At 59.2% G+C, this 115,343-nt stretch carries 96 protein-coding genes and 5 pseudogenes (2 of these 101 running past the window's edge); 46 read left to right on the top strand and 55 right to left on the bottom strand.

The genetic code is table 11. The annotated features are described in order from the left end of the window. Positions 1 to 1,808, top strand: the 3' portion of a protein-coding gene (locus FH08_RS0137600; RefSeq protein WP_031363280.1) for a CocE/NonD family hydrolase. It extends 235 nt beyond the left edge of the window; 1,808 of the gene's 2,043 nt are visible here — the last part of the coding sequence; the start codon falls outside the window, past its left edge; it ends in the stop codon at positions 1,806 to 1,808. A gap of 81 nt (positions 1,809 to 1,889) precedes the next feature. On the opposite strand, the gene FH08_RS0137595 is transcribed toward FH08_RS0137600, so the two are convergent. From FH08_RS0137595 to FH08_RS0137540, 11 genes are all read right to left on the bottom strand, one after another. After that, a complete protein-coding gene (locus FH08_RS0137595) occupies positions 1,890 to 2,753 on the bottom strand; it encodes a cytochrome c oxidase assembly protein (protein ID WP_031363279.1) in 864 nt (287 codons plus the stop codon). Positions 2,754 to 2,923: 170 nt separating this feature from the next. Beyond that, positions 2,924 to 3,889: a sterol desaturase family protein gene (locus tag FH08_RS0137590; RefSeq protein WP_031363278.1), complete on the bottom strand. Its 966-nt coding sequence runs from the start codon at positions 3,887 to 3,889 to the stop codon at positions 2,924 to 2,926. Between the two features lie 8 nt (positions 3,890 to 3,897). After that, positions 3,898 to 4,923, bottom strand: coding sequence for a YncE family protein (locus FH08_RS0137585; RefSeq protein WP_235210628.1), 1,026 nt, complete (start codon positions 4,921 to 4,923; stop codon positions 3,898 to 3,900). A 325-nt stretch (positions 4,924 to 5,248) separates the two neighbouring features. After that, positions 5,249 to 5,872, bottom strand: coding sequence for a ParB-like protein (locus FH08_RS0137580; protein WP_031363276.1), 624 nt, complete (start codon positions 5,870 to 5,872; stop codon positions 5,249 to 5,251). Between the two features lie 391 nt (positions 5,873 to 6,263). Further along, complete coding sequence (locus FH08_RS52235; protein WP_152603014.1) at positions 6,264 to 6,992, bottom strand: hypothetical protein; 729 nt, start codon at positions 6,990 to 6,992, stop codon at positions 6,264 to 6,266. A gap of 225 nt (positions 6,993 to 7,217) precedes the next feature. Beyond that, the gene (locus tag FH08_RS0137565; protein WP_235210627.1) at positions 7,218 to 7,607 is read right to left on the bottom strand and encodes a hypothetical protein; all 390 of its coding nucleotides are present in this window, start codon (positions 7,605 to 7,607) and stop codon (positions 7,218 to 7,220) included. 120 nt (positions 7,608 to 7,727) lie between these two features. Further along, positions 7,728 to 8,180 carry a zinc-finger-containing protein gene (locus FH08_RS0137560; protein ID WP_031363273.1) on the bottom strand — a complete coding sequence of 151 codons (453 nt, stop codon included), beginning with the start codon at positions 8,178 to 8,180 and terminating at the stop codon, positions 7,728 to 7,730. Between the two features lie 361 nt (positions 8,181 to 8,541). Continuing rightward, on the bottom strand, positions 8,542 to 8,958 hold the full coding sequence (locus FH08_RS0137555) for an organic hydroperoxide resistance protein (RefSeq protein WP_031363272.1): 417 nt from the start codon (positions 8,956 to 8,958) through the stop codon (positions 8,542 to 8,544). 39 nt (positions 8,959 to 8,997) lie between these two features. After that, on the bottom strand, positions 8,998 to 9,285 hold the full coding sequence (locus FH08_RS0137550) for a hypothetical protein (RefSeq protein WP_031363271.1): 288 nt from the start codon (positions 9,283 to 9,285) through the stop codon (positions 8,998 to 9,000). Between the two features lie 113 nt (positions 9,286 to 9,398). Beyond that, the gene (locus tag FH08_RS0137545) at positions 9,399 to 9,641 is read right to left on the bottom strand and encodes a DUF4148 domain-containing protein (RefSeq protein ID WP_031363270.1); all 243 of its coding nucleotides are present in this window, start codon (positions 9,639 to 9,641) and stop codon (positions 9,399 to 9,401) included. 364 nt (positions 9,642 to 10,005) lie between these two features. Continuing rightward, positions 10,006 to 10,320: a DUF4148 domain-containing protein gene (locus FH08_RS0137540; RefSeq protein WP_031363269.1), complete on the bottom strand. Its 315-nt coding sequence runs from the start codon at positions 10,318 to 10,320 to the stop codon at positions 10,006 to 10,008. Between the two features lie 775 nt (positions 10,321 to 11,095). Here FH08_RS0137540 and xdhA point away from each other — a divergent pair. From xdhA to xdhC, 3 genes are read left to right on the top strand one after another with little or no spacing between them, the layout of a single operon-like run. Continuing rightward, on the top strand, positions 11,096 to 12,601 hold the full coding sequence (gene xdhA / locus FH08_RS0137535) for a xanthine dehydrogenase small subunit (protein ID WP_031363268.1): 1,506 nt from the start codon (positions 11,096 to 11,098) through the stop codon (positions 12,599 to 12,601). Positions 12,602 to 12,628: 27 nt separating this feature from the next. Beyond that, the gene (gene xdhB / locus FH08_RS0137530) at positions 12,629 to 15,016 is read left to right on the top strand and encodes a xanthine dehydrogenase molybdopterin binding subunit (protein WP_031363267.1); all 2,388 of its coding nucleotides are present in this window, start codon (positions 12,629 to 12,631) and stop codon (positions 15,014 to 15,016) included. 13 nt (positions 15,017 to 15,029) lie between these two features. After that, positions 15,030 to 15,611, top strand: a complete 582-nt coding sequence (xdhC, locus tag FH08_RS0137525) for a xanthine dehydrogenase accessory protein XdhC (RefSeq protein WP_031363266.1) — start codon at positions 15,030 to 15,032, stop codon at positions 15,609 to 15,611. An 86-nt stretch (positions 15,612 to 15,697) separates the two neighbouring features. Here xdhC and FH08_RS0137520 read toward each other — a convergent pair whose 3' ends face one another. Further along, complete coding sequence (locus FH08_RS0137520; protein WP_031363265.1) at positions 15,698 to 16,927, bottom strand: lipase family protein; 1,230 nt, start codon at positions 16,925 to 16,927, stop codon at positions 15,698 to 15,700. Between the two features lie 316 nt (positions 16,928 to 17,243). Between FH08_RS0137520 and FH08_RS0137515 the strand changes: the two genes are divergently transcribed. Together FH08_RS0137515 and FH08_RS0137510 are read left to right on the top strand one after the other, a co-directional pair. Further along, positions 17,244 to 18,461, top strand: a complete 1,218-nt coding sequence (locus tag FH08_RS0137515) for an acyl-CoA dehydrogenase family protein (protein ID WP_031363264.1) — start codon at positions 17,244 to 17,246, stop codon at positions 18,459 to 18,461. A gap of 158 nt (positions 18,462 to 18,619) precedes the next feature. After that, positions 18,620 to 18,964 carry a DUF3088 domain-containing protein gene (locus tag FH08_RS0137510; protein WP_031363263.1) on the top strand — a complete coding sequence of 115 codons (345 nt, stop codon included), beginning with the start codon at positions 18,620 to 18,622 and terminating at the stop codon, positions 18,962 to 18,964. Between the two features lie 69 nt (positions 18,965 to 19,033). Here the strand turns inward: FH08_RS0137510 and FH08_RS0137505 are convergent, their stop codons facing one another. After that, a complete protein-coding gene (locus FH08_RS0137505; RefSeq protein WP_031363262.1) occupies positions 19,034 to 22,639 on the bottom strand; it encodes an ABC transporter ATP-binding protein in 3,606 nt (1,201 codons plus the stop codon). A gap of 98 nt (positions 22,640 to 22,737) precedes the next feature. Here FH08_RS0137505 and FH08_RS0137500 point away from each other — a divergent pair, with 98 nt between their 5' ends. Further along, positions 22,738 to 23,685, top strand: a complete 948-nt coding sequence (locus FH08_RS0137500; protein WP_051888823.1) for a LysR substrate-binding domain-containing protein — start codon at positions 22,738 to 22,740, stop codon at positions 23,683 to 23,685. A gap of 24 nt (positions 23,686 to 23,709) precedes the next feature. Here FH08_RS0137500 and FH08_RS0137495 read toward each other — a convergent pair whose 3' ends face one another. Then, positions 23,710 to 24,939: an acyl-CoA dehydrogenase family protein gene (locus FH08_RS0137495; RefSeq protein ID WP_031363260.1), complete on the bottom strand. Its 1,230-nt coding sequence runs from the start codon at positions 24,937 to 24,939 to the stop codon at positions 23,710 to 23,712. 396 nt (positions 24,940 to 25,335) lie between these two features. On the opposite strand from FH08_RS0137495, the gene FH08_RS0137490 reads away from it, so the two are divergent. From FH08_RS0137490 to FH08_RS0137465, 6 genes are all read left to right on the top strand, one after another. Next, on the top strand, positions 25,336 to 26,694 hold the full coding sequence (locus FH08_RS0137490; protein WP_235210626.1) for an LLM class flavin-dependent oxidoreductase: 1,359 nt from the start codon (positions 25,336 to 25,338) through the stop codon (positions 26,692 to 26,694). 109 nt (positions 26,695 to 26,803) lie between these two features. Continuing rightward, positions 26,804 to 28,018 carry a GNAT family N-acetyltransferase gene (locus tag FH08_RS0137485; RefSeq protein ID WP_031363258.1) on the top strand — a complete coding sequence of 405 codons (1,215 nt, stop codon included), beginning with the start codon at positions 26,804 to 26,806 and terminating at the stop codon, positions 28,016 to 28,018. Positions 28,019 to 28,092: 74 nt separating this feature from the next. Beyond that, positions 28,093 to 29,856, top strand: a complete 1,764-nt coding sequence (locus FH08_RS0137480) for an ABC transporter substrate-binding protein (protein WP_200878842.1) — start codon at positions 28,093 to 28,095, stop codon at positions 29,854 to 29,856. Positions 29,857 to 29,872: 16 nt separating this feature from the next. Beyond that, positions 29,873 to 31,525, top strand: coding sequence for a dipeptide ABC transporter ATP-binding protein (locus FH08_RS0137475; RefSeq protein WP_051888822.1), 1,653 nt, complete (start codon positions 29,873 to 29,875; stop codon positions 31,523 to 31,525). Continuing rightward, positions 31,518 to 32,453: an ABC transporter permease gene (locus FH08_RS0137470; protein ID WP_031363255.1), complete on the top strand. Its 936-nt coding sequence runs from the start codon at positions 31,518 to 31,520 to the stop codon at positions 32,451 to 32,453. The genes FH08_RS0137475 and FH08_RS0137470 overlap by 8 nt, the downstream gene beginning before the upstream one ends. 10 nt (positions 32,454 to 32,463) lie before the next feature. Continuing rightward, positions 32,464 to 33,456: an ABC transporter permease gene (locus FH08_RS0137465; RefSeq protein ID WP_031363254.1), complete on the top strand. Its 993-nt coding sequence runs from the start codon at positions 32,464 to 32,466 to the stop codon at positions 33,454 to 33,456. Between the two features lie 24 nt (positions 33,457 to 33,480). Here FH08_RS0137465 and FH08_RS0137460 read toward each other — a convergent pair whose 3' ends face one another. Genes FH08_RS0137460 through FH08_RS0137440 form a run of 5 tightly spaced genes read right to left on the bottom strand, consistent with a single transcriptional unit; the run spans position 33,481 to position 40,217 of the window. Further along, a complete protein-coding gene (locus tag FH08_RS0137460; RefSeq protein ID WP_051888821.1) occupies positions 33,481 to 34,875 on the bottom strand; it encodes an LLM class flavin-dependent oxidoreductase in 1,395 nt (464 codons plus the stop codon). Further along, entirely contained in the window at positions 34,872 to 36,611 is a 1,740-nt protein-coding gene (locus FH08_RS0137455; RefSeq protein ID WP_051888820.1) for a dipeptide ABC transporter ATP-binding protein, read from the bottom strand. The genes FH08_RS0137460 and FH08_RS0137455 overlap by 4 nt, the downstream gene beginning before the upstream one ends. Positions 36,612 to 36,661: 50 nt before the next feature. After that, entirely contained in the window at positions 36,662 to 37,570 is a 909-nt protein-coding gene (locus tag FH08_RS0137450; RefSeq protein ID WP_081889696.1) for an ABC transporter permease, read from the bottom strand. Positions 37,571 to 37,596: 26 nt separating this feature from the next. After that, on the bottom strand, positions 37,597 to 38,544 hold the full coding sequence (locus FH08_RS0137445) for an ABC transporter permease (protein WP_031363250.1): 948 nt from the start codon (positions 38,542 to 38,544) through the stop codon (positions 37,597 to 37,599). Beyond that, the gene (locus FH08_RS0137440; RefSeq protein WP_035568337.1) at positions 38,541 to 40,217 is read right to left on the bottom strand and encodes an ABC transporter substrate-binding protein; all 1,677 of its coding nucleotides are present in this window, start codon (positions 40,215 to 40,217) and stop codon (positions 38,541 to 38,543) included. Before FH08_RS0137440 ends, FH08_RS0137445 begins: the two co-directional genes overlap by 4 nt. A 357-nt stretch (positions 40,218 to 40,574) precedes the next feature. Here FH08_RS0137440 and FH08_RS0137435 point away from each other — a divergent pair, with 357 nt between their 5' ends. Genes FH08_RS0137435 through FH08_RS0137400 form a run of 8 tightly spaced genes read left to right on the top strand, consistent with a single transcriptional unit; the run spans position 40,575 to position 47,850 of the window. Next, positions 40,575 to 41,351, top strand: a complete 777-nt coding sequence (locus FH08_RS0137435; protein ID WP_031363248.1) for a GntR family transcriptional regulator — start codon at positions 40,575 to 40,577, stop codon at positions 41,349 to 41,351. Further along, entirely contained in the window at positions 41,348 to 43,099 is a 1,752-nt protein-coding gene (locus tag FH08_RS0137430) for a fumarate reductase/succinate dehydrogenase flavoprotein subunit (RefSeq protein WP_031363247.1), read from the top strand. The genes FH08_RS0137435 and FH08_RS0137430 overlap by 4 nt, the downstream gene beginning before the upstream one ends. Before the next feature lie 11 nt (positions 43,100 to 43,110). Beyond that, positions 43,111 to 43,356, top strand: coding sequence for a 4Fe-4S dicluster domain-containing protein (locus FH08_RS0137425; RefSeq protein ID WP_031363246.1), 246 nt, complete (start codon positions 43,111 to 43,113; stop codon positions 43,354 to 43,356). A 49-nt stretch (positions 43,357 to 43,405) separates the two neighbouring features. Further along, positions 43,406 to 44,833 carry an ABC transporter substrate-binding protein gene (locus FH08_RS0137420; protein WP_031363245.1) on the top strand — a complete coding sequence of 476 codons (1,428 nt, stop codon included), beginning with the start codon at positions 43,406 to 43,408 and terminating at the stop codon, positions 44,831 to 44,833. Between the two features lie 38 nt (positions 44,834 to 44,871). Next, positions 44,872 to 45,732, top strand: coding sequence for an ABC transporter permease (locus tag FH08_RS0137415; protein ID WP_031363244.1), 861 nt, complete (start codon positions 44,872 to 44,874; stop codon positions 45,730 to 45,732). Further along, positions 45,729 to 46,514: an ABC transporter ATP-binding protein gene (locus FH08_RS0137410; protein WP_031363243.1), complete on the top strand. Its 786-nt coding sequence runs from the start codon at positions 45,729 to 45,731 to the stop codon at positions 46,512 to 46,514. The genes FH08_RS0137415 and FH08_RS0137410 overlap by 4 nt, the downstream gene beginning before the upstream one ends. Before the next feature lie 53 nt (positions 46,515 to 46,567). After that, positions 46,568 to 47,563, top strand: a complete 996-nt coding sequence (locus tag FH08_RS0137405; RefSeq protein ID WP_031363242.1) for a HEAT repeat domain-containing protein — start codon at positions 46,568 to 46,570, stop codon at positions 47,561 to 47,563. Beyond that, the gene (locus FH08_RS0137400; RefSeq protein WP_031363241.1) at positions 47,560 to 47,850 is read left to right on the top strand and encodes a gamma-butyrobetaine hydroxylase-like domain-containing protein; all 291 of its coding nucleotides are present in this window, start codon (positions 47,560 to 47,562) and stop codon (positions 47,848 to 47,850) included. Before FH08_RS0137405 ends, FH08_RS0137400 begins: the two co-directional genes overlap by 4 nt. 17 nt (positions 47,851 to 47,867) lie before the next feature. Here FH08_RS0137400 and FH08_RS0137395 read toward each other — a convergent pair whose 3' ends face one another. From FH08_RS0137395 to FH08_RS0137380, 4 genes are read right to left on the bottom strand one after another with little or no spacing between them, the layout of a single operon-like run. Further along, positions 47,868 to 48,851, bottom strand: a complete 984-nt coding sequence (locus FH08_RS0137395) for an ABC transporter permease (protein WP_051888819.1) — start codon at positions 48,849 to 48,851, stop codon at positions 47,868 to 47,870. Then, positions 48,844 to 49,872 carry an ABC transporter permease gene (locus FH08_RS0137390; RefSeq protein ID WP_031363239.1) on the bottom strand — a complete coding sequence of 343 codons (1,029 nt, stop codon included), beginning with the start codon at positions 49,870 to 49,872 and terminating at the stop codon, positions 48,844 to 48,846. Before FH08_RS0137390 ends, FH08_RS0137395 begins: the two co-directional genes overlap by 8 nt. After that, positions 49,869 to 51,419 carry a sugar ABC transporter ATP-binding protein gene (locus FH08_RS0137385; RefSeq protein WP_051888818.1) on the bottom strand — a complete coding sequence of 517 codons (1,551 nt, stop codon included), beginning with the start codon at positions 51,417 to 51,419 and terminating at the stop codon, positions 49,869 to 49,871. The genes FH08_RS0137390 and FH08_RS0137385 overlap by 4 nt, the downstream gene beginning before the upstream one ends. Further along, positions 51,409 to 52,455, bottom strand: coding sequence for a sugar ABC transporter substrate-binding protein (locus FH08_RS0137380; RefSeq protein WP_081889695.1), 1,047 nt, complete (start codon positions 52,453 to 52,455; stop codon positions 51,409 to 51,411). Before FH08_RS0137380 ends, FH08_RS0137385 begins: the two co-directional genes overlap by 11 nt. Positions 52,456 to 52,777: 322 nt before the next feature. On the opposite strand from FH08_RS0137380, the gene FH08_RS0137375 reads away from it, so the two are divergent. From FH08_RS0137375 to FH08_RS50905, 3 genes are all read left to right on the top strand, one after another. Next, positions 52,778 to 52,984: a hypothetical protein gene (locus FH08_RS0137375; protein WP_051888817.1), complete on the top strand. Its 207-nt coding sequence runs from the start codon at positions 52,778 to 52,780 to the stop codon at positions 52,982 to 52,984. A gap of 54 nt (positions 52,985 to 53,038) precedes the next feature. Further along, entirely contained in the window at positions 53,039 to 54,274 is a 1,236-nt protein-coding gene (chrA, locus tag FH08_RS0137370; RefSeq protein ID WP_031363235.1) for a chromate efflux transporter, read from the top strand. A gap of 306 nt (positions 54,275 to 54,580) precedes the next feature. Further along, positions 54,581 to 55,012: a transposase gene (locus FH08_RS50905; protein WP_075583429.1), complete on the top strand. Its 432-nt coding sequence runs from the start codon at positions 54,581 to 54,583 to the stop codon at positions 55,010 to 55,012. Positions 55,013 to 55,297: 285 nt separating this feature from the next. Here FH08_RS50905 and FH08_RS0137365 read toward each other — a convergent pair whose 3' ends face one another. After that, positions 55,298 to 56,221, bottom strand: coding sequence for a class I SAM-dependent methyltransferase (locus FH08_RS0137365; RefSeq protein WP_081889694.1), 924 nt, complete (start codon positions 56,219 to 56,221; stop codon positions 55,298 to 55,300). A 411-nt stretch (positions 56,222 to 56,632) separates the two neighbouring features. Here FH08_RS0137365 and FH08_RS0137360 point away from each other — a divergent pair, with 411 nt between their 5' ends. The 4 genes from FH08_RS0137360 (at position 56,633) to FH08_RS0137345 (ending at position 59,889) form a co-directional block, all read left to right on the top strand. Continuing rightward, complete coding sequence (locus FH08_RS0137360; RefSeq protein ID WP_031363233.1) at positions 56,633 to 57,565, top strand: TauD/TfdA dioxygenase family protein; 933 nt, start codon at positions 56,633 to 56,635, stop codon at positions 57,563 to 57,565. Positions 57,566 to 57,714: 149 nt separating this feature from the next. After that, positions 57,715 to 57,852 carry a hypothetical protein gene (locus tag FH08_RS50900; protein WP_235210625.1) on the top strand — a complete coding sequence of 46 codons (138 nt, stop codon included), beginning with the start codon at positions 57,715 to 57,717 and terminating at the stop codon, positions 57,850 to 57,852. A 67-nt stretch (positions 57,853 to 57,919) separates the two neighbouring features. After that, on the top strand, positions 57,920 to 59,566 hold the full coding sequence (locus FH08_RS0137350) for an FAD-dependent oxidoreductase (RefSeq protein WP_031363232.1): 1,647 nt from the start codon (positions 57,920 to 57,922) through the stop codon (positions 59,564 to 59,566). After that, entirely contained in the window at positions 59,563 to 59,889 is a 327-nt protein-coding gene (locus FH08_RS0137345) for a 4Fe-4S dicluster domain-containing protein (RefSeq protein WP_031363231.1), read from the top strand. Before FH08_RS0137350 ends, FH08_RS0137345 begins: the two co-directional genes overlap by 4 nt. A gap of 116 nt (positions 59,890 to 60,005) precedes the next feature. On the opposite strand, the gene FH08_RS0137340 is transcribed toward FH08_RS0137345, so the two are convergent. Next, positions 60,006 to 61,046, bottom strand: a complete 1,041-nt coding sequence (locus FH08_RS0137340; RefSeq protein WP_035568332.1) for a CobW family GTP-binding protein — start codon at positions 61,044 to 61,046, stop codon at positions 60,006 to 60,008. Positions 61,047 to 61,064: 18 nt separating this feature from the next. After that, positions 61,065 to 62,024, bottom strand: coding sequence for an MBL fold metallo-hydrolase (locus tag FH08_RS0137335; protein WP_152603025.1), 960 nt, complete (start codon positions 62,022 to 62,024; stop codon positions 61,065 to 61,067). A gap of 368 nt (positions 62,025 to 62,392) precedes the next feature. On the opposite strand from FH08_RS0137335, the gene FH08_RS0137325 reads away from it, so the two are divergent. Further along, positions 62,393 to 63,595, top strand: coding sequence for an MFS transporter (locus FH08_RS0137325; RefSeq protein WP_160172544.1), 1,203 nt, complete (start codon positions 62,393 to 62,395; stop codon positions 63,593 to 63,595). Positions 63,596 to 63,762: 167 nt separating this feature from the next. On the opposite strand, the gene FH08_RS0137320 is transcribed toward FH08_RS0137325, so the two are convergent. The 3 genes from FH08_RS0137320 to FH08_RS0137310 form a co-directional block, all read right to left on the bottom strand. Then, positions 63,763 to 65,340: an ATP-binding protein gene (locus FH08_RS0137320; RefSeq protein WP_031363227.1), complete on the bottom strand. Its 1,578-nt coding sequence runs from the start codon at positions 65,338 to 65,340 to the stop codon at positions 63,763 to 63,765. After that, positions 65,333 to 66,148, bottom strand: coding sequence for an alpha/beta fold hydrolase (locus FH08_RS0137315; RefSeq protein ID WP_031363226.1), 816 nt, complete (start codon positions 66,146 to 66,148; stop codon positions 65,333 to 65,335). The genes FH08_RS0137320 and FH08_RS0137315 overlap by 8 nt, the downstream gene beginning before the upstream one ends. A 183-nt stretch (positions 66,149 to 66,331) precedes the next feature. Beyond that, positions 66,332 to 67,510, bottom strand: a complete 1,179-nt coding sequence (locus tag FH08_RS0137310; protein WP_235210623.1) for a sensor histidine kinase — start codon at positions 67,508 to 67,510, stop codon at positions 66,332 to 66,334. 491 nt (positions 67,511 to 68,001) lie between these two features. On the opposite strand from FH08_RS0137310, the gene FH08_RS0137305 reads away from it, so the two are divergent. Next, on the top strand, positions 68,002 to 69,390 hold the full coding sequence (locus FH08_RS0137305; protein ID WP_051888816.1) for a hybrid sensor histidine kinase/response regulator: 1,389 nt from the start codon (positions 68,002 to 68,004) through the stop codon (positions 69,388 to 69,390). 145 nt (positions 69,391 to 69,535) lie between these two features. Here the strand turns inward: FH08_RS0137305 and FH08_RS0137300 are convergent, their stop codons facing one another. The 8 genes from FH08_RS0137300 to FH08_RS0137255 all read right to left on the bottom strand — a co-directional run bounded on the left by FH08_RS0137300 (position 69,536) and on the right by FH08_RS0137255 (position 75,569). Next, positions 69,536 to 71,038, bottom strand: coding sequence for an ATPase domain-containing protein (locus tag FH08_RS0137300; RefSeq protein WP_051888815.1), 1,503 nt, complete (start codon positions 71,036 to 71,038; stop codon positions 69,536 to 69,538). Beyond that, a complete protein-coding gene (locus tag FH08_RS0137295; protein WP_051888814.1) occupies positions 71,035 to 71,469 on the bottom strand; it encodes a hypothetical protein in 435 nt (144 codons plus the stop codon). The genes FH08_RS0137300 and FH08_RS0137295 overlap by 4 nt, the downstream gene beginning before the upstream one ends. Before the next feature lie 548 nt (positions 71,470 to 72,017). Beyond that, positions 72,018 to 72,188: a hypothetical protein gene (locus FH08_RS52230; RefSeq protein WP_152603013.1), complete on the bottom strand. Its 171-nt coding sequence runs from the start codon at positions 72,186 to 72,188 to the stop codon at positions 72,018 to 72,020. A 225-nt stretch (positions 72,189 to 72,413) separates the two neighbouring features. After that, entirely contained in the window at positions 72,414 to 73,316 is a 903-nt protein-coding gene (locus FH08_RS0137285; RefSeq protein WP_031363220.1) for a YihY/virulence factor BrkB family protein, read from the bottom strand. Between the two features lie 235 nt (positions 73,317 to 73,551). Continuing rightward, positions 73,552 to 73,716 carry a hypothetical protein gene (locus FH08_RS52755; protein WP_160172543.1) on the bottom strand — a complete coding sequence of 55 codons (165 nt, stop codon included), beginning with the start codon at positions 73,714 to 73,716 and terminating at the stop codon, positions 73,552 to 73,554. A 137-nt stretch (positions 73,717 to 73,853) separates the two neighbouring features. Beyond that, on the bottom strand, positions 73,854 to 74,228 hold the full coding sequence (locus FH08_RS0137275) for a phage holin family protein (protein ID WP_031363218.1): 375 nt from the start codon (positions 74,226 to 74,228) through the stop codon (positions 73,854 to 73,856). 131 nt (positions 74,229 to 74,359) lie between these two features. Next, entirely contained in the window at positions 74,360 to 74,668 is a 309-nt protein-coding gene (locus FH08_RS0137270) for a CsbD family protein (RefSeq protein ID WP_051888813.1), read from the bottom strand. A gap of 604 nt (positions 74,669 to 75,272) precedes the next feature. Then, on the bottom strand, positions 75,273 to 75,569 hold the full coding sequence (locus tag FH08_RS0137255; RefSeq protein WP_031363215.1) for a hypothetical protein: 297 nt from the start codon (positions 75,567 to 75,569) through the stop codon (positions 75,273 to 75,275). A gap of 466 nt (positions 75,570 to 76,035) precedes the next feature. Here FH08_RS0137255 and FH08_RS0137250 point away from each other — a divergent pair, with 466 nt between their 5' ends. From FH08_RS0137250 to FH08_RS0137240, 3 genes are all read left to right on the top strand, one after another. Next, complete coding sequence (locus tag FH08_RS0137250) at positions 76,036 to 76,800, top strand: ParA family protein (RefSeq protein ID WP_031363214.1); 765 nt, start codon at positions 76,036 to 76,038, stop codon at positions 76,798 to 76,800. A gap of 457 nt (positions 76,801 to 77,257) precedes the next feature. Next, a complete protein-coding gene (locus FH08_RS0137245; protein WP_031363213.1) occupies positions 77,258 to 77,467 on the top strand; it encodes a DUF2945 domain-containing protein in 210 nt (69 codons plus the stop codon). A 424-nt stretch (positions 77,468 to 77,891) separates the two neighbouring features. Next, entirely contained in the window at positions 77,892 to 79,193 is a 1,302-nt protein-coding gene (locus FH08_RS0137240; protein ID WP_051888812.1) for a Gfo/Idh/MocA family protein, read from the top strand. A gap of 84 nt (positions 79,194 to 79,277) precedes the next feature. Here FH08_RS0137240 and FH08_RS0137235 read toward each other — a convergent pair whose 3' ends face one another. Continuing rightward, the gene (locus tag FH08_RS0137235) at positions 79,278 to 80,795 is read right to left on the bottom strand and encodes a UdgX family uracil-DNA binding protein (protein WP_031363211.1); all 1,518 of its coding nucleotides are present in this window, start codon (positions 80,793 to 80,795) and stop codon (positions 79,278 to 79,280) included. A 27-nt stretch (positions 80,796 to 80,822) separates the two neighbouring features. Next, positions 80,823 to 82,034: a putative DNA modification/repair radical SAM protein gene (locus FH08_RS0137230; protein ID WP_031363210.1), complete on the bottom strand. Its 1,212-nt coding sequence runs from the start codon at positions 82,032 to 82,034 to the stop codon at positions 80,823 to 80,825. A gap of 1,062 nt (positions 82,035 to 83,096) precedes the next feature. Here FH08_RS0137230 and FH08_RS48930 point away from each other — a divergent pair. After that, a pseudogene (locus FH08_RS48930) lies at positions 83,097 to 84,266 on the top strand (zinc-dependent alcohol dehydrogenase). A gap of 176 nt (positions 84,267 to 84,442) precedes the next feature. Here FH08_RS48930 and FH08_RS0137220 read toward each other — a convergent pair. After that, positions 84,443 to 85,114, bottom strand: coding sequence for an HAD family hydrolase (locus tag FH08_RS0137220; protein ID WP_031363209.1), 672 nt, complete (start codon positions 85,112 to 85,114; stop codon positions 84,443 to 84,445). Then, positions 85,111 to 85,701 carry a hemerythrin domain-containing protein gene (locus FH08_RS0137215; RefSeq protein WP_035568329.1) on the bottom strand — a complete coding sequence of 197 codons (591 nt, stop codon included), beginning with the start codon at positions 85,699 to 85,701 and terminating at the stop codon, positions 85,111 to 85,113. Before FH08_RS0137215 ends, FH08_RS0137220 begins: the two co-directional genes overlap by 4 nt. A 233-nt stretch (positions 85,702 to 85,934) precedes the next feature. Here FH08_RS0137215 and FH08_RS50895 point away from each other — a divergent pair, with 233 nt between their 5' ends. Then, on the top strand, positions 85,935 to 86,087 hold the full coding sequence (locus FH08_RS50895; protein WP_081889693.1) for a DUF2934 domain-containing protein: 153 nt from the start codon (positions 85,935 to 85,937) through the stop codon (positions 86,085 to 86,087). Positions 86,088 to 86,239: 152 nt separating this feature from the next. Here the strand turns inward: FH08_RS50895 and FH08_RS0137205 are convergent, their stop codons facing one another. Continuing rightward, on the bottom strand, positions 86,240 to 87,118 hold the full coding sequence (locus FH08_RS0137205) for a manganese catalase family protein (protein WP_031363207.1): 879 nt from the start codon (positions 87,116 to 87,118) through the stop codon (positions 86,240 to 86,242). A 985-nt stretch (positions 87,119 to 88,103) separates the two neighbouring features. On the opposite strand from FH08_RS0137205, the gene FH08_RS0137200 reads away from it, so the two are divergent. Continuing rightward, the gene (locus FH08_RS0137200; RefSeq protein ID WP_031363206.1) at positions 88,104 to 88,643 is read left to right on the top strand and encodes a DUF4142 domain-containing protein; all 540 of its coding nucleotides are present in this window, start codon (positions 88,104 to 88,106) and stop codon (positions 88,641 to 88,643) included. Between the two features lie 203 nt (positions 88,644 to 88,846). After that, a complete protein-coding gene (locus FH08_RS0137195) occupies positions 88,847 to 89,698 on the top strand; it encodes a formate/nitrite transporter family protein (protein ID WP_031363205.1) in 852 nt (283 codons plus the stop codon). Positions 89,699 to 89,791: 93 nt separating this feature from the next. Here FH08_RS0137195 and FH08_RS0137190 read toward each other — a convergent pair whose 3' ends face one another. Both FH08_RS0137190 and FH08_RS0137185 read right to left on the bottom strand, forming a co-directional pair. Then, positions 89,792 to 90,469 carry an MgtC/SapB family protein gene (locus FH08_RS0137190; RefSeq protein WP_031363204.1) on the bottom strand — a complete coding sequence of 226 codons (678 nt, stop codon included), beginning with the start codon at positions 90,467 to 90,469 and terminating at the stop codon, positions 89,792 to 89,794. 126 nt (positions 90,470 to 90,595) lie between these two features. Then, positions 90,596 to 90,943: pseudogene (locus tag FH08_RS0137185) on the bottom strand (NUDIX hydrolase); the annotation flags it as partial. A gap of 995 nt (positions 90,944 to 91,938) precedes the next feature. On the opposite strand from FH08_RS0137185, the gene FH08_RS0137170 reads away from it, so the two are divergent. Then, positions 91,939 to 92,409 (top strand): ribonuclease, encoded by a 471-nt coding sequence (locus FH08_RS0137170; protein ID WP_031363202.1) that lies wholly within the window; start codon positions 91,939 to 91,941, stop codon positions 92,407 to 92,409. Positions 92,410 to 92,653: 244 nt separating this feature from the next. Here the strand turns inward: FH08_RS0137170 and nudC are convergent, their stop codons facing one another. After that, complete coding sequence (gene nudC / locus FH08_RS0137165) at positions 92,654 to 93,598, bottom strand: NAD(+) diphosphatase (RefSeq protein WP_031363201.1); 945 nt, start codon at positions 93,596 to 93,598, stop codon at positions 92,654 to 92,656. A 350-nt stretch (positions 93,599 to 93,948) separates the two neighbouring features. On the opposite strand from nudC, the pseudogene FH08_RS0137160 reads away from it, so the two are divergent. Beyond that, positions 93,949 to 94,608: pseudogene (locus tag FH08_RS0137160) on the top strand (substrate binding domain-containing protein); the annotation flags it as partial. Between the two features lie 523 nt (positions 94,609 to 95,131). Next, complete coding sequence (locus FH08_RS0137155) at positions 95,132 to 97,336, top strand: OsmC domain/YcaO domain-containing protein (protein WP_031363199.1); 2,205 nt, start codon at positions 95,132 to 95,134, stop codon at positions 97,334 to 97,336. A 615-nt stretch (positions 97,337 to 97,951) separates the two neighbouring features. Here FH08_RS0137155 and FH08_RS0137145 read toward each other — a convergent pair. Together FH08_RS0137145 and FH08_RS0137140 are read right to left on the bottom strand one after the other, a co-directional pair. Beyond that, positions 97,952 to 98,767, bottom strand: a complete 816-nt coding sequence (locus tag FH08_RS0137145) for a PhzF family phenazine biosynthesis protein (protein ID WP_031363197.1) — start codon at positions 98,765 to 98,767, stop codon at positions 97,952 to 97,954. 481 nt (positions 98,768 to 99,248) lie between these two features. Continuing rightward, on the bottom strand, positions 99,249 to 99,788 hold the full coding sequence (locus FH08_RS0137140) for a DoxX family protein (RefSeq protein WP_051888811.1): 540 nt from the start codon (positions 99,786 to 99,788) through the stop codon (positions 99,249 to 99,251). A gap of 420 nt (positions 99,789 to 100,208) precedes the next feature. On the opposite strand from FH08_RS0137140, the gene FH08_RS0137135 reads away from it, so the two are divergent. Next, on the top strand, positions 100,209 to 100,790 hold the full coding sequence (locus FH08_RS0137135; RefSeq protein ID WP_235210622.1) for a sigma-70 family RNA polymerase sigma factor: 582 nt from the start codon (positions 100,209 to 100,211) through the stop codon (positions 100,788 to 100,790). A gap of 5 nt (positions 100,791 to 100,795) precedes the next feature. Next, positions 100,796 to 101,440 carry a DUF1109 domain-containing protein gene (locus FH08_RS0137130; RefSeq protein ID WP_031363194.1) on the top strand — a complete coding sequence of 215 codons (645 nt, stop codon included), beginning with the start codon at positions 100,796 to 100,798 and terminating at the stop codon, positions 101,438 to 101,440. 332 nt (positions 101,441 to 101,772) lie between these two features. Here the strand turns inward: FH08_RS0137130 and FH08_RS0137125 are convergent, their stop codons facing one another. The 3 genes and pseudogenes from FH08_RS0137125 to FH08_RS0137120 all read right to left on the bottom strand — a co-directional run bounded on the left by FH08_RS0137125 (position 101,773) and on the right by FH08_RS0137120 (position 103,710). Further along, entirely contained in the window at positions 101,773 to 102,543 is a 771-nt protein-coding gene (locus FH08_RS0137125) for a transporter substrate-binding domain-containing protein (RefSeq protein ID WP_031363193.1), read from the bottom strand. An 81-nt stretch (positions 102,544 to 102,624) separates the two neighbouring features. Then, positions 102,625 to 102,879 (bottom strand): annotated as a pseudogene (locus tag FH08_RS54230) (hypothetical protein); the annotation flags it as partial. Between the two features lie 435 nt (positions 102,880 to 103,314). After that, complete coding sequence (locus FH08_RS0137120) at positions 103,315 to 103,710, bottom strand: nuclear transport factor 2 family protein (protein WP_031363192.1); 396 nt, start codon at positions 103,708 to 103,710, stop codon at positions 103,315 to 103,317. Between the two features lie 622 nt (positions 103,711 to 104,332). Here FH08_RS0137120 and ltrA point away from each other — a divergent pair. After that, positions 104,333 to 105,601, top strand: coding sequence for a group II intron reverse transcriptase/maturase (ltrA, locus tag FH08_RS0137115; protein WP_051888856.1), 1,269 nt, complete (start codon positions 104,333 to 104,335; stop codon positions 105,599 to 105,601). Between the two features lie 329 nt (positions 105,602 to 105,930). On the opposite strand, the gene FH08_RS0137110 is transcribed toward ltrA, so the two are convergent. The 4 genes from FH08_RS0137110 to FH08_RS0137095 form a co-directional block, all read right to left on the bottom strand. Continuing rightward, a complete protein-coding gene (locus FH08_RS0137110; protein ID WP_235210621.1) occupies positions 105,931 to 106,743 on the bottom strand; it encodes an RraA family protein in 813 nt (270 codons plus the stop codon). Beyond that, the gene (locus tag FH08_RS0137105; RefSeq protein WP_051888809.1) at positions 106,704 to 108,053 is read right to left on the bottom strand and encodes a lactonase family protein; all 1,350 of its coding nucleotides are present in this window, start codon (positions 108,051 to 108,053) and stop codon (positions 106,704 to 106,706) included. Before FH08_RS0137105 ends, FH08_RS0137110 begins: the two co-directional genes overlap by 40 nt. 75 nt (positions 108,054 to 108,128) lie before the next feature. Further along, positions 108,129 to 109,520 carry an MFS transporter gene (locus FH08_RS0137100; RefSeq protein ID WP_081889690.1) on the bottom strand — a complete coding sequence of 464 codons (1,392 nt, stop codon included), beginning with the start codon at positions 109,518 to 109,520 and terminating at the stop codon, positions 108,129 to 108,131. Positions 109,521 to 109,640: 120 nt separating this feature from the next. Then, the gene (locus tag FH08_RS0137095) at positions 109,641 to 110,594 is read right to left on the bottom strand and encodes a LysR family transcriptional regulator (protein ID WP_235210620.1); all 954 of its coding nucleotides are present in this window, start codon (positions 110,592 to 110,594) and stop codon (positions 109,641 to 109,643) included. 92 nt (positions 110,595 to 110,686) lie between these two features. On the opposite strand from FH08_RS0137095, the gene FH08_RS0137090 reads away from it, so the two are divergent. Continuing rightward, positions 110,687 to 111,760: an Ldh family oxidoreductase gene (locus FH08_RS0137090; RefSeq protein WP_081889689.1), complete on the top strand. Its 1,074-nt coding sequence runs from the start codon at positions 110,687 to 110,689 to the stop codon at positions 111,758 to 111,760. 140 nt (positions 111,761 to 111,900) lie between these two features. Then, a pseudogene (locus FH08_RS48925) lies at positions 111,901 to 113,085 on the top strand (3'-5' exonuclease); the annotation flags it as partial. A 155-nt stretch (positions 113,086 to 113,240) separates the two neighbouring features. Here the strand turns inward: FH08_RS48925 and FH08_RS0137080 are convergent. Next, positions 113,241 to 114,305: a linear amide C-N hydrolase gene (locus tag FH08_RS0137080; protein ID WP_031363185.1), complete on the bottom strand. Its 1,065-nt coding sequence runs from the start codon at positions 114,303 to 114,305 to the stop codon at positions 113,241 to 113,243. 720 nt (positions 114,306 to 115,025) lie between these two features. On the opposite strand from FH08_RS0137080, the gene FH08_RS0137075 reads away from it, so the two are divergent. Next, a protein-coding gene (locus FH08_RS0137075; protein ID WP_031363184.1) for a family 2A encapsulin nanocompartment shell protein crosses the window boundary here: on the top strand, positions 115,026 to 115,343 show its start. It continues 609 nt past the right edge of the window; the window shows 318 of its 927 coding nt (coding positions 1-318); it begins with the start codon at positions 115,026 to 115,028; its stop codon lies beyond the right edge, outside the window.

Genomic DNA, 115,343 nt, shown 5'->3' with positions numbered 1-115,343 from the left:
ATATGCGCGGCAGCGGCGAGTCCGACGGTCTCATGGCCGATGAATACGTGCTGCAGGAGCAGGACGACGGGTTGGAGGTGATCGAGTGGATTGCCCGGCAACCGTGGTGCAGCGGCGCGGTCGGTTTGATGGGGAAATCGTGGGGAGGCTTTAATGCGCTGCAGATCGCAGCACGCAGGCCACCTGCGCTCAAAGCAATCATCACGGTCTATTCAACCGACGACCGTTACGCGGACGACATTCATTACAAAGGCGGCTGCCTGCTTAACGACAACCTGTGGTGGGGCAGCATCATGCTCGCCTATCAGGGGCGTCCGCCTGACCCGTTGCTATACGGGGACGAATGGCGGTCCGCCTGGATCGAGCGGCTCGACAAGCTGCCGTTCTTTCCCGCGTTATGGATGGAGCATCAACACCGCGACGACTACTGGCGGCATGGTTCGATAAGCGAGGACTGGTCCGCGATCCAGTGCCCGGTGTTCGCAGTCGGCGGCTGGGCCGACAGTTATACGAATGCCGTGTTCCGGCTGATGGCGGGCTTGCAGGTGCCACGGCAAGGCCTGATTGGACCGTGGGCGCATATCTATCCGCACGACGGCGTACCCGGGCCGGCGGTGGGTTTCCTGCAGGAAGCTGTGGAGTGGTGGAACCGCTGGCTGCGTCCTGACTATAACGATGATCCACGCTCGACGCCTGAGCGTCCGGCGTTGCGAGTGTGGATGGAGAGCGCGCGTGCTCCGCAGACCACCTACGTCACGACGCCAGGCAAATGGATCTCGGAGGCGGCATGGCCAAGCCCCTCCGTCGCCATGCAGCGCATGTACCTTGGCGATAGAACATTGACACGAACCGCGCCTGACACGCCGGCTCGTGTGCTGGTTCACACCCCTCAGGGCCACGGTGTGGCGGCCGGCGAATGGATGGGGACGGGCGTTGCAGGCGAGTCACCCGCCGACCAGCGTTTCGACGATGGTCTCGCCCAAGTGTTCGACAGTGCACCGTTGACCGAACCGTTGGCGCTCCTTGGCATGCCGGAACTCGAGATCGATGTGTCGAGTGACCGGCCCATCGCTTACTTGTGTGCAAGGCTCTCCGAGGTGATGCCGGACGGCGCGGCAACGCGTGTTTCTTATGGCGTATTCAACCTGACGCATCGTGATGGTTCCGCTGAACCTGCCGCCTTGACGCCTGGCGAAACCGTTCGCGTACGGCTGACGCTCGATGCGTGCGCGCATGAATTTGGCGTCGGCAACCGGGTCAGGTTGTCGTTGTCGACGACTTATTGGCCGCTGATCTGGCCCGCGCCGGAAGACGCGACCATTGAGGTGGCACTCGGCAATACGGCGCTTCATCTGCCGGTGCGCGAGACTAAAGGCGTTGAGCTGCCAGTCGAATTTCATGCACCTGAGCGAGGTTCCGCGACGCCTACCGAGCAAGTGCGCGGCGGCACCATGACGCGCACTTCGTCCTACGACCTGACCACGGACGAGTGGACGTACGTTACTGAAGGTATCGGCGGGCTCTTTGGGGAAGGCGTGCAGCGGTTCACAGAAATCGATACAACCGTTGAGCACAACCTGAAGCGCTCTCTAAAAATCCGTGGCAACGATCCGCTTAGCGCCCGCTATACGCTGACGCAATCGCTGCGCATGGGACGAGAAGGCTGGGACATCCGCGTGCGCAGCGAAGTACATATGTCTTCGGATAGGGAGCACTTTTATCTGACGGGTTCGCTGCAGGCCGAGGAGAACGGCCGGGTGGTGCGCGAGCGTAGCTGGGATGAAACTATTCCACGCCTTTTGCTTTAGTGCTGGTGAAAGAACGGCTAGCGTTCCCGGCTAAGGCTGGTTAAAGATCTACCGGAGCGCTTAGGTGTCTCCGGACATATCTCAATTCCCGAGCGCCGGCTTTGCTCGCCGTTTCTGAGGCCTTGCCTTGGGTGGCACGCGGGCCGGGAGTTCGGACAGACGCAACAGATGGCGCAAGGCCATCATCGCGCCGATTGCCTCGAGCACGCCGGCCGGCACCCACATGATCAGGCCGCCGAGGCTTTGATCAAGCGTCGCCGGAACCGATGTGAACGCGCGGCCGCAAAGCGAAAAGATCGGATAGAGGTCGTGCGTCGAGAAGGTAATGATCGCTCCGACCAGGATTTGAGGCGTCATGGTGATAACCGGCGACAACACTCGCAAGCCCGGCCGCGTACGACTCGGCGGATGCGGTCGATGATCGAGCAGCATCCACCAATACAGCAGCCCGCTCACCGCGACCGACCAGTTCATGAACGTGTAGATGCGCCAGTCCAGCATGGCGACGAACTGCACGCTTGGAATCAGCCAGAAGACCACCGAGATGACAAACGCGGCCGAAATGAAGGTCGGATTAAGCACCACGGCAGCGAGTACACGCGCCGGCCTGCGGTATTGCCAACGCCGCAGCGCGCTGCGCCAGCGCAACGGCAGGCCGGCCCGGAGTGCGCTGCCCGGATAAGACGACATCAGGATCAGCGGGGCGAGATGGTGCAGCACCAGATGCTGAAGCCGATGTACAAAAAACTCATGCTCGGCGTAATAGTCGAGCCGTGTGTGAAGTGCTATGTAGAAGAGTGCAAGACCAACCCAAAATGCTATGCGCCGGGCAATGCTGATACGAACGTGACGCGACCCTCGCACATACAGTAAGGCTGTAATCACGAAAACCGCCACGAGCCCGAAAGAAGGTTCCCATGGGACGAGCAGGCTGAAGAGAGACATGGCAGGTCGGAATAGGTAAGAGGGGCTGGACGCGCTCGCGTCTCCGCCTTGGGCGAACCGCATGTTAGCAGGCGGGTGGAAGGCTTGCTGGCGGTCACCGCGGGCGCGGTAGCTGCAGTCCGGCATCGGTTATCAGATGCCGGACTGCTTAAGCGGCGGTGCCAGGACCGTCAAGAACCGCGGTGCGCCTTCTTCGATGACGCCCGGATTTCATCGAGGAAAAACCGCAAGCCGCCCAGTTGCTGGGCGAAGTAACCGCCGCTTGCCATCGATTCAGGCGCGCGTCGATCTCCTGTCGCGGGGTACTCCGCCGAGAAATCGGCCGTGCGAAATACGATGTCCCAGATCGGGAAAACGGCGCCGTAGTTGCAGGAATTACGGCCAGCCGCGCGCAGCCCATGATGCAGACGGTGAAAGCGCGGCGAGACAATCAGCCTGTCGCCGAGCCAGCCAAAGGACAGGCGGATATTGGCGTGACTCAGGCTTTCGATGAAACGCATGAACAGGAATAGCAGCGGGAACTGCAGCGGTGGAATACCAATCGCCAGACCGACCACGCCAAACCAGATTGCCGCAATAAGATCGTCCAGCAGGTGATTCCGGTCGTCGGACCAGAAGCTCATCTGCCGTTGCGCGTGGTGCAGCGCATGCAACGCGTACCAGCCGCGCCATGAGTGCGACAGGCGGTGACGCCAGTAGTCCGCGCAGTCGAGAATCAGGGCGTATGCAAAAAACGTGACGATCGGGTGCCCGAGCAACGCCGGCACGACGGTTTCCACCGTTGGCGGAATATAGCCGTGAGCGACCACAAAACCGTTCACCCACACCTGCACCTGATAGAACAGCAGGAAGCTGACGACCGGCAATACACCGACACGATTGAGCACCGTATAGAACGCGTCCGTCATCACTGTTTTTCGATCTTCCCAGTGCTCGATCGGGAACAGTGCCTCCAGCGGCCAGCACACGGCATAGGTGACGATGACCGCGAACATCCCGTACACACACACCAGTACCCAGTCGAAAGACAACTCTTCCCACTGCATCCAGCCGAAGTGATAGAGCAACGGCAGAACGAGGTACTGGTCGATCTCGCCGGCGAGGATGTTGAACAACCTGTCGAGGAATATCAGCATGACGTTCCTTACAAGGTTTCCGCGGTGATCGGGCCCTTACGGCTCAACTCGGAGTTAAGGAAAATGCCATGCGGCGAGCGTCCGACATCAATGGTTTCGTAAGCGCCGCTTTTCGGGTCCAGCACTGCGACCTGTTCATGAAAGCGCAATGTGATCCATAACTTTCCGTCCGGCGCGATGCCAATGTCGTCCGGTCCTGCAGCGTGGAACGGATACGTGCGTTGGATCGCGAACGTGGTGGGATCGAGCGCGACCAAAGAGCCGCCAATGCGGTTGGACACATACAACGTGCTGCCATCCGGCGAGAGGAAAATGTTGTGCGGACCGACGCCCGTCTTGACTCGCCGCAGCACGTCACCGGTGACCGGGTCGACCTCCGCCACATGGTCGCTGCCCATGACGCAGACAAGCACCTTACCGTTGTGCCAGAGCACGCCGGCCGGAGTTGATCCTACCTTTGACTTCCAGCGTATCGTCATGGTGGTCAGGTCGAACGAGACAAGTGTTCCTGAGCCTTGCATGGAGTTGAAGCTCCAGCGGGAGTCCGGCGAGAAATCCAGATGACTCGGCATGGAGCCGGGCGAGAAACGCTTGGCGAGGCTCAGGTCGTCAGCGCGATAGACATCGACATAGTCGAGCCGAAGCGCGTTGACAACGAGGTAACGATGATCCGGCGTGAAGCCAAGCTGGTAGGGATCGGCAATGACCTTGTGACCGAGCGCGGTACCGGTATGCGGATCGACGATGAACAACGCATTGCCGCTGGCATCGGCGATATAGAGCTTGTTGCGGTCCTGCGAAAGCGCCCAGTGACTTGGCTCGCGTAGCGTGGGCAAGGTACGAACGACTTTGCGCGAGGCCATGTCGATGACCGAGACACTGGCTTCGCCGGAATTCATCACGATGGCCAGCGAGCCAGTGGCGGCGTTGGCGGCGCTCGCGATTTCAGAACGGAGCGCCATAAGTGGCGACAGACTCAGGCTCAGGGGAATGGCGAGGCCACGGCCAAGCACTGCGCGGCGTGAAAGCTTCATGGGAGTATGCATTTCGGAAATCGGCTTTCTATTTGACAGGAAGGGGCGCCGCGAATTCAGGTGGAATCCTGCACGGAGGAAGATCGGCAAACTAACGACGCCCCAGATACTTTCAGTTCCGTAATCGGACTCGTGAATTCAGATGAATGATGTGTGATTGTCGCATTTTTGCTCGAAACCAACCTGCGCTGAATATGTTTCTGACGCAGATTTCGTTTGCGGCCGTGGCCCGGCGGACGACCCGATCAAACGAGCCGGCGCCGGGGTGCCCGTATTCCGTTTATCAATGGATTGCGTCGACCCGTGCAGTGCCGACGCAGGTCCGTCACCGGCTTTCGGTCAGCCCGGACCAACCCGGCAGATAGCGTGCCTCTGGCGTGTGCGCGACGGCTTTGGCCTGATCCAGCGCCTTCGCAAAGCTCTTGCGGATCTTGCTCTCCGCAACCCGCGGACGCAGGAAATCAGCCCACAGGAATTCGCTGAACGGCGTCGCGTCCTTGGCGAAGCCACCCACGCGGCGCAGTTCGCCGGCGAGACTTCTATACGGATCGTCCGTCAGCCCGGTCACTATCTTGGGGAGATGCTCGAAATCGTATCGCGAACCGTCCGCACCGAACGGATGAACCCATTGGTTGTGCTCCATCATGCGCCAGAAGATTGCCTCATCCAGCCACGAGAGGTCCTTGAGCATGGCGACCTTCACTTCCTTGACGCCTTCTTCGAGCAACGCAAGCCCGAGGTGATGATGGTCGACGATGTAGTAGAGCTTCTCGGGACCGAGCACGGCGGGAAACCAGTGAGACGCAATGGCCTCGGTGCGTGCTTTCTTATTCAGCGTTTTCCAGTGCTCGCGCTTTGCGATGACTTCGCGATAACCCACCGTCATCTGCGTGGGCCGCAATGCGGCGAGTTTCGCGGGGATCAGGTGATTGTCGGGATGCAGGACCATGTTCGCCTCATGAATTTGAATTGCCGCAACGATAGCGCGGTTACCTTACGCCGACAATTCCGTAGGCGATGCGGGCGAAGGGCAATGTCGGCAGCGGGGCGTTCAAGCAAGACCCAGGCGATGAAAAATGCAAAGTCTTTTATCAAGGTCATCGCTTTGCCGGCAGCAATCAATTGGCTGCGGCGCACGTTATTCATTGTCGATTTAATTCGGCATACGAATCAAAAATTCGAAACAAAGTGATTTCTTGTTTCGACAATGGTAAGAACGGAGCGAGCGGCTCCCGGCTACGGGTGAGAATATACGGGAAGCCTATCCTCACGGGCTGAGAGGCTCGCACACGGCCACACCGAACGCGGATTAGCGTTGATCACCAACCACGTGCGCAGACCTACGCCGGGCCACCCATGACGAGTCCGCGTCCTCTGTTTCCAGAACGGTGCGGACTTTGAGTCACGTGTGACGGAGTGGAGACATTCTCGGTTTTGCGGACTTTGTGGCGCTGTTCCCATGCGGTGTATCGGCTGAGAGCGGCGTCGAATTCGATCAGGTAGTCGTGATCCTTGACCGCGCCCAATTCGTTTTCTTCGCGCAATTCAACCGCCATCAGCCAGGCTCGCCGCCCGAATTCAGCGCAATGCCCTTTGATGTATGCGGCGAACTCGCCGACATCCGGGCATCGATCGTTCGATTGGATCCGCTCGGCGTTGTTCGTTTGATCGGCGCTGAAGGCGCGAAGGTACGATGCCTTTCCGGCGTCGAGGTCACGCCACTGAACGTCATTGGAAAATGCAAAGGGCGGTATCTCTATGTCGCCCATCTGAACGTGCCGCTGCTCCGACAGGTCACGGCGTTCCGCGCGATCGATGGTCACCTGACAGCGGTGGGCAAACTCTTCGAGGGTAATGGCCGCGGCCAGTGCGGTATGGCGACCGGCGTGAACACGCCCGGCGGCGCTACGTGTTGAGTTGCGCTTGCGAGCAACTACATTGCAAGTTACGTTGACGACCGCGCTGAAAACTCCAGCGCCTAAGGCGACGGCTAACCAAGGCGACATAGTTGCTCTCGCTAGATTTGACCGGCGCGTCTCCGGCCGGTCTTCACAGATGCCAATCCACAACTAGACAACGCCCTGCGCGCGGTGCAAGTCCTGTCATATCGGAATCAGCTTGGTCAATTTAATCATTTTGATATGACCTATGTCACTTTATTTCATGAAGGACGCATGCAGTGTTGTGAAGATTTGACACAGTGGAAACCCGCTCCTGCGAGCAATGCAAATGCCTTGCGGATGGCGTGGCGAATCCGTCAGACAGTAGCCCAAGCAAAATTCGGATTTTCCTGTTCATGCCCTCTTTAGTTTGGGCATCGGGTCCGCTTCGCCAGCCTTCAGGCGCTCTAGCCGCTCGCTCGCTGCAGCGAGTACGCCCAGCGGCGCGCTGTGGAGTTGCGCATCGTGCACGCACACCACGCTGGCGAGCTGTTCACAGTTTGCGTTGTCCAGTTTCCAGACGCCCGTAGCGTGGCCTTGCGCAAACGCGGCGTTAAGCGCTGCCTCGCTCTGCAGCCACGCCTCGCGGCTGATTTGTCCGTATCCCGCTTCGGCGACGTACGCCGTCAGGATCAGGACTTCTGCAAGGGATTGGGTTCCGGCGATCCATCCGGCGCCGTCGCGCAGCGCCTGAAGTGCGCAGTGAGCGTGCAATGAAAGTGTGTCCGCCTCCGTCCTGGGCATCGGAAGAAGCTGCATTTTAGACAGGCGGACACGCGTTGCTTGTGCGCTGCGGTTAAACGGTAGGGGTCGGGCCATGGAGTCGTCGGGAGAGTTGTCCACAGGTTAACGTACAGGTCGCGGTTATTCTGAAGGGGTGACAGCCCGGCGATTTTGTTCGAATTGTTCGATTACGCTGACTGCCGCCTTGCATTGCTCGAGGTCGAGCAAATTAATGTTGCAGGCTTTCGGCTCTATTTTCAGTTCCCCGGCCAGCCACTTATAGCCCTTTGACCTTGCCTCAAAGATGCTGACGCCGTCGCGCCTGGCCTTTGCCTCCGCCATGGGTTCCAGTGCGGCGTGGAGTTTTGCTTTCGATTCCCGCAATTCGGCGTTCGCCAGCCGGCCGAGCGGGAGGTTGCGCGTACTGCGCGCGAATATCCCGATCCAGGCCTCGCAAGGTGCGCATAGCCATAGCGGCCCGTGCCCGTCTTGATACGGGTAAGCGGTCTCTCCGGGCCGCACAAGCGAGGCCTTTGCGCCGCAATAGTCGCAATTCGGATGAGGCAGGGCTTGAACCGGACGGCCGACTCGCATGATTGAAAGGTTGCCAGAGGAAACTGGGAATATAGCAAAAGCCAAGTTCGTGCACGACGGTATAGGCGGCAAGCTGAATGGAATGTGGATGCCGGCCGGATTGGGTGTGCATGCTGGGGTTTCGTCGCGGCGGACGGAAGAAGGCTGCGCGCCATGGTGAGCCCGAGGCCGCGAGTGAAGGTGGTGACGAGGCAGCAGAGTGTTTGATCACCAGTCTGGCAGATGCGGGGGCGTTACGCCGCCCGGATTTTAACGAATTCTTACGGGCGGCCCGATGCACGGCTGCCCGGTGACATGGGTTCCAGTGTGGCATCGAACCGGCTTGACCGCGGAGCGATGCCGCAAAGGGAACGCGTCTGGCTCAGACAACCGTGATCACGATGTCGATGTTGCCGCTTAAAGCTTTGGAATAGGGACAGGTTTGGTGCGCGGCATCGGCGAGAGATTGGGCGACTTCACGGTCCAGACCGGGAAGGCTGACATTCAGCCGCGCCTGGAGGAAATACGCGCCCGCAATCGTACCCAGGTCCACTTCAGCGTCGACTGCCGTGCCGGCGGGCAGGGCAAGCTTTAATTTGGCTGCGGCAAGACCCATTGCGCCGATAAAACAGGCAGACCAGCCTGCCGCGAGCAGTTGCTCGGGATTAGTGCCGGCGCCTTTGCTGCCAGGAGCGGAAAGGGCGATGTCCAGACGGCCGTCATCGCTGTGGGACGCACCGTCACGACCACCCGTAGTGTGGGTCTTGCCGGTATAAAGTACTTTTTCAACTTGTGCCATGGTTGACTCCTTGTTTGGTTGCGTTGCGTTCAGTTCAGTTCAGTGATGTAAATAGGGCGTACGGGGGGCATCCGCCAGTTCGCGCATGCCCGATTGCGAACGGGTTTCGCTTACGCCGCCAAACGACTGCCTGGCGATGTCGACGTTGGTCTCAGCGCTGGCAAATTCGGCGCGGACGGTCTGTGCACTTTGACCACGTTGCGACGAGGGGGCGCCGACGATCGGGTTGTAGTGAGGCACCGGACCATAGCCGCTGCTGGCAAATGCGGGGGCGGCGATTGCTGTACTGATTGCGATGATTGCCACGCCGATAAAATGTTTGTTCATGGTGAAACCTCTAGTAGGGAGTAGTGCAGGTCGATCTTTTTGACTGGTCGAATGCTATGAAATTTATTGAGCTAGGTTCTACTAACTGAAATAATTCGATGACGAATGCTTAGTCACATGCCTCCCCGATACAACGTGCTGTTAAGGCGAGCGAGCTGTCCGTCCCGCTCCGCTTGAACCAGTTCCTGACGAACTTGCGTGCGGGTCTTGGGGGCAATGATGTCGCGGCTCGGCGACCATTGCTGTGTCTGAACATTGCTGGCTGCTTCGCCGGCCGACCCATCCGTGCCGGCGGCATGGGCCCAACCCGACACTGCGCATGCAGCAAAAGCCAAGGCAATCATTGAGCGTTTCATGTAACTCTCCTGAGAAGGTTTGATCAGTGCCGGTGCATCCGGCGTTGATGCATTAGAACGCCTGCAGGTATCCGGTTTGTGTCCATAAAACCGTGGAAATCCAATGCTTTGTATCGATGCGACGCTCAGATACGTTGCGATACAAATCCGCGAGGTGACGCTGTAACGGGCCGAAGAGGCACATCCCACACACCGGTTGGTCGCGTCTGAGCGGCCGAGGAAATCCATTGGGTACTCGGGGGATGCATGCGCCCCGACGTAACGAACACAACCCTGGAACGAAGCAGGGCCTTAACCATCGGAGCACGAATTCCGATGGTTAAGGCCCTGCTTCGTTCTTTACTGCGAGAGCGCAGCCTTTGACTCAGGGACGCGCGTAGATCGGGCCGAGACCGTTCACGTCAGACCCTGTCGCGCGTGAACTTGCCGCAGCCGTACCGCTGGTCGACGAGCCATACGATGCTGCTGATACGCCGTTCGCCGCGTCTATCCGCGCTTGCGCCGCTTGAATGTTCTGCGGATATTGCGTCTGGTCGCCAGTGGGGTTATAGCCGGCTTTTTCCAGTTGAATCAGTTGAGCGCGCACTTCGGCCCGGGTAAGGGGTTCGTTCGATTGAGCGAACGACACGGCCGGGATGGCAACGACAGCGGCAATGATCAGCGATTGAACGAGTTTCATGATTTCCTCTTGAGAGTCTGTTTCCGCAAACATCGGTTCGCGTGTTAAGTGGTCGAAGCTGAATCGAGTCGGATTTGCGTTGGACTGGATTCGAATCCGCCGTGAAGCGTGGCTGGCGTGAATGTATTAGACGGCCTGGACGTATCTGGCTTGTGTCCGGCATGCACTGGGGTGCAACGTTATGTGTCCACGCGCCTCGCAGATACATTGCGATACAAACGATCGGCGTTACGTCGATGAACTCGCCGTCGTCGTAGCAAACACTGGAGGTGTTGCCCTCCGGATGGCCGTATCGGAAATCAACCAGGAGCCAAGTTTCGTGCATCGAATGTTGATGACGACGCGGCCCGGGGACAAAGGATCGTCACGCTCGGGACTAGGTCAGCGTGCAACCAGCGCGGTGGTCGTGGGTGGCAATACGTTTTGCGCGATGACGTTGGCCGTGAGGGGATGATCGTTGGTTTGGCTGTGGTAGCACGGATTCGAACTTGAGTTCAGACGCGCGCCGCGGCGACCACTAGCAGCGGGCGTTGTCCACATTACATTCCCGAAAGACGCGTCGACATCCCACCGCCCGTGACTTATCGCCGCGGCGATATGACGCCCATATCTTCCCCGCTATGGGTTCTAAATATTGACAGTGATACTTTTCGAACCGTCACTGAGGCAGCGGTCAGGCCAGCCGGGAAAACCCGCGCAACGACGCTACAACCACGACCCGACGCCAGAACGCCCCCCAAAAAGCAGCAACGCAAACCAACGCGAGCACCGAGACATGAGCCAGCCTATCCGCTTCTACCACCGCAACGCGATCCGCGAAGTCAGCGACGCAGACGTCACGCGCACAGTCCTCCAGTACCTGCGCGAAGACGCGCTCTGCACCGGTACGAAAGAGGGCTGCGCCGAAGGCGATTGCGGTGCGTGCACGGTCGTTTTGGGCGAACGAGATGAAGCAGGCGGCGTCAGCTTCAAGGCGGTCAACGCGTGCATTCAGTTCCTGCCGACGCTCGACGGCAAAGCGCTGTTCACCGTCGAAGACCTGCGTCAGCCGGACGGTTCGCTGCATCCCGTGCAAGAAGCCATGGTCGAATGCCACGGCTCGCAGTGCGGCTTCTGCACACCGGGCTTCGTGATGTCGATGTGGTCGTTATACGAGAAGCACGGCCACGAACATTCATGCGCGAACAAAACCGTACCGTCACGCGCGGACATCTCCGACGCGCTGACCGGCAACCTGTGCCGTTGCACCGGCTACCGGCCTATCGTCGACGCGGCGGTGCGGATGTTCGAAGTCCCGGCGCCCAAAACGCCGGTCGATGTCGCCGCGCTGTCCCGCACGCTCGCCACGCTCGAACGCGAAGACACGTTCCGATACGAACACGCGGGCCAGCGTTTCGAAGCGCCGCGCACCGTTGACGAACTCGCGCGCATCAAGGCCGCAGAACCGTCGACGCGCATTCTGTCCGGCAGCACCGACATCGGCTTGTGGGTCACCAAACTCATGCGCGATCTCGGCGACATCGTCTACGTCGGGCGAATCAGCGCGCTGCAGAAGATCGAAACGTCGGATGACTGGATCGAAATCGGTGCGGGTGTCACGGTTGAAAAAGCATACGAGGAACTCGCGAAGCACTATCCCGAACTGAAGGAAATGTGGAAGCGCTTCGCGTCGCTGCCAATCCGCAACGCAGGTACGCTCGGCGGCAACATCGCGAACGGTTCACCGATTGGCGATTCCATGCCCGGCCTGATCGCGCTCGGCGCGCACGTAGTCGTTCGCGGAAACGACATCGAGCGCGAGATGCCTCTCGAAGACCTTTATCTGGCCTATCAGAAGAAGGACATGGCCGAGCACGAATTCGTTCTCGGGTTGAAAGTGCCCACGCGCACTGGCGTACGCGCGAATCTGCAATTCCGTACTTATAAGTTGTCCAAGCGTTTCGACTCGGATATCTCGGCGGTGTGTGCGGCGCTCTCGTTTATAGCTGACGGCAACATCATTCGCGATCCGCGCATCGCGTTCGGCGGAATGGCCGCCACGCCTAAGCGCGCGACGCACGTTGAAGCGGTACTGCGCGACGCCGACTGGCACGAAGCCACCGCGCAGGCAGCCATGCTCGCGCTCGCGAAGGATTACGCGCCGTTGTCCGATATGCGCGCGTCGAGCAACTACCGGCTCGAAGCCGCGAAGAACACATTGCATCGCTTTTGGCTCGAGACACGTCCGGACAATCCGTTGCCGAAAGCGGCGCTCGACGTACGCGCAGTGACTGCATCCTGAACCTCGAAGGACACGGAGAACAACAGAATGAATCAGCAAGCCGAACCGTTCCTGAAGGACATGAAGGAAGCGAAGGATCTGCTCGAAGCAGACTTCACGCAGGTCCACGTTTCGCGTCCGCACGAATCCGCGCATCTGCACGTAAGCGGCCGCGCGAGCTATACCGATGACATCCCGGTGGTCGCCGGTACGTTGCACGCGGCGCTCGGGATGTCGGCGAAAGCGCATGCGAAGATCGTGTCGATGTCGTTCGATGCCGTGCGGGCAGTGCCGGGCGTTGTCGCCGTCTTCACTGCCGCCGATATCCCGGGCGTGAACGATGTCGGTCCCATCATTCACGGTGACGACCCGATCCTCGCCGATGGCATCGTGCAGTTCGTCGGTCAGCCGATGTTCATCGTGGTCGCGATGTCGCACGACATTGCCCGCCGCGCCGTACGCCGTGCGGAGGTCGTGTATGAAGAGTTGCCGGCGATCCTCACGCCGCAACAGGCGCGTGCGGCCGACTCTCGCGTGCTGCCCAAGATGAAGCTTGCGCGTGGCGACGCCGGTGCGAAGATTGCATGGGCCGCGCATCGGGAAAGCGGCGAAATGCTGCTCGGCGGCCAGGAACAGTTTTACCTGGAAGGTCAGATTTCGTACGCCGTGCCGAAGGACGACGATGGCATGCACGTGTGGTGCTCGACGCAGCATCCGTCGGAAATGCAGCACATGGTCGCGCACATGCTCAACGTCGCGTCGCACAACGTGCTGGTCGAATGCAGGCGGATGGGCGGCGGCTTCGGCGGCAAGGAGTCGCAATCAGGCTTGTTCGCGTGCTGTGCGGCGCTCGCCGCATGGAAGCTGCTGTGCCCGGTGAAACTGCGTCCGGATCGCGACGACGACATGATGATCACCGGCAAGCGGCACGACTTTCACTACACGTACGAAGTCGGCTATGACGACACCGGCCTGATCGACGGCGTGTCCGTCGACATGACATCGCGTTGCGGCTTTTCGGCTGACCTTTCAGGCCCGGTGATGACCCGCGCGCTGTGCCATTTCGATAACGCGTACTGGCTGCCTCATGTGTCGATCGACGGGTTCTGCGGCAAGACCAACACGCAGTCGAACACGGCATTTCGCGGCTTCGGTGGCCCGCAGGGCGCGTTCGCGATCGAATACATTGTCGATAACATCGCGCGATCTGTGGGACTCGATTCGCTCGACGTGCGCCGCCGAAATTTGTACGGCAAGACCGAGCACAACGTGACGCCGTACGGGCAGGCGGTCGAAGACAACGTGATTCACGAATTGCTCGACGAGCTCGAAGCCACCAGCAATTACCGCGCGCGTCGTGAGGCTGTGCGCGAATTCAACGCGAACAACGATGTGCTGAAAAAGGGGCTCGCGTTGACGCCGGTGAAGTTCGGCATTGCGTTCAACGTGACTCACTTCAACCAGGCCGGCGCGCTGGTGCACATTTATACCGATGGCTCGGTCCTCGTGAATCACGGCGGCACGGAGATGGGCCAGGGGCTCAATACGAAGGTCGCGCAGGTAGTCGCACACGAGCTCGGCATCCGTTTCAACCGTGTGCGAGTGACCGCGACCGACACGAGCAAAGTCGCGAACACGTCGGCGACCGCCGCGTCGACCGGTAGCGATCTGAACGGTAAAGCCGCGCAGGACGCCGCCCGGCAATTGCGCGAACGGCTTGCCGCGCTGGCCGCCGAGCACTATGGCGAAGGCCAAGTCGACGCGCGCGATGTGCGTTTCGTCGACGACCGGATTGTGGTCGGCGACAAGGCGTTTCCCTTCGACGAAGTGATCGTGCAGGCGTATCGCGCGCGGGTGCAGTTGTGGTCCGACGGTTTCTACAAGACGCCGAAGCTCTACTGGGACCAGGGGAAGATGCAGGGCCGGCCGTTCTCTTACTACTCCTATGGCGCAGCGGTTTCCGAAGTCGTGATCGACACGCTGACCGGCGAAATGCGCGTGCTGCGCGCTGACGCACTGCATGACGTGGGCGCGTCGCTCAATCCGGCTTTGGATGTAGGGCAGGTCGAAGGTGGCTTCATCCAGGGAATGGGCTGGCTGACGACCGAGGAACTGTGGTGGAACGCGGGCGGCAAGCTGATGACCCACGCACCCTCGACGTACAAGATCCCGACGGTCAATGATTGCCCGCCCGTGTTCGACGTCCGGTTGTTCAAGAACCGCAATGTGGAGGACAGCATCCACCGGTCGAAGGCAGTCGGTGAGCCGCCCTTGCTGCTGCCATTTTCGGTGTTCTTCGCGATCCGCGACGCAGTGGCGAGTGTAGGCAATAACACCGTGAATCCGCCGATGAACGCACCCGCGACCAGCGAGGAAATCCTGAAAGCGGTGGGTGCTGTTCGCGCTGCAGTGGCGGCAGCTGCTGCCGCTCACTGATTCGAGGCTTGCTATGGAAATGCTCCAGGAATCTGTCGTTGTCGGCCGTCGTAGCGGGGTGTCTACGCCACCGGCTGAACCGCCGACGCATATCGTGTTGTTCGGGGCGGGGCATGTCGGGCATGCCCTTGTCAAGTTGCTGGGCATGCTGCCTTGCGTGGTTCAATGGGTTGATGCACGCGACGAACTATTCCCGGATGAAGTGCCCGGCAACGTAGAGATTGAAGCGACGGATACGCCGGATGCGATTGTCGATTCGGCGCCGGCCGGCGCGTGCTTTCTGGTGATGACGCATGACCATTCGCTGGATTTTTCGCTAGCGACCCGGATCATGCGACGCAATGATTTCGCTTACTTCGGCATGATTGGGTCGAAGACGAAACGCGTGAAGTTCGAGCGTCGATTAGTCGATCGGGGTGTGGACCCTGCGCGATTGACTGAGATGACCTGTCCGATCGGCGTGGAGGGAATTGTGGACAAGGCGCCTGCTTCTATTGCTGTAGCGGTTTGTGCGCAGTTGATGCAGGTCAGGGCTTTGTCGCAGTATGGCGCTCGGCTATGCCTGGGGCGTGAAGGCGAGCGACTTGATCGATAGCAGGTCCTGTGAACCACTGCCCGGTGGTGACAAGGGGAGGCCCCATCATTGATTACTGACAGGCTCTCCCTCAGAAACGAATCCCGCTAAAGCTTCGGCAATGATTCGCAATTGCCGTCAATGTGCTCGCCCGCAAATGCCCTTGCGACAAACTGCGTGGAATCTGGAAGCGAGCCATTGACGGTTCCGGAATGGTCAAGCGTCGGATATAAATGCCATTCGATCCGGTCGCCAGCCTTGCATGCGTTGGTGACCAGCGCGACCTGACCGGGCACAAACACATCGCGATCCTTGCCACCCGTGCCGACGAAAATCGGAATGTCCGACTTCAGTGTTGGATACGCCGCTTCGCGGTTGATTGCAGCGAGCGCCGGCTTCGGCGAGCGCTTGAAGCTGCTGTCGAACGTGAGCCCGTCCGCGACGATCCTCTGTTCAATGGCGTGCAAGCATTCGCGCTGACTGGTTTCGAACGCCGGCATGGCGTGCTCGTTCAGGTAGTCCCCTGGTACGAACGACGGATCGAGCAGCGTGGCGGTGCTGAGTCGCAGCATGTCGTACGCAAAGGTCGGGAGGACCGACCTGCGTGCATTCGCCAGCTCCGCGTCATCCGCACGCTCATGGACGGCTGCGTACGGTGTGCCGGTTGCGACTACACCAACAATATTCAACTCGGGCGCATAGGTCTTCGCATAGACGGCCGTCGCGAACGCGGCGCGACCCCCTTGCGATTGCCCGAATACGACCACCCGCGCCGACAGGTCGAATCCGCCACGGATAACCGCGCGGATGCTGTCGAGGACGCCGTACGCGAGAGGGCGTGTGAGCCCGTACGGATGCAGGCCGGGTGTCCCGAGACCCTGATAGTCAGTCGCGACGATTGCATAGCCTTGGGCGAGCCAGTAGTTCAGATAGCGCGTGTCGCGTCCGCTGCGGCCGGCGAATGACGGCGAACACACGTCGGCGCTGCCGACAGTGCCGTGCGCCCACGCCATCAGTGGCCAGCCGCCTTGGGGCGGCGTTCCCTTCGGCACAAACAGCGCACCGGAAACGACAACCGGCGTGCGGTTGTCGAGACCGTCTGTCGACGTATACAGGATCCGGATATTCTGGCCGGCTTCAGTGAGGCTTTGCTGCGGCGTCAACTGTTCGGTGCGCAGCATTTGCCCGGGCGTTTGCGGCACCTGCTCCGTCCAGGTGTAGAACGCGGGGACACCGCCGTCGCCGATGACGGGCTCCGATGCGGCGACGCCCCTTGATGTGCCGATGGCAGCCGCTATGACCAGCATGAATAGTCGCCCGAATTTTGCACTGGACATCAAAGTGTTTTCCTTTGTTTTGAGGTGGCATCGGCCGACTGAGTGTTCCACCCGGACATCGAGGCTGGCAATACATGTGTTTGATTTTATTTTAAGGTCGTCACATCAGGTAAAGCGATTCGGCGCAATCCTCGAACACGCTGGTCTTCACAGAACAATGCATATGCAAAGCTGAAATCGATAGAGCGACGCGGCGAACCCACGACTACATTATTGCGCTGTCACAGTGAGATATACGCTCGGCATAACAGTTCAGGTGACGCATTGCCGATTGCGCGTTCCAAGCTCGGTAAGCTATTAGAAGGATTTAAAGATTATGAATGCACCCTCTGAGATTTCTGCAACGTCGCGATTGCATGCAGCGCTGGCCGCGCTGCCGGCGTTGGCGCATGAAATAGGCGAGGACGCCGCTCAACGCGAGGCGCGGCGTGAGTTGCCGTTCGATGGCTTTGCGCTGTTTCGCAAGTCCGGTCTCGGCTTGCTGCGACTCCCGGTCGAATGGGGCGGACTGGGCGGATCGCTGGAAGATCTCTTTCATGTGATTGCCACGCTCGCGGCCGAAGAGTCAAACGTCGCCCATGCACTGCGGATCCATTTCGATCTTACCGAGTCGCTCTTGTTGTCGCCGCGTTCAAAGTTCAACGACACGCAGATCCAGCGCTTGCTGGACGGCGCGATATTCGGTGGCGCTTCGACTGAGCGCGGCACATCGCGGCCCGGCGAGATCGGCACGATATTGCGACGCGATGGCGAGAACTATCGTGTCACGGGCAAGAAATACTACTCGACCGGAACAGCGTTTTCCGACTATGCCCGCATCAACGTGCAGGGTGAAGACGGTAACAACGTGGTAGCGGTCATTCCTGTCAATCGAGAGGGTATCCAGGTGCTGGACGACTGGGACGGCATGGGCCAGCGAATGACTGCCAGCGGCAGCCTGGTTCTCGACAACGTACAAGTCTATGCGGACGAAGTCGCACAGCGCGGTAACTCAACCCTGGCAGGACGGCATGGCGGGGCGTTGCGGCAGTTGCACCTCGTCGCGGTGGCCGCGGGCATCGTCCGCAATATCCTCGCGGATGCTGAAAACTACGTGCTCAAACATGGACGGCCGGTGCTTCACAGCCCGGCGGCATCGGCGCGCGAGGATCATTTCATCCAGCAAGTGGTGGGCGATCTCGCGGCACACAGTCATGCAATCGATGCGTTGGTCCAGCAGAATGCGCGCGTACTGGACCGGTCGGCGAACGCCATTCGCAATCGGGATGACAATGCCGAAGACCTGGTGCTGCAGGGCGCGCTGGCCACGGCCAAGACACAGTTAGTGGTGAGCAAACTGGCGTTGCATGCGGGCGAACGTTTGTTCGAGGCGGGCGGCGCGTCGGCCACGTCGCGTGTGCACAACTTCGATCGCCACTGGCGCAACCTGCGCACGATCTTTAGCCACAACCCTTTGTTGCACAAGGCGCGAGTGATTGGGGGTTATCAGTTGAACGGCGATACCACGCATCTGACCGAGGGGCGCGTGTTCTAAGGTTTTCCGTGTGCGAGACAGGCCGTTAGTTCGCACGCGAGGAAACGCGGCAAGACCAGCGCACAGTGGTTCAAGTTGTCGATTCATTCACAGCGACCCCGCTCGCATGGAGCGGAAATCGTTCGATTCGTCTCTCTTCTTCGAGGATTAACAAAATCGTGAGCCAAGACCTTTTACTGCTGCTGGAGCCGGGTTTCACCGATCCTAAATATCCTGGTGAGCGTTTCATCTGCCCGGATGGCGCACCTATCGAAGGCCTGCTGGCCAGCGATCCGTCGAAGACCACACGCCTTGATGTCCATCGTCTGCCATTTGCGCGCCCGCGCGAAGCGGTCGTCGCTGCGCTCGATGCGGACCACCAGAGCTTGCCCGTCCTGATTCTCGGAGACGAGCATCCGGTGCCTGCCGACGTGCAGACGCTCGGCGACAAAAGCTTTGTGACCGATACGCGTCGCATCCTGGATCTGCTCGCCGAACGCCACGGTTTTCCGAAGGTCCATTGATGAACCGGTAAGCAACCCGCAGCGTTGGCATACCGCTATCAGCATCCGTGGCGCCCATGACCTGCAAACTCACGCGGACTGCTGCAAGCCGTTGCCAACCTGTTGCCTGTTGACCAGTTGCGCATAGACCGAGTTGTTCGCGAGCAGTTGCGCATGAGGTCCCGCTTCAATCACCGAGCCGTGGTCCAGCACGATGATTAGATCGGCCTCGCGTACCGTCGCGAGACGATGCGCGATGATCAACGTTGTGCGATTGGTCATGAGAGTCTTTAGCGCGGCGTGTACCTGCGCTTCGCTGATGGCGTCCAGATGTGACGTTGCTTCGTCCAGTACCAGTACCGGCGCATCCTTGAGAAAAGCGCGCGCGATGGCAACACGCTGACGCTGTCCTCCGGACAACTGAACGCCTCGTTCACCTACCCGAGTAGCGAGGCCTTGCGGCAGCGTTGCCACGAAGTCGGCGAGCGATGCCTGCTCCAGCGCGAGTTGCAGTGCTTGCGCGCTGGCATCGGGCCGTGCGAGGCGGATGTTGGCCTCGAGCGTATCGTTGAACAGATACGTGTCCTGCGATACGAGCGCAACGTGCGAGCGCAGCGAGTCTAGCCGCAAGCGCCGCAAGTCGACGCCATCCAGCTGGACCGACCCTGTATCGGGATCCCAGAAGCGCAGCAGCAGGTTCGCAATGGTGCTCTTGCCGGCGCCTGAGGCTCCCACAAGCGCTGCGGTAGATCCGGCACGCACGCGGAAAGACACGCCATTCAACACAGGTTGAGCGCGCTCGGCGTAGGCAAAGCGAGCGTCTTCAAAGCGGACCTCCGATCCTCCTGGCGACGGTTGCAAGTCGCGATCTCCATCGAGCACCGGAATGGGTTCGTCATGCACGACCCTTAACCGCCGAGCCGACGCGATCGTATCGGCCAGTTGCCTGCCCACCTGCGCGATCTCCGCCACCGGCATGAAGGCTGCCACGGCGAGCAGAATCAGCATGGGCAGCCAGGCCGCCGAAAGCTGCCCGGCCGAGACCAGGCACGCGCCCACTACAGCAACTGTCAATCCGCCGAGGCCGGTCGCCACATCCAGCAGCGCGGTTTGTCGAGCCAGATCCGACAGCAGTGCGAGCCGGGTCATGCTGTATTCGCGTGCCAGCGCCATGAACGCTTCTCGCCTGCGCCCGGTCGCCTGGAACGCGAGCAGATCGGATAAACCCTGGATGGTCTCCGTCATGTGCGCACCGAGCAGACCCAAGGATTCGCGTGCCTTGCTGCCCAGCGCATCGATACGGTTGCGCCCGCGCACCGGCGAGAGCATTGCGTAGGCCAGGAACGGCAGCAGCCCGAGCGCGAGCGGCCAGGCCGCCGTGGCGAGGACGGCTATCACCGCGGTCGGCACCAGCACCGCGACGATTGCGGGGGCGACAGTATGTGCGTAGAAATATTCGATGGTCTCGACGTCTTGCGTAGCGAGCGTCACGAGGTCGCCGGAGCGACGGCGCATCAGGTAGCCCGGCGCCAGACGATCGAGTTGTGCGAACAAGCGGATTCGAAGATCCGCCAGCAGCCGGTACGCCATGTCGTGCGCGAGCCATGATTCAAGCCAGTGCAGCACCGCGGCGAGCGGGGCGACGAGCAACAGATACGTCACGATCGCCTGATGCGGATTGCCGGCACGCAGCGCTGCGACCAGCCATGCGCCCAGCACGCCAACGCCGATGAAAGCGGTCACTCGCCCAACGCCCAATAGAATGGTCAGCACCAATCGCACTCGCCAGGGATGGATTGCCGAGACTAACGAGGCAAGGGTGGCCTTCCAGTCCAGGGTTCTCGCGTCGGCATCGAGCTCGCGCAGACCTTGCACGGCGTCTTCTTCCGTCTCAGTGGATGGCGCAGTCTTTGCGCTGAGCACACCTTCCTGAAGACCGACTGCGGCTGCATCGGAGCGCAACGGCAAGACGCTGCGAGGCGTCGCCTGCGCTCCCATCAAGCGGTGATACAGCCCGCTTCTTTTCATCAGTTCATCATGCGTGCCACTCTCCGCGACAAGGCCATCGTCCAGCACCAGGATGCGATCGGCGCCGATCACGCTCGATAGACGATGCGCGAGAATCAGCGTGGTGCGGCCTTGCATCAGACGATCCAGCGCCCGTTGAATCAGTGCCTCGTTTTCCGCATCGACGGCTGAGAGCGCTTCATCCAGTATCAAGATCGGGGCATCGCGCAGCAGTGCCCGGGCAATGGCAAGCCGTTGGCGCTGGCCGCCTGACAGTTGCACACCGCGCTCGCCGATAGAGGTCTGATACCCGTCAGGCAGGCTCGAGATAAAGTCATGAGCGTAGGCTGCCCGCGCGGCCGCTTCCAGTTCATCGACGGTGGCGTCCGGGCGTCCGAGCCGAAGGTTTTCCTCGACGGTACCCGCGAACAGCATCGTGTCCTGCGCGACCACCGCGATCTTCGCGCGCAGTGCATCGGGGTTCAGCGTACGCACGTCCTGACCTGCAATGCGGATACTGCCGCTTTGCGGATCGTACTGGCGCAGCAACAGGCGAACGATCGACGACTTGCCTGCGCCGCTCGGTCCCACGATGCCGATGCGCTCACCGGCCGCCACCGAGAACGTCAGCCCACGGTGCGCAAGGCCCCGGCCGCCGGCATACGCAAAGCTTACGTTGTCGAAATCCAGTGACGCCTGAGTGCCGCGCAACGGCTCGGTGCCGGCTTCGGGCATGGGCGGGTTAGCCTCGAGCAGCGAGCGAATACCCGCCGTCGCGGCCTGCCCGAGCATGCCTTGGTGCAAAACACTTCGCAGGTCGCGCAGCGGCCGGAAAATCTCTGTACCTGCCATCAGGACGATCAGGAGCGTAGTCAGGCCCATCTCCCCGTGGGTCACGCGCCATGCGCCAAGGACGAGCGCCAGCGCGGCGCCCACAGCCGCTCCAAGATCGACGATGCCGCGTGTAAGAAGGCCTGCTGCAAGCACCCAGAAGGTGTTGTCGGAGACAGCGCGTGCCTGCGTAGCGAGGCGTTCGCCCCATACGCGGCTTTGCCCGAACGCCTTGAGGGTCGGCAGGCCCTGGACTGCATCGAGAAACGTTTCGCCGAACTCCTTGAATGCCTGGGCGCGCGCAAGGCTGGTGCGGCGTTCATGCATATGCACGGCGATCGGTCCGAACAACGCCACCAGCGCTGCAGCCAGCAGCACGGTGGCCACGGGCAAGTCCCAGAATGCGATGAACCCGAAGATGGCAAACGGCGCGCAAAGAGCCACGGCCAGCTGCGGCAGATACTGCCCGAAGAAGGTCTGCAACTGCTCGACGCCGTCGATGACCGACAGCATCACGCCGCCCGTACGTTGTTCGGCGAACCAGGCCGGCCCGAGCGTCACGATGCGGTCATACAGCTGGCCACGCAGCGTTTCCTGAGCCCGTGCTGCGGTGCGGCAGGCTACGCCCGCGCGCCAGTGATCCAGCAACGCGCGCAGCACGATCGCAGCCGCCACGGCGACCGAGGGGGCCACCCACGATTGCCATGGACTGCCTCGCAAGACCAGTGCGAGCAACTGGCCGAGAAACACAAAGCGTGCGATTCCGGCCAGCAGGGCCAGCAATCCGACAACGATGCTGAGCACCATGTGCCCGCGTAGCCCTTTAGTCAGTTGCCAAAGGCGAAGATCGAAATACATGCGGGTAACTCCTCAAGGTATTGGATCATCGTGGCATGGACCCGAGTTGCACGCGAGCGATGCTTTCTCAACCAGGGTTGAGATAAACTTTACCCATCATGCCAAGACTATCTCCCCACATTCCGCCGTTATCCGCCCTGAAGGCGTTCGAAGCCGTGGCCCGACTTGGCAGCCTGAGCCGTGCGGCGGAAGAGCTTAGCGTAACCAAGAGCGCCATCAGTCATCAATTGCGCGCGCTCGAGTCAACCCTGGGTACACCGTTGCTTCACCGTGGCGGTACGAATTCACGCGCGCAGCCCACGTCTGCCGGGCTGGAGTTGCTGCTGGCTATTGAAGCCAGCCTGATTCCGCTGGGCGAAGCTTGCGAGCGGTTGACCACGCGGCGGCGCAAGCGTCGCCGCACGTTGACGGTTTCCGCCAATGCGCCGTTTTCATCGCTTTGGCTTGCACCGCACGTGGTTGAATTCTCGACGCGTCATCCGGAGATCGCGGTGAACCTCAGGGTGTATGACGACGAGCCCGACTGGCAGAATGACACCATCGATATAGCAATTCTGCGCGTGCCGATGCGTAGCTCGTCAAGCTCGACGAACGATGAGCCGGACCCGCACCCGAGCGATCGGGCGCTGCTCCGGGAGACTGTGTTCCCTGTATGCAGCCCGCTGTTAATGGACCCACGGACCGCTACGCCGCAGACATTGACCGAGCACCGGCTGTTGCAGGAGGAGCACCACGAATCGAGTCGTGAAATTGACTGGCAGACGTGGTTTGCGCTGCTCGGCGCGGGAGAACTTCAGGAGCAGAACCTGGTCCGGTTGAGCAGTTTTAACCCGATCATTGGAGCTGCCATTGCGGGCAAGGGCGTGGCGCTTGGCCGTTCACCCCTGATCGATTTTGACTTGGCCCACGGCCGGCTGGTTCGCCTGTTTCCGGAGCATGAATTGCAGAGTTCTTGGCAGTTCATCATTCGCCTGCATCCCGAGCGCACATCGGATCCAACGCTGATCCAGTTTCAGACTTTCATGCTTGAGCGCTCGGCGATCTGACAGGCCCGGCGAGGGGCCGCTTTCTCATGCCTCGCCGAGCACGCCGAGATATGCCTGGCCGATGACCTCATGCGAGGCGTCAGCATTTGGCGGATGAAATGCCCCGGCGCGTACATCGCGATACAAGCGTTCGAGTTCATTGCGGCGCGACAAAGACGCGGCGCCCGCTATGCGCAGCGACAGGTTCACCACCCGCAGCGCGCCGTCCACGGCATGCTGTTTTGCTGCCAGCAATTTAGCGATCCACGGCTCATCCTCGGCATACCCTTCCCACCATTGCGCCGCCACGCGCTCGTTCAACGCTTCGATACTGTCGAGTTCGATCGCGGCTTCCGCCACGGCAGCTTGCGTGAACGGCTTATGCGCGTAGGTCTGCCCTTGCAGCGCCGCCGATGTGCGGCTGCGTGCCGCGCCGATGGCCAGATCGAACGCACGCTTGGCGATGCCGTAGTACACCGCACCGAGCCCCGGCAGCACAGCGCCCAGGATGCCATCCACGAACGGGTCGTTGGGGATGCCGGCGGGCAGCACACGCGTCACGTGTTCCGGCGCCGCAATGGCTCCTTCAAGATAGGTATCGTCGCTGCGCGTGGCGCGCAACCCCAGCGCGTCCCAGGTCTGGACCGTACGATGCCCCGGCGATTCACGCCGGATAAATGCATGCACTATCTTCGGATGCGCCGGATCGGAGTCATCCCGGCCATGCACGCCGAGCCAGTCCCATGCCGGTGCAAGCGAGGTCAAGACCTTGCGGCCATCGAAACGATAACTCCCGTCGGGTAGCGGCGTCGCCTTGACGAATGAATGAGCCAGGCCCAGGTCATTGCCGGGCTCGCCGTGGCCGGCCGCGAAGACTTTGCCGGCGCCGGCTTCTTCGAGTATCCATTGCGCGGAGGTATCGCCCTTGCGTAACAGATGAAGTGCCGCACCGATCCAGTATTGATGCATGTTCAACGCGAGGGCGGTCGCCGGCGCGCGATAAGCGAGGCGGACCTGTTCACGCAACAACTCGGGTAGCGTGAGGCCGAGCCCACCCAGTGCAACAGGCACGGCGGCGTGGAGAAATCCGGCGCGCTGCAGGTCGTCGAGGTCTTCGGTGAAGAAGCGGTTCTCGCTGTCATAGCCGGCGGCGCGTTCGCCGATGCGCGTGAGCAACGCTTCGCTGAGTAAAGGGGCGCGGGTTCTCAGGGCTTCTTTCGCCTGAGCAGGCCGCGAAACCGGTAACGCGTCGACTTCGCTTAGAACGTTTGACATCCACCGCCTCCTTTTATGAACCATTGCGTTCAGCGATTATGGCGACGCGCTGGATGAGCGCGCCACCATCGATTGATGATTTGCAAATCAGGATGTCTGCGGGACGGACGGTGTCGAGGTCGCACTTTTAATGCTCATTGCTCCATGCAAGGCTGCTCATAAAAATAGTTGCGTCACCGCGATTTAGATAGACCCTGTTCCCAGGATTGAATCGAATAAATTGCTATATCCGTACTCCAAATTTTCGACAACGCCGATGCTAGGATAAAAAACGCTTCAGCTCATTGAACGACTCATTGAACGACTCAGTGAATGAGATCGAGTCGTTCCGCCGTAATAGTCCTATTCCTCTTCGCGAACGTGTCCAGCAAACCAATCATCTTGAGCGGGTTCACCATGAACACCGTCTCGCATCTCAACTACGGACTTTGGCGTCATCCCGACGATCAGGCGTATCGCTATACCGATATCGACTACTGGATCGAGCTCGCAAAGCTGCTAGAGGAGGGCCGTTTCGACAACCTGTTCATTGCCGATGCGCTCGGTCTTCTCGACGTCCACGGCGGCAGCGCGGATGCATCGCTGCGCACCGGTACTCAATCGCCCGTCAATGACCCATTGCTCCTGGTTTCGGCAATGGCCGCGGCTACCCGGCATCTCGGCTTTGGCGTCACGGTGTCGACAACCTACGAACAACCGTATCTGCTGGCGCGCAAGTTCACCACCCTCGACCACCTGACGAAGGGCCGGATTGCGTGGAATGTCGTGACCTCGCAACTGGACAGCGCTGCACGCAATCTCGGCCTCGAGCGTCAGGTGCCGCACGACGAGCGCTATGAGATTGCCGACGAGTTTCTCGATGTCGTCTACAAGCTGTGGGAGCACTCGTGGCAGGACGGCGCCGTGGTTCGGGACTTCGGCAGCGCGCAGTTTCCCGAAGGGCTCTATACCGATCCGGCGAAAGTGCGCGCCATTGGTCATCACGGTAAATACTTCAACGTCCCGGGTGCGCATTTGTCGGCGCCGAGCCCTCAGCGTGTGCCCGTTCTGTTCCAGGCCGGAGGTTCGCCGCGCGGTCAGCAGTTCGCCGGCAAACATGCGGAAGTGGTGTTCGTCGCCGGGGCGGATGCGGCGGGCATCCGTCGCAACGTCGCCCAGATCAAGGCAGCAGCGTTCAGCTACGGCCGTAGTCCTGATGCGATCAAGTTCATCAGCGGTGTCGCCGTGATTGTTGACGAGAGCGATCGTGCGGCGCAGGACAAGCTGCTCGAGTACCGCTCGTTCTTTAACGTCGAAGGCGCCATTGCCCACTATTCGGCAAGTACCGGTATCGATTTTTCAAGCCAGCCACTCGATGGGCCGTTGAAGTACCAGGACACGGACTCGAACCGATCGTTGCTGCGCATGTTCGACGATCCTGCCGGTGGCCGCCAGTGGACGCTACGCGAAGCGCTCGCGCCGGCAGAAGGTTTCGGGCGCAGCAAGACAATCGTCGGCGGACCCGTGACAGTCGCGGACGGGATTGAGCGCTGGCTCGAAGCAACCGATACCGACGGTATCAACCTGATCCATATCCTGAGCCCCGGCAGTTTCGCCGACTTCGTGCGTTACGCGGTGCCGGAACTCGATCGCCGCGGGCGCCTGCGTGAACGCCGCGACGCGACCCTGCGCGAAAGGCTGTTCGAGAGCGACTCCGCACGCATTCCCGCCGATCATCCTGCAAGCCGGCAGCGTCTCGACGACGCGCGCCAATGAGCTCCATCCATCAAACCTTTTCTACCAGCGACGCGGAGCACCGGGCAATGACGATCAGGACAGGATGGTTTGCCAGCATTCTTGCATTTGCGAGAAAGGAACTGCGGAGATGACATTTCAAAGCGCGCTGCATGTGCGCGGCCTGAACGGAGACGAAGCGCTGCTTGCGGCAATGAAAGTATTCCGCACGGCGATGATCGGATTGCCGATGCTGCCGCGCGATCAGGCAGTGGAACTGAACCGGCTGAACGACGCGGGGCGTACCTATGGCGCATTCGAAGACGATCGCCTGATCGGGACCACGGATTCGTACGCTGGCACGATCGCCGTGCCGGGAGGCGAGCGCGTGCCGCACGCGGCCGTCACGCATGTCGGTGTGCTTCCCGGGCACACGCGCCGGGGCGTGGCGAAGGCGTTGCTGGTCCGGCAACTGGAAGACGCCGCCAAGCGCGGCGAGGCCTTGGCGTCGCTGCGCGCGGCATCCGCAAGCATCTATGGCCGGTTCGGCTACGCGGTGGCGAGCTCGGCGGCGACTATCGAAGTAGACGCGGTCAATGCGCGTATGCACGTCGACGTGGCGCGTGGTTCGGTGCAACTCATCGACACGGATGACGCCTGGCGTCGCATGCCCGTGCTGTATCGCTCGCTCTTGCCCGAGCGAGCAGGGGCGATCGACCGAGGCGCGTACTGGTGGCGTCTGCAGGAACTGCGTCAGCAGGGCGCACTTACGCCTTCCCATGTTGCCGTTCACGGGGAAGAAGGTTACGTCCGTTATCACGCGGTCCCGAGCGCCAACTGGTTTGCGGAACGGCAACGAACGATCGTGGTCGACGATCTCGTCGCGGCGTCGCCTGAAACGTATGCCGCGCTGATCGCGCATGTGCTGTCGCTCGACCTGGTGCATAGGATCGTGCTGACGGCTCGCCCGACAGATGACCTGTTGCCATGGCTGCTCGAGGACTACCGGCATGCGAAGGCAACGGATCTGCGCGATGAAACCTGGCTTCGCATTGTCGATACCCGCATCGCACTGAACGCGCGGCGCTATTCAGACGACGCGAGCGTAGTCATCGATGTGACGGACCCGCTGCTTGCGCAAAACAATGGGCGCTTTCAGATCACCTCGAACGGGGTCGTGCCAAGTGACGCGACGCCGGACGTGACGGCCGATGTCGCAGCGCTGGCCGCCGCCTACCTTGGCGGGACGCGGTGGTGGCAACTGGTGCAATCGGGTCGCGCGCAAGCGCGTTCAGCCAGTGCGGTGACCGCGCTCGATCAGCTCTTTTCTACCGATGCCGCGCCGTTTTGCGGCACGCATTTCTGAGCAGATCCAGATCGCCTCATGCGCTCGTAGCGAGCGCAGAAACCGAATCAATATCCTCCTGAATGAGAATGCAAATGACATTACCTCTCCCCGGTGCCAACCGGGTTCTTCTGCCCTTGCTCATTGCTGCTTTGACAAGTTCGGCTGTCGCAATCGCGGCTGACGCTGACAGTACGCCGAAGCCGGGCGGGACGTTGCGCCTGGCGTCGCTGCAACCGGATATCGACGCGTTCGATCCGCTGACCGGTTACAGCACCGATTCGTGGGAAGTCCTGCGCGCCGTGACGCGCCAACTCGTCACGTACCCGGGTTCGGCGACCAACCTGAAGGACGACACCAAGCTGGTTCCCGACCTCGCGCAATCCTGGGATGTGAGCCCGGACGGCAAGACTTTTACGTTCCATCTGCGTGAGGGCGTGACGTATTCAGGGCCGACGAACCGGCCGATCGTCGCCCGGGATTTCGTCTACGCGATCAAGCGCTTCTGCGATCCGAACAAGCAGGTCGCTGCGGTCAACTATTTCAATCTCGCATTCGCGGGTTTTGCGGGCTACTGCAAGGACTTCGCGAAGGTGCCTTCGGGCGATCTCGCGGCAAGCCGCAAGTTCATCGATACCCATGAGATCGCGGGCGTATCCGCGCCCGACGACCACACGCTGGTCCTGCGCTCGGACACGCGCAACTACGATTTTCTCAACATCCTCTCGATGAACTTCGTGACCCCGCTGCCGGAAGAGGTGGCGTCGCGTTATTTCCCCGACTCGCAGGAGTTCCGCAAGAACTTTCCTTCGAGCGGTCCGTACACCGTCGACTCGTATGTCAGCGGGCAGAAGCTCGTGCTGAAGAAAGTCCCGAACTACAATCACGCGCTTGATCCGGCCCGCAAAGCCTATGTCGATCAGATCGTGCTCGACTTCACGACCAATAGCGAAGACGCCGTCGTGCAGAAAATCCAGGCCGGCGATGCGGACCTGTCGCTCTATCTGGATGTGCCGCCGCTCGCCACGATCCGCCGCTTTGAGGCGCAGAAGAGCCTTTATCTGCGTGCGTCAAATAGCGGGGCGGCTAACTTCATCGTGATCAATGCGCGGCCGGAAGCCGTGAGTCCGGGGGCCGCCGCGTTGCGCAAACTGGCAACGCGTCAGGCGCTGGCCTATGCAGTGAACAAGGCGCACATCGTGCAGGCGCAAGGCGGGTCGATTGCGGCGGTGCCGTTGGGCCAGATCATCACGTCGACGACGCTCGGCCATCGACCGCTCGATCCTTATTCAACCGCGGGCAGCCGCGGCGACCCGGTGAAGGCGAAACAGCTTCTTGCGCAGGCGGGATACCCGGACGGTATTACGTTTGATCTGGCTTACCGGTCCAACGCACAGTTTTCGACCATTGCGGTGACCTTGAAAGAGGACCTCGCGGCATCAGGCATCAAGCTGAACCTGATCCCGATCCCGCCCACGCAGTTCCTTGCTTACCTGCAGGATTCCAAGAGCCGTTATGACATTGCGCTGGCGCAGTTCGCACCCGACTGGCAGGGCCCGAGCACACGCATGCTGCTGGGCGGCTGGCTGGATTCCGACGCTTCGCCCTGCGGCAAGGGTAACAACTATGCGATCTGCTACAGCAATCCGGTGCTGAATGGCCTCGCGGCAAAAGCGTTCCCCTCCGACAATCCGGAACCCATCTGGGCAGAAGCCGACAAGGTGGTATCGGCTGACTTGCCGTGGATTCCGCTGTTCGAGAAACGCCGCGTCGCGATCACGTCGGACCGGCTGACGAACTGGGTGTGGTCGTCCCTTGCGGTCCAGGCGGACATCACGAATATCGCAGTGCGTCAGTAACGTCCCGGCGATCATCATGGCGGCATTCGAGGTCAGGGATCTGGTCGTGAGCTTCGGCGTTGGTGTGCGTCGAAGCGAGGTCGTGCATGGCGTGTCGTTCGCGGTGGACGCGGGTCGTACGTTGGCAATCGTCGGCGAGTCGGGTTCGGGAAAGAGCGTCGCACTGCTCGCGGCGACGGGCCTTTTGCCACCCGGAGCGTCGGTGCAGGGCAGCGTGTTGTGCGAGCACCGCGAGATCCTGGGTCTGTCGGCCAGCCGGTTACGCGCGCTGCGTGGCGTTGGAATCGGCTATGTGTTTCAGGATCCGTCGAGCAACCTGCATCCGCTGAAGACAGTGGGTCGGCAGATTGCGGAAGCCATCAGCGTGCACCAGCGTACGGGCAAGGCCGCATTGCGGACACGCGTGATCGAACTGCTCGAAGAGGTTGGCATCAAGGAGCCTGCCCGGCGTGTGCATGATTATCCGCATCAGTTCTCGGGCGGCATGCGTCAGCGCGTGATGATCGCGATCGCCATAGCGATGAACCCGGCGGTCATCATTGCCGATGAGCCCACTACCGCGCTCGACGTCACCGTGCAAGCATCTATCCTGCGCTTGCTCAGGCGCTTGCAGCAGCGCCACGGTACGGCGCTGGTGTTCGTCAGCCACGATCTCGCGGTTGTATCCGATATTGCCGATGACATTGCCGTGATGCGGCACGGTGTGGTGGTTGAGAGCGGACCGGCCGCACAAGTGCAGAATGCGCCCGCCCATGTCTATACGCGGGAGTTGCTTGCCGCATCCCGGCATGGTCCGGCGCCGGTCTCAATGTCGCCCCAACAGGTGTCAACGGTCGCGCCGCTGCTGATCGTGGACGGCATCACCCGTTCGTTCCGGCAATCGGGATGGTTCGCGAAGCGCTCGGCCCCGGTTCTCCACGATGTTTCCTTCGAACTCCATGAAGGGGAGATCCTCGGTCTTGTGGGAGAGTCAGGATCGGGCAAGTCAACGATCGGTCGCATTGTAGCGGCGCTCGACCGCCCGGATTCGGGCTCGGTGACGCTGGCGAGCGAGCGCTACTCCGTACCTGGAACAGGGCCGTTGAAGATCTCGCCAGGCTTGCGTTCGGCAATCCAGGTGATCTTTCAGGATCCCTATGGGACGCTCAATCCGCGGCAACGCGTCCGCACGATCCTGAGCGAGCCGTTCATCAACAACACGCGGCTCGATGCGGGCGCGATCGCGCAGCGCGTTGCCGAGCTCATGCAGCGAGTCGCGCTACCGGCCGAACTGCTGGACCGGTTTCCTGTCCATCTTTCGGGTGGTCAGCGCCAGCGCGTTGCCATCGGCCGTGCGATTGCCCTGCAGCCACGCGTGGTGGTAGCCGATGAACCGGTTTCGGCACTAGACAGTTCTACCCAGCGAAAGATCGTTGAACTGTTGCGTTCGATTCGCGCTACCGAGCGTGTGTCGTTTCTTTTTATCTCGCACGATCTGGGCGTCGTCAGTGAGCTGTGCGATCGCGTTCTCGTGCTCGAAGGCGGGCGAGTGGTAGAAGCGGGGCCTGCCAGGTCGGTGCTCGCGAACCCGCAGCATCCCTACACAAAGAAGCTGGTTGCGGCCATTCCGGGCCGCATGCGCTCCCCGATCAATCTGACCGAATTCGCCCCGGAGGAGACCGATGTCTGATCCCGCATTGTTTGCACCATCGTCCATACAGGCACCCGTCATTCGTACGGGGCTGGCAGGAGCCCTGCGGCGCGAGCCGTCCGTACGCATCGGCATCGTGCTGGTGTTTCTGGTGCTTGTTGCCGCACTGGGTGCGCCATGGGTGAGTGCGTGGCTGGGACATGGACCCACGCAGCAGTTCCGCGACGTAGCCCTCTCCGAGACCGGCTTGCCGGTTGGCCCGAGCGCCGCTTTTCCTCTAGGTGCCGACGACAACGGCCGCGATGTTCTCGTACGAACGCTGTACGGTGCGCGTATTTCCCTGCTCATTGCCATTCCATCGACTACGCTGGCCATGCTGATAGGCACCACGATCGGCCTGATCGCGGGCTTCTTTGGAGGGGCTACGGACAGGGTCGTCTCCCAGGGCATCGATGTTGCACTGTCCTTTCCATTCGTGGTGACCGCGCTCAGTCTGCTTGCCTTCAATCGTGGCGCGGACGGTCAGAGTCTCATCAACCCAATGCTTGTGGTCATCATTGTCATTTCATTTTTTTCATGGACCTATTTCGCACGGCTTACGCGCGGCCTGGTGCTGAGCATGCGTCATCTTCCATTCATTGAAGCGGCCGCGGTGGCCGGCGCCAGCAGGAGGCGCATCGTATTCAGGGAAATCCTGCCGAACGTGGCGCCTTCGGTACTGGTGTACTGGGCGGTGCAACTGCCCAACAACATCATTGCCGAAGCGACTTTGTCGTTTCTTGGGGTCGGCGTGCAGGCGCCTGCGGCAAGCTGGGGCAACATGATTGCCGACGCACAGCGCTCGTCGATGTATCAGGTCCAGCCGTGGTTCCTGCTGGGGCCGAGCATCGCGCTGTTCATCACGGTAGTCGGCTTCAATACGATCAGTTCGGGGCTTCGGAACGTCCTCGATCCGCAGCGGCTTTGATCCAACACCCATGATACGAATTCTTCCCCGCCTGTTCGCACGCACCCTGTCCACGCTTGTCATCGTGCTGGTGAGCGCATTTTTCATCACGCGGCTGGCCTACCGGAACCCCGCCGTCATGCTGGCGCCGCGCAACGCGGACCAGCAAACCATCGACGCCGTTGCGCATGCTCTAAGACTCGATACCCCCTGGTACGAGCAGCTTTGGTACTACCTGTATCGAGGACCGGATATTCAGGGGGCGCCCATGGGTCTAGCCCACTGGCCGCCCGCGCTCGGCTATTCATTCCGGCATCAGGCAAGCGTCACGGATCTGATTTTGTCGAAGGTGCCGGTGACGCTTTCCGTCTCGCTCGGAGCGCTCGTGATTTCGGCCATCGCGTCGATCCTGCTCGGCGTACTCGCGGCACGTCGCGCCGATTCATGGGTCGATCACACGTTGTCGGGGTTTGCTTACGGTGCGCTATCCGTACCGACGTTTTTGAGCGGCATGCTGCTGTCGTATTTTCTCTACTTCCAGCTTTCGATGCACAGTATCAATGTATTTCCGGGCAGCGGCTATGTGGCGCTAACGGACGATCCACTGCAATGGGCGCGCCATTTGCTGCTGCCGTGGCTGACGCTGTCAGTGGCGGAAGTAGGCATGTTTCAGCGCGTCGTGCGTGCAAGCATGCTCAATGTACTAGGTGCGGATTACGTGCGCACCGCTCGCGCGAAAGGTGTGCCCGAGTGGCGGGTATTGCTCCGGCATGCACTGCCGGCGGCGCTTAATCCAGTGATCACCCTGGGCGGTCTGGAGCTGGCCGTAATCATGGGCGGTGCGATTGTCACCGAGCAGATGTTTGGGCTTGATGGCGTAGGGCGGCTCGCCATTACCGCAGCGCTGGATGGCGACTTTCCTGTCGTGATCGGCACGACGGTCTTTGCCGCCAGCGCGTTCGTGGGCTGCACGCTGCTGGTCGATCTCGTGACACGCTGGCGTGATCCGGCGAGTGCTGTCTGAACCCTGAACCGGTTGGCGGCAGGGTCAGGATACAGCTGCTGCGTTGCTCGAAGAAAACAGCCGAACCGCCGAGCGTGTCTGGCGCGCCGGATGATGGTCGGGCAAGTAAGGCCCGTGCCCCTGAATCTTGTCGCGCAAAGTCCCGGGCGCGTATTCTTTTTGCATCAAACCACGCTTCTGCAGCACGGGCACCACGTGATCGACGAATTCGCCCCACCAGCCGAGAGTCGTTACGGGCACCACGTTGAATCCGTCCACACCGGCGTCGGCATAACGCTGGACTTCATCGGCTATCTGCTCTGGTGTTCCTGCAAAACGGCCGGACACGGTCTCGCGCAATAGCTCACCGAACGTGACGACGTGGTCCGGCGCGGCCTCGATAAAAGCCCGCACGTTGCCGCGCACGTGGTTCGTCAGTAGCAGTTCTGAAATGGGCCGTGCTGGATCGATGTTCGAGAGGTCAACGCCAAGTCCGCCGCTCCAGAAAGACTGCAAGGCTTCCACGCTGAGCCATTCTTTCAGTTCGCGACGGCGGGCGAGCGCTTCGGCTTCAGTTGAACCAATAACCGGCGCAAGCGGGACGATGATCTTGAGCTCGTCCCCGGCCCGACCGAAGGACCGGGCACGTGCTCGTAAGTCGGCTGCTGTCAGCGCGGCGCTTTCGGGCGTGCGGGAGGCAATGAACGTGGCCTCTGCATGGCGTGCAGCAAACGAGCGCCCGGCTTCCGATCCCCCGGCCTGAAAGAGGAGCGGCGTGCGCTGCGGCGAGGGCTCTGAGAGATGAGGTCCCTCCACCGAGTAACGCTGGCCGCGATGATGGATCTTGTGCACCTTGGCGGGATCGGCGAACACTCCTCGCCCGGGGTCGGCCACGAGCGCATCGTCTTCCCAGCTTGCCTCCCACAGCTTGTAGGCGACATCGGCATATTCCTCCGCCCACCGGTAGCGTTCGTCATGTTCGGTCAACGCGCTTTGCCCGTGGTTGCGGGCGGCGTTATCGAGGTATGACGTGACGATGTTCCATGCCACGCGCCCATCCGTCATATGGTCGAGCGTGGACATCTTGCGGGCGAAATCGAAGGGATGGTCCTGGATGACAGAGCTGGTTACCGCAAAGCCCAGGTGTTCGGTTACCGCGCCCAATGCGGAGACAAGGCTGGCCGGGTCGAGGCTCGGGAACTGCATCGCTGTGCGAATCGAGGTGTCGCCGTTGCCGCGGAATTTATCGTAGACACCCACTACATCTGCAAGGAAGACCGTATCGAACTTGCCGCGCTCGACCGTGCGCGCAAGGTCGAGCCACGGTTGCAGCCGCTTGTAATCCAGCTGGATGCGGCCGTCCGGGTGACGCCAGTAGCCGTGGCTGTGGTGATTGGGCGTGACGTGCGTGAAGGCGTTGTAGATCAGGCGTCGCGTCATGGCGTGAGTTCGGCGGTAGCGGCACGCTGGGAAGCCCCGGCGCCTGAGGGCTCACCCGACGGTTCTCCCGGCAACGCGGGCAAGGACAGCACGGCGTCGATCAGCGCGCGGGTGGAGGGCGCAAGGGCATTGGCATGGAGGTCGGCGGCATCGAAGGTCTCGATGATCCGGCCGCGCTCCATCACCGCCACGCGGTCACACATGAATTCGATCACCGGCAAGCTGTGGCCAATGAACAGATAGGTCAGGTCGAGCGTCTGCCGAAGTTCGAGCAGCAGGTTGAGGATGTCCGCCTGAATCGATACATCGAGCGCGGAAGTCGGCTCGTCGAGCACAATGAATTCGGGCTTCACGACCAGCGCCCGGGCAATCCCGATCCGCTGCCGTTGACCGCCCGAGAACGCGTGGGGAAAGCGCTGGAGATGCTCGGCTTGCAGTCCGACCCGTTCGACAGCCTCAACGGCGAGTTCGAACGCGTGACGCTGGTCGCGCGCTACACCAAGCCGCAACGCCGGATCGCAGAGTTGTTCGCCGATCGTGCGGCGTGGATTGAGCGACGACGTGCTGTCCTGGAACACGAACTGAAAACGCTGGCGAAACTGCCGCAGTGCGGCGGCATCGAACTGTGCCAGGTCAGCGCCCGCGAAATGCACGCTGCCGCTGGTCGATGCAAGCAGGTGCGCAACGAGCCGCGCCAGTGTCGACTTGCCGGAACCGGAGGTACCGATCAGGCCAAAGATCTCGCCGCGGCGGACTTCGAAATTGACGTCGCTGACGGCATCGAGTGTGCGCACGCGCGAACGCAACCACGACTTTTCAACAACGAATGTTTTCGACAGGCCTTCGACTTTCAGCAACGGCTCAGACGTGCGTTGCTTGGAAACGGTCGATGCTGAGGCGTTGCTTCCACTGCTTTCTCCGAGCCGTCGCGCAGGCGATGGGTCAAGGCGCCGCAAGCCCAGTTCCGGCACCGCCGCGATGAGTTTTGCGGTGTACGGATGGCGAGGCGCTGTCAGCACTTGCGCCGTTGGCCCGTGTTCGACAATCCGCCCAGCCTTCATCACGGCAACCCGGTCGCTCAGGTACGACACCACGCCGAAGTCGTGCGTGATGATAAGAATGGCCATCCCGAACTCACGGTTCAAGCTCTTCAGCAGCGCAAGGATTTCCTTCTGAAGCGTGGCGTCAAGTGCGGTAGTCGGTTCGTCGGCAATCAGCAGGCGGGGTTGACCCATGGCCGCCATGGCGATCATCACGCGCTGCCGCATCCCGCCGCTCAGTTCATGCGGCCATGCGTGCAAGACCCGTTTTGTATCGGCGATACCCACGCGCTGGAGCCACGTTGCCGCTTGCTCGAGTGCCTCGGCCTGACCGATATCGCGACGATGCCGCGCCACCTCTTGAAGCTGCGCGCCGACCCTGAACGATGGATCGAGCGAACTGAGCGGGTTTTGAAAGACCATCGCGATGCCGTTGCCACGGATCTGTTCAAGCACGGCTTCAGGCCTGCCCAGTAACGCGTTGCCTTCGAACCCAACCGTTCCGCGCACGCTCGCTTCGCGCGGCAGCAATCCCGCAACGGCCGCGGCCGTGACGCTCTTGCCCGACCCGGATTCGCCGACTAGCGCGACGATTTCGCCGGCTTCAATACTGAGGTCGACACCGCGCACGGCGCTTTCAAGGCCGCGTCGTCCAGTGAAGTCCACCTTGAGTTGTTCAATCTTCAGCAGTGGCACATGGAGCTCCGCTAGGGCGTTGATGAGTAGGCAGGTGGTTAAAAGCGGCGTCAATCGCGAGGATCAAGCACATCGCGCAAACCGTCCCCGAACCAGTTGAACGCCAGTGCGAATGCGACGATCACCAGCGCGGGCAAGGTTGCCACATGACCGCCACCGAGCAGCATCACCCGGGCGCCTTCGCCGACCATGCGGCCCCAATCAGCGGTAGGCGGCTGTACGCCAAGCCCGAGAAAGCTGAGGCCCGCGAGGAACACGATCATTCCGCCGATCAGCGTGGTGCCGTACACCACGACCGAGGTCAGCACGTTCGGCAGGATTTCCCGCGAGATAATCTCGAAGGACGAAGCGCCGAGCGCACGCGCAGCCTCCACGTACTCCTTGTCCCGCTCTGCCCGTACTTCTGCATAGACCACTCGCGTGACATAAGGCAGCGCGCAGAACAGCACGGTCGCGGTCACTGTAAAGATGCCCGGACCGAACGTTGTCGCGAGGTTGATCGCAAACAGGATCATGGGAAATGCGAACAGGATGTCGATGAAGCGCATCACGATCGCGCTCGCACGGCCGCGCGAGTAGCCTGCAGACAGGCCGAGCAGGAGGCTGAGCAGGCACGCGCCGAGCACCGCAGGAATCACCACGACGAGCGACGTCCTGCCGCCCCAGATCAGACGGCTCAGCATGTCGCGCCCTTGAGCGTCGAGACCAAGCAGATGGCCGGGCGTGCCGATGCCGCCAAGGCGCAGCACCGGGTCGGCGGCGTTCGGGTCATAGGGCGCGATCCACGGTGCAGCCGCTGAAACAGCGAAGACCAGCAGGATGAAGAGCAGGCCGCCAAACGCCAGTCCATTCGATGCCAGTCGCGTGGCGGCCTCGCTAAAGCGTGAAGGCGCGAGCCGCTCGCACGCGCTGCAGGCCTCGGCATGTTCTTTTTCCCGAACCAGTTCTGACTGTGCCATCGAGGGGTTCCTATGGGAGAGCTGCGTTAAGCGCTCAGGCGTGGATTGAGCAGGTCGAGCGCGATGTCGGTAAGAAGATTCACGCCCACAAAACATGCTGCGATCAGCATCACGCCCGCTTGTGTCATTGGATAGTCCCGGCCGGCTGCAGCCACATAGAGTTGTGAGCCTAGGCCGGGCCACGCGAACACGTTTTCCACCAGGATCACGCCGCTCAGCAAATAACCTATCTGCAGGCCGGTCACGTTGATCACCGGGCTAAGCAGATTGCGTCCCATGTGGCGCCGCAAAATGTGGGCGCGTGAAAATCCCAGCGATCGATACGTACGGATGTAGTCCGCCCCTGCGATGTCGATCACACTCGCCCTGACAAGCCGGGCAAGAATCAGCATCGAAATGAGTGCCGCCGAAAACGCCGGCAGAAGGAGATGGCGCAGCAAGTCAGGCAGGCCGCCGTCGCCGCGCATGTCAGCAATGCCGGAAGACGGCAGCCAGTGAAGCTTGAGCGCGAACAGCCACATCAGAACAAGGCCGAGCCAAAACACCGGCATGTTGTGGCCGACCTGAATCACGAACATGGAGAACGAGTCCCCTTTCGATCCTCGATTCAAACCGGACACCACGCCCACCGCAACACCGAACCCCACGCAGATCAGCGTTGCTGCGGCTGTGAGGATTGCTGTGTTGACGAAGGCGGGCCCGAGTACGTTCATGACCGGTACCTTGAGGACGATGGAGTTTCCCCAGTGACCGCTCAGCAGATGCGACAGCCAGATGAAATACTGCGTAACGAGTGGTCGGTCGAAGCCATATTCATGCCGGAGGGCATCAATGGACGATTGCGGCATTTGCCCCGTGAGCGCGTTCGAGATCGGGTCGCCCGGGGACAGATGTGCCGAGAGGAACACCAGCACCGAGATGGTCAGGAACACCGGAATGGCCTGGGCCAGACGACTGATGATCGTGCGTGTCATGTTGCCAGCCAAACGCGGCTCAGGTCGTACCAGTTCTGCGCGGGCGCGTTGAAGCCCCTGACCTTGGCGCTGGTGGAAAAGTAACGGGTGAACGTAAGCAGCGGCACAACGCCAGCTTGCTTCTGCAGCAAGCCATTGGCGCTCTTCCATAGCGGGATCGCCCGGGTCTCGTCGGCTTCAACCGAGGCCACGTCGATCGCAGCCGCCAGTTCGGCCCCAAGCAGATCCTTGCCACCGCGCGCCACCACGTACCCCTGATACACGATACGCAGCCATAGCGGCGTGACGAAGCCCCATTCCATGCTGGCGAGCGCGATGTCGTCGGAGAGGTGGGGGAGATTGGACGTGTAGGTCAGCCACTCCTGCGAGAGGATCTTCACGTTGATGCCGACCTTGGCGAGATCGCGCTGTATCCATTCGATGGACGGCTGATTCGCCTCGTCGGTCGCAATGGTGAAGCTGATGTCGCCATCCTTGAAGCCCGCTTCGCTCAACAAGCGTCGTGCTGCATCGGGATCGAAGGCGAAGTCTTTCTGCGCGGGATCGTAGGCCGTGTTACCGGGGTTAAGAATGCTGTACGCCGCAATGGCGTGACCCTTGAACAGCGTTTTGGCCAGCCCCTCGCGATCGATCGACTGGATAATCGCTTGCCGGACGCGCACGTCTTGCGTGAACTTGTTCTTGAAGTTCCAGCCAAGATAAAGCAGCCCCGCACCGGTGCTCTCCGGCACGGCATAGCCACTCGATGACAGCGGTTGAACCGCGTCGGCAGGCGTGCGGGTAAGGATGTCGATCTCGCCGGCCTGGAGTGCAGCGAGACGGGTGGAGTCGTCCGTGATGGGCCGGAATACAATTTTGTCGACGTAGGGACGCGGTCCCCAGTACTGTTCGTTGCGCGCGAGTTCGGTCTTTTCCCCGTGGACCCGCGTGACCAGCTTGAACGGTCCTGTACCCGCAGCATGTTCGGCAAGACCGTCCTGGCCCCAAGTCTTCAGGGTCTCGGGACTGAAGATTCCCGAGACGTAATTGCCTTGCGGCAACATGCGCGGGAAGTCGCGGAACGGCTTGTTGAACACGTAGCGCACGGTGTAGTCGTCGACCACGTCGAAAGACTTCAAGTCGCCGTAGACCGCTTTCATAAAGGCGTTGGCCTTGACGTCGTAGTACTCGAAGCTTTTGTCGTGGAAGCGACGCACATTGAAATCCACTGCGCGCGCGTCGAACGGAGTGCCGTCATGGAACTTCACGCCATGGCGCAGCTTGAACGTGAACGTGGTTGCGTCGTCGCTGACCTGCCAGCTTTCAGCCAACGCCGGAATCAGCGGCGGCGGTCCGTCCGCGGAAGGCCGGCTGAGATCCTCGCCTACCAGCGACTCGTAGATATGCCGGTCGACCCGATACGTTTCCCACGAGTATTGATGATTGGGATCATAGACCGTCGGCTCCTGATACTCCCCAACGACGAGTGTTCCGCCAATACGAGGTGTACCGCCCGATGCAGTGGGTGTGAGGGCAGCCGGACTACCGTTGCCTGGCGTGCCGTACTTATTGATCAGCCCATAGCCGATTGCGCCGGCACCCAGTAACGCGCCGCCAACAATGAATTTGCGACGTCCGGTTGAATTCTGCTTTTCTTTCAGCGGCGGCGAATCCTTCGAACCACTATCTGTCATCTGCTGATTCCTTCGAGTTTCTGGATGAAGCGCGGACACGCCGGGCCGGTGTCTGCTTGAAAGGCGGTTCCGTCAACGCAACACTGCGCGACGGACGATAAACGTAAACCCTACGGCGCAAGGGGGCGTATCGCAACGAACGATTCGTGCGAAAGATATGACGCTAATGGTGCGCAAATCCGGCCAGATCTTTATCGCGGGGATAAAGGCGCCTTAGCGAGTCAATCGCGATGTAATCGCCAGACACGCGCTCTGCCTACAATCAGTCACTCTGCTTTGATCGATATCAGAAAATCTTCGTTGGTCGGATTTATCGGCTTGTTTAGACTCCATTTCATCTTGTCATAACAAGTTGAAATGACCGCTCCCACTGCCACCTTGCTGCCGCTGTCAGCAGCCCCGCTCTATGCCCGGTTGAAGGAAGTGCTGCGCGCCCGCATCCTTGACGGGACGTATCCGCCGCATGGGCAGATGCCGTCCGAGCACGAGCTCTGCGCGATGTTCGAGGTCAGCCGCATCACGGTTCGCCAGGCACTTGGCGATCTCCAGAAAGAGGGCTTGCTGTTCAAGATTCATGGCAAGGGGACGTTCGTTTCCAAGCCGAAAGCCTTTCAGAACGTGACGTCGTTACAAGGCTTTGCAGAGGCGATGTCATCGATGGGATATGAAATCGTCAACCAGCTGCGCACGTTCCGGGTGATCAAGGCCGACCGCCATGTCGCGAGTCGTCTGAACATTGCCGAGGGCTCAGGGGTCGTTGAAATCCATCGGGTGCGACTGCTCAACCGGGCGCCCGTATCGCTGGAAATCACCTACGTACCCGAGGCGCTCGAAAAGCGTCTGGCAAATGCCGACCTCGTGACCCGCGACATCTTTTTGATCCTTGAGAACGACTGCGGACTCTCACTCGGTCACGCCGACGTATCGATCGACGCGATTCTCGCCGACGATGAAATTGGCGCTGCGCTGCAAGTAGAGGAGGGCAGTCCGGTGCTGCGGATAGAACGCCTCACCCACTGTGCTGACGGGACGCCTATCGACTATGAATACCTTTATTTTCGGGGCGATGCGTTCCAGTACCGGATGCGTATCGACCGGGAAAAGAAACACAGGAATGCGAGGAAAGCGCGATGAATACACATGTTCTCGAATACGACGTCGTGGTAGTGGGCGGCGGCACGGCCGGACCCATGGCCGCGGTGAAAGCGAAGGAACGCGATCCCTCGCTCAGGGTGCTGCTGCTGGAAAAAGCCAACGTCAAGCGCAGCGGCGCGATCTCCATGGGCATGGATGGACTCAATAACGCGATTGTTCCCGGGCACGCGACGCCCGAGCAATACACGCGGGAGATCACTATCGCGAACGACGGCATTGTCGATCAGTCGGCGGTGTACGCCTATGCGCGGCATAGCTTCAAGACGATCGAGGAGCTGGATCGCTGGGGTGTGAAATTCGAGAAGGACAGCACCGGCGACTACGCTGTCAAGAAGGTGCATCACATGGGGTCCTATGTGTTGCCCATGCCGGAAGGGCACAGTATCAAGAAGGTGCTTTATCGGCAGCTTAAGCGTTCTCGTGTCGCCATTACTAACCGGATTGTCGCGACCCGGCTTCTGACCGATTCAACCGGACGCGTCTGCGGTGTACTGGGCTTTGACTGCCGCACCGCCGACTTTTATGTCGTTCGTGCGAAGGCCGTGATCTTGAGTTGTGGCGCTGCGGGACGCTTGGGGTTGCCAGCATCGGGCTATCTGATGGGCACTTACGAAAACCCGACCAACGCAGGTGACGGTTATGCCATGGCGTATCACGCCGGCGCCGCGCTTTCCAACCTTGAGTGTTTCCAGATCAATCCTTTGATTAAGGACTACAACGGTCCGGCTTGCGCTTATGTGACCGGACCGCTTGGCGGCTTCACGGCGAACGGCAAGGGTGAGCGTTTCATTGAATGCGACTACTGGAGCGGCCAGATGATGTGGGAGTTTTACCAGGAACTGCAAAGCGGCAATGGGCCGGTGTTCCTGAAGCTCGATCATCTGGCGGAGGAAACGATCAAGACGATCGAAGACATCCTTCATACGAACGAGCGTCCGAGCCGCGGGCGTTTCCATGCAGGGCGAGGCACCGATTACCGGCAACAGATGGTCGAGATGCATATCTCGGAGATCGGTTTTTGCAGCGGTCATAGCGCGTCGGGCGTGTACGTCAACGAGCGTGCCGAAACCACGGTAGCGGGTTTATATGCAGCAGGCGACATGGCCGCGGTGCCGCACAACTACATGCTCGGCGCGTTCACTTACGGCTGGTTCGCCGGGTGGAACGCGGCCGGCGATGTCGCGGGCCGTGAGTTTTCACCGCTGGACGACGAACAGATTGCAGCGGAGCGTCAACGCATCTACGCGCCGCTCGAACGCGAAACCGGGCTTGCCCCGGCGCAAGTTGAATACAAGCTGCGCCGCATGGTGAACGATTATCTGCAGCCGCCGAAGGTCACGCGAAAGATGGAGATCGGGCTGCAGCGGTTCGAGGAGATCAGCGCGGATATTGGCGAGATGAAAGCTGACAACCCGCACGAACTGATGCGCGCCGCAGAGGTTCGAGCGATCCGTGACTGCGCTGAAATGGCTGCACGTGCGTCGCTCTTCAGGACCGAGAGCCGCTGGGGGCTTTATCACCATCGGGTGGATTATCCGCAGCGCAACGATAGCGAATGGTTCTGCCACACGCATCTCTTCAAGGATGAGTTCGGCAGGATGACGAGCGCGAAACGCCCGGTCGAACCTTACGTGCTTCCGCTCGACAACGACGAAAGCGATGCCTATCAAAAATTGCGCATTGGCGAGCGTGTATCTACGCCGGCAGCCGTGCCGGAATCTGCCTGAACGGAGCATCCATGTCCTATACGTCCCATGAAATTTTCCATCGCAGCACGGCGCCCGTCACCGTCGACGAAGACAAATGTATCGCTGACAAGGGCTGCACCGTCTGTGTGGATGTGTGCCCGCTCGACCTGCTGGCGATCGATGTCTCCAAGGGCAAGGCCTACATGAAGTTCGACGAATGCTGGTACTGCATGCCGTGCGAACAGGACTGCCCGACCGGTGCGGTCAAGGTCGACATTCCTTATCTGCTCCGCTGACGAGGCGTTCAGATTCGCGGCGTACCCACTATCTATTCAGGGCTGAGCAATGAACATTCGAAAACTGTTTCGGGCTACCACTGCGCTGGCGTTCTTCATGGCGTCATTGAGCGTTGCGCAGGCGGAAACGATCCGCGTGGCTATCGGCACACAGGACACGACCATTAATTGCGCGACCGGCGGCCTCATGATCCGGGAGATGCATCTGCTCGATAAATACCTTCCGCACGATGGCAAATACAAGGACGTGCAGTACGACATCCAGTGGAAGGACTTCACATCCGGTGCGCCGCTGACTAACGAAATGGTGGCGGGCAAACTCGATTTCGGCGCGATGGCCGACTTTCCCGGCACGCTCAACGCGGCGGCATTCAAGAAAGCGGGCAAGCAGAGTGAATTCATCACGGTCCTGTCGGGTAGCACCGAGGGCAGCGGTAATGGCATTGTTGTGCCGACCGGGTCCCCGATTCATTCCCTGGCCGACCTGAAGGGCAAGACGATCTCGGTGCCGTTCGCGTCGACTGCGCACAGCATGCTGCTGCGCGCGATCAAGGCGCAAGGCTGGGATCCGGAAACCGACGTCAACATCATCACGCAAGCACCGGAAGTGGCGGGCAGCGCGCTCAAGGCGCATAAGATCGATGCGCACGCCGACTTTGTTCCGTTCGCCGACCTGTTCCCGTATCGCGGCTTCGCGACCAAGATCTATGACGGTGCACAAAGCCACGCGCCTACCTTTCATGGCGCGCTCGTCGACGCGGATTACGCAAAGAAGTACCCGGAGATTGTGGTGGCCTATTTGCGCGCGACTATCGAGGCGAATCGCCTGATGGCGCAGGACCCTGAAAAGTACAGCCTGTTGATCGAAAAAGTGACGGGCATTGAAGCACCGGTCGATTATCTGTATCACGGGCCGCTCGGCTTGCAGACGCGCGACCTGACCTGGAAGCCGGAGTATCGCCAGGCAGTGGCGAGCGCGATCGACACACTCAAGCTGCTGAAGAAGACGGACGTCGAGCTCGATGCGAACAGCATTATCGACGACCGCTTTATCCGCGAGGCGTTCAAGCAGTCCGGTCTCGACTACGACACCGCGCTGAAGAACTACGCGAAGCAGCCGTTGACGGCCAATGACGCGCAAACGGGTAAGCGGATCACCGCTTTCAACGATGTCGCCCAAGTGTGGGTCGAAGGTGAAGACACCGTTCGCAGTTACGCGCAGCCGCAAGAAGCTTTCAGCGTGCAGGAAGCACTGACGAAACAGGGCAAGAAAGTGCGCGCAGTGTTTGTACAGGATCACGCGAGCGGGCTGAAGCTATTGGCAGGCCAAGCCTGGTATGTCCGCTCGGGCAACGGGCAGGTTGCAGCCTTCCTGCTGCGCGCCAGTGCAGATGATTACGCAAAAAAGGTCAGCGGCCAGGTCTCGGACTATGCATCGGTTCGCGCGAATGCGGCTGAGGCCGTGGCCGCCCGCTGATACGCGGCAGGTCCGGCGCCCTCTACAGGAAATCGATCATGGCCACCTCGTTCGAAAGCACCGAAAGCCGCGACTTGCCGGCGCTTGACCAACCGCGTTCGTCGGCGGTGTCGAACCGCACGCCTGTCAGCCGTTCGATCTGGCGTTGCGCGTCCCTTGTCGCCTGCCTCGGTCTGTGGCAGATCGCGACGCAGTACAAGGTCTCGCTCGGCTTCGTGACGATGGCGAATGTGCCCGCACCGACGGACGTTGCGCAGGCGTTCTGGCACCTGCTGCATTCGCCCAAGCTGCCGATGCACCTGTTCGCCAGCATCGTGCGGGTGCTGGTTGGATTCAGCGCGGCGGCTATGGTTGGGATTGGTTTTGGCTTGGCCATCGGGCGATATCGAGCGTTCGAAGATACGGTGCTGCCGTCGCTCGAAGTGCTGCGGCCCATTCCCGCCGTAGCTTGGATTCCACTGGCGATCCTGATGTTTCCATCGTCGGAGATGAGCATGATGTTCATCACGTTCATCGGCGCGCTGTTCCCTATTTTGCTCAATACCATTCACGGTGTGGAAGGTATCGACCCACGCCTGGTCGCCACCGCGCGAAGCCTCGGCACGCGGCGGTTGTCCCTATTCAGCGAAGTGATCCTGCCCGGTGCTGCTCCGGCCATCCTGACCGGTTTGTCGATCGGCATGGGCACGGCGTGGTTCTGCCTGATCACGGCCGAGATGATCGCGGGCCAGTACGGGATCGGCTATTTCACGTGGGAGTCGTACACCTTGCAGAACTATGCGGATATCGTCGTCGGCATGCTGCTGATCGGCGCGCTTGGCATGGGCAGCAGCGTGCTGGTCAAAAGGCTCGGGCTGATGCTGATGCCGTGGTATCGGCTGAGCGAGGCGCGTCGATGAGCACGGTATCAAGCGAGGCGACCCTGGGCCGTGTGGACGTGCGTTCGTTGAGCGTTGACGTGGGCTTGTCGAGCGAACGTTTTACGGCGCTGGACCGCCTGGATTTCACCATCGCGCCGGGCGAATTCGTATGCGTGCTTGGACCGTCCGGTTGCGGCAAGTCGACCTTGCTCGGTGCTATCGCGGGACATGTGGCGTCCACCCGCGGCGAGATCGCGGTCGATGGCGAACGGGTCGAAGGCCCGCATCGAAACCGTGGTCTTGTGTTTCAGCAGCACACGTTGTTTCCGTGGAAGCGGGTGATCGACAACGTCGCGTTCGGGCTGAAGATGAGCGGGCTCGGTCTGGAGGAGCGACATCGCGAGGCGCGTGCGCTGCTCGATCTTGTCGGCTTGCAGGGATTCGAAGCGCGTTATCCGGTGCAACTGTCGGGCGGCATGCAGCAGCGGGTCGAAATTGCGCGCGCGCTGATCAATCGGCCGCACATCCTCCTGATGGACGAACCGTTCGGTGCACTCGACGCACAGACGCGCCGGATGATGCAGAGCCTGCTGCTCGATGTGTGGGCGCGCATGCGCACCACGGTGGTGTTCGTGACTCACGATATAGACGAGGCGTTGTTTCTGGCCGATCGCATTCTTGTGCTGTCGCGCCGGCCCGCGCGAATTGTCGCTGATATTGTGGTGCCGCTCGCCCGTCCACGCGATGACGAGAGCACGGTCGCGGCCGAGTTTATCGATATCAAACGCCGTTGCCTTGCGCTGCTGCGCGAGGGGACGTGATATTGCGTTTCACGTCATCCTGACTCTTCAATGCTTCAAAAGAAAACCTACTCATGACTGCATTCTCCGCGCTGACTTTCGATCCGGACGCGCTCGATCCTGAAGCAGCGGTCCTGCTGCCACGCTTGTCCGATGCTGACCCTGTGGTTCGCCGCATCGCGCTCCTTGAACTCGCGGATCTCGAGGACGAGAACCTGTTGCCGCCGATCGTCCATGCGCTGCGCCATGACGATTCGGCTGAAGTCCGCCGCGAGGCGGCGCGGGTGCTGGCGGCGTGGGAAGGAGCGGAAGTTGTTGACGCGCTGTGCCGTACTCTTCTTGACCTCGATGAAGCGGTGCGCCTCGCTGCGGCTCAAAGCCTCTCGGAACTCAAGGAAGTGACCTCGGGGCACGTGTTGCTGGAATGGGTCTCCAATCCGGACCCGTTCGTGCAGGCCGCGATACTCCGTGCATTGCGTGAGTTGCGCCTGTCCGATGCCCTGGACCCCGCTCTGCGAGGGTTGTCGCATCCGCTTGCGTCGGTGCGTCTTGAGGCCGTCGGCGTCGCCGGCTGGCTCAAGGACGAGCGCGCGCTCGCGCAGCTCGCCGAGGTAGCAGCAGGGGACGCCGATCCCGACGTGCGCCGGGCCGCAGTGGGGTCGTTGGGACTAGGCTCGGAGCCGGCGGAGGCCATCGTCGATGCGCTGCTCAGTGCGTTGCGTGACGACGCCTGGCAAGTGCGTGAGGAAGCCGCCGCGACGCTGGGTAAGCTGCGCGCGGGCCAGGCTCGCGACGCGCTGATTGCGTCGCTCGATGATCCTTACTGGCAGGTCAGGCTGAAGTCCGCGCGAGCGTTAGGAAGGTTGCGCGACCCCGCTGCGGGAGCGGCGCTTGGCCGGCTGCTGTCGCATTCGATCAGCAATCTGCGCAAGGAAGCGGCGCTTGCGCTCGGCGAGCTCGGCGACCGTGGTTTGCTGCCGGTCCTGCAAGCTGCGCAAAACGATCCCGATCCGGAAGTACGCAAGGCCGTTCGCATCGCGCTCCAACAGATCGGAGGTCTTCCAGCATGAACGTGCCCGAACGCATCGACCTCGACTCACGCGCCCACACATTGACCCTGCACTGGCCGGATGCGCGGGTGCAGTGTGTCAGTTACGCGGCACTGCGCCGCGCGTGCCCATGCGCCGCGTGCCGTCGTATCCACATCGCCGGGAGCTTTGTGCAGGCAGCCGAGGACATCACAGTAGTGGACATTCATTCGATGGCGTATGGCGTGCAACTCAGCTTCAGCGACGGTCACGCGCAGGGAATTTTCCCCTGGCCGTTTCTCGAAGCACTTGAGGCAGTTGCCGCATGACACACGCACTCGGACAATCACCGGCGCCGTGAACTCAACGTCCCGACTGCGAGCACGACGAAGATCAGAATGCCGATGGCGACCTGCTGCCAATAGAAGTTCCATCCGATAAGAAGCAGCCCGTTTGCCGCGAAGCCTAGCAACAGGACGCCCACCAGCGTTCCTGCCACGTTAGGCCGGTGCGACGAAGAAAGCGTGGCGCCGATGAACGTGGCGCCGATTGCGTTGAGCAAGTAACCGTTGCCCGCGAGCGGCACATACGCCTTCACGTTCGACGACAGGATCAACCCGACAAGCCCGGAGATCACCGCGCTCAACGCGAAGGCGAGATACAGCAACGAGCGCACTGGAAGACCGGAGTAGCGCGCGACGCCTGCCTGGACGCCGAGCACAGTAATGCCCCTTCCATGCCGTGAGCGCGCGAGCAGCAGATGCAGAATGCAAGCAAGGGCCGCGACAAGATAAAGGGGCAGTGCGACACCAAAGAGACGGCCGTGACCGAGCGTCGAGAAAGCCTCCGGCAAGACCTGGTTCAAAAGGTAAATGGGCTGTCCGCCGTCGGTCGCAAGCTGCTGGATGCTCTGGCCGATGAACAGCGTCCCAAGCGTAGCGAGAAAGGGTTCCACGCCGAACGATGCAATCAGCACACCGTTGAACAACCCAACCGCGAGGGCCGCGCCAAGTGCCGCGACGATCGCGATCGGCAGGCCGACGTGTCGCGCCACGAGCGTCACGAATACGAGGCTTGCGAGATCGACGGCCGTGCCGACCGATAGATCCACCGCGCCGAGCGACGCCACCACCGTCATTGCAAGCGCCACGATCGCCAGCGGAGCGACAGTATTGAGCAGTACGCTGTCGATGTTCGAGAGCGTGGCGAACGCCGGAGCGAACACGGCGAAGAATGCGATTGCCGCGGCGAAGGCCGCGACCAGCGCATAACGCGTCCAGCCTTTGATTGATACGGTTCGCGCGAACGGGCGAAGGATGAGCTCACGCATGGCTGCTCTTCTCCAGGTTGCGTCGGCGCAGCAGCGCCGTGAGCGAAACGACGAACAGGATCAATGCGCCTTCGACGCCGCTGATCCAGTAGCTCGACACGTTGTCCAGCTGGAAGCCGTTCGCGACAAGGCCGAGGAATAAAACACTCAGCCACGTGCCCGCTACGGTCGGCACGAGTCGTCGCGAGAACACGACACCAAGAAGTGCGGCAGCGATCACCGCAAGAAGATTCTCCCCGGAGCCGGGTGCGCTGCCGCTCAGAAGTGCAGTGGAGGCTAGGGCGGCAATGCCGGCCGACAGCCCGCACACTACATAGCTCGCCGCGACGTAGCCTTCAGCCCTCAGTCCAGCCGCGCGGACCGCCGCCGGATGACTGCCCGACGCGTGTAGCCGTAGCCCGAATCGCGTAAAGTGCCCGAGCCAGACGAACACCAGGCCCACGCCGACAAATGCATAGGAGAGCCACGGAATGGCGAACGGGCCGTTGTCAAGAAGGACCGCGAGCGTTGGTCCGGTTGCGGAGACGGTTGAGTTTCGCGTCACGACCAACTCCAGCCCCGCCACGATGTTCATCGTGGTGAGCGTGGCGAGAAGGGGAAGCATGCGCAGTACGACAACCGCGAACGCATTAAAAGCGCCGACCGCTGTACCGGCTGAGAGCGTGAGCGCGATTGCCGTCGGCGAAGCAACACCGTTGGCTAGCGACGTCGCATAAACGGCGGCACAAAAGCCGAGGTTCGCCGCAATCGAGAGATCGATGCCACCGGCGATGCCGTTTGCGCCACCCCCGATCAGGACGAGCGTCAAGCCGAACGCGAGCGTGCCGATCACTGCCGACTGCTGCATCACATTGGCGAGATTGCCTACCGTGAAGAAGAGTGGCGAGCTTGCCGCAAACACGGCCAGCACCCCGAGGATCACCAGGAGCGCGCCACTTTGCAGCCACCATTGCGGCAGTTTGAAGGATTTCGCGATAGCGAGCACGTTGCCGCGCGATCGTCTTGTTTGAACTTGACTCATGTTTGCACCGCTTCAAGATCGTGAGTTGAACCCTCACTCCGGCTCGGACCCGCTGCGCTCGCCCAGCCCAGGATTTCCTGATGAGTCGTCTCTTTGGAGACCAGCTCCTGCACGAGCGACCCGCGGGCGAGAATGAGAATCCGGTCGGTGATTCCCTGCAATTCGATAAGGTCGGTCGAAAACAGCAGGACCGCCGCGCCTTGTGCGGCGAGTTCGTCAAGGACCCGGTAGATCTCTGCTTTAGCGCGAATATCGACACCCACAGTTGGTTCGTCGAGCAAGTACAGGTTCGCGCGCGTGCTCAGCCATTTCGCCAGTACGACCTTCTGCTGGTTGCCGCCAGACAGCTGACGTGCAGGCGCTTCGGTACCCGGCGCGCGAACCTGCAGGTCATCCATGCGTCGCTGCACCAGTTCCTTCTCGCGACGGCGATCGATCATGAAATGCCGCACGAAACGCTTAAGGCTCGCGAGCGAGATGTTCTCGCGAACGGCCATGTCGAGCGCGATGCCATGCGCTCGCCTGTCCTCAGGCACGAAAGCAATGCCGCGGCGCACCGCATTGCGCGGATCGTCCGGCACGTACGCACTGCCATCCAGTTCGATATGCCCGTGCACGCCGGGTTCGAGTCCGAACAGGCTGCGCACGACGGCTTTGCCGCCGGAACCGAGCAGCCCCGTCACGCCGACAATCTCGCCGCGGCGTACGTTGAAGCTGATGTCTTCGAAGCGGGCCGCTGCACCCAGTCCGCAGACGCGCAGGAGCGGCGCGCCGGCCTTGCGCGTGGTGGCGGGGACGAGTGCAGCGGTACTGCCGCCGATCATCGCGGCGACGAGTTGTTGCGGCGTTGAATCGGCTACCTGGAGGTGGGCTACGTCCCGGCCATCGCGAAGAACGGTCACGACGTCGCAGAGCGCTTCGATCTCGTCGAGATAGTGGGACACATAGAGGATCGCAAGACCGCGCTCACGTAGCCTGCGGATCGCGGAGAACAATTGCTCGGCTTCATGGCGCGCGAGCGCTGCGGTGGGTTCGTCGAAGACCAGCACGCGAGGCGCGCTGAGCAGCGCGCGCGTGATCTGCACGAGCTGCTGCTCGGCAACGCTCAACTCGGCGATGAGCCGGCTTGGCTCGATATCGACACCGAAATGCTCCCGCACGGCGGTGCGCGCGAAGCGGCGCATGCTGGCCGCATTCAGAACCGGCAGGAACCCGACGGTAAGCTCGTTGCCGAGCAGTAACGCTTCGGCCACGGTCAGGGTCGGGGCCAGCAGCCGGTCCTGGTGCACGATCTCGATTCCAAGCCGGCGCGCGTCGGAAGGACTGTTGATCGAAACGGGCTTGCCATCGAGCGCGATCTCACCTTCGTCTGAACGATGTATGCCGCCGAGGATCTTGATGAGAGTCGACTTCCCCGCGCCGTTCTGACCGATCAGGCCATGCACTTGTCCAGGCGCCAGGTCGAGCGAGACCTGGCGCAATGCCGGTATGCCGTCGAACTGCTTGGAGATAGCCCGCAGCTCCAGCAACCCATGCTCACTTGGCATCGGCCTGGCCCAGCGTTTTCGAGGCGTCGGCGGCGTTGTCCTTGGTCACGAGAATTGCCGGCACGTAGGTAGCGGGCGGCAACGAGCGGTCGCCGTTGAGATAACGCGCGACGTTGTCGACTGCCGTCTTGCCGATCAGGTACGGTTGCTGGGCGACGACCGCGGCGGCGCTGGATTGCGGATTGTTCACCAGGGCGACGACGTCAGGGCTGCCATCGACCGCATACGTCTTGACTTCGGTGCGATGCGCCGCGTCCACCGCCTGCGTGGCGCCGATCTGCGGAACATCCCACGCGGCCCAGATAGCCTGGACCGTGCCCTTCGGATACTTGTTCAGCAACTGGCTGACCTGTGCGTACGAGTCCTGGACCGTGTTCGGCACCACGTCGCGCAATTCCGGCTGGATGATCTTGATCTTCGGATACCACTTGAGCACCGTGCGCAACTGGTCATAGCGCATGGCGACTACGGGCACGCCGTAGAAGCCGTTAAAAACAAGGATGTTGCCTTCCCCATGCAGATCGTTCACGAGCTTGAGCGCCAGTTGCTCGCCGATGAAGAAATTGTCGGACGTGGTGACGTTGATGCTCGATGGGCTGGCGGTATCGACGGTAAAGAGCGGGATGCCTGCCGCACGGATTTTCTGAAGCCATGGTTCGAGCACCGACGATGTGCCGAGTTGCTCGATGATCGCATCGGGCTTCTGCGCAATCAGTGTCTGGATCTGGGCGATCTGCTGCGCGTCCTTGCGCCCGCCGTCGAGCGCGATCGGCGTACCGCCCAGGCGCTTCACCTCATCAATCTGCCCTTGATAGGCCTTGAGGTCCCAATAGTGTTCCGTGCCGGCCACCGTGATGCCGATACGTTTTCCTTTCAATGACGGGATCTCGTCCGGGGTCGGGGCCGGCGCTGCCAGCGCCACGCTTGCGAGCAGTCCGGCAAGCGCACCGGCGAAACCTCGGGCGAAAGCTCGGGCGATCGACTTTCGCGTGACTGCGGGATGGGCCTTGCTGTGTTTGAAGTTATTGTTCTGCATGTCAAATGAGTCATGGGTGGAGGGTGGACGGACTTAAGACGCTAGCACGAAGGCAGTGCTCGTCTAAGTCGTAATCAGGCTAAGGTTCTGAGAGAGAACATGGAAAGCAAATTCACGCCAGACAGGGGAGGATCGTGGATAGCATCGAGCGGATGGATGCTTCATTGCCAAGCACTTCGTTGCCGGCATCGATGCGTTTTTCTTAACGAAGGGACGGCGACTCAGATCGACGCGGTCCTGCGCGGCGCAGTGCAAGTTCCGCTGCACGACCCCGTACGATCGCGTCATAATTGAGGTTCGATACTGTCAGCCTTCTGCAACCATGGACGACCGTGACCTCTATGCGGACCTGATCCGCCTCCACGTGCTCCATGAGGAGCCGGTCTATTCGTTGGTCATGATCCAGGCGCTTGCACGACACGGTTACAAGATGAGCCGTGCGCTCTCCCCGATCTCGCGCGGCCTGGAGGAGGCCGCGGCGAAGCAAGAGGTTCGCGAGCTTTTCGGCGAGCTGTTCGAAAGCAAGTGACCGCCCGGACGGTGCGGACGCGCTGATCTTTTCAATCTGAAAAACTGGCAGTTTATGGAAAACGGTATTACCTCATCGCACCTGACCCGGGCGAATACCGCTGGGGAGGTTCTCGCGGTGTTTCTCAAGTTGGGGTTGACGTGCTTTGGCGGTCCCATAGCCCATTTGGGATACTTCCGCCGGGAATTCGTCGAGCGCCGCCGCTGGCTCGATGACGAAACCTTCACCGATCTGGTCGGACTCTGTCAGTTCCTGCCGGGACCGGCGAGCAGCCAGGTGGGATTCTCGATTGGTCTCTTGCGAGCCGGGTGGATCGGGGGACTCGCGGCCTGGTTCGGATTTACGCTGCCTTCGGTGCTTCTCTTGCTCGGCTTCGCGGCCATCGCCCCTAGTCTTGGCGGCCCGGTCGGCAGTGGGTTGATCCATGGCCTCAAACTTGTCGCTGTCGCTGTCGTCGCTCAAGCAGTTTGGGATATGGCACGGCGCCTGTGTCCGGACCAACGCCGTGCTGCCATCGCGCTCATGGCAATCGCGGTACTCAGCGTTCTGACGACCGTTTATGCGCAGCTCATCGTAATCGTTCTCGGCGCTGTGCTCGGACTCGCGTTGTGCCAGACAACGACATCGTCAGACACCAGTCGCACACCCCAGCACGGTCACGAAATCCACGTTTCCCGCACGGTGGGTGCCGTCGCGCTGATTCTGTTCTTTGTCCTGCTGCTCGGACTTCCGGCGCTGGTCGGACTCCACGCGGGTCACGCGGTCAAGGTATTCGAAGCCTTCTACCGCTCGGGTGCTCTGGTGTTTGGCGGCGGTCACGTCGTGCTCCCGCTTCTGCAACAGCAGACCGTCGCGACCGGCTGGATCTCTCCGAACGAATTTCTTGCGGGCTACGGTGCCGCGCAGGCAGTTCCCGGCCCCTTGTTCACGTTCGCGGCATTTCTCGGCTGGATGATGGCCGAAGCGCCAAATCACTGGACCGGCGCATTGCTCGCTACTGCGGGTATTTTCCTCCCGGGTCTCCTACTCGTGCTCGCGGCGCTCCCGTACTGGCAAGCGCTGCGCGCACCCCCGTCGATGGCTGCACTGCTTGCGGGCGTGAATGCTGCGGTCGTTGGACTGCTGGCCAGCGCGCTGTACTCAACGGTGTGGACAAGTGCGGTTCTTTCGAAGCTCGACTTTGCCATCGCAGCCATCGGATTCTTTCTGCTGACGCGCTGGAAGGTTCCACCACTCGCCGTCGTTGTGCTTTGTACGCTCGCCGGCATCGCCGAGGCGACCTGGCACTGAGTCGATGCTTCCTGGCAAGCGGGGAGTACGACTGTCCGACAACCGAAAGGCGCAGCTAATCCTCATCTAAGAATGGCAGCGTAGTCTCAAGGCTGCGTGCAGTATTAGCCACGTGCGGCGTGCTTTCTTCCTGCGTCAGGCGGGTTCTCTCGGTCCTGTCTAGCGGTGCATCCTGTGCGTGAACAAAGCGACGCCCAATAACAGGAGTGCCTTTGGACGACGCGCTAACTGAGCGTTCAGTCGAGTTACTCGCATCAAAATAGTTTTTTAAAGAGAGACTGAGTGCGCGTTTTTTTCGGGGGATCCATGCTTGAAGGTCTGATAGACGACGACTTCTGGGCGCTTATTGAACCATTGATTCCTACGCGATCGTTGCCCGAGCGTCGCAGCGCCGGGCGTCCCCGAGCACCGGACCGTGCAGTATTTTCCGGCATTGTGTTTGTGCTGCGATCGGGTATCTCGTGGACCCTGCTTCGTAAGGAACTCGGCTACGGAGCCGGCCAAGTTTGCTGCCGGCGATTGGCCGAGTGGCAGGAGGAAGGAGTGTGGCCAAGTCTTCAAAGAGTGCTGGTGGACGAACTGCAGCGTCGCGGCAATGCTGATGCGGCAAAGGCGATTGTGGACAGTTTGTCGGTTCGTGCCGTGCTATCAGGAGACAAATCTGCAGGGACCTTACGAGCTGGCAAACTTGTAGGCAAAGCCAGCGCCGACAGAAAACGAGCGACATTCCGAGTTTGATTGGCGATTAAAGGGCCGACCTCTTTTCGTCATAGAGCCAGACTCGCATATCTCGATCTCTCGATCGTTGAGCCAAAAACGACTCTGAGTTTCGCGCGCAGGCGCGGGTGCTGGCAAGCAGGATAAAGTCACAGGATGATTAGCGCACCCTCCACGATCGATATGGAGAACAACTCAAAGCATGCAATCTTCTTTCATTGACGTTGTCATGAGGGTTTAGCGCTACGCCTTCAGCCGCGAAGCGGTGCGCCTTCGATTGCGCGTTGACGGCTCCGTCGGTTGCAATTACGAAGACGGTTTCCGAGCCGTCAGATACGCTATCCGGTCTGCGGTAACGAACTGCCGGGCCTCCACCCTTGGACGAAAGATTGTCTCGAACAATTCCCGCTCTTCAGTGGAGAAGCGTTCCGCGAGAATGCGACTGAGTGACGGTGCCCAGGGGTGAGGTGAACTGCCAAGAAATACCTCCCACGAATGCACAGTCGACGGGAGGACATTCACGTGAAACTCCATGTGGATGTCGGTGAACCCCACGTCCAGCGCGAAGCGAACCAAATCGCGTTCACTAAAATTTGTGATGGGATTGCTGGCAATTTTTTCTTCAGTGTCAGGAAACTGGGCACCTTTCCAACGGCTGAGAAGGGAAAAGAATCGATCTTCCAATCCCGGGGGCTGAGCGTCTACCAATTGTTTTAGCGAGGCAGCCTCAAACGCATCGTCGCGAAGGATGGGTTCGCCGATCGACAGTCGTCCTCCAGGCTTAAGAACACGGCGGCACTCACGAAGCGCTTGCACCTTGTCGGGCACGTAGGCAAGCACCGCGCGCGTGGTAACAGCGTCGATAGATGCGTCGTCCACGTCTTTTAGCGCAGAAGCTGAACATTCGATAAATCTACACTGGCTTTGAACGTTCCTTTGAATCGCCAGCGCTTCGGCATGACGCAGTAACGGCGCCGATATATCAGTGAGGATAACGCGAAGTGATGGGCCGATTGCGTCGACGGCCCTAAAAGCAATCAGCCCGTCGCCCGTCCCGATGTCAACTAGCGTCATCCCGGCAGAAAGCCGGGCACCGTCCAGAACTCGATCCGCGATTGGGTCAATCGCCGCGCGCAGAATCTGTTCTTGCCCGTGATCGTTACCGAAGCGCGTGTGCAAGAGCCATTCAGACCAGACATCCATTTGAGATTCGTTTGGCTCGGTGTTCATTTATGACAGGCACCTCAGGGCAGAAATAAGAAACGAAACCGCCGGCCATATGGGTGCGTTGAGCTTGGAGCAACACAATGGGCTCGAATCGGAAACCTCTGCGAAGCCAAACACGCAGTAAGCAAATAGACGATAAGGTCAGTCCCTTAGTTGACGCTTAGGAAGGGTCCGGATTCCCAGCCCGAGTTGCGGATTTCTGTCCATCGGGCAGGATGATTTCGGTGAGTCGATGCCGAGCGGCGGAGTCTACATCCGTGGTAGCGACAGTTTCGTCGCCACGACGAGACGCATGTCCTGCGATATGCATATGTCTATTTTCGCTGTATCGATAGAAAAACAAGATAGTTGCGCCAGCGCCCGCATGGGCGCTTTCATAGTGGCTATTTCAACGAGCCCGAAGGAGCAAAAATCGTGAGCACCGTATTGGATAAATCGGCAGTCAAGCTCGATCAGGCCCATCAGGATATTCACGTGCGTCGTTATAAACCGCGAATCGGTGCAATCGTTGAAAACATCGATCTAGGTCGTCCGCTAAGCGACGACAACCGGCGGACACTGAATCAGGCGCTGGTCGATCATGGCGTGCTGTTTATCCGCGAGCAGACACTCACGCCGGAGCAACATGTAGGCTTCGCGAAAATCTTCGGTAATCCGATTCGCAAGAACATCTATCTTCCGGCCGTGGCCGGATTCCCCGAAATTGAAGTGATCGCTCATAGCGACAAGACCCAATCGGGCGGCACCGACAACTGGCACGTCGATGTGTCCTGGCAGCATCAGCCGCCGAAAGCGACGGTCTTGCACGCGCAGGAAATTCCCGAGGGGGGCGGAGGTGACACCATCTGGACTTCATCGACCGGAGTCTACGATCTGCTGGATCCCGACCTCGCCCGTTACTTCGAGAAGCTCTATGCAGTGAACACGTTCTTCGCTTCGCCGAAGAAGCAGCATCTGTCTGATCTCTTGAGCGGATACGATTCGCCCGACGGAAAGTCCGAAACGGTTGAAGAGAGTCTTGCCCGCGTGCGTGACGCTGCCCAAAAATTCCCGCCGATCGAAGTGCCGGTCATCAAGACACACCCGCAGAATGGGCGCAAGCTGGTTTTCGTCAACGAAGGCCATACGAGCCATCTGTTGGGCGTTTCCAAAACGGCGAGCCAGAGCCTGCTTAACTACCTCTACGACCTGATCAAGACGCCCGAGGTGCAGGCGCGCTTCGAGTGGAAGGCCGGTGATGTTGCCATCTGGGACAACCGGCAGGTGCAACACTATGCTGCGCGCGACTATGGCTCGGCACGCCGTCGCATTCATCGCGTGACGCTTGAGCATGACGGTGTTTTTTGATGTGACGCTCGCTGGCCCACCCGATTGCTTCCCATAAACGATGAGCCTATGAGACCGATTGTTTTCCGCAGCGTGGTGAGTGCGGTGTTTGCCAGCCTTTCGTTGATAGCGGCGAGATGGTAGGCGCGAAGGCCGGCTTAGGATATCTGGTGAATTACTCGCAGTTCACGTTTGAGATCCCAAAGATGTATGCGGGCATCGTCACGCTCTCACTGTTGGGACTTGTCTTCAATCAGGGGCTCGTCCTGGTGGAACAGCGCCTGACCGCATGGAAGGGACAAGGTTGAAGGTGGACAAGCAAACACCCGTTTGCTTTTCCAAATACAAGATTTCAGATCAGAAGCGAGAGACGCAATGAGCAACATCGATTCAGGCAAACAAGTCGTGTCGAGTGCGGAAGGGGCAGGGCAGCATGAGGTGGACGTGCTGGTCATAGGGGGCGGTCCGGCGGGTGCATGGGCTGCGATCAGCGCCTCGGCCAAAGGCGCGAAGGTGTTGCTGGTAGACAAAGGTTTCTGCGGAACATCGGGTGCGACAGCACCCGCAGGCACGGCGCTATGGCACGTTCCGCCGGACGTTCAGTCGCGCGAGAAAGCCAAGGCGAGCCGGTTCGCACTCGGCGGTGAACTGGCCGAACACGCGTGGATGGATCGTGTGCTCGAGCAGACCTGGATCAATGCAGAACGTCTGGCGGAATGGGGCTATCCGTTTCCGGTCGATGCTAACGGGACCGAGCATCGCGACTCGCTGCAGGGCCCCGAATACATGCGGCTCATGCGCAAGCGGGTCAAACAATCCGGCGCTCGGATCCTCGATCACAGCCCTGCGCTCGAGTTGCTGACCGATGAACATGGCGTGGTCGCCGGTGCTGCCGGCGTGCACCGGCAGACGGGCGACACCTGGCTCGTGCGTTCGCAAGCGGTCGTGATTGCGACAGGCGGATGCGCGTTCCTCAGCCGCGCGCTCGGGTGCAACGTGCTCACGGGTGATGGCCAGTTGATGGCTGCCGAAGCAGGCGCGGAACTGTCCGGCATGGAGTTTTCGAACGCTTATGGACTGGGGCCCGCATTCTCCTCGGTGACGAAGTCGCTTTTCTACACCTGGGCAACTTTCTACTACGAGGATGGCTCCGTGATCGAGGGTGCAGGTTCGGCTCGCGGCAGGGGCATCATCGCTCATACCTTGCAGACGCAGCCGGTGTACGCCCGCCTCGATCGTGCCGACAGCGAGATTCGCCAATGGATGCGTACGGCCCAGCCCAATTTCTTCCTGCCGTTCGATCGTCAGGGTATCGATCCATTTGAACAACCCTTCCCCGTGACCTTGCGCCTCGAAGGCACCGTGCGCGGCACGGGTGGGCTGCATGTGGTCGATGAAAGCTGCGCGACGTCGGTCGAGGGTCTCTACGCTGCGGGCGATGCAGCCACCCGCGAATTGATTTGCGGCGGCTTCACGGGAGGCGGTAGCCACAATGCCGCCTGGGCGATGTCGTCGGGGTTCTGGGCGGGCGCGGGTGCGGCGGATCATTCGAGGGACGCCGGCGCCACGGCGCGGCGCGTCCTGACGCGCGCAGGCGGAGTTGGTCTGCACACGGATAGCGCAAGCGCCTCATACGATAGCGCCGAGGTTATCCGCGCCGTGCAGGCCGAGGTCTTTCCGTATGAACGCAACTGGACACGAAGTGCCGACCTGCTCGAAGACTCGTTGCAGCGCCTCGACAGCCTCTGGGCGAGGCTCAGACACTGCGCACCGGCGCGGACTGCCCAGGAGGCCGTGCGCGCCCGTGAGGCGGCCGCTATGCTGGCGACGTCGCGCTGGATGTATCGGAGCGCGCTGCAGCGCACCGAGACGCGCGGCATGCATCGCAGGCGCGAACATGGATCCCTCGATCCGCATCAACGCCACCGGCTGGTGAGCGGCGGGCTGGATGAGGTGTGGGTGCGGCGGCTTGCCGTGCCTTATCCGCAAGGTGAGGACGTCTCCATCGCGGCGGCCGCATGATCGAAATCGTCAGTGCCGCGCGCTGTACGGGATGCAATATCTGCGTCACAGCGTGCCCGACCAACGTGTTTGACGCGGTGCCGAACGCAATTCCGGTGATTGCCCGGCAGGACGATTGCCAGACCTGCTTCATGTGCGAATTGTATTGCCCCGAGGACGCGCTTTTTGTCGCGCCACTCGCCGACAGGGTCCGGTCGCAGGAAAGTGTTTTGGCCGATCCGGTGACATTGGGCGCTTATCGCAGCGCGGTTGGCTGGGCACGCGGTGAGCGGTCCACTGCGGATCAGGACGCGAGTTATGAACTGCTGATCCGGGCGCGCTGAATGCGTCGTAAGCAGGCAGACGTGCGGATCGATTTCCGTCGAGTAGTTGACAGTCGTGGCCGAAAACGGACCCGAGCGGGTAATCGTCGAGTTCGCTAGATTTTCCTACGCTGGTGTTACGGTTCATCGCCTCCCGCCAGTTCGCCCACCCCTGCTTCGAGCAGAAAATGCGTGATCGTTTCCTCGATCACCGACCTGGCGAGCCCCTGCACGATGAACACGAGCCGGGTTGTGTGATCGTCGTCGGGCCACGCTTCGAGCCGCAACGGCTCATGCAGCAACTGCTGCACGCCATGGAAGACCACAGGCCGCGATTCGCCGATGAAATTGCCGATCCCCTTAACCCGCAGGATGCGTTCGCCGTGATAGCCGAGCAGTACGGTCAGCGCAGTTTCGAATGCCTGCATCGGTAATGGTTGCGAGTAAGTCAGGCAGAAGCTGTCGATGTCCGGATGGGCCGTGCGTGACGCCGTCGCGCTTCGCATCAGCCGCTTGCGGGGCAAAGGCTCGGTGCGCAACCAGGGCCGCAAGGCACGCGGTGTCAGGATGTCGAGCAGCTGTTGCGCGTCAATCTCGCCGTTGCGCACAGGGATGCGTGGCGCACCCGGATTGAGCGCCTCAAGCGCGGCTTCGAGGTCGGCAAGCGCGGGTGCGTCGACCAGTTCAGCCTTGGTCAGCAACAGCCGGTCCGCGACTGCCGCCTGCTGGCGCGATTCCTCGTGCCGGGCGAGTTGCGCGACGCCATGTTTTGCATCGACGGTCGTCACGATGCCATCGAGTTGCAAACGACCTTCAAGCGCCGTGTCACCAAGCAGCAATGAGATCACCGGACCGGGTCGCGCAAGCCCCGTGGTCTCGATCAAAATCCGCTCGAAGGCGGGAATCTCGCCACGCGTGCGGCGCTCCAGCAGATCGGCCACGGTCGTAGCCAGTTCATCGCGCACGCCGCAACACAGGCAGCCGTTTTCCAGCATCGCGACGGTTTCGTCGCGCGAGGTGCTGATGAACAGATGATCGAGACCAATCGCGCCCAGTTCGTTGATCACCACCGCACAGCGGCCCAGCGCCGGTTGCGGCAGCAGGCGATTAAGCAACGTGGTCTTGCCCGAACCGAGAAAGCCCGTTAGCAAGGTCAGGGGAATGGCAGCGGATTGCATGGTGGCTTGTCCTGACACTCAGATAACCTGCAGGTCGTGACCGACAATGATCTCTCCGTCGAAATGCTTGCGCGCATCGGCGGCCCACATCTCGTCGGTGATCGCGGGATCGCCGCCCGGCACGAAATGACTCAACACCAGCGTCTTGACGCCAGCCGCCGCAGCGATCTTGCCGACCTGCTCCGTGGTGCTGTGGCTCTTCATGAGGTGATCGAGCAGCGTCGGCGCGTTGTCGACGCTCTTCATCAGTTTTTCAAGTGCGGGCAGGTACATCACTTCATGCACCAGTACGTCAGCGCCTTTCGCGAACTCGGCAAGCGGCGGGTAGTAAGCCGTGTCACCGGAGAACACAACGGTGCGGTCCTGGGTTTCGAAGCGGTAAGCGAATGCCGGCTTGATCGTGTAGTGGTCGACCAGCATCGAAGTGACACGCACGCGGTCATCTTCCATCACGAGACGCGGGCCGTCGAATTCGTGAATGTTGATCAGTGGCCGGAACGGCGGGCGGCCTTCTTCGCGCATTCGCACGTCGAGGTCGATCGCGTTCATGTCAACAAAATCGTCGATCATCTTTGTCATGCGCGGCGGGCCGTACAGGTTGACGGGCGTGTGCAGGCCGGTGGCCCAGGCGAGGAACACGAGGTTGCCGAGGTCGGCGTTGTGGTCCGAATGATGGTGGGTCAGGAAGATGTCACGGATGCCCGGCAGCTTGATGCCCGCTTTGGTCAACTGCAGCGCGACGCCGTTGCCGCAATCGACCACGTAGGGCTGACCGTCGACGATCAGCACGTTGGCCGGCGCCGCGCGCAGCTCAGACGGCGTCGGGCCGCCCTTGGTGCCGAGCAGGATCAGGTGTGTGCCCTTTGCCGAATGTCCCGCGGCGGTTGCAGTGGTTGCGGAGCTGGCGGGTGACTGCGCGCGGGCGTCTTGCATCCACGGCAGCGCTGCGGTGGTGCCTGCTGTAACGGCAATCCGCATGAAATCACGACGGGAGCGTCCGAACGGCTGATCACTCATGGGTCTGTTTCTCCTCATATTTTGGATGGAGTTCGCTCGAACGTTCTGCGTAACCGAGCTCAAAAACGATTGGATTTTAGTGATTTCATAACTATGCTGGGCATTTTCCGGGCGCACGCCGCTTTTGGAAAGAAACCATGTCGGCAGGTTGAGACGACTTAAGGCACTCGCCGCGGGTGTGGGTGCGGGTCCTGGTGCGACCAGCCGGATGATCAGGGCGTCCAGCGATAAACAATGACGCTGGTTGGACTGCTGACGCGTGACCAACGACATGCATTGCGGCGATTCGCGTCGCTGACTCGCATTAAGGCAGGATTATGGATCGATCTGTGACAACGCGGCTCTTCGCGGCATCCGGCTTCAGGGAACTCTGGATTGCCGGGGGCGTCGCAAACGCAATGCTTTGGCTCGAGGTGCTGGCCGCCGGCCTCTTCACATTTCAGGCGACCGGCTCCGGGCTTGCGGTAGCAATCGTCTCGGCAGCGCGAAGTTTTCCGCTGCTGTTGACGGGTGCGTTCATTGGCGTGTTATCGGAGGCGGTGAATCGCAAGCGCATCGTAGTCGGCGGGCTGGTCCTGACAGGAATGACTTCCGTCCTGGTCAGTGCACTCGGCCTGTGCGGTGTCCTCCAACCATGGCATCTGGGCATCGCCGGTCTCATCAGCGGACTCGTGTACGCGACAGAAATGCCGGCGCGACGGAGAATGATTTCGGAATGCGCAGGCGATGAGGCACGGCCGCGCGCGGTTGCAGTGGACAGCATGACGAACTATGCGACGCGATGCGCAGGGCCAATATTGGGCGGGGTCGCGTATCAAAGCTTGGGCCTGCCAGGCGCATTTCTTATATCCGCCGTCTGTAGTTTAGGTGCTTCCGTTGTCGTCTCGCGGGTCCCCTCGCTCCAGCCAACGATCCAGCGGTTGAAGATGCGGCGCGCACTGACAGATCTTCTGGACGCCATCGCTTTCGCCCGCGCAAGTCGAACCCTTGCGATCCTCCTCGGGATCACGGTCGTCACCAACCTTTTTGGATACAGCTACGGCGCACTCGTAACGCCTCTTGGTTTGCAGGTGTTCCACGTGTCGTCAGCGATGGTTGGGGTGCTGGCCTCCGCAGAGCCCGCGGGATCCCTCGTCGCGGGCTTGGTGATCGCTGTTCGGACACCGCGCGGACGCCCCACTTTTTGGCTCGCTGCCGGCGCCGCCGGCTTTTTTCTGGCGCTGGGTCTCGCGTCGTTCGTTGGGCGGTCGGAGCATCCGTTCGTGCCCGTGCTGGGTGTACTGTTCGTCGGGGGATTCGGTAGTGCGCTCTATAACATCTTCCAGACGACAATCGTCATTGACGCAGCGCCCGAACGCTTGCGCAGTCGCATGATGGGATTGGTCACCGTCTGCATTGGGACTTGGCCGCTTGGAACGGTGATCGCCGGCGCGCTGTCTCGCCCATTAGGGCCTTTAGGTGCGCTTGGCGCTCTAGGAGGATGTGGTCTGATTAGCCTCGGCTTGATTGCGGCGATAGTGCGTCGTCGTTAGACAGGTTCCAGACAGGTCTCGCCCATCGGCATCCGACAGAGATTCATCGGTCAAAAGACGACGGCATCGACCGGGGAAGAAGATCAGCCGGCAAGCGCACTGGTTGCCCTGATTTGAACCCTGTTGCGCAAGAGCGAACGAATGAACAACGACGGGCTATGAAAACGTCAAGCTGCCGGGTCTACGCTGCCACCAGCAAGAATCGCAAGAAGCCGTCCCAAATCGACCGGCTTGGTGAAATGAAAATCGCATCCTGCCAGCTCGGCATCTTGCTTGTCTTGCTTCTGGCCCCAGCCGGTCAGCGCAATCACCAGGGCCGATTTTCCCGATTGACTTTGCCGGACAGCCTGCGCAACCTCATATCCAGTCATGTCCGGAAGCCCGATGTCCAGGATGATCGCCTCCGCGGCAAACTCATCAGCTATGCGTACCCCCGTCTTTCCATCCGAGGCTGTACGAGCGTCGTAGCCCTCCGCTTGCAGCAACATTGCCAGACTCTCGGCCGCATCCTCGTTGTCATCGACGATCAACACGCGATGCCGCGTCGCGTTGCGAGCCGGTGGATCGGGTACATGAGATGCCGCTGTTGCGTTTGGCTCGTTCGAAAGGGGTAAGCGAACGATAAACTCGCTGCCCAAACCAGCGCCCCCGCTATGGGCCGACACTGACCCACCGTGCAACTCTGTCAGGGTGCGAACCAGGGATAGGCCGATTCCGAGTCCTCCTTGAGAGCGCTCAAGACCCGCGCCAAGCTGCGAAAACATCTCGAACAACGAAGGCAAGTGTTCGGTTGCGATGCCGATGCCATTGTCGCGGACCGAGATCACGGCCTGCTCTCCCTCACGGCGGCCTGTTAGCCAAATAGCCCCGCCGTCGGGGGTGTACTTCGCGGCATTGTTCAGCAGGTTCTGAACGATCTGGGAAAAGCGTGTTGGATCCGCGTTGATGAAAACGGGCTGGTGGGGCAGTTCTACTGTCAACGTGTGGGACGCAGCGGCGACAATCGATTGACACGCCTCGGCCGCGTATTTCAAGGCGGTAGCCAGATCGAGGCTTTCCCTGCGCAGCGTAATTTTTCCCTCCGAAATCCGGGATACCTCCAGCAGGCCGTCGACCAAATGCGTCATCTGGACCATTTGACGATCGAGTACGTCACGAGCCCACAGTAGTTGCGGGTCTGCGAAATTCTTGAGGCGTAATAGATCGACCACGTTTCGCATAGGGGCGAGAGGGTTTCTAAGCTCGTGCGCGAGGGTAGCCATGAAGGCGTCCTTACGTCGATCGGCCTCACGCAATGCCTCCTCGGCCACTCGTTTTTCCTCGAGTGCGACTTCCGCTTTTTCGCGGGCCCGAAGCAATTCACGCTCGTACTGGTGCCGGTCAATGACCACTAGCACTGCGAATTCGTTGTACTCAACGTCACCGTGCCGACGTCGGGCGGCATTGATCAACATCGGCACTTTTTGCCCGTCCCGATGAATCATATCCACCTTCACTTCCGCCACTGACCGCTGCATCTGCAGCAGTGGCGCCCAATGTGTCTGGTGGAAAACCTTGCCGCCGATCGTCAGCAGATCCTGGATCCGGCGCTTTTCCAGTAGCTCTTGCGCCTGATATCCAACCCACCCGCAAAACGTCGAATTGACCCGCACGATCATGCCGTCAACAGTGGTCGCAAGCAGACCGCATGGCGCTCTCTCGAAAGCCTCATCTATCGAAGAAAGCGGCCTCTGTTCGCTATCCATGGTCGGTGAGACCCAGTTGGCGCAGGAATGCTTTGGTCGCGTCGACGCTGGCGCAGGGCGCGCTCAGGTGCGGGCAATGTCCGACGTTATCCACAACGCTGAGCGTGCTGCCTGGTATGTGGGCCAACATGTACTCACCGACGCCGAGCGGCGCCAGCAAGTCGTCGCTCGATTGCAAGATCAGCGTGGGCGTGGTGACTCGCGCCAGGTCGGCGCGATGGTCCGCAAGAAAAGTGACTCTTGCGAAGTGCTTGGCGATCTCGGGATCCGTGCGGCAAAAGCTGTTGGTCAGCTCCACGCTAAGCTCGGGTTGATCCGGCGACCCCATGATGACAGGCGCCATGGTGCTCGACCATCCGAGGTAATTGCTTTCCAGAGTTTCGAGCAGGCCATCTATGTCGCTGCGAGTGAATCCGCCAACATACTCGCCATCATTGATGAACGAGGGCGAAGGTCCGACCATGACGTTGGCGACGAAACGCTCCGGGGCTTCAATCGCCGCGAGCATACCGATCATCGCACTGACAGAATGGCCCACATAAATGACCGGTCCACTCGCAAACTCATCCAGGATCTCGAGCAAGTCCGCAGCATATCCGTGCAGCGATCCATACTTGGCGTAGTCATAGGCGGAAAGGTCCGACTGGCCGCTTCCGACCAGGTCGAACAGAACGGTTTTGTGCCGGTTGGCAAAGTCCGGGTGCAGATACCGCCACATGGTCTGATCACAGCCGAACCCATGGGCAAAAACGATCGTCGGGGAACCCGCGCCGCTAGAGTGAACATTGTTCCGTTCTTGAATGCTCATGATTCAGATCCCGTATGATTTACCGAACGTCGCTTTATAGATATCTATTTTGCCAGCACCCATGCATGAGGTTCGCCTTTGCCATCCCGCCTCAAAATTCGCAGGTCGTCGTCATCGCTCACCTGATGTCTATAAGGTCGCGAAACGCGACGCGGCGATGGCGGGCAACGCATCGCTGTCTTGTCAATTTTTTGGCAGACATACGGTGAACGTGGTGCCGTCAGTCTCGTCCGATTCCACCGAGATGGAGCCGCCATGCGCCAGCGCCGTCTCACGGGCTACGTATAGGCCTAAACCGAGGCTTGTCCTTGGACGCGGGTCATCGTCTCCTGCCGCCGACAGTTGGACAAGCGGCTGAAAAATGGATTGCAAAGAATCTTCGGGAATGGCTAATCCGTGGTTTCTGACTTTAACCACTACGGTATCTACGTAGCCAGTGACGTTCATTTCGACCGATCGACCTTTCTCGCCGTATTGAGCCGCGTTCTTCAAAAGATTAGTAAGTAGCTGGGTTACGCGAACGCTGTCAAACGAGCCAGTCAGTGAACCGCTTGTCGTTAGTTCGAAGCGGGTAGCCGGATGCAAGGCGCTGGCGTCGTCGGCGGCCAATTGACACGCGCTCTGAAGGTCGACAGCTTCAAAAATAGTCGGTATGCCTACCCCGAGCTTCGTGCGGGTGAAGCCAATAAGGTCGTCCACCATGCTACTCATCAATCTGGCGCTGCGCCCTATGCGTGCTCCTATATCCGGAATCTTTGCGATCTGGAGCTGCGGTCGGGCGAGCAACTCGCCCGACGTCGTGATCGTCGCGAGCGGCGCTCGCAGGTCGTGCCCCAGGATAGCGAGAAACAGTTCGCGCGTTTGGTCGGCGCTTTCGCTGTACGCTGCAATAGATTCGGAAAGCGCTTGATCAATCGCCTCATTAAAGCGGATCATCGAATTGACAGTCGAGGGCGACATCGTCTCCACTTGCGGCAGCCAGAGGCGCAGCACCGTCGCTCTCAACGCGCGGAATTCGGCGCTGAGTTGCATCAACGAGAAATTGTTTTCTTGCCGCAGCGCACCGTGAATCGATGCCGCCGTGCTGTCCACGTCCGGGTCGAGGGCGAGTCCTTGTGATTTTTCAATCTGATCTTGCGAGCTTTGATAGGTGCCAATGTCAACGGCGATCGCATGCAAGATTTGCTTCGCGTGGTCCCTGAGTGCGTGGTGTGACATTTCTCCCGACGGAGCGATGGACCGCGCGAATGCATCCCACTCGGCCAAAATGGCTTCCATGTCTTCCTGGATAAAACGATGCAGCTCCATCTCAGCTCCCGGAATACTAGGTGTCATCGACGCTAAACCAGCGATAGTCGACATTGTAGACATGCGCGTCACATCCGCCGAGCTTCCTTCCAGTCCGAAAAAATTACTGAAGCAATTATGGCTCGACTTCTGCCGCGTCTGACCTCCTGATGTTAAGCAGGTGGCCCAGGTATTGCGTGAGGAAGAGGTTGCGCTGAGGAACCGATATTCTCCAGCGCCCTAAAAAGCAACTATGTGACGACCATGCTATCCGCAGTCCGGCTTTCCATCGAGAAATCGCTGAAGTGATTGCAACGTGGGTGTGTCACAGGCGAGCCAAACAAACACCGAACGCCGCGTGGGGTTGCGTATGAGCGACAAAGTTTCGCTTTGGAACATTCTGCTGTTAACTCCCACCTCCTACTGCGACTGCGGCTGCGATGAAACCGGGCGCCGAATGTTTGCGGAGATTGATGGGGTCCGCTTGATTTGTAAATGCCCACAATCGTGGGCAGGTGCGCCTTATTTGCCAGCTAGGAAAGCGGGAGCATCCTGTGGTGCGGCTCATGTTTAAAGGAAAAGACGGAAACGGGGCTCGCTCAAAGCCACCGAACCAGGTGAGTGAAATCACTTTCCCGGCCAACCTGCCTGTTCAACAGTTGCGCCTGCAAATGAGCGCGCTCGTCGAGGAGCTAACGGCACTGCGTGAAGCAGCCAAGGGAAAAAATGCTCTCGAAGAGTTGGTTCTCCAACTACGCGATGCGAATCAAAACCTGGTGTTAGCGGCGCTCAACGCTCAATCTATGCAAGACGAAGCGGAGGCGATGAATCGGAAACAGCAGGAATATCTATCAATGTTGGCGCACGAACTGCGCAATCCATTGGGACCGATCACTACTGCGTCGACGATGCTTGAGAAAATTGCAGGCGCGTCGCCTCAACTGCTCAAGCTTCAGCAAATCATCAGTCGTCAGGCCGCCCACATGGCTCGGTTACTTGATGATCTTCTAGACGCAGCACGGATAAATAGCGGCAAAGTGGCGCTACTTGTTCAACCGGTCTCGCTCGTCGAAGTCTTCGACCGGGCGGTAGAAACCGTTCAGCCGTATTTAAGCGAGCATAACCAGACATTGAAGCTTTGCGTCCCGCTCGATCCTATTGTGGTTAATGGCGACGTCGTGCGCCTGGCACAAATCTTTTCGAACCTTTTGATCAACGCATCCCGATTTACACCGGATTGCAAAGAGATTTGGCTCTCGGCAACGGTTGTGGGTGGCAAGGTCGTGGTGACGGTCCGAGATAACGGAGTGGGAATTCCAGCTGAACTTCTGCCTTCGATTTTCGAGCTGTTCACCCAGGGCCCACGGCTTTTGGCCCGATCAGAAGGCGGGCTGGGTATCGGACTCAATATTGTGCGCAATCTCGTCCACGCACACGAAGGTACGGTCGAAGCCCGCAGCGACGGATTAAATCTCGGCAGTACTTTTACCGTGACCCTGCCGGCCTGCGACCACGCGCAGCCGCTCAGCCGTGTCGAGCCAGAACAAGCTTCGTTATCGAGAAATCGACGCGTCCTGTTGGTCGAAGACAACCAGGATGCCAGAGAGGCGCTGAGCACGTTCCTTGAGCTTGAAGGACACACGGTAAGCGTCGCGAGCGACGGGGAGACCGGCTTTTTGATGGCCATGAATAACGCCTACGACATGCTGATTTGCGACATCGGCTTGCCGGGAATGGACGGAATCGAACTCATGCAACGGCTTCGCAATGAAGGGCGACAAAAAATGCCGTTTGCGATCGCATTGTCGGGATATGGAGACGCCCTCATCCGGACCCGGGCGAAGGACGCCGGCTTTGATCGCTACCTGGTCAAACCAGCCGACGCAAATGCATTGTTACGCCTGTTGGCTGAACCGAATGCGTCGGTCATCACGGAAGGGCGAGCGCAAGAGTGATGACGAAGCAACTTACCAGGCCCCCGGCACAGTCTCGACAGCTCGGCTCGCACCTCATCCGCCTGCTTGCGCAGGTCCGCCAACTCGATGGCGGCCGCGATCGCAGTGTCTGCTTTCCCGTCAGGTTCGGTCACGGCCTGTGTCCCTAAGAATTGCCTTGCCGCTTGTGACGGTCCGCACTCCGTGAGGGATCATCGGCTATGTGTTTGCGTGTTGGTCGGCCGCCGAGCAGCCCCTCCTGGTCGGGCAACATTTCCCCAATGCAAATTCCGGTGTCATTGATGGTGTACTCGCGCAGCTCGTCGGAATGGCTGCTCGCCCGCACCTTCACCACTGCCATCAAACGTCGCAGGCGACTGCCGACTTCTATATAACGTTGCACGATGATTGCATCGGTCAGGAAGGCCGTACCGTAGGGACTAAATCGAAGGTCGGAATACCGATCCTCCAATTCCGACGTCAGCAGTACCGTCACCCCCTCGGCGGAAAGCGCCGAAATGAGCTGCAGGAGCGATTCCCGGAAGTCCTCACGGAATGTGGGGGCCAAAGAGAGCTCGAAACCCGACAGCGAATCAATCACCACGCGGGTTGCCTTGAGTCTACGAATCTGAGCGCGGAGCAAAACGACAACTTCGTCGATGGAAAGGTCCGGCGCGCGTGCATCCACCAGTCCCACCCGATCGGAGTCGATTAGATCCGTCAACACCCCGCTTCTCGGCCGGTGTCGGCGCTGTTCGAATGCAGCGAAAACACCGGTTTCCCCGAGGCTTGCGCCTGCAGCGAGGAAAGCGGTCGCGAGAATGCTTTTGCCCGATCCCGAGGGGCCGGCCACGAGCAGTGAATACCCGCGGGGAAGTCCGCCACCCAACATCTCGTCAAGGCGCGGGACGCCCATAGGAATACGGACAGCCTCTGTACCGTCCTGCTCTTTTGCGTTTGAAAGAACACCAATCGCGGGCGGAAAGACATTGATGCCGGCATTGGTGATGCGAAACGAATGTAAGCCTGGCAGCGTCGCTTGACCGCGCAACTTCATGATCTCCAATTTGCGAACCATGGAGTTCCGCTGCACGCTCTGGCGCAGCCAGATCAAACCGTCTGCGACTGTGAAGACGGGATTAGTGTCGATCTCGGTGAAATATTCACCAATCAAAAACGTTGTTGCCTGCCAGCTGGTCATGATCATGCCCAGTCGTTGCATGAACTGCTGCAAGTCGTTCGGCGGATCGGTCGGGGCCGTGCCCGAAAGCACAACCGATCGAAAAGAATCGATGAACACCAATGCAGGAGAGTAGGTTTCGACTTCCGCGATAATGCGGTTCAACACCTGTTCAAGGTTGCCCGCCTGGGTGTCATCCCCTAAGTTGACAAAGCGCACTGAGCGATTGATCGCGTCGCTATCGAAAAAATCGAACTGCTGCTGATAGCGCAGCATCTTCAGCGGCGGTTCACCGAGAACCGTCAGATAAAGTGCTGGACGCTCCGGCGTCGCGAGAGCGAACATGATCTGATGCGCGAGCGTGGTCTTACCGCACCCGGGAGGACCGGCAACCAAATTAAAAGAGAATTCCGGAAGACCGCCGCCAAGCACCTCGTCCAGTCCCGGAACACCGGTCGCCAAGCGGTTAATTTTCACTTTGGCATTCATAACGAGTGGTCCTGCGCGGTCTCGCCGCTTGATAGGTCGCCCCAGGCCGATTCGAGTATTCGATCGGCGAGAGAAGGGCCGATTAGGTTGGTCAGTAATCCATAAAACTGTGCAAATAGCGCCGTACTGCCGGCCATTGCCTCTTCCGCTGTTCGATCCGCGATGAGTGATTTCAGCGTATCGAAATCGATCGACTGGTTGCCGGTTTTGGGCGCGATCGATAGCCACGCATAGGTGGAACCGGAAAGATACAGGCTTCGTTTAAGCAACGCGGCGACGCCTTCCAGGCCAATAATGGGCGATAACGCGAGCGCAGCCTCGCTCCATATTTGAGCGACGGCGTCAGCGATCTGTGTTGAATTTGTGCTTCGTCCGACACGCAGCGCAAGAGTCGCGACAATTCGGGGGCCCTCTCGTTTTTCGATGGACATGGGTCGCTCGTAGTTTGCTGCATAGTAACCCACCGGCAAGTGCCATAAAACGGGGGCAGACGCTCTTCTAATTGTCCCCGGCCCGGGGATCAGAACCAGAAGAGGTGCGGCACGAAGACTGAATACGATGAGCAATAAAAATTGACGCGCTCTACAAAAAACCGACGGCTAAGCGTCGGCCGAAAGTTCGATTCCCGCGGAAACTCGAACTTGAGAGAGGCGTCATCCTACGTGAAACCCACGGCTTGCCCTCTAAGGAAAATGAGGGGAAGAGTTTGGGCAACGCGAGCGTTCCGGCGTAACGCGGTCAACCGGGACAGGTCGGCACCCACACATGCCTTTGCGGCAAAGTTTGGGCACACATCTTTGGGAAGTATTGAATGACGTGTGCGATTGCCGCACGGTTGAGGACGCAAACAACGTGCCCGGCACCAAACCGGTGGACGAGGAGTGCTTGGTGCCTGAAACAAACGATAAAAAATTTCGAGTCGGGTCTTTTGAAAATTGGTGTGTTGCCGGCGATTAAGACCACGATCTTCGAAGACTACTTACTTCGCGTCATCTTCTTCGGGGGAAGCGTCGCCGTCGTCAACTACCTTGAGATGCGGCTTTTTCCCCGGTTGCGGTATGTGTGCTGCGTCGGGCGCTATCTCTTCGCCGTGGTGCTTTTTCTCTTGCTGGACCTTCTTGTCGTGCGCAACGTTGCGTGGGTCGGTCATATAAATCCTCTATGGCGGTTGTAACTAAGGGTGCCGCGATTGCGGCGTGTCGCCAGAGGTCTGTCGCAATGGTTGTGCCATCAATGTCCTGTTCCAACATGCGCGCGCCGGCAAACGGATGCTCCAGGTGCAACTCATCAATGCGGCTCATTGAAGGGCGCGCTTGCCGCGCCGAACACATCGGCCGCCCGCTCTTGGAGCTGCCGCTTCCATTCTGGCGATCTGTCAGCCTGTTCGGAATGGTTTCGGGGCTACTTCCTTCGTGCCCGTGCTGAGACGTTCGTATTCCGCGATCAACTGAGCCCCGAATAACAGGAGCGTCGCGAGGGCTTCAAGACTGAAGAGGACTACGATCGCGGTTGTGAGTGATCCGTATACGACGCTTACCTGAGAAAGCGTTGCAAAGTACCAGACCAGTACGTGACGCGTCGCTTCCCACAGTAAGGCCGCAGCGATTGCGCCGACCAGAGCGTGGCTGAACGTCGGGCGGCCAACCGGGATCACGAGATAGATCGACGTCAACACAAAAATTTCACCCGCCACTCCAAACAGATAAAGCAATACACGTGAGGCACCGACAAGAGAGACGTGCCAGCCGAATGCGTCGATGCTGTTGGCGCCGACGGCCTGCAAAGCACTGGAAACGAGCGTGACAAGGAGCACACCCAGGCCCAGCGACAAGCTGTAGCAATAGGGGAGCAGTGCGGAGATCAGGAAATGTCGCCGGCGAATCGTCACCCGATGCACAAAGATCACTGACATCGCGTTTTCCAGCACGGTGAACGCCAACGAACTGAAGAAAATCATGGTACAGAGAAGTACCCAACCGATCACGGCTCGGTGAGCGAGAAAGTTCGTCAGCTCCCGAACAATGGCCTTCGCTTGCCCAGGAACCAGCCACTCGAGCAGGTGCGCCAGCGAATCAAGAAGCACCCGTTGGTCGACTAGATGTGATAGCCCAATCACAACCAGGATGAGTAGCGGGACGATGGAAAGCAGCGCGTAGTACGCGAGCGCACCTGCGAGCAGCATCCCTTGGTTCGCGCGAAACGCTTTCAAGGTTTGCACCACGAACGTTGCCGGATGACCTGCGATGGTCCGCAACGTGCTGCCATATATCAGTTGCATAACGCCTCCGTTGTGCGGCTGAATTGCGGTTGCCTTCCGTCCCACCTCTCGCTACAGACGGCCACCGAGGCTCTGGAAACAGAGAGCCTTTATGGCGGACTAAAGCACCGCCGATGCCCGCGCTTTCGGATTTTCTTCTTGAGCCATTTTTATTCTCTGGTTAATTGCTTGTGAGCCGCGTGCCTCTGGTTTCCGGTCGCCGTGACGCGTTTTTTGGCGACCGACGGTTCTAAGATCACCCGCCTGCAAGGGCACGCACCGTTCTCGTGATCCACGCCGTCAGGCCCGCTCGAAACGATATGACCAGGACCTGCCTCGGTCCAATAATGACCAATCCAACAAGCACTACGGCGAGCAGCGCTGCGTTAGGCGTGCGCAAGAACACGGGACCAGTATCCATTGCGACGTGTCTTGCTGTTCGCTTTGCTCCAGCGCCACTATCCGGGAGCTGGCTGGTAGAGACGAGCTCTGCGCGCGTTGCCGCCATGCGTGCGAGGACAATTGCTTCAGCCTCTTTATGTTCGTGTATCCCGCGCGTCATTTGATCGCCTCCTTGACAGACTCAACATCGCGTCGGAGTTCTCGTTGCAAGGTCTGGAATGATTGGCCAGGTCGCTGAACACGCAAGACGAGGAAGGCGACAATCGTCACAATCAGCCACGCTGCGGCGACGCCCCACACGACGCTGAGGAAATAAGGCGTCCCCCAGGCGGACACAATGATGGCGATGCAAAGGAAGGACAGTGTGAATAGAGCGCCCACCGCCAGCGCGACCAGCGCAATCACTTCGTGCAGCAATCGCGTTTTCGTTTCTGCCAGCTCGATGCGAAACAATTCACCGTAGTCGGCGACTCTTTGAGCGCAGAATCGGCCGACATTGCGCCATCGCATGATTTTTGATTGCGCCGACATCTCTCTAATGCTCCCGCCATGACGGTGAATGCGGCGATTTCCGCGCGGCCTACTCTGATGGGCAAGACGCTTGTCCAGGCCGCTGAAACAGAGGTCATAGGACCCTAATCCGGAGCTGCGACGGCGTTAGCCTAATACGCGCGATCGTTAGCGCCAGCATCTTGTGGATAAGTCCGGGAAGAACCGTTTCCACTGTTCGCCCATATCACGCCGGCTATAAAGCTGACGGCGGCGACAATGCCTAACACCACAAACGGACTCTCAGCAGTGCTGTCCCGAATGAGGCTGGTGGTGTCCGCGCAAAGTTGCTGCGCCTTGCCACCTAATTCACGTGCTTTCCCTGACATCTGGTCAGCCGCGTCGCCCACCACTGCGCCTAATGCGTCTTGAACCTTGCCTGCTGCTTCTTTCAACGTACCTTCTGCTGTGTCGGTGTCCATGACATCCTCCAGTTGGTGACCCTGTCCTCCTTCGCACGGGACGTGCCAGCCACCCCTGCCCATGAAGTGCTGAATCAGAGCGCGCGGAATGCCAAGTTGAAGTGCGCTTCGGCGTCGCGAACGGCCCGCACCCACTGCGGGAATGCGGTCAGCGGAGCGCTCGGCGAGTGTCGATGTTGTCGCTGGCTTGCTGCAGCGGCGGGGCGGTCTGCATCTTCGCCATAGAGGCTTCGCGAATCGGCAAAGCCATGCTGACACGGTGGCGACGCGTGGCCGATCGAAGCCCGGACAAGAGCGTCCGTCGGCGGAGGAAGGGCGAAGCTGAGCATCACCAGGGTCGGTTACAGGTCAACCTCGTGCTAACGCCGACTCTTTCGCTTCTTGGGCTTGGGCGGCGTCAGTGCGGACGTCCAGAAATCGACAGCCTGACGCTTTGCCGCCGCGCTCGCTTGGCCCCGTGCCGATCCGGCAACTCGATTCGCACCACTCAGCCACATGCTCATAAACGGATTCTTTTTGGTCCACGGGTTTTTCATGTCCACTCCAGTTCGATGGGCAGCGAGACGGATGCCGACTGCGCGTTCCTCACCCCTGCCGCAATTCACTAAACCTGCTCTAACTCGTCGAGGTTGACGATGCCCGACTGGCTAGTGAAAGCCAGCGAGTGTCCGTGGCTCTGCTGTTGCGATACCCCATTGATCTGATGATCGCCACTGGCGTAGGTCCTAAGGTTGCCGTGCTCTTCGATCAGCAAGCGCTGTTTATCGGGGAAAAACGCGTACCGCACGCCGTTTTGTGAACCGCTCGAGGACGCGTGACCCAATTCATCAGGCCACCACTTTTCCATGGCAGGCATGGGCTCCATCGGTTTCATGGGTTCCATGGGTTTCATCGGTTCCATCTCTTCTCTCCTTGCAAGTGAAGAAAGCGGCGGGTCGCCGCCTTGTCGTTTTTATACTTCCCTGGCTGCTTCTAAATAGGGACCTGGGGTCTCGACCCCTGCGCTTCGTGCGCGGCGTCGGGTCCGTCTTTACTGCCCTTGCAAACGACGTTCCAGTACCGAACTACACTTCGCCAGACGCCTGCATCAGGGAGATAAGCTGCGCCGCTTTTTTGCTTACGCCGCGCGGACAATTTTCAGGGTGGTATTCGCGAGCACAGCCTGATTGAGACGGCGCTGCGGTTTCCGGCGCAGTCGACATTTCCCGTGCTGACGTGGTTCTTTTGATGCCTTCCTTCACAACCCCGCTGATGTCCGCGTGGAGCGTGGAGTTCGACGGATCGCTCGACCATCGGAACTGACCGACCCAAAAGGAGCTGCCGATCAGATAAACTCCCGGGGGTGCTTCGCTAGGGATGAAAAATCAATGCGCCGGGTGATATTCAATCAAAAGGGTGGGGTGGGGAAATCCACCATCGTTTGTAATCTTGCCGCAATCAGTGCCTCCCAAGGGGTGCGCACGCTGGTGATCGACCTCGATCCGCAGGGTAATTCAAGCCAGTATTTGTTGGGCGGGCAGGCGCGGGACACGCAGCCGGGTCTGGCCGATTTTTTTGAAGCGACCTTAAGCTTCAGTTTCAGGGAGCCGCAGATCGGCTCGTTCATACACGGCACGCCGTTTGAAAACCTCGACATCATTCCTTCGAACCCCAATCTCGAGGCCTTGCAAGGTAAGCTTGAATCGCGCTATAAAATTTACAAGCTGCGCGATGCGCTCAAAGGTCTCGACGGCTATGACGCGGTATATATCGATACGCCCCCCGCCCTCAATTTCTTCACCCGCTCGGCGCTGGTCGCGGTCGAACGCTGTCTGATCCCATTCGATTGCGATGATTTTTCGCGCCGTGCGCTGTATTCGGTGCTCGAAAATGTTCAGGAGATCCAGCATGACCACAATCCCGAACTGACCGTCGAAGGGATCGTGATCAACCAGTTTCAGCCACGCGCAAGCCTGCCGCAACAACTTGTGCAGGAATTGCTTAACGAAGGCCTGCCGGTACTCAGTTCCTATCTGTCGCAATCGGTGAAAATCCGCGAAAGCCATCAGCATGCCAAGCCGATGATTTATCTTGAGCCGCGCCACAAGCTCGCACGAGAATACCTGGCGTTGCATCAAGAACTCAACGGTTAGGTGACGCGGCAGATACGGGCGAATGTCTGCCGTTCGCGGGGCGATCCAGTTCGGGGATAGTGGTGCTCGAATTCGGATTGCTCCAGCGGTTGACACAGCGGGCTATTGGCCTCGTTCACGCATAACCAATGGCGTCGACGTGAAGCCACCGCGACATCCTGTAGCTGAAAAATCCCCGATGCCGGCAAGAGGAGCGTTTCTCGCAAAATAATTCGGCCGTGTCGTCGTTGTCCGAGAACTCGGACTGGACGCGCTGGCGCCTTTTCTTCGTTATCAAAGACCCCTCAGACGGACTACTCGGGCGCCGATTGGGTGCCGTGTCCTACCATCATTAATTCGGGGTTCTAATGGTTACTCAGAAACGGCAAAAGGCTGGAACCAAAATTGCGCCAACTTAATTGGCTCCGTCGTTTCCGTCGAAGAGCCATTTTCGGACCGCATTTTTCAGGAGTTCGGTATGACCAAGGTTTCCAAAGGCGACAAGGTGCAATGGCAAACATCGCAGGGCGGCACGGAAGGTAAGGTCACGCGTAAGGTGACCGGTCCGGCAAAGGCGGGTGGGCATGTTGCGAAGGCGTCTCCTGACAATCCCCAATACGAAGTCAAAAGCTCACAGAGTGGTAAAACGGCCATTCACAAAGCCAGTGCGCTGAAAAAAGTTCGTTGACCACCGACAGCGTGCCTCGTCGCACGCCGTTTTTGGGGACGAGCGGGCTATCATGCGCGGCAGCATCTTTTACTGTTGAGGGCGTTCACGCGCTGTGGGGCGAGTTCCGCCATGGTCTACATGCAAACAGCAACGGCGGGGATGACGCTTTGCGGCCTCAGCGGTGTCCGTTCGGTGGCGGCCAGGTGGTGGCCATACGATCAAGCAAAACAGCACACGTCCAGCTACAACCTTGAACGAAGTGAAAGGCTCACGAATAACACTTCTCTGAAACATACGGGAGAGGCGGGGCGGTGCCGGCGCGCAAGCATGTCGACTTCCGTTAGCACCGTCATGTGTCGTCGGGAAATGGCAGACGTCGCGATACAGCGAAGGAACGCCACGTGCTGCAGTAAAGCCCAAATCAACTCCTCGGGGTGCCCGAATGCCTAACATCAAGCCCGAGGACATTCCCGCTGACAACGCCCGCATTCCTGGCCCGACGCGCCGTATTTTCCTGCAACGCAGCGCGGTTGGACTAGCGGCAGCGGTGGCGACGGGGAGTGCGTGGGCCGAAGCGCCTGCGTCAGCGACGGAAAATGCCGTGAAGTTGCCCCTGATTCAAGATCCGAAGACCGAGCAGGCGGAAGAAACGCCTGACCCAAACAGCTCTCCTGACGATCGCGTGGGTTACGCGATCGTCGGGCTTGGGCGGCTGTCGATGGATCAGATCTTGCCGGCATTATCGGCATGCAAATATTCGCGCGTTGCGGCGCTCGTCTCCGGGGACCGCGATAAAGCCCGCAAGGTGGCGCGTCAGTATGGCTTACGCGAAACGGACGTGTTCGATTACCAGAACTTCGAGCGTCTCGCCGACAACCCGCGTGTTCACGTTGTGTATATCGTGTTGCCGAACGGCATGCACAAGGAGTACACGGTACGTGCAGCGCAGATCGGTAAGCATGTGCTTTGTGAAAAGCCGATGGCGACCAGCGCGGCCGATTGCCAGGCCATGATCAGTGCATGCCGTCAGGCGAATCGCAAGCTGATGATCGCTTACCGAAGCCAGTACGAACCCATGGACCGCATGATCGTCAAGATGGTGCAACAGGGCAAGCTCGGACCCCTCCGTGAGTTTATTGCTGGCAATTCGCAGAACGTAGGCGACCCGTCGCAATGGCGGCTGAAAAAAGCGCTCGCCGGAGGTGGCGCGTTGCCTGATATCGGCTTGTATGCGCTAAACGCGGCGCGCTTCTTGAGCGGTGAAGAACCGTTTGAAGCAACGGCAACTACGACAAGGCCGGACGATGATCCGCGCTTCAAAGAGGTGGAAGAGTCCGTGCATTTCGTGTTGCGTTTTCCAAGCGGATTCACGGCGACGTGCATGGCGAGTTACGGGTCGCACGAATCGCGATTTTTTCGCCTGCAAGGCCCGCAAGGGTGGGCCGAGATGGACCCCGCGTTCGGCTACAACGGCTTGCGCCTGCGGTATGGTGCGCTGGTCGATGGCAAGAACGCCGTCACCGAGATCACGATTGATCCGAACAACCAGTTCGCGCGCGAGATCGATCACATGTCGCAGTGCGTGATCAGCAATGCGATACCCCACACGCCGGGCGAAGAAGGCCTGCAGGACCAGCGAATCATGGAGGCGATCTACGAGTCGGCGCATACCGGCGCCGCAGTGAAGATAGCGAGGCCCACCGGGGTATGGCGCGGGCCGGAGCCTTCGGAGGAAACGTTTTAGGCTTCGCTGCGGTGCCGATCGACCTTTGAAGGGCATACAGAGTTTCTCGAAGCGTGAAAGTCAGCCTGCCTCGCTGGATCACCCTCACGAGCTTAGGGAGTCGCCCACAGGCCGATCAGCGCGCTGGTCCATGAGGTCTCGCGCACGCGCCAACGCATCGCAGATCGCCCGGGTGACCTGCTCAAGTCCTCCCTCGTCATCCTGACGCAGCGCGAACGACGGATGATAGGTCGGAATCACCCGCATGCCATTCAGTTCAAACGAATCGCCGAGATAGCCCTGCAAACTGACCTTCTCACCAAGCAATGCGCCCAGCGCGGTTGCACCGAGCGTCACGATGACGGCGGGTCGAACGCGCTGCAACTCACGTTCGAGCCATACGGCGCAAGCCTCCACTTCGCGCTGCGCCGGCGTTTTGTGCAGCCGGCGTTTGCCCCGTGGTGTCCACTTGAAGTGCTTGACCGCATTCGTCAGATAGAGATCGCTGCGACGCAATCCCGCGCGTTGAATGGCCTCGTCAAGCAACTGCCCCGCTGGTCCCACGAATGGTTTGCCGCTCAGGTCCTCCTGATCGCCCGGCTGTTCGCCTAGCAGCACGATGCGCGCATCCGCTGGACCCTCGCCATCCACGGCCTGCGTTGCGTGCTGCCATAGCTCGCAGCGACGGCACGCGTCGAGCGAACTCGGCGCGGTGCGCGACGGCTGCGCCGCTTCGGCTTCGACGAAAATGGCTTTTCCATCCAGCGCGCCGACGCCGCTTGCCTGCGCAAGCCGTCGCGCACCGCACTTCGCTTCGCTGATCATCGACGGAATCAGCATGCCCTCGGGCAGTCCTTTCCAGTAACGAACCGGCATGTGCTGATACAGCGCCGTTTCATTGAGCCGCGCCGGATTGAAGGTGCTGCGGTAATACGCGAGCCAGAGCGCCTCGGCGGCATCGGGCGCAATCGCGCCGCGCTGCGCATGATCGTATTGCAGGTGCAAGGTGGCGCCGTCCCACGACGCAGCGCCCGACGGCGTGGCGATCAGCCAGGCCGAGCGGCCCATACGCTGGGCGAACTGCTCCGCGCCCCACGCGAGGATGTCGTGCGCGGGCTCATACCACGCTACGTACTCCGGCTCTCCGGCTGCATGTTGCGCACACTTGCGAAAGCGCACGTACGCGATCATGTCGTGTTTGTCACGTCGAACCGCTTTTGCCATCTGCTGCAAGCGATTACCGTCGACGTCGGCAGGTGAGGCCACCGCGCGATCGCCCTGATGCCATCGCCAAATGACCTTGTACAGAAACGCCCAGCGACGCGGATCCCGATATAGCGCGGCATCGTTAAGTTGAGCCGCCAGTGCTTTCGATATGGCGACTACCAGTGACGGCACAGCAGATTCGACATGTCGCGGCGTGGATACCGCTACGTCGTTGCCAGTCTGCTTCGCGTTGAAATCAAACGAACCGCTCGTTGGCTCGGAATGACCGCTCGCAGCGCTATGCGCAGGGTTGTCGATCCGCCACTCGATCGATTCCGGCGGCGCGTTTGCCGCAAGCATCCGCAGGGCAGCGGCGCGCCACGCGCTATACGTGTTCTCGATGACGATGGGTTGCATCGAATGCCCGCTTGGTCCCATGCGCACTCACAGCAGCGCGAGCTGCACAGGTGGCGGCGTCAGCACTCGACGCAGCTGTTCCGACGACACGTCCTTCAGCGGAGCCCGATAGTCCTGCGTGACGATAAACGGCTTGATCTTCGCCATCGAGCAACGCAACTGAATGAGATCCTGATAACGCAAGGCTCGCGAGCGGCGCAGCTCCACCAACCGCTGGGCGTTGCGCATGCCGATTCCCGGCACGCGCGCAATCATGCGCAGCGGTGCACGATTTAGATCAACCGGAAACTGATGCCGATGGGACAGCGCCCACGCAAGCTTCGGGTCGATATCAAGCGACAACGAGCCAGTGTCACCGAACAGTTCAGCCACGTTGAAGCCATAACCGCGCATCAGAAAGTCGGCCTGATAGAGCCGATGCTCGCGTAATAGCGGCGGCGCCTCTGAGGGCAGGGCGGAAGGACTGTCGGGGATCGGGCTGAACGCCGAATAGTAGACCCGCTTCAACTTATACGACCCGTACAACGTTTCAGCCGTGCGCAAGATGGTGCGGTCGTCCGTGCTGTCTGCACCGACGATCATCTGCGTGCTTTGACCGGCAGGCGCGAATTTCGGCGCTTTTTTGTCGCTGAGCGCTTCGTCCTGTCCGAGCCGGATTGAACTCATGGCCAGCTTGATCGTGCGCGCACTTTTCTCGGGCGCGAGCCGTTCGAGGCTGACCTCGGTCGGGAGTTCGATATTGACGCTCAACCGGTCGGCATATTTACCGGCCTGCGCGATCAGCTCCGGATCCGCGTCAGGAATGGTCTTCAGATGCACGTAGCCGCGGAACTGGTGGTCCTCGCGCAAGGACTGTGCGACGCGAACGAGTTGCTCCATGGTGTAATTCGACGACTGGATGATGCCCGAACTTAAAAACAGGCCGTCGATATAGTTGCGCCGATAAAAATCTAGCGTCAGGTCTACAACTTCTTCAGGCGTGAAGCGCGCACGCGGTACGTTGCTGGTCCGACGGTTCACGCAGTACTGACAGTCATATAGACAAAAATTCGTCAGCAAGATTTTCAGTAGCGACACGCAACGGCCATCGGGCGTGAAGCTGTGACAGATACCGGCGCCTGTACTCGCTCCAAGCCCGGGACCGCCTCGCGAACTGCGCTTCGGCGCCCCGCTGCTGGCGCAAGAAGCGTCATATTTTGCCGCGTCTGCCAGCACTTCGAGCTTCTTGAGCAGTTCCATTTTGTCAGCGCTTACTGTATGTATATACAGTATTTTACGGAGATGTCTGGGCGATGCAAGGGGTATTTGAAATGTATGTGCTACGGCGCAGTCCGGACATTTCGAGTTGCCTGCTAGATCCATTTCTCGAGGCTGCTTGACGAGCATCGCGGTTGTTCATTAGTGGCCTCGACCATGAAAATTGGCCAGGCCTCTAACCGTCACCGCCGCAGCCTGAATCGAACTCACCGATTTTCGCGGATCGATCTACTGAGTGCTTTTCATGGATCCGTCTGGCGCAGCGGTTGTGCCATCGTTGCCTTTCATAGCCTTGGCTTTTTTATGAGCTGAGGATGGCGCGGAGCCGGTCCCGGTACCCATGCCACCGCCAACCGACGTTGTTCCGTCGGGTCTGGCGGTTGCGCTCTTGCTACCGCCGTTTGACCCACCGCCGGATCCGCCTCCACCAGCCGATCCGCCGCCCGATTGTGCAACGGCTGCAGACGACATGATCGTCAAGGCTAAAAAAGCAGCTACTGTGGTTATCCGTTTCATGATTTCTCGCAGGTTAAGTTAGTGCTACATAGTTAAGGGCTGGGCGATGCCCACCGTGTCCAATGAGCGGCCGCCACTTTGTGTGCGGTCCATTACTAGGTGTTTTAAGAGCATGGGCTGTGCCTGAGTCAAATTCCAGACACAGGCGATCGGAGACCCGATGCACACGCCAATCACGAAGTCCTTTTCTTGCGATGCATTTCAGGCGTCTTTCACCAACGTTTTTCACCGGTCCGGTCTGGACGGCACTTCAGCTTAGCGGCGGACACACAACCGAGAATGTCGAAAGGTTTGGCGAGCGGATATCAATGGGCTCAATTTCTGGTTCATTTTCGTTCGGTTCGCAACCCAAAAAACGCTTTGAGAGACCCACCAATTTAGAATGTGCTCAACAGTTACGCTGAAAGCGAGTTGTTCAGACCTTCCTTAACGAAGCAGTGGAATAGTCGTTGCTCAATAGGCTGTGTCGAGCGATTCTTCGAGCCCTTTCCTCACGAGCCTCGACACATCAATATTCAGGAGCAGAAAATGAGAGCGCTTCGTTGGCATGGCAAGCATGATATCCGGTGCGACACGGTCCCGGATCCAGTTATCGAGGAAGGGCGCGACGCAATCATCAAGGTTTCGACCTGCGCGATTTGCGGGTCGGACCTGCATCTGTTTGATGGCTTTATGCCGACTATGGAAAGTGGCGACATTATGGGCCATGAATTCATGGGGGAGGTGGTGGAGGTTGGTAAGGATAACAAAGCGCTTAGAGTCGGCGATCGGGTCGTCATTCCATTCACCATATTCTGCGGTGAGTGCGATCAGTGCAAGCGCGGAAATTTCTCCGTCTGCGAGCGAAGCAATCGCAACAAGGACAAGGCCGAAAAAGTCTTTGGCCACACGACTGCAGGGCTTTTTGGGTATTCGCATTTAACTGGCGGATACGCTGGAGGGCAAGCCGAATACGTTCGTGTGCCAATGGCTGACACGACGCATGTGAAAATCCCTGATGGCCTGACCGACGAGCAGGTCTTGTTTTTAGGCGATATTTTTCCGACTGGGTGGCAGGCGGCGGTCAATTGTGACATTCAACCCGACGATACCGTTGCAATCTGGGGTGCGGGCCCGGTTGGTCAGATGGCGATTCGAAGTGCCGTGTTACTTGGGGCGAGACAGGTTGTAGTGATCGACCGGGTACCCGAACGGCTCGCGATGGCTAAGGAGGGCGGTGCAATAACGATTAATTTTGACCGGGAAAGCGTGCTTGACCGGTTGAAAGAGTTGACCAATGGCAAGGGGCCGGAGAAGTGCATCGATGCGGTCGGCATGGAATCTCATGCCACCCGGTCGTTTGATGCCATGTATGACCGGGTCAAACAGGCCGTTATGCTGGAGAGTGACCGCCCGCACGTACTGAGGGAAATGATCTACGTCTGCCGTCCCGCAGGCATCCTGTCCGTGCCGGGGGTCTATGGTGGCTTGATCGACAAGATTCCTTTTGGGGCCTCAATGAACAAGGGGCTGACATGAAAAATGGGTCAGACGCATGTGAACCGATGGACAGACGATCTGCTGCATCGAATTCAGGAAGGCCAGATCGATCCATCGTTTGTGATTACCCACACGGTCCCGCTGGAAGACGGACCGGGCATGTACAAGACATTCCGCGACAAGGAGGACGGCTGCATCAAGGTGGTCCTCAAGCCGTAGCCACGCGGACCAGTGCTAGCGCCCACCCACTTTGGGCTTCGTTGGTCGTGTGCGACATGCCTTCTCAGCATAAAAAAAGGGCACTACAAAAAGTGCCCAAAACCCACCATTTCCCCAAAGATTAACAGGGTGATTGGCGGCTTATACCAGTAGATGATTGCTACGTTGACCCGCTTTTATTTCGGAAGCGTCGCCAACTCGTCCAGATGGTCCAGCAGGTCGGCGGGGTCTTCATATACGCGGAGTGCGCCGGCTCGTTGAAGTTCTTCTTCACCCACGCCGCCTGACTTCAGCCCAAGTCCCAGCGCATGGCATCGACGTGCGCCGAGCAGATCCCATATGCTGTCGCCGACAATATACGTGCGCTCAATCGGTACGCCCAAACGTTCGGCGGCTTTTAGAAAAAGATCCGGTTCGGGTTTGCCGTGCTCTACATCGTCGCCCGTTAGTACCATCGTCCCTGAAGTGTTCAGACCCAGCTTTTCCAGGTTCGAAGCTGTGGCTTCAGGACTGCCGCTTGTGGCGATCGCCCAAGGTATGTCCGCCCTGGTCAATACAGTGAGAAGCTCACGCGCGCCCGGGAGCGCCTTAATCTGGCCATTCATACGGTCAAACGCCTCCCCCTGTCTTTTTTTGACGCGCGTGATGCGATCCGCATCCACCTGGCCGTCGACCTCCCTCAGAAGCTGCTTCGCAAATAACTCACTGCTCATGCCGATCTTGCGGTGGATTCTGGAGACGGGCGGGCTCAGCCCTTCGCTATCCAGTGCTTCACTCCACGCGATTACATGTTGGTAGACGCTGTCGATAAGCGTTCCGTCGAGATCAAAAATAAAGGCCGATTTCATGAGAGATTCCGCCCTTGCCGCGTGCGGGATCGCAAAACGGAAACCAGCGTAAATGCCGCCGCGCCCGCAAGCGACAGGGTGAGAACAGGAAATGCTCCAGCGGTATTGATGGCAAGTTCGGCCGGCCGGCTCGCGACGAGGTGCATGCGACGCGTGTTCATCCTGGCGCCCAGGCGCCGAAGGTCGGCAGCAAGGATATCCTCGGCCATTGGCAGCAGGATGGTTTCTTCATCGGCAACGTGATGCAGCACTTCACGCATGAGCTCCATGAGCGTTGCGTCGTATCCGGTAGAGTCGAGATCCATCGAACGGAGTTTTGCAATACTTTCGCGCATCGCGTCATGCTCCGGGACACTTTTGTCGAGCACCGTGGCGGTAGGATTCGCAGCACGGAGCGCGGGATAAAAAATCTCCTCCTCCAGTTGCGCGTGAATCTCAAGAGCGGCACAAATAGTGTTGACGATGGCTGCCTTGCGCCATTGGGGCGCATCCGTTCGATATCGATGAAAAGCTGCTAATACGTGGGTGTGATCGAGCTTGATCATCGTGGTGATGCGCGGTGAGGCTCCGAATGATCCGAGATCCATAGATTTGCGACTGCTCAGTTATTAGGACTACGTTCGCTTACGCCAGATCGTATGTCCGGCGCGGTGCGGGAAAATGAACACTATCGAAGCTTCACGTCGCAATCGTTATGCCAGAACCGCAAACATCGCGGTGGTGTTAGCCTCGTGATTGACAACGTTCGCAGGCCACAACGTTCCCCGCGTCCGTCGAACATTGACATCCGGTCCGTCGTTTCTGGAGGTAACCCGTGAATATGGAATCAAAAGAAGAGCGAATCCGCAAGCGCGCCTACGCGCTATGGGAAGAGGACGGCTCCATGGAAGGGTGCGATGACGAGTATTGGCGAAAGGCCCGCGAGCTCGTAGAGGAAGAACTGCTCCGGGAGCAGAATGAAGGCGCGGTATAGGCGAGGGCGTTCGCCCGTTGATTCTGACATCGTCAATACGCGAGGGTCAAAGCTTCAACTCGTTTGCAGATTGTCGTCGGGTAAAGACGAATGGCCCGCTAAGCGGGCCATTCTTTCCAGCGCGATTTCAAACATCGACTATCTGGTCGATCTTACTTAGCTGCAGTCGCCAGACCTGCACCAAGGTCCGCGCCAGTTGTCGGATCGGCACTGACGTCTGAAGCCGTACGGGTTGCCATGGCCTTCAGGACCTTGGCATCAGTCTTTGTTACCCCAACTGTCGCAAGCCCGTCGCCGCCGTCAACAGCCGGCTGCGGATCTTCGACGAACACCCAGTCGCCGCCTTCGTTCCACGGACCACGGATGTCCTCGCCTTTCGACATATTGAAATAGACACTCGTGAACTCAGGTACGCCCGGTAGCTTGCCCTGTGGGAAGTTTGGCTGGATCGAGTGCAGTGCTTTCTCGAAGGACTTCTGGTGGGCGATTTCGCGCGTCATTAGGAAGCCTAGCGCTTCCTTGATGCCCGGGTCGTCAGTGACATTGATCAGGCGCTCATAGACAATTTTCGCACGCGCTTCTGCCGCGATGTTCGAACGCAGGTCGGCCGTCGGCTCGCCGATCGTGTCGATGTAAGCCGCAGTCCAGGGCACGCCGGCCGAATTGGTCAGCGCAGGCCCACCGCCATACAGCAGTGCTGTGGTATGGGAATCGTTGCCGCCGCCGGTGAGAGACCGATACAAGTCAGCTTCGGATTCAACAGCTTCAGCGAGCTGGCCCTTACCACCCTTGTTCAGCATAGCCACAATAGAACCAATAATTTCCAGGTGACTCAATTCTTCTGTAGCAATATCGAACAACATGTCCTTTCGGCCCGGATCGTCTTCGCCTACCGCTTGAGTAAAGTACCGGCATGCAGCCGCGAGCTCGCCTTGAGGACCGCCGAATTGCTCAAGGAGCAGATTTGCCAGACCAGGGTTAGGAGTCGCGACTCGGACGGTGTATTGCAGGCGTTTATTGTGTACGAACATAGTTAACTCCAAGTCAATTGAGTGGAACCTTCCGCTCGACGTTCGGTGAACGTGCGCATTGCGGAGGTCCGGATCATGGTGTCGAGCAGCACTGCGTCAGACCGCGCAGCGCGCCCGGTGCCGGGCGCTCGATTCTCAAGGCTTGCGGCCTTGGCGAAGATTGCAGTTTTAAAAAGGACGCAGAGTGCTCAGTGCAACCACCGTGCCACCAATCCCATTGAACGAAATTATTCGGCGACTCTGCGTGCTCGTTTACACGGCTTCAGCGGACATTTGATAAAAAAATCTGCGTGAATAATTTGGGGAAAGAAACGCTAAACGTCAGCGGATCCGCTTGCCGGAAAAAAAGCCCGCACTTTTGATTCGAATTCAAGGGGAAGTAGTAGACGTGACCGAGGAACAGTGCAACTGAGCCCAGGAAAATTAGGAGCGCGAATGTTGAAAGACTCGACCGATACGCTACGACGCGACAAAGGCGTCATCTCTCTGCCGTGAAATCCTTACCATCGAACGCATTACTTACGTATCGCTCTTCGTTGCTCCCTACGGCGCGAGTTGGACTCTGTAGAAAGCAAGCAAGCGTGGTGGCAAGATCCGCCGGTTTCAAGCAATGGTAAGCGGTGATCGGATATGACCGCTGTACGAACTATGGCAGCGGAATGCGTCGTCGCATTCGAAGAGGAAATGCGAAATAACCAATTTTTAGATCCGTTGATTACGGCTTCAACCCGCCCCTGAGTCTCCCCTGATTGCAGGTGTTCGAGGCGGGTCGGCAATAGCAGGGTGCCGGCCTACGCCGGCACCAAAGCCTTCCGTCTCGAACGTGAACCTTTGCTCGTCTTCCGCGCGCCGGACAAACGTCGCTTGGGTCGCGACGCCTGAAACCCTGGGCCGCACGGAACCGGACGGGTGGAATGGCGTTTGCATCGGTGGCAACGTCCATTGTTTTTCTGACATCGTCACTTATCCCATATGGAGTGCATCCATGAAACTTGCCCCTCTCGCCGCCGCGCTTTTCGCGCTCTCCACCGCTAGCGTGACCTTTGCACAAACGCAAGCTGCAAGTACTACCGCAGCGAACGACCTGCCGTCTCCGGATAAGGAATTCGTACAGGCAGCCAGCATGTCCAGTTCAACCGAGATTGACGCAAGTAAACTTGCTTCGAAGCAATCACAGGATGCCGATGTAAAAAGCTTCGCTCATCACATGGAAGTGGACCATACGAAGTTAGCGATCTCGTTGAAGATGGCAACGCCTCACGGCGTGATGGTGCCCAAGGATAATTCCGACACCGCCGTTCTCAATTCACTGAGCGGCCTTCACGGCAAGGAGTTCGACACCGCCTATATCAAACAAGTCGGGCTCGCCGGACACGAGAAGGCGGTAGAAGCCTTTCAAGCGGAGGCCGATGGCGGCCAAAACGCCGACCTCAAAAAGGCCGCTCAAAAAGCGCTGCCGACGATCAAGGCGCACCTGAAGATGGCCCAGCAACTCGCGGCAAAGAAGGGCGTCACGGCGCAGTAACGAAGCAACGTTCCTCAAAATCTGAATGCACCAGGCGATAGCCTGGGGCCGGCAAAGGGCCGACCCACCTGCAATTTGAAATGCCGACCCCGGATCAGGCCAGGCGAGAATGAATCTGAACGCACTCGACCGGGACGTCCTTCTCGACCGTCCTGCAGAAACTTCGACGCTTGGGGTCGAGCCACTACCAAGGAGTTCGAATCATGCCCGGTCCCGATGCTGGCGCCAATTCCCCTCATCTCGATGACGGGGAACAAAAACAGGCGGCGCAACATGCCTCCCCACGTGCGTTGGTTATCCACGAAGTCGTCAGGGAAGAAGGCGAGGCCGCCATGGAACGAACGGCCGGTGCGCTCATCATGTCTGCGCTGGCCGCCGGGCTGTCGATGGGATTCTCCTTTCTGGCCCAAGCGGTCATTGAAAGCGCTTTGCCCGATACGCCATGGCGGCCCCTCGTCGCTGCTTTCGGCTACACGGTCGGGTTTGTCATCGTCATTCTTGGCCAGCAGCAACTGTTCACCGAAAGCACCCTGAGCGCTGTACTTCCGGTCTTGACGCGCCGCGACGTGACAACCATCGCGAAGACTGGCCGACTGTGGGGACTTGTGCTCTCGGGGAACATCGCCGGCACGGTGATATTCGCGGCGATGCTCCAGATACCAGGCGTCTTTACAGATGAGGTCGTCAAGGCGCTGGGGCTTTTGGCCGAGCAACCTTTTTCCGGCACCTTCATGGTGACCGTCGTGCGCGCGGTGTTTGCCGGTTGGCTGATCGCATTGATGGTCTGGCTGTTGCCGAGTGCGCGCTCGGCTCGGCTCGTGACAATTTTATTGATTACCTATGTGGTCGGGATGAGCAAGCTGTCGCATGTGATCGCCGGTTCAGTGGAGGCGAGCTACGGCGTGATGGTGGGTGCAGCAAGCTTGCGGGACTATCTCTGCGGGTTTTTCGCACCCACTCTGCTGGGCAATATGATCGGTGGAATCTCACTCGTGGCAATTATCAACCATGGGTCCATCGTGGCGGAAATGAAGAATCCCGACGCTCAGCGTTAGCCGCCGGGGAGGCGTGGGTTGAGTCGGCTCCAACGGCCACAACGAGGGGATCGCCGTGATGATCATATGTATGCGCCATGGCCCACTCTGCTTTCAACTGCCGTTCCTGCATTCACGGACCCCCGCCATTGCTGCCAGCCGCGTACGGATCGTCTCGAACTCACTGACTGCCGCACGAGATAGCCCAATCTGTACGTGGTCGAGTTCAGCGTCGTCTTCAGATTGCTGGACGATGAACTGCTTGACTCGAACGCTGCCTTTTCCCAGAGCGTCGTGAACACTGTCGAGTGATACGCTGCCGCGTTCGACCAGCAGGGTTATGTTGCGCTCCTGCTTAACCGCAATGAAGCGACGCTCCAGCGGCTTCACTCCGGCAAGAATGATAAAGATGATGACCGTTGCGCCGACGGCTGCGGTGTACATGCCGCCACCAACCGCCAGACCGATTCCCGCGACCGACCAGAGGCTGGCGGCGGTGGTCAACCCGCGCACGATTTCGCCACGCAGCAGGATTGACCCCGCTCCCAGGAATCCAATGCCCGACACCACTTGGGCGGCGACCCTGGAAGGATCGAGCACGACATTCTTCGTTCCCAGCACATCGGCAAATCCGAAGGCCGAGACCAGCATCATCAACGCCGCACCAACACATACAAGCATGTGTGTCCGCAAACCTGCCGCCCAGTTCATTCGTTCGCGCTCAAAGCCGATGACGCTGCCAAGTAGAGCCGCCAGGAGGAGGCGAGATAGAAGTTCTATATTACCGATCACGACTTACTCCTTGATAGCTGGGCTTTTGACCCGTTGTGAAGCCTTGTCGCCGACATCAACGGCGGCTGGCCTGTCCCGCTGGTCGATGACCGCTGACGGCATTTCGCTGCGATTCTCGTGCGTGCTAAAGAGATCGACGATTTCCCGGGTCGGTATGCTGGTAATGAGCGTCGATATTTTGGTCGGGCTGAACCATCTACACTTCGAAATTTCGTTACGCGGTTCGGGGGACGCGTCCTGAGGAAGATCGACGAAAAAAACGAGATGTCGTTTGCTGAGGCCGCCAAACTGGAACAGGTACGTGAACTCCGCTCCAACGAGCGAAGTCTCTTCTTCCAGCTCGCGCCGGGCGGCGTCTAGTGGCGACTCGAAACGCTTGATGGTGCCACCGGGCAACGACCACCGTGACCGCGTGCGCGCGACCAAAAGAACTTTGCCGTCCCGGCTGCATATGATGGTCGCCCTGGCTTTCATTCTCTCCCCGAGGAACGCGGCGCGGCTGCTGTATTTAAAGGCGGATTATGGACCATACGCAGCGTCCTTTCGGCCGGAGCGGTCGGAGGAGCACCGCCGCTTTTTTACGTTGCATGTGATTTGTTGTTTTTGCGTTGGGTCAGTAATGACGCGCTGGGGAGCTACTTGACGCTCATCTTGACGGACAGGGACTCGTCACTGCGAGACAACCAACCTGATTACCAACCGTAGCCTTGCAAAACCGACACCCGTTCGCCACGAAATTTACGACGGCTATGGGAACTCGGCAGAAGGCCGCTGCGAGAGTTGCAATCTTGTCAAATGATTGCTCGGGCGGGGTGTCCAACACATCGTATTGCGCCAGAGCACTCGTGCGTTGAACGTCCAGATCGGAAACTTTGTTCATCTAATTTTCGTCTCGGTAACCGTCATCGGATTACGGGCGCAAAACCATGGCGTGAAGGATTTTAAAAATGCACAAGCGCTCATTGTTAGTTCACACAAGAATCATTCCTGAAGCATTTGAAAATCACCTGAATATGGCATTCAATATCAATCACGCGATGTCGCAGACATCAAATGTCTCGACAAATATGCGCATCGGAGTCGTTGTGATTCGATATACAAAGAAGCAATGACGCCTCACCGCGTGCGTCTGGAGGCGATTGTCGTGTTGACACACAGAGGGAACGGCCATTGCTGGAACAGCGGCAGGTGCGTCGCGGGTCGAGCACTGCTCTAGACGCGGCCGAGGGAGCAATGCAACTTTCAAGGCTGCATCGCATAGGTTTTTCGAAGCAAGTCGACTATAAAACGAGCCTCACCGCAATCTGCTTGATCCGCCTGCTTCTCGAACGCAGAGACCCGCGCACTGGCCTGATTGTCGAGTAAAGAGATTCCTTTTTCTGGCCGAACATTGATTCTCTCTGTCATTAGCGATACCCTTAAATCGTTCGTGACCGTCGAGTGCTGGTCAACCCGGAGGCAACCGTTTCGTGAAGCGAGCATGGGCTTTCTCCTGCATCCTCGGCTTGAGCGCGATCCTCGGCGGATGCGGCAAGAACGGATCGCAAAATACGACACAGGATGCGGGCGCATCCGCGAGTCAGGCGTCGGCTCCGCTTGGGCAGGCCGCGAGCGGCGCACCGGCCGCATCGGGCGCGCAGACGCGGAGCGCGCCTGCCGTCGTCACCAAGGCGCAGTTGCCGGGGGAAGCTGCCGAAACATTGCGTCTGATCAAAGCGGGCGGCCCTTTCCCATTTGGCGAGGACGGTGTCTTGTTCCGCAACAGCGCGGGATTGCTGGCGCAGCATCCACGCGGCTATTACCGCGCATACACAGTGCGCACGCCTGGCTCGGCGGATCGCGGGCAGCGCCGCATAGTATGCGGTGGAACGCGCAAGCAGACCGGCGACTGCTACTACACTGACGATTACTACGTCAGTTTCAAACGCATTGCAGAATAACTTGAGCCAATCGAAAACGCGCACCTATTACGGTTAGCCATCGAACGGCAGGAGATGCTGTAACCGGCAATCGACCCGCACCTCATTCGAATCAGGCGAAGGGAGAAGCTTGAGGGGCGGCGAGAATCGGTTCCCACCGCCGCCTTGCGCCGGGGCGTTGCATTTTCAGAGACCGCTTCCGGCCTTGCGCACCTGGCGATTCCATGCGATTGCATCCGATTGCAAGCGCTCCTTTGCGGGACGCTCAGCCGAGCAATACCGAGCCACCTTTCTCGACGTACGCCCGCAGCAAATGATGGGCAATGGCGAACGGCTTGGGCGCCGAGAGCCCGTCCGCATGCGTCCCCGCGAACATCGCCGCAACCTCCTGACGCGAAAACCAGCGGGCGTCTTCGAGTTCGTCCGTATCGACGACGATGTCGGTATCGCTCGCCTGCGCAAAGCAGCCGATCATCAGCGATGAAGGAAACGGCCACGGCTGCGACGCGAAGTAGACGACCTGCGCGCACTTCACATGAGCCTCTTCCATCACTTCGCGGCGCACGGCGTCTTCCGCGGTCTCGCCCGGTTCAACGAAACCGGCAAGCGCCGAGTACATGCCAGGGGCAAAATGGCGTTGGCGTCCGAGCAGACATCGTTCGCCGTCTATCACCAGCATGATCACGACTGGATCCACCCGCGGGAAATGGCGCGCGCCGCAAACATCGCAGATGCGTTGCCAGCCGGCGTTCGTGACGCGGCTTGCAGAGCCGCAGTTTGCGCAGAAGGAATGACGGCGATGCCAGTCGAGCATCGACTTCGCCTCGGCCAGCATGCCGAGCGTTCCCGCGGCGACGAGGTCTTGCAGCGCGAGCGAGCGAAGGTCGATGCGATCATAGCCGGTGCCGGGCGATGGATCCTCAGACGCAGGGTTGAGGCCGAAGCCGAGCGCGAAGCGTCCGCTGCCGTCGGTGTCTTCCCCGAGGAAGATGCTATGAAGCGGCTGGCCGAAGGCAGCGGTCTCGCTGGCGATGAACCACGGGTCATGCTCGCTGCCTCGCTTGAGCAAGGGGACGTCGCCGTCGAAGACGAGAAAGCGCGCGGACGGGGCGCTGCGTAGATGCTCGATGAAGGAGTCGTCGTCCCGCTTGTCGGAGTGGCGGTTGAGCGGATTGAAGTTGAAGCCGATGGACGCGGAATTGGCTGTCATTACGATCGTTGACCCATGGACGAGAGGATCAGCAAGTATGGCACGGGGTTCAGTTCATTCGCTCGCCTGGGGTCAGTCGGCGTCGACACGAAGGAAGCCAGCCGGCCACTATGGGACATTGGGCGATTCTCCCGAACGACCGCTTCCCTAAGGATAAGCCGACATCTTTCACAATGAGGAAGACCCGCCCAACCGCGAGGCCGAATTCACATCCCGGAGACACGTAAGAAAGTCGCCGAAGACTCTGTCTGCGGTTTTGACCGGCATCTCGATCGTTAATCTGCTGCCAGGCCGACGGTTGCCTAAAGAAAAAATCTGAAACCCGACTGAAGCGCGCGGCGTCTATCCAGTTCGTCGCCATCCTCATGCCGCTGCTTGACGAGTTTTGTCGAGCGCATCCGGGTATCCAGCCCGACGTCCAGCTCGATGATGGTATCGGCAACTGGGTGCTGGATCGCGTCGATGTCGGTTTCAGGTTCGGCGCCTCGCTCAACGAGGGCGTGATCGGCCGGCAGCTCTTTCCGATCCAGATGATCGTGTGCGCGACGCCAGAGTATCTCAGGGCGTACGGGACGCCATCGACACTCGGTGACCTCGCGGCCCATCGCTGTAGCGTCTTCCGGCATCCGGTTACCGGCAAAGTATCGCCCTGGTACCTGACGGTGGATGGCAAGCTCGAACATCGGCAGATGTCGCCTTCGTTCGCGACGAATGACACAGATCTGGAAGCACAAGCGGTGCTCGCGGGTCAGGTCATGGGTCAACTGTCGAGTTTCCTGGCGGCGTTCCATGTCCGCGCAGGACGACTGGTGCCCGTGCTTGTGCAGCATATGAGCGCGCACACCGGGTTGCATGTCTACTACGGAAGCCGAACGGCTCAGCCCAAGCGAGTCAGAGCCTTTCTGGATCTCGCATTCGCCCGGCTGCATGACTGCAGCGACTACGTGCTCGGTGATAAAGAGCTCACGCAGTTTGAGTCGCGCTCGAAGCGATCCCGCCGCGCGGGGTAGTAGGCTCTGCCCGTTCAGCGCGTACCGCTCGCATGTCGCCGGAACGACTGAAACAGGATGCGAAGCGTGCGTTCGCCACCATCGATCGAAGGTCGACTTTGGGGCCGCTTTCCGCCGATGGCTGACGGGCAAAGGCAGGTTGCGAGCGGTTGGTCGACGTCACCGCGGAGATCGTTGAGAATGCCGTCTCGGTGTGTCGAAGGCTGCTGCCGCCGAATGGGTTTTGCGGTAATGGTGACGGTATCGTCGATACACACGCTTGCAGCAATCCCGTTCCCGCAAGGGTGCAGCCACTGGATTGACGATCGACTGAGAGTAGAATTCCCGCCTTGAAGCATTATTTGCTGGTTGATTGACTATTGAAGCCCTGTTTTTACAGAGCTTTGTATTGTGGATTGTCGCTTGGTAGTTCTCGCATTCTGGAAAATGTTGGATGAACGCGTGGCGCTTCGGTTTGGTGCAACTGAACTTGGCGACGGATATAGCGGCTACATCATTTTGAGCATCGTTTTTAGGATTCACCATGGAAATTAAAGTCAACTTTCTCGATAAGCTACGTCTTGAAGCCAAATTCGATGACTTCACGGTAGTGGCCGACCAGCCTATCCGTTATAAGGGCGATGGCTCGGCGCCTGGTCCTTTCGATTATTTTCTGGCCTCATCGGCCCTGTGCGCAGCTTACTTTGTAAAGTTGTACTGCGTAAATCGCAATATTCCTACCGAAAATATTCGCCTGTCGCAGAACAATATTGTTGATCCGGAAAACCGGTACAAACAGATCTTCAAGATCCAGGTTGAGTTGCCGCCGGATATGCTGGAAGCAGATCGTCGCGGCATTTTGCGCTTCATAGACCGTTGCACGGTGAAAAAAGTGGTGCAAGCCGGCCCCGAGTTTGTGATTGAAGAGGTAGAGAACCTGGATGCCGATGCTCAGTCGTTGCTCATTCTAAAGCCCGATTCTGACGCCAGCACCTATATTGTGGGCAAGGATCTTCCGCTGGAGCAAACCATCGCCAATATGTCGGCCAATCTGGCGGCGTTGGGCATGAAGATTGAAATCGCTTCGTGGCGCAATATAGTCCCCAATGTGTGGTCGCTGCATATCCGCGACGCGCACTCACCGATGTGTTTTACCAATGGCAAGGGAGCGACAAAAGAAAGCGCATTGGCGTCGGCGTTGGGAGAGTTTATCGAGCGCCTGAATTGCAACCATTTTTATGGCGGTGCATTTTGGGGCGAAGATATCGCCAATGCGGCGTTTGTACATTACCCGAACGAGCGCTGGTTCAAGCCTGGCCGTAAGGATGCGCTGCCCGCTGAAATTCTTGATGCGTATTGCCTGGAAATTTACAATCCCGATGGCGAGTTGCGTGGCTCGCATCTGGTCGACACCAACTCCGGCAATGTGCAGCGCGGTATCTGTTCGCTGCCGTATGTGCGGCAGTCGGACGGCGAAGTGGTGTATTTTCCGTCCAACCTGATCGAAAACCTATATGTCAGCAACGGCATGAGTGCCGGTAATACGCTGGCCGAAGCGCAGGTGCAATGTCTGTCCGAAATTTTTGAGCGGGCGGTAAAGCGTGAAATTCTGGAAGGTGAAATCGCATTGCCCGATGTGCCGCACGAAGTGCTGGCGAAATACCCTGGCATTCTGGCTGGGATTCAGGGGTTGGAAGAGCAGGGCTTTCCGGTGCTGGTAAAGGATGCGTCGCTGGGTGGGACCTACCCGGTGATGTGCGTCACCTTGATGAACCCGCGGACAGGCGGCGTCTTTGCCTCGTTCGGCGCGCACCCAAGCTTCGAAGTGGCGCTGGAACGCAGTCTGACGGAATTGCTACAGGGGCGCAGTTTTGAAGGCCTGAACGAATTACCTCAGCCCACCTTTGAAAGCAACGCGGTGACTGAGCCGAATAACTTTGTTGAACACTTCATTGATTCCAGTGGTGTGGTGTCGTGGCGCTTTTTCAGCGCCAAAGCGAATTTCGAGTTTGCTGAGTGGGATTTTTCTGGCCAGGGTGAAAACTCCAATGCCGAGGAAGCCGCAACGTTGTTCGGAATTCTCGAAGACTTGGGCAAAGAGGCGTACATGGCGGTGCATGACCAGCTGGGAGCCGTAGCCTGCCGGATTTTGGTGCCCGGTTATTCGGAAGTTTACCCGGTAGAGGATTTGATCTGGGATAACACAAACAAGGCGCTGTTGTTCCGCGCCGATATCTTGAACTTGCATCGCCTGGACGATGCCGGCCTGGCAGCATTGCTTGAGCGGTTGGATAACAATGAACTGGATGAGCACTCCGATATTGCCACTTTGATCGGCATCGAATTTGACGAGAATACGGACTGGGGGCAGCTGACGGTTCTCGAGTTGAAGCTGCTGATTAATCTCGCCTTGAAGCAATTTGAGGAGACGCAAGAGCTGGTGGGAGCCTTCCTGCAGTACAACGACAACACGGTCGAGCGCGGCTTGTTTTACCAGGCGTTGAATGTGGTGCTGGAGGTGCTGCTCGATGAAGACCTGGAACTGGACGACTACGCGGTCAACTTCCGTCGGATGTTTGGCGACGCCCGGATGGACGCGGTAATGGGGTCAGTGGACGGCAGTGTGAGGTTCTATGGTTTAACGCCAACGAGTTTGAAACTGGAAGGTCTCGATAGGCACCACCGCTTGATCGACAGTTATAAAAAATTGCATAAAGCGCGGGCCAATGTGGCGGCTGCAGTGCGCTAGGGTTATGGGGCATGGGTGGATGCGATGATGCCGGTCATCCCCCGGCACGAATGCATGTTGGATACCCGAGCGACCATCTGTGCCGGCGTGCATCAGTGTTGATGCCGCCAGCGTTGATGGCCAGATAAGAAGGACAGGTCGAGGGCCTTCGATAAGAATCCCATCTTTGGATCATGTCGCCGGCCGGAAGGTCGACCGGAATTCATGGCACATGGGATGGGTAGAGGAACACCTGTTCCTGACAAATCGTTTGCAAATCCAGGCAGCTGAAAGCGTATTTGATATTCGAGTGGGAATGGCCGAGTTGCAAGCGACTGTCGCGGGGAAAAGGCATCTTGAGCGGGATTGGTATCGCCTTCGCCGCGAAGGGACTGCAGGGCGCTAGTTCTGAGGTCCGCTGCACCCTGTTAAGGGACGTTCCATCGATGATTTTGTTTGTCGCGTCTTCCGCCTTAACAGACGTTGAGGCGGCCTGAGTTCTACGTCAGCAATGCGGCAGATTGCTGACGTAGACGGCATCGAGCAGCCGGATGGCAGCTTCCTGCAGCGGAGAACTCACACTCCCGACCCACTTTCACCCTTCGACCTAACGCGACTTCAACGGCCGCTTCCAGGCTACAACGGTCGCATCTGCGCTTCCGGGATTTCGATTGTCCCTTCAAGATATTGAACAGCCTGACCAGAGATATACACCCGGTCGTCTTGTACACGACAATGAAGTAACCCGCTGCGGCGTGACGCCTGCATGGCCACGAGTTCTGACCTGCCCAAACGCTCGGACCATAACGGCGCAAGCGTCGCGTGAATGGATCCGGTCACCGGATCTTCATCTCCGCCATTAGCAGGCCAAAAGTAGCGGGACACAAAATCGTACTCATCTCCGCGCGCTGTCACGACGACATCGCGCGGACCGAGTGCCGACAGCAGATTGAGTTCGGGTACGAGGGATCGTACCTCGTGCTCTGTTCCGTAGATGGCAACATAGGCTTGCTGGGTTATTAGCACTTCTTGAGGCTGTATCGAAAGCCCCTGGATCAAATTTGCGGGTATTTCGTTGAGTTTCTCAGGCCGGCGCTGCGGGAAGCTCATTTCGATCAGACCGTCATAGGTGCGGCAGACGGGAAGCCGACCGACCGCTTTCGCTACAAATTCAATGGCTTCCAAATCATTACATCGCTTGAAGATCACATATGCGCTTGCCAGCGTGGCATGTCCGCAAAACGCGATTTCGGTAAGTGGAGAGAACCAGCGGATGTCGAACGCGCCGTCGGCATTTTTCACGAAGAATGCCGTTTCGGACAGGTTGTTCTCAGTGGCGATTGCTTGCATCAAACCATCGGGCAACCAGCGTTCAAGTGGCACTACTGCAGCGTAGTTGCCCTTAAATACCTTATCCGTAAATGCGTCAATCTGATAGATCGGCAGTTTCATGAGATGTACCTGGTCAAAGCGGGAAGTTAGTCAGCGAATTGCAGCGTTATTCTTAGACAACGATATCAGCCCGCTGCGCTGGCGAACATGTACAGATTGCGACGCTCAGTACAAAAAGCGACCGGTCACTTAAGCCGACGATGCAGCGTGAGTCGTGTGAACACGAAGGTCCGTTCCAACGTTCAAACGTTCGTACGAAACCCTGGCAAATGATCGCGACTGGCCGCTATGTGCCGGCCCGGGAAGCGCGGGCCTCTGGCGCATCGCTGCAACTTTGCCAGATGTGTCCTAACTCGAAATGAACTGTTCGCCGGAAACATTCCCGCGTTGACTGCACTCGACAGTGTGCACCAACAGGGACAAACAGTCGCCGAACAAACGGAACACCATGCTTTCATGACCATCCCCGAAGCAGGACGCAGCGTGGACGCGAGAACCTGATTTCGCTTCTTCTCGCGCGGGCCGCTGCCGTCACGAAGACCTATTGCGGTCCGCCGGTCGCAGACATGCAGACGGTGGATGGCGATTTGCTCGTTTTACGCCATGGAAGCAGACTGTCTACTGCGAACGGTCCGGCACCGCCGAGCACGAGCGCGACGAGACACGCAAGGTAGAGCAGATCGGTTTCGTAACCGGGCGGTCCAAATTGCGGGCCGGCAGACGTGACAGCCATCAGCTTGATCGACGTAAAGCCGAACTGCAGATGCACGGTAAAGGTTGCGACAAGCAGTACCGCGATCATCGGGACGGTGACTAACGGGACGAAAGCACCGACGAAAATCGCAAAGCCGCCTAGCAACTCAATCGCAATCGTCGCCCACGCCATGAAATGTGGAGCGGGCACGTTGAGGCCATGGAGAATGGCTGCAAAATTCTCAGGATGCTTAACAATCTTTGCATAGCCATGCGCCATGAAACCGTAGCCCACGATAAGGCGCAGCGGTAGCGGCGACCAACGCCCCAGACGGTTGGCGAGCAACGCAGGACTTATGAGACTGGAGATGAAACGAACGATGCTCATGCTGAAGGACCTTCCCGAGAACGATAAAGGGACGGCAGGGTCGTTGCCACCAGGATATGTGACCGATCGCATGCCGTTATCAAGTAGGTCGGGAGACAGTGCAGTCTGGTTACAGCGGCTTGACGATTTTGAAAAAAAGCGGAATAGCGGTGAGCCTTGCCAGAGGCAAAGCCGCGTTGAGAGCACGAGCCTGAGCCTGAGCGATGGAGCGGAATCTGCAACGGTTTTCTTCCGCCGGCGCAGCGGTCGTCTAGCCCGTCTTGATGTCCGCGGAAAGCAAGTGCCAAATCTTGAGGGAAGTAAAAACTTTTGGCGTGATGTGTAACCGCCGCGTCGTTTTGAACGACTTACTGTTTAAGGGCGTACCCGCCAAAGCGGCAGGCGCGCGTTCTTTTCAGGAAGAGATGGTGTCAATGAATAGTGACCGTAATCGTGCCCGCTAAGCCGGTAGACCGCGCGGCCGCTTGCGGGGTGGAAATGCGGCTGAAAGGTCTACTGCACCTTGCTCTCGATGGCAACGCGGTGGCCTACGCTTCGTTCCTGGAAGTATTTTCGGGTTACCTGCGGGGCATGCTCAGGCGACGCTTACGATCTTACGAGGACGACATAGAGGACGTGCTTCAGGAGGTGTTGATTGCGCTTCACAATGGCCTTCACACTTACCGGAACCAGGTTCCTGTGACTGCATGGGCAGCGGCAATTGTCCGACACAAGGTGGCCGACTTCTTGCGTGCTCAAGCACACCGCGAGGCGCTGCATGATCCCATTGACGATGAAATGGAGCTGTTTGCAACGTCCGAAACTGAGTCACTCGATGCGCGGCGTGACATTGACAGGCTGCTCGATCAGTTGCCCGAGCGCCAACGCGCTCCTATCGAATACGTCAGACTGCACGGAATGTCGGTGTCAGAAACGGCGAGGTTGACGGGGCTTTCGGAGTCGGCCATCAAGGTTGGCGTTCATCGTGGTATCAAGGCTTTGTCACGCCTGATTCGGGGCTAGGCGAAATGAGAACTGACCAATTGATTCCCCTTCTGGCGGCTGGCCTGTTGCCGCAAGATCGCCATGCGATTCTGCGCCGCTTCTGCATCGCGCTATCGGTCGGCGCCGTAGCGGCGGTCGTCGCCCTTGTGTCAAGCATCGGCATTCGTCCCGATCTCCCTGAACTTCTTGCCACTCCGTTCTTCTGGGGCAAGCTGGCCTTCCCGCTACTCATGGCCTTCGCTGCGGTCCTGGTCGCCGCACGACTGGCAATCCCGGGCGTTTCAACACGGCGTGCGTGGCTTGCGCTAATAGCGTGCTATGCAGCCATTTGGGTGGTCGCCCTTGCAGTGCTCCTAGCGGCACCGGCCAACGCCCGGTTAGCGCTGCTGTTTGGTCACACCTGGAGCTCTTGCCCGGTCTACATTGCGCTGCTGTCTGTGCCTTGCTATCTTGCACTTTCCTGGGCGATGCGTGGACTAGCGCCCACGCGACTGCGGCTTGCAGGCATGGCCGTTGGTCTGCTGTCGGGCGCAATTGGCACGCTGGTGTATGTTTTGCGGTGTCCTGAGATGAGCGTTCCCTTCTGGGCACTGTGGTATTCGATCGGTATGGCAATTCCGATGTTGGCAGGGTGCCTGTTGGCGCGTGTCTCTTTTCGCTGGTGGTGAGGCCACCTCCGAAAATCCTGCGGCATCATGCCGACGCTTGCAGTCTCTGGCGTAAGTAGCTAGCGGCCGAAGGTCGAAGAAGCGGCGCACGCCTTTAGTAATCGATTGACCGTTTGTCGGACCGGCCGTGCGGGATTCCTCGTCGTTGCGCTGCTACGAATGTCCGCTGACATGAAGATCGAATGAGTCATCTCGACCCTCAACGGCCGTCGAACCGCACACCACCTCAAGGGCAGCTTCAGAGGTTCAACGGTCATTCAAGCCGCAGAGTCGGTCGGCATGGCTCAGCCATTGGAGGCCAGCCACAGCAACGTGGCAGTGGTTTCAATCCTCTATTTGCCTAGCCACTTCGCGCTCAATTGCGCATAGTCGCCGTTGGCCTTGCTCAGATGCAGCCACTGGTCGACGAAATTCCTGAACACGTCATCGCCGTTCGGCAACAGATAACCCATCTCCGCGTACTGCAGCGGCTTGTCGGGATTCACTGCGCACAGCTCGGGGTGAGCCTTGCTCTGCACGATCGCTTCTGCCGCCTCGGTGACGAAAACATCGGCCTTACCCTTGATGAGCTCGTCGAAGATCGTCAGGTTGTCGCTGTGTATCGTCAATTGGGCATGGCTTAGTTTGGCTCTCGCGAATCGCTCATTACTGCCACTGGGATTGGTAATTACTCGCACATTGGGCAGGTCAATGGCTGCTATCGTCTGGTACTTCGCGATGTCCTCGCAGCGCGTGATCGGCGTCTTGCCGTTGACCATATACGGTGCGCTGAAGTATGCCTGTTTCTGGCGTTCGAGCGAGACCGAGATGCCGCCTGCTGCAATATCGCATTTACCGGCGACGAAATCAGGCAGCAGGTTTGCCCATGTCGTCTTGACGAATTCCGGCCGAGCGTTGAGCGTACCCGCAAGCGAACCCATCATATCGACATCCAGTCCTTCAAATTCTCCGGGGGCACGCTGAAAACTGAATGGCTTGTAGTCGCCTGGCGTACATACGCGCAGCACACCGCTCTGTGCGACCCGCGCCAGGGTAGATGGCGAGGTTTGCGCGAATGCGACGCAGGGCGCGAACAGCAACGTTAAGACGGCGATGAACTTCATAAGGGGGCTCCTGTGCGGTGTGCGTTTTAAGTTGAACGTCGAAAGTAAGGTGACAGCCAGAATTTGTAGAAGAAATAGTGCCATCAGGAAGCTGAAAGCCAGAATCAGGAGGCGCAGAAGTTTTGCATCGATTTGTTGTGCGATGCGAGCGCCCGATAGACCGCCAATAGGTGATCCCATCATCATCAATCCGGCTGCGGTCTGTGCGACCTGTCCACCGACCCCGAGCGCGGCGATCGATGCACCGGCCATCACAGCGCCAAGCAGGTTCTTGAAACCGTTCAGCAATTGAGTTTCACCCATCCCGCACAGACTCAGTCCCGCTATCACGATGATTCCGCTACCGGCGCAGTTTCAGGGCTATCCCAGAGTGGAAATTAATCTTATGGGGCTGGAACGGCGAACAGGCGAAAGGAATTGAGCCGATTTTCGCGAATCACGAGCAATTCTGCCTTTGCTTCTGGGCTCGTCGAACTGTGCTGCAAGTTCATCCCGGCAGATAGGGGCTATGCGACCGGCTACCGCTAGTCGGCCTGGAGACGAAAGTATGCATTCACGACTCAGGGAAGCGGGCGTCGCAACGCCGCTGTCATCGCTTTGCGCCGAGGACTGGCTCGGCCGACGACCCGAATGACATAATCAGCCCACAAAGGTCCGTTGTCTGGGCAGAGCCGACGGTTGAATCTCCCTTTGCGTCCGCAGACGAACGGCGGGAGTTGGCCGGTTCGCGGCGGTGGTCTAGCCGGCACAACGCCGGCGATACGCGGTCACCTACTCGATGCGCTCGACAAGATGCGCACGATTGGCAGGGGCAGCATATGACTCTGGCCAATATTCAACGATGCGAGTGATTTTGCCGGCTTCGACTGAGAAAAACGATACGGCTCGCGCGGTCATAGATCCATCGGTAACCGTCACATCGGATACTGCTTCACTAACCGTGTTAGCCACGACTCTGTTCACTGCGAAGCGCCACGGACCCTGCGCCGGGTACTCCGAGTTCATCTGTGCGAACCGCCCGGCACCACGGATGCGTTCGTTCGACTGGGGCCATTCCAGGATGAATTGCTCACCTAACACCGCCTGCACGGATGCAAAGTCGTTTGAACCCATGAGCGTCCAAAACTCACGGACGAGCACCGAGATATCGGTAGTGTCTTCTGTCATCGTTGCTGCGTTCGGCAAATTGAAGGAGTTGTGATTCAAGATTGTCAGCGATTCCGCCGCCCGTGTCGAATGGCTCCTGTTGGCGTGCGCCGTGCAAAGGCGGCGCTTTCCCAGCGGGTGCAAGCCCCGCCCGGCAACCGCTCCAGCCGGAAGCAACCGGAGCAATCGTGGAGGTAACGAAGCGGTTGAAGCCTTCGGTGAAGCGTGTCACGAAATACGGTGACAGCGCGAGTGTGCAGGCCGTAACGCGAGTGAACGCTGAGCAAGCCTCGAAAAGGACGATGCGCAGGCCGACCTGACTGCCATATCGGGGAAGGCTGATACGGCTGGGTGAACGAGCAGGCAGGACGCCCAGTCGCTGCGCCGGGGTAGTGGCGACAGCATGCACACAAGGGAAGCGCACGCAACACGGGAAGCCCCTTGATGTGGTCAGGGATGACCAACCGGACGCCCGCGAGGGACAGGCCGGGCGCCTTGGGGTGACGGAGAGGCCCGTATTACCGTCGAAGCCGGTGTAATGCTGGTGGAGGAAAGGGGCCTCAGTTCAAGACAGACGCAATACGTAGTGAGGACGTGGAGGTTGGGCAACCTATCAACTCCGATTCGTGTTCAGAAGCTGCAGATGGCGTTACACGCGAAAGCGAAGGCAGAAGCCGGGTATCGCTTCTACGCGCTGTACGACAAGATCTATCGTGAGGATGTGCTGGCGCATGCGTACGCCCAGTGTCGCTCTAACAAGGGCGCGCCGGGTGTCGATCGGCAAGACTTCGCGGAGATCGAGGCGTACGGGGTGCAGAAGTGGCTCGGCGAACTGGTGGTTGCGCTCAGGCAGGAGAGTTACCGGCCGGACCCTATCAGAAGAGTGTTCATCCCGAAGGCCAATGGCAAGCTGAGGCCACTGGGCATCTCGACCTTGCGAGATCGGGTGTGCATGACAGCAGCGATGCTGGTGCTCGAACCGATCTTCGAAGCGGACCTTCCACCAGAGCAGTACGCCTACCGCCCGGGGCGCAATGCCCAGCAAGCGGTGATCGAGGTGGAGGAGCGGCTGCAGCGAGGGCAGACGGACGTTGTTGACGCCGATCTCGCGGACTACTTTGGAAGTATTCCGCACGCCGATTTGATGTTGTCGCTCGCGCGAGGCATCGTTGATCGGCGTGTGCTGCATTTGATCAGGATGTGGCTGGAATGCGCCGTAGAAGAAACCGATAACCGAGGCCGGAAGAAGCGTACGACGGAGGCCAGAGATCGCCGGCGCGGCATTCCGCAAGGTTCACCCATCTCACCACTGTTGGCGAATATTTACATGCGCCGGTTTGTGCTGGCATGGAAGAAGCTCGGGCTTCAGTGCAGTCTTGGCAGTCGAATCGTGACCTACGCGGACGATCTGGTGATCCTGTGCAAGCGGGGTAAGGCTGAGGAAGCCTTGGCGCGCATGCGCGAGATCATGAGCAAACTGAAGCTGACGGTCAACGAGGAGAAGACGCAAATCTGCATAGTTCCGGAAGGCGAATTCGACTTCCTGGGTTACACGTTTGGGCGGATGTACTCGGCGACGACTGGCCAGGCCCGTATGGGCATGCGGCCGTCAAAGAAGAGTATCCGGCGCATGGTTGAGAAGGTTCATGCGCTGACCGCCGCTTCCATGACGTGGCTGGATACCACGGAGCTGGTTGGCAGGTTGAATCGCACGCTACGCGGCTGGGCGAACTACTTCAAGGTAGGGACGGTCAGCCGAGCATATCGGGCGCTCGATAGCTACACCAGCACGCGGTTGCGTCGGTGGTTACGTACCAAGCACAAGGTAAGGCGTCGCAGGGGCGGGAGCTATCCAACCTCGCACCTCTACGGGCACTTCGGTCTCGTTCGTCTCCAAAGGCCTTGGAAGTGACTTGCCGTGTACGAAGGCGTGATGTCTTGTCCGAGAGCCGGATGCGGGAGATCTGCATGTCCGGTTCGATGAGCGGGGTGTGAAAACGGAACCATGGTCAGGTTATTGGGGCACCGCCAGACGAAAGAGGCGGCAACAGACAAACCGAACCTAATGTTCCCGCGCCACAACTCGACTCTACCGCGTGCTGTCCGACGCGTCGGGCGCATGTCGACCCTAAGCGGTCTGTCAGATTTGTACAGAGCGGACGTTCACAACCCCTTGCGACGGGGGTTTAGATCAGGATGGATAGTGGACGTCTACCTGAACTCTCCGTTGCTTAACGTGAACTACACTGGGCAACCTTTTGCACGGAGCAATGCATTGAATCGTTCCGGATCCGAGGTGCCGGTTCGATTGGCGGCGCGAATGCGATCTTCTTTTTGTGCATGGGCACGGCACAGGGGCAGCAGCGCGTCTAGACGTTCGAGCGGAAGCGCCAGCACGCCATCGGCATCGCCAATAACGAGGTCGCCGGGACGGACGATCATGCCGCCGCAGACGATGGGCACATTCACTTCGCCCGGACCCTCCTTGGTCGGTCCACGGAAAGTATGGCCGCGTGCATATACCGGTAGTCCGCCTTCCGCCCACTCTGCGAGATCACGGAGCGCACCGTCAATGACAAACCCGCCCACTTTCTTCGCTATAGCGGAGGTGCGCATCAGGCCACCAATCAACGCCTGCGTTAGATCACCCCCGCCTTCCACAACGATTACATCGCCCGGCTGCGCCAGTTCGATGGCCTTGTGAATCATCATATTGTCACCCGGCCGAACACGCACGGTCAACGCAGGACCACACATCGTTAAGGCGATATCGTTATGGTAGGCATGAAGACCCAACGGTCCTGTGACCCGGCCCAACACGTCACCCGCATGCGCGACCGGGATGTGACGAAAGGCGTCCACTTGCGCATCACTGGCGACCCGGACACGTGTGCCGACATAAAATCCGGGAGGCCAACCTTCGCGGTCATCTGTCGGCGATGTTGATGTCGATATGTAAGTCATATTTTGCGCTCCGATGAGGTGAAAAAAAGTGATACGGCGATACCTGTCATTTACACAGACGTGTCGAACGCACCGGTCCAGAACATCCATTGGCCAGAGGTTTGCACATCCGTTTTGCCAGCCAACGTCATGCGGCCATCCTGACCGATATGAAACAGCGTCAACGACGCAGGCACTATCTGTACGTCGTCACCATGTCGAACAGCCATTGATTCAATTGCCCCGCTAATCGCCATGCGACCGTCGGTCGTCAATGCAAAGGTGCGCGGATTGAAACTGTCTGTATCGATGGATTGCAGTCGTGTTGGTGCGCCTGTGGACTGATCGATGCTGAACACCGTCAGACTGTTTTCGCCACCGGCAAACACTTTTTGACCGTTTACGTCGGCAATGCCATTTGCACGATTAGAGACATAGACGAAACGCCCATCTCGCGAAATATGAATCGCGGACACCATTTGCCGCGATTGCTGGTGCGCAGTGTCGCGTACGGTAGATACCGTAAAAATGGGTGTCTCCGCGAGCTGCCCATCGCGCATTGAAAACACCATCATCTGATTTTCACGTTCGAGCGAGACAAACACCCACGGTTGTGTAGGATGGAAATCGAGATGACGGGGCCCGAAACCGAAGCCACCGTGCGGTGCGATTGATCGCTCGTTACTCAGTTGCCCATCTTGAAATGAAAACTGCTTGATCGCACCGGGATCTTCGGGCTTCGTGGGTTTGGCGTCATTACCCCGCGTGACCAGCAGTACGCTGTTGCCATCAGGCGTGACGCGCACCTGATGCGCATAGACGCCCGCATCGATAGCACTGTTCTGTGGAATGGCCACGTGCGGCTGTCCGTGCGGGCTGAGCGCGTGCACAGTCACGGCGCTGGGCGCGTTGTAGGCGACAAGCGCATATTTTCCATCGGGCGACACCGTGATATTGATGGGCCGGTTATGCAGTGTCAACGGCGCAAACGCTTCTGTCAGAGTGCCGTCGGCTTGAACGTGGAGCGTCGCTAAGCCATGATGATCGCCGGCAGTGGTGGGAGAACCATTGCTATAGGCGACGTACAGCAGCGGCATACGGGGATGACGCCAGGCGTATTGCACGGGAGCTGGCACCGTCAGCACACCGGCGTTCTGCAAACTACCTTGCGTTTCATCAATACGAAACGTGTGAAGCGTCGCGCCCACGCCTGCAATCGACAGCGATGATGTCGGTGCTCGATTGCTCGCGTCAGCATTGATATCACGTTGCGTAGGGGGATGATCGGTGGTGTCGTTGGCATTGGCATTGGCAGCGTGCGCGACGGTGGCACCCAGGGTGGTGACCGCCGTGCCTGCGGCCATCAAGCAAAAGCGACGACGTGCGTTGACAGGTCTGAGTGTCGGTTGTGATTTATGCATAATGTGTCTCCTTGACTGTGTCGGCGAACTTGGCGCCGCCTTTCAACGTGTATCTGGTTTAATGCTCTCGTCTGCCTACAGGACCTTGTGCGCCTGCCGCGCCTGTCGTTTCAGCAGCATGCCCAGCGCGACAGCGCCGATAGCGGTGACCAGCAGCGATGCGGCCATCGCCAACAGCGCCATCGTGAAAGAGCCGGTCCATTGCTTGATTGCGCCAATCATTGCCGGGCTGGCGATGCCCGCAAAATTGGAGATGGCATTGATGAAGGCGATACCACCCACCGCAGCCGAGCCACTCAAAAACGTGGAAGGTAACGACCACAACGCAGTGCGCGCGGCATTGACACCGATCATCGCAACCGACACGCCGGCCAACGCGACCCACACCGACGGCGAGAGCGTTGAAAGCACAAAGCCAATAGTGGCCACCACACTCATTACCGCCAACATGCCGACATAATTGCCCCGCCGATCCATGACGCGCGCCAACGCAATCATGCCCACGGCTGCCGCAATGTAGGGAATGGTGGACATCAAACCGGTGATGAATATGGGTACGCCCTCGCGGTGAATGATTTGCGGAAGCCAAATACCCAAGCCGATGCTTCCCACAAGCAAGGTGAACAGCAATAACGTCAGCAGCAGAACGCGAGGGTCTTTTAGCGCGGCGACAAAGTTGTGGGGGGAGTTCTCCACGACTTCGCTATTGAGCTGAACACGCAGCGCTTCCTTCTCTTCCGCAGACAACCAGCGTGCGTCATCGGGTTTGTCGGTCAACAGAAATAGCGCGATCACGCCAAGGATGGCCGCAGGCAGACCTTGCGCAATAAACAACCATTTCCAGCCGGACAAACCAGCGAATGAATGAATTTGCATCAAGGCGCCAGATAAGGGGCCGCCGATAATCGCGGAAATGGGTACGCCAAGCGTGAACCACCCCACCACCCTGCCACGATAGGCGCGCGGAAACCAGTCGCTCAGATAAAGCACGACGCCCGGAAAAAACCCTGCTTCGGCGATACCTAAAATAAAACGCAGACCATAAAACGAATGCGGTCCGACAACGAAGGCGGTACACGTCGAGAGAATGCCCCAAGTCACCATGATGCGAGCAAGCCAACGTCGCGCCCCGAATCGTTGTAGCGCGAAGTTACTCGGGATCTCGGCAATGGCATAGCTAACGAAGAACAGGCCGGCCCCCCAGCCAAATTCACTCGACGTGAGCCCTAAATCCCGGTTCATCGTCAGTGCCGCAAACCCGACGTTCGTCCGGTCGAGATAGCTGAAGATGTAGCCCAGGAATAATACCGGCAAGATGCGGAACATCGCCTTTCGGGAAGCACTCGCGACCAATGCCGCGTGTTGCGCGTCGGCTCTGTCGCGCTGTGCCGTATGGGCATCGGGCAGACTCGGATTGCGGGGGAAACTTTCACCCGTATTGGCTATCGGGGAAGCGATGTCGGTCATATTGTCTCCTTTTATCGATGCCCAGGCTTCTGTGGCCTTTGTATGGCACGGTCCAGCGAGTGTCTGCGAAAGGAGACGCTGGCGTCTATTCCCTTATTTTCGGTGATCGTGGAATGAAATTCATCGATCATCCATCAGCGCTGCGCCGTCGTTACGCAAAATATTGAGCAAACACAGCACTGGCGGCGTCAAACACGCCTCGTCACGATAAAGCACGCCAAAAGTCCGGCGCATGACAGCCGCTGAGATGGGAACTTCACGGAGCGGATGACCAGGGCGTCCAGCGCCGAGATTGCGCCGTGACAGCACACTCAATAAGTCGTTTCGTGCAATCAACTGCGGCACAAGCAGGATCGAATTGGTTTCCACCTGAACCTGCGCGGCCGGCAAGGCGTGTTCACGCAACAAGGAATCGAGCCAACGGTGCGTAGAGACCTGATTCGACGCTAAAACCCACCGCTGACCCGCCAGGGAACTCACCCGCATCGGTTGCGCAAAGATGGGATGCGACGGACCGGCGACAATAACCACTTCGTCGTCGATAATCGGATGTGCAGCAAAGGCACTCTCTAACGCATCCAGCGGGCCAAGCATTAAATCGATATGCCCGGCCTGAAGCAGATCGCGCAGAGAATCACTCATCCCTAATGTCAGTTGCATGGTGACGTCGGGTGCGGCACGTAAAAATTGCGACGTTACAGCTGGCAGCAGTAACTCAGCCATTGTCGCGGATACGCCCAGGCGCACATTGCCACGAATGCCACGCGCAAAGTCCAGCAATTGGCGCTTCGATTCCTCGATACCTCGTCTTAAAATACGCGCCCGCTCAAGTAACAACGCACCCGTGGGCGTCAGAACGATACGTCGTCCACTGCGTGCGAAGAGTTGTGTGTCGAGTTCCTCTTCGAGCCGCTTTATGCACTTGGACAGCGCCGACTGCGTACGGCACAGCTTCTGCGCTGCATGTCCCAGATGCCCAAGCTCGGCCACGGTCTCGAAATAATTCAAATCTCGAAAATCCATTTTTCCCTCCTTCGTTTCCTGAAATTCATGAATACCGGAAAAATAGCACATTGACCTTAACCGTGGGCCTTCCGCAGAATGCCCCTACTCACTAGGTCAGTCGTGATTCGTAGGGCCATCAGAAGATCATAAGGAGACTCAGGATGAACGCACCCCTTGCAGCTGCCACAAATCCCGCCAGCGATATTGAATCGTTTTCATATGATGCATTGCTGGAAACGGTCAGCAATGTTTTCTCGGGCTATTTGCCGAAAGAGGATGCGGCGTACGTCGCGCATTGCTTGGTAGACGCCGAGGCACGCGGTGTGGCTTCACATGGTATTGGCCGCATTCCGGTCTACACCAAGCGCCTGCGCCTTGGTGTCGTGAACGCGAAGCCGATGATGAAGGTGAGTCGTGGAGACAGTGCGACAGCGCATGTAAATGGTGATAACGGCATGGGTTATCTGGTGGCGCAAAGGTCGATGGCAGAAGCGATTGCGCGCGGTAAGCAATACGGTGTCAGCATCGTCGTGGCATCACACAGCAATCATTTTGGGATGGCGGCTACCTATTTACGCGAGGCCATCGACGCGGGTCTCGGTGCACTGGTCCTGACAAATGCGCCGCCATTAATGCCGGTATGGGGTGGTCGAACGCCATTCCTGGGTACCAGTCCATTCGCGTTTGCCGCTCCGTCTAAAACAACGCCGATCATGCTCGACATGGCCACGTCAGTGGTGGCCTTCGGCAAAATTCGCCGCGCCGCACGACGAGGAGAATCGATCCCAGCAGACTGGGCTCTGGACGTCAATGGCCAGGCCACTACGGATCCGAACGCGGCGATCAATGGCGTCGTTCTCCCCATGGGTGGCCCAAAGGGCTCGGGCTTGGGTCTGATGATGGAACTGATGGCGGGTGTGATGTCGGGCAGCGCGTTTGGCGGTGAGGTTCGCAATCAGAACAGCGACTTCGAGCAACCACAGAATGTCGGTCACGCTTTCTTGACGTTTCGTCCCGATATCGGTTTGCCGTTAGCTGACTACTTCGGGCGTGCGGAGGAATTGGTATCGCGCGCGAAGGCATCGCCACTCGCCGAAGGCGTCGACAAAATCATGATGCCTGGTGAAATCGAGGGCGCCCGAGCTGCACGAGCCAAACGCGATGGCCTGCAGATCGCCGCGCAGGATGCCGAGATGTTGCGCGACGAGCAGCGGCTCGCGTCTTTTCACGTGTAGATGCAGCGGGTATTGCCGGAAGCCGTTAAAAAGGCTGCGACGTCTGCTGCCACCGCTAAGGGGAGCGTATGAAAAGTGGCGGAGTCAGCGTCGGTGGCCTAAACGAACACCATGACACTCAGCTCGGAGGCAATCATGGATACCCGTTCGCCTATCTCCTCGTTGACGAGTTTCAGGACACCGACCCGTTGTAGTATCGTTGGATTGAACTCCATGCGAAGGCGGGATCGATTGTCACGGTCGTGGGCGACGACGATCAGAGCATTTACGCGTTTCGCGAAGCATTGGGCTACCGTGGCATGGAGGCCTTTATCAAGCAATTCGACGCAAGGCCAGTCGTGCTCGGCAGCAACTATCGCTGCCGTTCAGAGATTCTGGCTGCGGCCGATCGGGTTATACGAAACAACGCAGATCGCATTGCCAAAGTGTTGAGGGCAGAGAAGGGCGTAGGGGGCACCGTGACGGCTTCCCGGCATGCAGACGAGTATGCGGAAGCCGTGGCCGCTGTGGAGGTTCTAGGGCCTCTCATGGCCAAGGGCGATTCGTGCGCGATCCTCGCTCGCACCAACCGTATTCTGGATCCGCTGGAAGCCGTCTGCCGCTCGCACGGCGTGAAGTATTACCGCGCGTCCGGTGCGTCGGTGCTGAGCCGTCCCGAAGGCGCTTTGATGTGCAATCTGCTCGAAATCGTCGAGCGCGTGAAAGAGACAGGTTTGGATTCAGTGCTTGCCCACCTCGGCCTGCACGCCGAACAATTGCGTGCCCTGCACACGAGCATGGGTGCCGAACTGCAGCAAAAGGGCAAGGCAGAGCTGTTCGAGCTTGGACTGCCGGAAGACGTGGCGACGAACTACCGCGAGTTCATGAAGCGACTTGCTGAATGGCGCGGCTTGTGTGACCGCAAATTCTATTCTCTGACGCTGTCGGGCGTAAGCGAGTGGATGTTGAAGTACACAAAGAAGGAAACCGCGATCCGCACTATTCAAGCGACCTATGACGTGCTTTCGCGACTGTCTGGGACCTTCGCAGATCGCCTCCTCTTCATGCGGCAAGACAATAACCAACCGACGCCTGGCGCGCTTATCCTCACCACCATGCATAGTTCGAAGGGACTTGAATGGGATCACGTTTGGATCGCTCGCTCTGAGGAAACGATCGTTCCGGACGCGAAATCGACCGAACCTGAAGAGCGACGGCTCTTTTACGTCGCGATGACGCGCGCTCGCGAGTCGTTGATGATTTCTGGCACGGCAAAGAACTTTGCATCTAGATTCGCGACTGAAGCGCAAATCGAATCAGCCGCGAAACTTTCCGTAGCTGCTTAAAATTTTGTCGCTTGTCGACCCGTTTCAGCCCTCCGGGTCTCTGTGCCTCCAACGTCCGTTCACATGCACAGCGGTCATTGTCATGACCCTGACGGTCTGCGAGTGCTCCGCTGTCGCGGCCGTTGTTTTAACGGCGACGGGCTTTTGGTTCGACGTCAGAACGGCAATTCTTTGGCCGGATGTAGCTTCGCCGTTACATCCCCTGAGAGGTTGATGTCATCCGGATCGAGGGTCAGCACCGGTGCTCCTGCCTTAAGGTTGAGTTTGGCCATGTTCATCCAGATAACATTTGGCGTGGTCGTCAGTTCGAAAAAATAGAATCGGTTGGTCAGGTCCATCGCGGTGCGATATTCGGTGTTATAGAGGGTCCCAGGCTCATTGTTTGGCGCACCGAACGGAACCGACACGTTGCGTGCAATGGAGAGGATGCTCGCCATCGCTGCGCGCTCCGACTTTGGCTCTGGCAGCATCTGGAGGTAGTAGTCTGCCCTCACGAAACGGTCTCGCGGATCAACGTTGCCCGGTAGAGCCGTCTGGCGTGTCGCATTGGTGAAATCGTACCGAGCGCGATTGGCAAGTTGCTGGTCGTAGGTGGGATCGTTGGTCATGATGCGGTACTGTTGACCATGGTGGACCACCAGTTTGCCGTCGATGTATTCCAGGATGGCTGAGTCACCTGTAGCATCCTCGATGGCGAGATGCACCGTCGCCTTCATGTTGTCCACCGAAACCATCACCGGCTGAATCTCGTTCATTAGTTCCAACGCTTCATCAACGGTTGCAGCATTGTCAAGAAGGTATTGCCCCCATAAACCAGCTTGTACGCCCAGCTTGGTTTTATCGCGCGGACCGAAATCGGTCGCAGTCAGATAAAGCATATGAACTGCGAAGGCTTTCTCGTTGAAGCCATCCGCAGTGCCGACGCCATAAACCGTTGTGACCAGACTGCCGTACTTTGACGTCCAATGTGCCGGATTGTCGGCGACAGCTACATGAGGCCCGATGCGCCCGCCGTCACGCTTCATGCCCCGAGGAAATACAGTGATTATTGGATCGGTCGTTGTCGGCCAGTCCATCGTTCGACTCACCACGACGGCAAGCTTGTTGTTGTTCCAAAGCACGCGAGTACAGGCAAGCGCCGTCGGCAGAGATTGCGCGATGAGGGTTGCGCATAACACTGCGCGCAACAAAGTTCGCTGACGGCGGGTGGTTGCTTTCATACGATGCCTCCCTTTACTCAGTATCTGCGGTGCGCCAATGGCCGTTGGCCGTGCGAAGCCGACGTTCGAGTGTCTATCTTAGCCCGTACGCGAACGGCCGGACCTGGCCGATAGCGCCAGTTCATCTAAGGCCCCTGAAGCCGGCATTTGCGAAGACTGCGACGAGCTCGCCAACGACCGCTCAGGCCGAAAACTTACCGGATCGAACCTGTATCCCAATGGCCGGTACCTGAGCGTAGCCGACGTTCGAATGTCCACCCGAAAGCGCCAGCGAATGTTAAGGATTGTGTGACGCCTGCCCTAAACAGCAGGCCTACAAGTGCGCCGGGAAGCTGGCGGGCAGGCGTCCTACAATCCTAAACAAGCAGCGACAGTCGCGGGCTAACATGCTCCAGCGAGGAGTGTGGGCTACCTGGATTTTTCACGAACGATCTAGTCAGATTTTCACGCACCCGGCACAGAGTCCCACTTTGTGTCGCACCCGGCACCTCGCCACAAAACTCACTAGATTTCCAGCAATCCCTCATATGTACCAATCCTGCTCAGTGGGTCCAGCCGCACCTCACCCCCATTTCCCGCCGAACGCTGAGTCGGCGCTTATCGCGGCGCAATCGCGACGTAATCCTTGCCGGATGAAAAAAGACGAACTACCTTTGTACTGATTCCAAATCACCTTGCTCATAAGCATTCCCGTATTTCACGCAGAAAGGGGGATTGAAAATGGCAACATCCGGTCACAGCGCGCTCGGCGACCATGCCGCACGGCAACTAGCGAACGCCACCAAAACCGTCCCGCAGCTTGCAACCATCACGCCTCGCTGGCTCACGCATCTACTCCAGTGGGTGCCGGTGGAAGCGGGCATCTATCGGCTGAATCAGGTCAAGAATCCGGAGGAAGTGACTGCCGCTTGCACCGCGCGCGAAGATGAAAGCCAGTTGCCGACCACCTTTGTGCCTTACGAAGAGGAGCCGCGCGAATTTTTCCTGAACGCGGTCAGCACGATTGTCGAAGTGCACACGCGGATATCCGATCTTTAC

This window comes from Caballeronia sordidicola (genome assembly GCF_000729995.1).
Taxonomy (GTDB): domain Bacteria; phylum Pseudomonadota; class Gammaproteobacteria; order Burkholderiales; family Burkholderiaceae; genus Caballeronia; species Caballeronia sordidicola_A.
The sequence above is the reverse complement of the archived record's forward strand: the minus strand, read 5'-3'. Positions and strand labels throughout refer to the sequence as shown.

Excerpts from the sequence above, each read along its gene's own strand:
- FH08_RS0137445 (WP_031363250.1), bottom strand. The coding sequence starts at position 38,544 with ATGACACGCACGATCATCAGTCGTCTGGCCCAGGCCATTCCGGTGTTC.
- FH08_RS0137300 (WP_051888815.1), bottom strand. The coding sequence starts at position 71,038 with ATGAATGCCAAAGTGAAAATTAACCGCTTGGCGACCGGTGTTCCGGGA.
- FH08_RS0137465 (WP_031363254.1), top strand. The coding sequence starts at position 32,464 with ATGATACGAATTCTTCCCCGCCTGTTCGCACGCACCCTGTCCACGCTT.
- FH08_RS0137205 (WP_031363207.1), bottom strand. The coding sequence starts at position 87,118 with ATGTTCGTACACAATAAACGCCTGCAATACACCGTCCGAGTCGCGACT.
- FH08_RS0137100 (WP_081889690.1), bottom strand. The coding sequence starts at position 109,520 with ATGACCGACATCGCTTCCCCGATAGCCAATACGGGTGAAAGTTTCCCC.
- FH08_RS0137470 (WP_031363255.1), top strand. The coding sequence starts at position 31,518 with ATGTCTGATCCCGCATTGTTTGCACCATCGTCCATACAGGCACCCGTC.
- FH08_RS0137585 (WP_235210628.1), bottom strand. The coding sequence starts at position 4,923 with ATGAAGCTTTCACGCCGCGCAGTGCTTGGCCGTGGCCTCGCCATTCCC.
- FH08_RS0137315 (WP_031363226.1), bottom strand. The coding sequence starts at position 66,148 with ATGAGCATTCAAGAACGGAACAATGTTCACTCTAGCGGCGCGGGTTCC.
- FH08_RS0137375 (WP_051888817.1), top strand. The coding sequence starts at position 52,778 with ATGGACGACCGTGACCTCTATGCGGACCTGATCCGCCTCCACGTGCTC.
- FH08_RS0137500 (WP_051888823.1), top strand. The coding sequence starts at position 22,738 with ATGCCAAGACTATCTCCCCACATTCCGCCGTTATCCGCCCTGAAGGCG.
- FH08_RS0137145 (WP_031363197.1), bottom strand. The coding sequence starts at position 98,767 with ATGAAACTGCCGATCTATCAGATTGACGCATTTACGGATAAGGTATTT.
- FH08_RS0137550 (WP_031363271.1), bottom strand. The coding sequence starts at position 9,285 with ATGAACAAACATTTTATCGGCGTGGCAATCATCGCAATCAGTACAGCA.
- FH08_RS0137245 (WP_031363213.1), top strand. The coding sequence starts at position 77,258 with ATGACCAAGGTTTCCAAAGGCGACAAGGTGCAATGGCAAACATCGCAG.
- xdhC (WP_031363266.1), top strand. The coding sequence starts at position 15,030 with ATGGAAATGCTCCAGGAATCTGTCGTTGTCGGCCGTCGTAGCGGGGTG.
- FH08_RS0137215 (WP_035568329.1), bottom strand. The coding sequence starts at position 85,701 with ATGGATCTCGGATCATTCGGAGCCTCACCGCGCATCACCACGATGATC.
- FH08_RS0137200 (WP_031363206.1), top strand. The coding sequence starts at position 88,104 with ATGAAACTTGCCCCTCTCGCCGCCGCGCTTTTCGCGCTCTCCACCGCT.
- FH08_RS0137335 (WP_152603025.1), bottom strand. The coding sequence starts at position 62,024 with ATGCGGATTGCCGTTACAGCAGGCACCACCGCAGCGCTGCCGTGGATG.
- FH08_RS0137405 (WP_031363242.1), top strand. The coding sequence starts at position 46,568 with ATGACTGCATTCTCCGCGCTGACTTTCGATCCGGACGCGCTCGATCCT.
- FH08_RS0137495 (WP_031363260.1), bottom strand. The coding sequence starts at position 24,939 with ATGTCAAACGTTCTAAGCGAAGTCGACGCGTTACCGGTTTCGCGGCCT.
- FH08_RS50905 (WP_075583429.1), top strand. The coding sequence starts at position 54,581 with ATGCTTGAAGGTCTGATAGACGACGACTTCTGGGCGCTTATTGAACCA.
- FH08_RS0137230 (WP_031363210.1), bottom strand. The coding sequence starts at position 82,034 with ATGGAACTGCTCAAGAAGCTCGAAGTGCTGGCAGACGCGGCAAAATAT.
- FH08_RS0137125 (WP_031363193.1), bottom strand. The coding sequence starts at position 102,543 with ATGAAGTTCATCGCCGTCTTAACGTTGCTGTTCGCGCCCTGCGTCGCA.
- FH08_RS0137345 (WP_031363231.1), top strand. The coding sequence starts at position 59,563 with ATGATCGAAATCGTCAGTGCCGCGCGCTGTACGGGATGCAATATCTGC.
- nudC (WP_031363201.1), bottom strand. The coding sequence starts at position 93,598 with ATGACAGCCAATTCCGCGTCCATCGGCTTCAACTTCAATCCGCTCAAC.
- FH08_RS0137390 (WP_031363239.1), bottom strand. The coding sequence starts at position 49,872 with ATGAGTCAAGTTCAAACAAGACGATCGCGCGGCAACGTGCTCGCTATC.
- FH08_RS0137140 (WP_051888811.1), bottom strand. The coding sequence starts at position 99,788 with ATGAGCATCGTTCGTTTCATCTCCAGTCTCATAAGTCCTGCGTTGCTC.
- FH08_RS0137095 (WP_235210620.1), bottom strand. The coding sequence starts at position 110,594 with ATGTGCTATTTTTCCGGTATTCATGAATTTCAGGAAACGAAGGAGGGA.
- FH08_RS0137505 (WP_031363262.1), bottom strand. The coding sequence starts at position 22,639 with ATGTATTTCGATCTTCGCCTTTGGCAACTGACTAAAGGGCTACGCGGG.
- xdhA (WP_031363268.1), top strand. The coding sequence starts at position 11,096 with ATGAGCCAGCCTATCCGCTTCTACCACCGCAACGCGATCCGCGAAGTC.
- FH08_RS0137250 (WP_031363214.1), top strand. The coding sequence starts at position 76,036 with ATGCGCCGGGTGATATTCAATCAAAAGGGTGGGGTGGGGAAATCCACC.
- FH08_RS0137380 (WP_081889695.1), bottom strand. The coding sequence starts at position 52,455 with ATGCAGAACAATAACTTCAAACACAGCAAGGCCCATCCCGCAGTCACG.
- FH08_RS0137460 (WP_051888821.1), bottom strand. The coding sequence starts at position 34,875 with ATGACGCGACGCCTGATCTACAACGCCTTCACGCACGTCACGCCCAAT.
- FH08_RS0137430 (WP_031363247.1), top strand. The coding sequence starts at position 41,348 with ATGAATACACATGTTCTCGAATACGACGTCGTGGTAGTGGGCGGCGGC.
- FH08_RS0137555 (WP_031363272.1), bottom strand. The coding sequence starts at position 8,958 with ATGGCACAAGTTGAAAAAGTACTTTATACCGGCAAGACCCACACTACG.
- chrA (WP_031363235.1), top strand. The coding sequence starts at position 53,039 with ATGGAAAACGGTATTACCTCATCGCACCTGACCCGGGCGAATACCGCT.
- FH08_RS0137480 (WP_200878842.1), top strand. The coding sequence starts at position 28,093 with ATGACATTACCTCTCCCCGGTGCCAACCGGGTTCTTCTGCCCTTGCTC.
- FH08_RS0137590 (WP_031363278.1), bottom strand. The coding sequence starts at position 3,889 with ATGCTGATATTCCTCGACAGGTTGTTCAACATCCTCGCCGGCGAGATC.
- FH08_RS0137275 (WP_031363218.1), bottom strand. The coding sequence starts at position 74,228 with ATGTCGGCGCAATCAAAAATCATGCGATGGCGCAATGTCGGCCGATTC.
- FH08_RS0137415 (WP_031363244.1), top strand. The coding sequence starts at position 44,872 with ATGGCCACCTCGTTCGAAAGCACCGAAAGCCGCGACTTGCCGGCGCTT.
- FH08_RS0137400 (WP_031363241.1), top strand. The coding sequence starts at position 47,560 with ATGAACGTGCCCGAACGCATCGACCTCGACTCACGCGCCCACACATTG.
- FH08_RS0137490 (WP_235210626.1), top strand. The coding sequence starts at position 25,336 with ATGAACACCGTCTCGCATCTCAACTACGGACTTTGGCGTCATCCCGAC.
- FH08_RS0137120 (WP_031363192.1), bottom strand. The coding sequence starts at position 103,710 with ATGACAGAAGACACTACCGATATCTCGGTGCTCGTCCGTGAGTTTTGG.
- FH08_RS0137410 (WP_031363243.1), top strand. The coding sequence starts at position 45,729 with ATGAGCACGGTATCAAGCGAGGCGACCCTGGGCCGTGTGGACGTGCGT.
- FH08_RS0137295 (WP_051888814.1), bottom strand. The coding sequence starts at position 71,469 with ATGTCCATCGAAAAACGAGAGGGCCCCCGAATTGTCGCGACTCTTGCG.
- FH08_RS0137515 (WP_031363264.1), top strand. The coding sequence starts at position 17,244 with ATGAATGCACCCTCTGAGATTTCTGCAACGTCGCGATTGCATGCAGCG.
- FH08_RS0137155 (WP_031363199.1), top strand. The coding sequence starts at position 95,132 with ATGGAAATTAAAGTCAACTTTCTCGATAAGCTACGTCTTGAAGCCAAA.
- FH08_RS50895 (WP_081889693.1), top strand. The coding sequence starts at position 85,935 with ATGGAATCAAAAGAAGAGCGAATCCGCAAGCGCGCCTACGCGCTATGG.
- FH08_RS0137435 (WP_031363248.1), top strand. The coding sequence starts at position 40,575 with ATGACCGCTCCCACTGCCACCTTGCTGCCGCTGTCAGCAGCCCCGCTC.
- FH08_RS0137545 (WP_031363270.1), bottom strand. The coding sequence starts at position 9,641 with ATGAAACGCTCAATGATTGCCTTGGCTTTTGCTGCATGCGCAGTGTCG.
- FH08_RS0137595 (WP_031363279.1), bottom strand. The coding sequence starts at position 2,753 with ATGTCTCTCTTCAGCCTGCTCGTCCCATGGGAACCTTCTTTCGGGCTC.
- FH08_RS0137425 (WP_031363246.1), top strand. The coding sequence starts at position 43,111 with ATGTCCTATACGTCCCATGAAATTTTCCATCGCAGCACGGCGCCCGTC.
- FH08_RS0137385 (WP_051888818.1), bottom strand. The coding sequence starts at position 51,419 with ATGCCAAGTGAGCATGGGTTGCTGGAGCTGCGGGCTATCTCCAAGCAG.
- FH08_RS0137395 (WP_051888819.1), bottom strand. The coding sequence starts at position 48,851 with ATGCGTGAGCTCATCCTTCGCCCGTTCGCGCGAACCGTATCAATCAAA.
- FH08_RS0137240 (WP_051888812.1), top strand. The coding sequence starts at position 77,892 with ATGCCTAACATCAAGCCCGAGGACATTCCCGCTGACAACGCCCGCATT.
- FH08_RS0137520 (WP_031363265.1), bottom strand. The coding sequence starts at position 16,927 with ATGTCCAGTGCAAAATTCGGGCGACTATTCATGCTGGTCATAGCGGCT.
- FH08_RS0137350 (WP_031363232.1), top strand. The coding sequence starts at position 57,920 with ATGAGCAACATCGATTCAGGCAAACAAGTCGTGTCGAGTGCGGAAGGG.
- FH08_RS52230 (WP_152603013.1), bottom strand. The coding sequence starts at position 72,188 with ATGACCGACCCACGCAACGTTGCGCACGACAAGAAGGTCCAGCAAGAG.
- FH08_RS0137320 (WP_031363227.1), bottom strand. The coding sequence starts at position 65,340 with ATGGATAGCGAACAGAGGCCGCTTTCTTCGATAGATGAGGCTTTCGAG.
- FH08_RS0137080 (WP_031363185.1), bottom strand. The coding sequence starts at position 114,305 with ATGAAAGCAACCACCCGCCGTCAGCGAACTTTGTTGCGCGCAGTGTTA.
- FH08_RS0137270 (WP_051888813.1), bottom strand. The coding sequence starts at position 74,668 with ATGGACACCGACACAGCAGAAGGTACGTTGAAAGAAGCAGCAGGCAAG.
- FH08_RS0137580 (WP_031363276.1), bottom strand. The coding sequence starts at position 5,872 with ATGGTCCTGCATCCCGACAATCACCTGATCCCCGCGAAACTCGCCGCA.
- FH08_RS0137475 (WP_051888822.1), top strand. The coding sequence starts at position 29,873 with ATGGCGGCATTCGAGGTCAGGGATCTGGTCGTGAGCTTCGGCGTTGGT.
- FH08_RS0137235 (WP_031363211.1), bottom strand. The coding sequence starts at position 80,795 with ATGCAACCCATCGTCATCGAGAACACGTATAGCGCGTGGCGCGCCGCT.
- FH08_RS0137255 (WP_031363215.1), bottom strand. The coding sequence starts at position 75,569 with ATGGAACCGATGAAACCCATGGAACCCATGAAACCGATGGAGCCCATG.
- FH08_RS0137195 (WP_031363205.1), top strand. The coding sequence starts at position 88,847 with ATGCCCGGTCCCGATGCTGGCGCCAATTCCCCTCATCTCGATGACGGG.
- FH08_RS0137450 (WP_081889696.1), bottom strand. The coding sequence starts at position 37,570 with ATGGCACAGTCAGAACTGGTTCGGGAAAAAGAACATGCCGAGGCCTGC.
- FH08_RS0137540 (WP_031363269.1), bottom strand. The coding sequence starts at position 10,320 with ATGAAACTCGTTCAATCGCTGATCATTGCCGCTGTCGTTGCCATCCCG.
- FH08_RS0137285 (WP_031363220.1), bottom strand. The coding sequence starts at position 73,316 with ATGCAACTGATATATGGCAGCACGTTGCGGACCATCGCAGGTCATCCG.
- FH08_RS0137305 (WP_051888816.1), top strand. The coding sequence starts at position 68,002 with ATGTTTAAAGGAAAAGACGGAAACGGGGCTCGCTCAAAGCCACCGAAC.
- FH08_RS0137310 (WP_235210623.1), bottom strand. The coding sequence starts at position 67,510 with ATGTCGACTATCGCTGGTTTAGCGTCGATGACACCTAGTATTCCGGGA.
- FH08_RS0137110 (WP_235210621.1), bottom strand. The coding sequence starts at position 106,743 with ATGGATGTTCTGGACCGGTGCGTTCGACACGTCTGTGTAAATGACAGG.
- FH08_RS52755 (WP_160172543.1), bottom strand. The coding sequence starts at position 73,716 with ATGGATACTGGTCCCGTGTTCTTGCGCACGCCTAACGCAGCGCTGCTC.
- FH08_RS0137440 (WP_035568337.1), bottom strand. The coding sequence starts at position 40,217 with ATGACAGATAGTGGTTCGAAGGATTCGCCGCCGCTGAAAGAAAAGCAG.
- xdhB (WP_031363267.1), top strand. The coding sequence starts at position 12,629 with ATGAATCAGCAAGCCGAACCGTTCCTGAAGGACATGAAGGAAGCGAAG.
- FH08_RS0137130 (WP_031363194.1), top strand. The coding sequence starts at position 100,796 with ATGAGAACTGACCAATTGATTCCCCTTCTGGCGGCTGGCCTGTTGCCG.
- FH08_RS0137340 (WP_035568332.1), bottom strand. The coding sequence starts at position 61,046 with ATGCAATCCGCTGCCATTCCCCTGACCTTGCTAACGGGCTTTCTCGGT.
- FH08_RS0137365 (WP_081889694.1), bottom strand. The coding sequence starts at position 56,221 with ATGAACACCGAGCCAAACGAATCTCAAATGGATGTCTGGTCTGAATGG.
- FH08_RS0137485 (WP_031363258.1), top strand. The coding sequence starts at position 26,804 with ATGACATTTCAAAGCGCGCTGCATGTGCGCGGCCTGAACGGAGACGAA.
- FH08_RS0137565 (WP_235210627.1), bottom strand. The coding sequence starts at position 7,607 with ATGCCCAGGACGGAGGCGGACACACTTTCATTGCACGCTCACTGCGCA.
- FH08_RS0137420 (WP_031363245.1), top strand. The coding sequence starts at position 43,406 with ATGAACATTCGAAAACTGTTTCGGGCTACCACTGCGCTGGCGTTCTTC.
- ltrA (WP_051888856.1), top strand. The coding sequence starts at position 104,333 with ATGGCGTTACACGCGAAAGCGAAGGCAGAAGCCGGGTATCGCTTCTAC.
- FH08_RS0137105 (WP_051888809.1), bottom strand. The coding sequence starts at position 108,053 with ATGCATAAATCACAACCGACACTCAGACCTGTCAACGCACGTCGTCGC.
- FH08_RS0137090 (WP_081889689.1), top strand. The coding sequence starts at position 110,687 with ATGAACGCACCCCTTGCAGCTGCCACAAATCCCGCCAGCGATATTGAA.
- FH08_RS0137560 (WP_031363273.1), bottom strand. The coding sequence starts at position 8,180 with ATGCGAGTCGGCCGTCCGGTTCAAGCCCTGCCTCATCCGAATTGCGAC.
- FH08_RS0137220 (WP_031363209.1), bottom strand. The coding sequence starts at position 85,114 with ATGAAATCGGCCTTTATTTTTGATCTCGACGGAACGCTTATCGACAGC.